This is a genomic window from Massilia agrisoli (genome assembly GCF_020831365.1).
Taxonomy (GTDB): Bacteria; Pseudomonadota; Gammaproteobacteria; order Burkholderiales; family Burkholderiaceae_D; genus Telluria_A; species Telluria_A agrisoli.
The window spans coordinates 113,591-228,933 of the sequence record NZ_JAJHPV010000014.1 but is presented as its reverse complement, the minus strand read 5'-3'; the positions used below and the strand labels follow the sequence as shown (position 1 = coordinate 228,933).

The following is a 115,343-nucleotide window of genomic DNA, read 5'->3' as shown; positions in this document are numbered from 1 at the left end:
GCCGGGCCTGCTGGCGCGCATCGAGCCGCTTGCCGGGCGCCTCCAGCTCAAGCGCGGGCATCGTCGACACCAGCAGGCTGACCTGGTCGAGCCGGCGCAATAACGCCTGGTGCTGGCCGAACAAGTCCTGTCCGGGCGGGAGGGCCACCTGCCGCAGCGCCGACGCCAGGCGGGGAAGTTCGAGGAACAGGCGGCGCAGTGCCCGTGCATCGGCATCGGGCGAAAGGGTGTCCGGCGCGCGCACCGGTTCGGGTTGCGGCGCAGGGGCCGGACGAGACTTCAGCGCCGCGGCGTAATCGCCCACGTCGGCGGGCATGCAGTCTTCGACCGTGACGCCGAAGCGCATGTACAGCAGCTCGTCGACGCCCGCGCGAAACGCATCCCACTCATCCAGCGTGGCGCATGGCGCAAGCTCAAGGTTGCCCTGCGCGAGTTCGCGCCGGAGCGCGGTTTCGATGGCTGTGCGCAGGTCGCGCAATTCGAGCCGTTCCCCCGCCTCGCTGGCGAGGAACAGGTCGAAACGCTGCTGCGCCACGCGCGGGTCGGGCGTATCGACGACAAACGTCAGGCGCAAACCGGCTTCGGGTGCGGCAGCAAACGGCACCAGGTCGACCGTGTAGGGACCGGGGTGAAAGCAGTACAGCAGCTCTCCCTTTGCAAGGCTGGTGCGCGATCCGGGCGCCACGCGCCGGGTGCCGCCGTGCCGGTCGCACCCGACGCCGACCGAGCCGGCCGCAATCTCCGCGACCGAGGCAACGCGTAGCGCTACTGTGCCCCTGCCGGGAACTGCCGCCGCGCCGCGCCGCGTGAAGATGCCCATCGCCGCGCCCTAGGCTTTCACCGGTTCGATCGCGAAGCCGCCGCCGTGGCGCTGGAAATGCGGCGCCGGGTCGGCGGCGAACGGCCATGCTCCCTCGCATTCGCCGTCCGCGTCGAGATGGCCTTGCAGGACAACCGCGCCGGCGCCATCGCGCACGCGCAGCAGCGGCGGGTCGCGCATCAGGCGTGCCGCGAATGGCGCATCGGCGGCAAGCGCCAGGATGACCTGCCATGTTGCGCCGTCTTCGACAAAGTGCAGCGACCAGCAGCCGTCGTCGGTGGAGAGCCCGGCGAGCTGGCCTGCGCTGGCCGCGGCGCGCAACATGCCGGTACTGCCCAGCCACGCTTCAGCCGCGCGGCGCTCCAGCGCGAGGTGGCGGAAGCGCCGCAGCGTCAGCGGAGAGCTTTCCAGTGCCGTTCGCTCGGCGCGGGTGAGCGGTCGGTTGCCCTCCAGCGCGTCGCGCATGGTGGCGTCGGCCAGCAACAGGCTGTCGCCCTCGACCCGGCGCCCCAACATCAGGTGTTCGCGCAGCCTGCAGATTTCGGTATTCGGACTTGTCACGTCGTTCTCCTTTATGGCCGGGCGGCGCCCATCAGCCTTGCGATTGCCTGGTCGCGCCGCTTGCGCAAGGTCGGCAGCGATACACGGTCCTGCATGGCGAGCTGCTGCATCGTCGGCAGTTCGCCGGTGGCGGGATCGAGCCATTCGTCTGGATAAGCCTCGTCCGCGCCGCCCACCATCTTCAGGTACACGGCAAGGTAGACCGGAAGCGAACTGCCGGCGAGCGCCTGGGCCGTCCAGGTGGCGGCAGCGGCCGCAGGCTCGGGCGGCTCGTCCTCCAACTCGTCGCTGGCGCGCGATTCGGCGACCACCCTCCACAGGTCTTCGAGCCACTCCGTGGCTTCGTTCGCGTCGAGCATGCGGCCACAGTCGCGGTTCGATGAAAGCTGTTCGTATTCGCCGATTTCCGCCAGCATGGCCTGGATTTTGTCCGGGCTTGATTTGAGGCTGGCGAAGCGCTTGGAGCGCGTGTGCAGCGGGCCGGGCGCGCCGCCGAAGCGCTCGAGCGTCTCGCTCCAGCGGATAACCCATGCGGCCTTGCAGTCGCCCGTGCCGCGCATCTGGCGCACCTCGATCGGCACGCCGTCGACTGGCCTGCCGATGATCGCGGCTACCTGTTCGCTGTGCTCGCGCCAGGCGCTGAACAGGCGGGCGATCTCGGAGCTGGCCGTGTCGAGCATGCGGTAGGCGTACATTTTGTTCGGGCTGCAGCTGCGGCCGCACGCCACCTGGTAGTTGTCGGAGTCGACCTTGTCGCGCAGGACGGCGAACATGTCGTTGACCTTCTTGCGCAAGATGGCGTCGCCGCCCGGCCCATCCCAGAAGGGGCCGCAGCGCGCGTATTCGGCCTCGACGGCCGTGCGGAAGGCCGCCCAGTCAGCCGGACGCGCCTGCAGTTCGCACACCAGTTCCAGCGCCAGTTCCAAGGTGCTGTCGCCGTAGCTGTTGCCGTGCGCCGTGGCGCGGGCGCAGCGGCGGTTGGCATGCAACAGGCCGGCCATCGCATCGAGGTAGCTGTCGAGGCAGGCTTGCTCTTGAGCAAAATCGACCAGGCGCGGGCAGAGGCTGGCGAGCGCCTGCAAGGAGCATTGCCCCAGCAGTTTGCGCACGTGTTCCCAGCCGTGCTCCTGGTAACGGGTTCCCGGCAAGCGCATGCCAATCCTCGTCCAGAACAGGTAAAACCGCCCGCTCGGCGGTTCGTAAAATCATGCCATATGACTAATATTCACGAGGCACGGTTGAAACTGCTTACTGCCGGGCTCGCTCCATCGACGCGAGCACCGCAGCGACCACCGGCGCGGCGTGTGCGCCACCGGTTGCCTCCGAATGGCTGATGAATACGGCCACTGCCAGCCGGCGCGGCTGGCCTGGCAAAGTGCCCGGCTCGATCCAGCCGGTGAACCACACTGTCGACAAATCGCGCTCTCCCGCGCTGATGGTCGGCGCGGTGCCGGTTTTGCCGGACAGGCCGGCGCGGATGCGCGCCATGTGGACGCCGCTGAACGCCGACGCCGCAGTGCCCGCATCGACCACGCCCTTCATCCCCGCGCGCACCCTGTCGAGTCGGACGCCGAGCGGCTCCGGGTTGGCCACCGCCGCCTCGCGCCCGTCGAGCGCCAGCAGCAGGCGCGGGGCAGCCAGGCCGCCCTGCCCGACCGCGGCCGAGATCAGCGCCATCTGCAGCGGGGTTGCCTGCATGCGCAGGCCGATCGCCATCTGGCGCAGCTCATGCCGCGTATGCACGGGGTCGACCTGGGCGGCGCTGGCTTGCAGCGCATCCCACTGCGACCACGGATATTCCGCAGGCAGCAAGCCGCCGTCCAGCCGCCATGCCTTGCCGAAGCCCAGCTTTCGCGCCATGCCCGTTACCGGGCGCACGCTATCGAGGGCGCCCGCTTCCAGTGGATGCAGGTCCGGCGCGCCGCCGTCCGGGCGGCCGAACAGGCTGCGGTCGGCCAATTCGCCGGACCAGGCGAACCAGGTATTGAGGCTATACGCCAGCGCCTGCGGCATTCCGAGCCGTCCGTCCTGCGCGCGCCGGTCGAGGTGCTGGTCGCGGAAGTTGGTGATGTGGGCCTGGCGGGTGTTGAATGGGTAGGTGGCGGCGTTGGTCTGGAACGCGAAGCCCTTGCGCGCGGCCATCTCGTTGATGGCATTGAGCGGCAGGCCGGCCAGCAGCGCGTTGAGCTGCGGGTCACGGGCAGCCGCCAGTTCCAGTCCGAGCGCGCTGATGACCTTGAACGTCGAGCCGGGGCTGCGGTGCGCACCGCCGTCGTGCTGGAACGCCGGCAGGCGCAAGGCGCTGCGGGCGGGATTGGTGCGGTCGAAGTTGCGGACCTCGTCCCAGTTTTGCTCTGTCACCGTCCCGGCGCCTGCCCCGGCAGCGGCAAGCACGTCGCCGGTCTGGGCGTCGAGAACAACGATGCCGGCTTGCCTTCCAGCCGGCGGCTGCCCGCCGCCCTCGCATTTGATGCCATCCCACCTGCCGCGGCGCATACCGGCGCAGTCAAGCACCTGCTGGCTTGCCGTTTGCAGCTTGAGGTCGATGCTGAGGCGGGCGTGGTGCACGCCTGACTTGGCCGGCAGGCGGGCGAGCATGCCGGCGACGCTGTTCGGGTGGTCGGCGCGCATGCCAAGCAGCGGCGCCAGCCCCGCGTCGATCGCTGCGGTCGTCGGGCTGCCACCGCTCCAGAGAACTGCCCCATTGCGGTCTTCCAGCCGCACGTCAGCGTTGGCGGCTGCCGCCCGTGGGCCAGTGTCCTGCCGAAGCGTATGCCACGCCAGGCGGCCACCCTCAACACGCAGGTGGCGGTAGTCCTGGTCCGCAGGGGCGGCCAGCGCAGCCATTTCGATAGGCGTCGCGTGGATGGTAATGCTGCGCGCGCCGGGCGTGATCTCAAGGTCGAGCAACTGGACGGCGTCGCTGGCGGGACAGGCCTGGCCTGTGCAGGCCGCAAGCGGCGCTGCGCGCAGCCGCGCGCCATCGACTGACAGCATGCGTCCGGTGAGCAGCAGCTGGATTGGTTCGCCCCCCGCCGCCGGCTGGGGCAGCGCCAGCGTGACCTGGGCATTGACCTCGTCATCTGCCTGCGGCCATGTGGCGATGCGGGTCCAGGGCGCCCATCCTTGCGGCAGCTCTGCGAACAAGCGGCTGGCGGCCAGCGGCATCGCTCCCGTTGTCGGCGCGGCGGCGTTGCCGACGCTTGCCTGCCAGTCGCCGTGGGCGCTCACGGGCCGCACGCGCCATGCAAGCAGCCGCCGCTCGCTGTTAAAGATGCGCACCTGCTCGCGCACGAAAGCGCCGTCGGCCATCCGGTAAAGGCGGCCCAGCAGTGCCTGCGCCTGCTCGTCTTGCCGCATGTCGCGCCAGCCCGACAGCGCAACCGCGCGCGTGCCTTCGCGCGCCGACTGCCACGAGGCCAGGTCGCGCGGCGCCAGTTCCGCCAGTCCGTTTGCGCCGAGGCGCACCAGTCCACGCTGCGCCAGCGCCTGGAACAGCTGCTGGTCTTCCAGCCTGGCGGCGGGCACTGCGCCTACTTTGTACTGGCCCGGGCGCATCCACGCCGACACCGGCTGCCCGACACGGGGGAAGGCATGAACGATCGCCTTGCCGGCCTTGACGCCATCGGGCCGGAACACCTGCATGACCAGGTCGCCGGCTCGGGGACACGCACGGTTGGTGCGGCGTAAGATACGCAGCGCCGCGCCGCCATCCCACGACAGCCATCCTTCGCGGAGCAGTTCCCCTTTGCCGTGCATACCCTCGGCGGCCTGGCCTCCGCTGGCGTCCGAGAGCCAGCGGACCGCGCGGCCCCGTCCTTCCCACTGAAGCTGGAGACGGGGGGCGTCGAGCCTGCCCGTCACGGTCACGCGCGGCATGTCGATGACGCCGGGAGCAGCCAGTGCGACATGGCGCAGCGATACCGCACCGGGGTTGCGCTCATTGCGCTCGGCCCAGCGCGCGACGTCGGAGAACTGATAGCCGGCGCGTATCGGCAGCAGCTTCCGGCCCGCCGGGCCGGCCGCCTGGTTGCACAGGTCGACCACGACGGCGGGCGAAGCGCGCATGCCCGACGAAATGAGAAATGCCCCCTGGGGCGACTGTTGAATTGTGACGCCAGGGTTCGCCGGTATGTTCAATGCGGCGCCAGGCATCGCCGGCTGGAATACGTCGGCTGCCGAGCCATGCATATCGGCAGAGCGGGACAACTGATGCGCGTGGCTACCGATCACCATCGCGCCACCCAGCGCCGCAATACAGCCCGCAGCCGTCATCCACTGGACGGGCGAAGGTGCAGGCAGGCGCCACGGGGCCCATGGCCGGGCCGGCCTTTTCGCCGAGGCGAAGTTGCGCTCGCGCCGCCATGCCGCGCGGCGACCGGCAAGCGACTTCAGCGTTTCTGTGACCCAGCCTCTCATAGCATTCCCGCTCCAGTGCACGACCGTGGCCCGCTTAGCTCCAGGCCTGCACCGCGTTAGCGGGGGGAGGCAGAAAACTTATCTCAACAGTATCGTTTCATCGCGCTTTTTATGCAGGTCGCGCCGCCAAAACAGCGGCTTGTCGCAATCCGGTGGAGTCAAAGCGCGCCCGTAGCTAAAGTGACTCCATCGAAACCAACATTGAAAGGAACGTCATCATGAACATCCTCAAAAACATGGAAGCGGTCTTCCTGGTCTCCCTGGCCATCGCCGGCCCCGCCAGCGTCGTCATCGATGCGCTGCCGGACGCGAATGCCACCCGCGTGCCAGCGGCCGCCATCGCAACGCAACAGGCAATTCCGGTTGTCGTGGTCAGCGCCCGCCGCATGACGGACGAGGAAAAGCGCCAGTCGCTCGAAGAAGAAGCCCGCGCGGCCTCGATCAAGGTCGCCGCCCGGAGCAGTCTTTGACGATCCAGGCCCCTCGCGTGCTCTGCAGTCAGACTAGACGGAGCACGCGACGGCGCGCCCTCCTACAGCACTTGTAACAAACCGGGACAAACCCGGCCGAAATCTGTTTCAGTTGTAAGTTGTTGAATCGTGTGCACTATTTCTATGAGGACGTTTGATATATTGAACTCACGCTTTCTAACGGAGGATCAAGAATATGAAACGCTCACTCACACTCGCCACCATCATTGCCCTCGGCGCTGCTGCCTACATGCCGCTGTCGTCGGTTGCGCAGTCCGAATTCAGCGTGGTCATCGGCTCGGCCCCACCTGCTCCGCGCTTCGAAAGCGTACCAGCCCCGCGCGCTGGCTATGTCTGGGCGCCAGGTTTCTGGAACTGGAACGGCTACCGCCACGAATGGAATGCCGGGCATTGGGAACGCGCCCGTGACGGCTACGCATGGCGCCCCTCCGAATGGCACCGTAGCGACCGCGGTTACGCGCTTCGGCAAGGCGGCTGGGTCGTCGTGAACGACCGCGGCTACGCCGATACCTACCGTGCGCCACCTCCACCGCGCTACGAGCGCATCCCGAGCGCACGCCGCGGCTATATCTGGGAGCCGGGTCATTGGGAATGGCGCCGTGGCCGCTATGAATGGATACAGGGCGAGTGGATCGCCGCGCGTCCCGGCTATATCTACCGTCCGCATGAATGGCGTGAACGCGACGGTCGCTGGTACCTGGAGCCGCCACGCTGGTCGCGCGGTGGCCGCGACCGCGACCGTGACGGCGTGCCAGACCGCCTCGAACGTGGCGACCGCTTCGATCGCGACAATGACGGTATAGATGACCGCTATGACCGCGACATCGACAACGACGGCGTGTCGAACCGCCGCGATGCCGACCGCGACGGCGATGGCGTCCGCAACGACCAGGACCGCCGCCCTGACAACGAGCGCCGCTACTAAACCCTAGCCGCCACGACCGATTGTTGTGGCGGCTTTTTTATGGCGATATGGGTTTCCGCTTTCGCGGGAACGACGTGGACCGGCCCGTCATTCCCGCGCAGGCGGGAATCCATACCCAGCAACTAGTGATACCCCTCATCCGCCTTCACGACTCCGCGGAACAGCCAGAACACCAGCACCGTATACGCGAGAATGACCGGCAGCAGGATCGACGCCCCGACCAGGTAGAACATCTGCGACGACGGATGCGCCGCCGCGTCCCACACCGTCATGCTTGGTGGCACCAGGTAAGGCACGTTGGACACCACCAATCCGCCAAACGCCAGCAGGAAAATCGCAATTGCCGAGCCAAACGGCAGCAGCGCGCGCCCTTTGCGTATGCCGTACCAGCACAGCCATCCAAACAGCACCGTCGCCACAGGTACCTGGGCAAGGAAGAAAATATTCGGCAGGCTGAACCAGCGCTCGGCAATACGGCCGATCTGAAGCGGCGTCCAGATGCTGACCACCACGATAAAGCTGAGCAAGCCCAACAACAGCGGCGCCGCCATCCGCCGTGCATGGCGCTCGACATCCCCCTCGGTCTTGAACAGCAGCCACGTTGCGCCGAGCAAGGCATAACCGGCGACCATCCCGAGCCCGCACATGATGGAAAACGGCGTCAGCCAGTCCAGGGTGCCGCCGGCAAACTGGCCGTCGACAACCTTAATCTCCTGCAGCACGCCGCCGAGGATGAGCCCCTGGGCGAATGCCGCCAGGGTAGAGCCGCCGGCGAAGGCGGCATCCCATTTGCGGTGGTGCGGCTTGGCCACCCAGCGGAATTCGAACGCCACGCCGCGGAAGATCAGCGCCAGCAGCAGCACCAGCACGGGCAGGTACATGGCCGGCAAGATGACGGCAAACGCTTTCGGGAAACCGGCCCAGAGCGTTACGCCGCCCAGCACGAGCCATGTTTCGTTGCCGTCCCAAAATGGCGCGACCGAATTCATCACCTGGTCGCGTTCGATCTCCTTGCCAAAGAACGGAAACAGGATGCCGATGCCCAGGTCGAAGCCGTCAAGCACGATGTACATCGCCACGCCCACGCCCAGCACCAGCGCGAGGATGACAGGCAAGGTATATGAAAGTTCTGTCATATCGCCTCCTCCGGGGTGTGGACCGGCCGCCCGCCGGCCAGCGGCCGGTTCGGCAGGGTTTCCGGTCCCGGAAGGCTCGGTTGCGGCCCCTTTTCGATCATCTTGTTGATGTACCAGATGCCGATGGAGAACACGACGCCGTAGACGAGCACGAACAGCACCAGCGAGGTCATCACCGCGCCGGCCGTGACGGGCGACACGGCATCCTTCGTGCGCAGCACGCCGTGGGCAATCCACGGCTGGCGCCCGATTTCGGTCACCATCCAGCCCGCCAGCAGCGCGACAAAGCCGACCGGCCATGCCCGCGCGAGGGGTTTCATGAACCAGGTCGTCTGGTCCAGGCGCTTGCGCCACCATAAGAACACGCCGACGAAACCCGTCACGATCATCAGGACACCCAGCCCGACCATGAGGCGGAAACTGAAGAACACGGGCCAGACTGGCGGCCTGTCCTCACGCGGAAAGTCTTTCAGCCCTTTGAAGGTCCCTTCCATGCTGTGCGTGACGATCAGGCTGGCCAGGCCGGGGATCGACACTTCGGCGATGTTGCGTTCCGCCTCGGCGTCCGGCCAGGCGAACAACACCAGCGCCGCGGGTTTCGAGCCGTCCCAGTGCCCCTCGATGGCGGCGATTTTCGCGGGCTGGTATTGCAGCGTGTTCAGGCCATGCAGGTCGCCGACGAAAGCCTGCAACGGGGCCAGCACCGCCAGCATGCCCAGCCCCATGTGAAGCATCGTGCGCGCCTCAGTGCGGAAGCGTCCGCCGAGCATGTAGCGCGCCCCGGTTGCCGCTACCACCAGCGAGGTGGTCAGGTAGGTGGCGATCATCATGTGGGTGAAGCGGTAAGGGAAACTCGGATTGAAGATAATCTCGAACCAGCTGACCGGGATGGTGATGCCGTTTTCCATCGCAAACCCGGCCGGCGTATGCATCCAGCTATTGGCGGAGAGAATCCAGAAACCCGACAGCGTCGTGCCCAGCGCCACGAAAATCGACGCCAGCGTGTGCAGCCACGGCGGAAAGCGGTTCCAGCCGAACAGCATGATGCCCAGGAAACTGGCCTCGAGGAAAAAGGCAGTCAGCACCTCATAGCTGAACAGTGGGCCGAGCGTGTTGCCGAACACCTGGGCGAAGCGGCTCCAGTTGGTGCCGAGCTGGTACTCCAGCACAATGCCGGACACCACGCCCATGGCGAACGATACGGCGAAGATCTTGGTCCAGAAGCGCGCCAGCGTGTGATAGTGCGGCTTGCCGGTACGCATCCACAACAGTTCAAGCGTGGCGATGAAGGCCGACAGGCCAATGGTGAAGGACGGGAAAATAATATGGAATGCGATGGTGAACCCGAACTGGATCCTGGACAGCAGCAGGGCATCGAAACCAGCGATAGTTTCCATTCATCACTCCGGCATGTTCACGAGGGGCGACTGCGGCCTGTGTCATGGATCAGATCGCAGGCGGCCCGGGAAAGTTCGTCCCATTTGAACAGGCGAAGCCGGGCATTCCAGTGTTGCAAACAAGACCACGAATGTCAATCGTGCGGAAAACGGTTATGCTGCGCGCATGAGTGAGTTTTCCCAGTTGCACGATGCCGCCTACAAAGCCGAACGGAGCGCCAGCCGCAAGCTCGCGGCCGCCACCGGCATCACCGAAGACGAAGCGCTTCACCGCACCCTGACTGCCGCCGCTGGCCTGGCGGGACTGGCCTCGCTGCTTGCCACGCGGCTGGCCCAGCGCCATGCAGACGCCGCCCGCATCGAGGCGCGCGCGCACCACAAGGCCGCCCTGGACGCCCGCCGCAAGGCCAGGCACGACGGCCCCCCGGCCGCATGGCGCGCGTGGTTCGACGGCTCGGCCCATCCCAACCCCGGCCGCTGCGGCATCGGGGGCGTGCTGCAGGGGCCGGCTGGCGCCACGGTCGAAGTGTCCCGGGCTGCCGGCTATGGCAACAGCAGCGAGGCCGAGTACCGCGCGCTGATCGCGGTGCTGCACGCGGCTGTCGAACGCCGCGCCAGCGACCTTGTCATCTACGGCGACAGCCGGGTTGTCATCGACGATATCAACGGGCCCGCGCTGTACGCGGCAGTGTCGCTGGCCGGCTACCGGGCCGAGGCGCAGTCGCTGATGGCGCAACTGGACGGCGTCACCGTGCGCTGGATACCGCGCCACAAGAATGCGGCGGCGGACGCCCTGTCCCAACGCGGCGCCGCGATACCGGAATAACGACAGGCGGCACGCCGCAGGGCCTGATCCTGCGTTACTATACTGCTACGTTTTTTGACGCCCACAGCATGGGCTGACCGTCCATGACCAGCAGCACAGCAAGTCCACCTCCCCGCCCCGGCAACCTTAACTTCGTCCTCGTCTGCATCTTTATCGACATGCTCGGCATCGGCCTGATCGTGCCGGTGATGCCACTGCTGGTCGGCGAATTTGTCGCCGCGCGCGACGAGCAGGCGATGTGGTTCGGCGTGCTGACGATGGTGTTCGGGCTGATGCAGTTCATCTTCATGCCCGCCCTTGGCGCCCTGAGCGACCGGGTCGGACGCCGTCCGGTGCTGATGTATTCGATGGCCGGCATGTGCGCCAACTTCCTCGTCACCGCATGGGCGCCCAACCTGGCCTGGCTGTTTATCGCGCGGGTCATCGGCGGCATGTCATCAGCCAGCATGTCAGTCGCCTCCGCCTATGCATCCGACATATCGACACATGATAACCGCGCCAAAAGCTTCGGCAAGATCGGCGCCGCGTTCGGCCTCGGATTCATCTGCGGCCCGATGCTGGGCGGCCTGCTGGGCGACGTCAGCCTGCACCTGCCGTTCTATGTGGCGGCGGCGCTGTCGGCGGCAAACCTGGTGTACGGCTACATCGCGGTGCCCGAATCGCTGCCCGCCTCGCAGCGTTCGCCGTTTTCGCTGGCGCGCCTGAATCCATTTACATCGATCCTCAAGCTGTTCCGCCGCACCGACATCCGTGGCCTGGTCTACGTGTACACGCTGATGGTGTTTGCGCAAATGACGCTGCAATCGACCTGGGTGCTATATACGACCTTCCGCTTCGACTGGACGCCGCGCGAAAATGGCATTGCGCTATTCTGCGTTGGGCTGGCCGCGGCCGTGGTGCAGGCAGGACTGCTTGGCGTCCTGATCCGCCGCTTCGGCGAAGTGCGCCTTGCGCTGCTTGGACTGGGATCGGGCTGCATCACCTATGTGCTGTACGGGCTGGCGACGCAAGGCTGGATGATGTACGTCTTCATTTTGTGTAACCTGCTGGCCTTTGCCGCCGGTCCGGCGCTGCAGGGGATCATTTCGAAGGCATCGCCCGCCAACGAACAGGGCGAGCTGATGGGATCACTGCAGTCGATTACAAGTGTCGGCATCATCATCATGCCGGTGGCGGGCACTACGATACTCGGGCTGACCAGCACCCTGCCACAGCAGGACTGGCGCGTCGGCAGCACCTTCTTCGCCTGCGCGCTGCTGCAGGCGTGCGCGATCATGCTGGCGGTGCGCTACTTTAAGGCGCACCGGGTCAGGGCTTAGCGCCGGTCAGAATTTCACTTCCAGCGTCGCGCGCGCCACCGTCGGTCCCGGATAAACCGTGCGTGAGCGCGATGACCCAAAGCTGTCGGCGTAGGTCGAGTCGTTGATGTAATCCTGTCCAAGCACGTTCGACACTGCCACGCGCAACTGGTACGCCGGATTGAACTTCCAGACCGCATAGACTTCCAGGTCGCGCCGCACGCTGGTGTAGCTGCCCAGGTTTTCGGAAATGCGCACCGGCCCGCCATTCTTGAATGCGTAGCTGGCGCCCGCCGTCAGCGCGCCGGCCTTGTAGTCGATACCCAGCGTTGCAGAGAACGGCGTCTGCGAATCGAGGCGGTTGTTCGGGCCAGGCACCGCATCGACCGTGGACCAGTTGCGGCTCAAGCTGGCACGCAGGTCCACATTCGGCGCATCCTTCATGACCGCCTTGAGCGGGAATTTCGCTTCCAGTTCAATTCCCCGCGTGTGCGCGTCACCGTCGTTGACCGGCAGCGAAACCCAGCGGCCATCGGTATCGAGGATCAGGCCGCGGCGCGTGTAGCCCTCGATTTTGCGCATCGAGACGCTGGCCGACAGCAAGGCGCCCTCGCCCCAGTAATGTTCATACGACGCGTCGATGCCCAGCGCCAGTTCGGGCTGCAGCTTGGGGTTGCCCTGGTAGTCAGGCTCGGTGACACTGTTGTTCAATGCCGTGAAGCGGCGCGGCACCAGGGCGGACGTCGACGGCGCCTTGTAGGTGCGGGTGACCGAAAAACGGACCTGGTCGCCTTTCATGCCGGGCAGCTTGTACAAGGTATGGAACAATGGGCTCCAGACGCCGGTGCGCGATGTCGTGGTGGCGAAGGTATTGCCCGACGAGGTGGTGCGGATGCCCTCCCAACGCGCGCCCAAGTACACCGACAGGTGTTTCGTGATGGTCCATTCGTCCTGGCCGTACACTGCAAACCGCGTCACCTCGGCGGCAAAGTCTTCATCCGAGTTAATCGGAAAGGCGCCCGGCAAGCCGGTCTCGCGGCGCTGCTTGCCGTCGTCGCGGTCGGCGTAGCCGCCGTCCCATCCCATCGCAAACGCGTGGCCGTCGCCGATCGGGGTCGAGTACTTGCCGGTCGTGGTATAGCCGATTTCATCGGCGCCGGTGAGCGTAACGCTGTCGAGCGCGGTGTCGCCTTGCGCGTTGAACGCGAGCCTGCGGATGTCGGATCCGTTGCGCGAATACGTGGCGGCGCCCTTGATGTCGATGCGCGCGCTGTCGCCCAGCTTTCTCACCCAGTTCAGGTCCGTCCGGGCATACTCGAAGTCGCCCGCCGTGCGCGAATTACTGTCTGGCAGGGGCACGCCCTGGCCCTCGGACGTATCGGTGCGCCGGTCCGACGTCATGTCGAAGCGGTGCTTGTTGGCGAACGAGTTCCACGACAAGGTGTCGCCATTGGCGAAGGTCCACGACAGCCGCGGTCCGATGTTGATGCCCTCGTTGACGCCGACATTGTGCGCGCTGCTTTCGCGTAGCATCGTGCGCCGCCGCGCCAGGTCAAAATTCTCTTCTATTGATCGCACGTCCTGCTCGAACCTGTTACGCGACGCTGCGAGCGACACTGTGTACGACATGGCGCCGGCTTTGTCCGACAGCTGCAGGCTGGCCGATGGGCTAAGCAGGCCACGCGAGAGACCGGCGCCGGCCTTCAGCTCGCGCGACGCCTTGCTCACCACGCGCTTCAACACGATATTGACCGTTCCCGCAATCGACTGGGTCGAGAACTCCGCGCTTGCCGCGCGCATCACTTCGATGCGTTCGATGGAATCGGGCGCCAGTGACTCCAGCGAAAAGCCCGAGGGCGGACGCTCGCCGTTGACCAGGAACTGTGTGTAACCCGCGCCCAGGCCGCGCATGCGGACCGCGCCGCCGCTGACAGTCACGCCAGGCAGCCGCTTGAGCACGTCGAGCACATTGGTATCGCCGTATTTGACGATCTCGGCATTGTTGACCACGATTTTGCTGGCGGTATCGTCGCGGCGCGGATCGTATGCTTGGGCACTGCCCTTCACCTCGACCTGCTGCACCTTCTCCCCGGCGGCCTGCTTGACCGGCTCTTGCTGTTTTGGCGCCGCCTGCTGGGCCTGGGCGCAAGCCATGGTGGCAAAGGCGGCGGCGAGGACGGTCATGCGAAACGGGCAGCGGTTGAGGGGCATTTTTTACGGCAGGCGGGTTAATGTAGACAGCATTGTCTATTAAATGAACCTCCATGTGTTGCGTTGACGGAAATATTTTTTAATGTTCAACAGCATCCACGTTGGCCATTCCGGTCGACTGAAGGCATAATTCGGCATCGTCTTGATTACAGGTTGCTATCGTGTCTCGCATCAAAGTCCTGCCGCAGTACCTTCTGCCTAAACAGGCGCTCACCACGTTCGCGGGCCGGGTCGCCGGCGCCAAGGGCGGCGCGATGACGACGGGCCTGATTCGCTGGTTTGTCGACAAGTACGGCGTCAACATGGACGAGGCAGTCAACCCGGACATCGAGAGCTACACCAGCTTCAATGAATTCTTCACGCGCCCGCTGCGCGAAGGCGTGCGACCGCTGGCCGATGCGGACTTCATCTGCCCGGTCGATGGCGCCATCAGCCAGTTCGGTGAAGTCGACGACCACCAGATCTTCCAGGCCAAGGGCCACAAGTTCACGACCACGCAACTGGTCGGCGGCGATGCGTCGCTGGCGGCCCACTTCCAGCACGGCAGCTTCGCCAACCTGTACCTGAGCCCGAAGGACTACCACCGCCTGCACATGCCGTGCGACGGGCGCCTGACGCGCATGATCTATGTGCCTGGCGCGCTGTTCTCGGTGAACCCGACTACTGCGCGCGGGATTCCGGGACTGTTCGCGCGTAACGAGCGCGTGGTCTGCGTTTTCGAATCGCCCGAGCATGGGCCGTTTGTGATGACGCTGGTGGGCGCGACCATCGTCGGCAGCATGGCCACGGTATGGCATGGCGTGGTCAACCCGCCGCGCGCGCCCAAGGTGTGCGAGTGGCGCTATGACGACGAGAACATCGTATTGAAGAAGGGCGAGGAAATGGGCCGGTTCCTGCTCGGGTCGACCATTGTGATGCTGTTCAAGCCCGGCACGATCAAGTTCAATCCCGACTGGGCGCCGGAGCGCGGCATTCGCCTGGGCGAGATGATGGGCAATCGCCCACGCCAATAAGTTCGATTCGGCGGATCCGCAGGGCGGATCAGCGCTTGCGCGCATCCGCCGAATCTGGCCGCTTAGCCCGCCCGGCTTCTCTTCTGCGCCTCTTCACAGCACGTCTCTTCCATCAGGTCGAGGAAAGCCCGGGTCTTGGCCGGCATCAGCCGCCGCCCCGGGAACACCGCCCAGCCGGTAGCGACGGGCAGGCTCCAGTCAGGCAGCACGCGCACCAGTTCTCCCCTTTCCTCGTACTGCCCCGCAAACAGGTCCGAACTGGCCGCAATGCCGGCGCCCGCAAACGCCATGCGCGCCAGCAGGTCCGGTGAATTGGCCGTCATCCGCGCCGACAGCGGCTTCTCCCAGCGCGTCTTGCCATTGGTGAGCACCCAGGGCGCGGCTCCCCCAGAGCGGCTTAACAGGCATAGCAGGTCGTGCTGATCGAGGTCATCCGGGTGCGCCGGCACCCCGTGATCGGCAATGTACGACGGCGCCGCATACAAGCCCATGCGCTCCAACACCACGCGGCGCGCATTGAGCGTCGAATCTTCGGGCAGGTCGCCCATGCGGATCGCAATGTCGAAGTTCTCCGATACCAGATCCACCCGGCGCGGCGACAAGTCGAGCTCCACCGTCACCGCGGGATAGCGCGCCATAAACTGCGTCATCACCGTGGTCAGCCCGATATTGGCAAAGTCGCCCGGCGCCGAAATGCGCAAGCGCCCGCTCGGCGCCTGCTGGCGGTGCTGGGCCAGCGCACCGGCTGCCTCGACCTCCTCCACCACCTTCTGCGCGTGCTCGAGCAGGCTGGCGCCAAACTCGGTGACCACCAGCTTGCGGGTCGTTCGCTGCAACAGCCGCTCGCCCAGTCTGGCTTCCAGCAGCGCGATGCGGCGCGATACGGTCGACTTGGGAAGCTGCACCCGAACGGCGGCCTGGCTGAAACTGCCGCTCTCCACGATACGGGCAAACAGCAGCAGGTCGTTCGGTTCAACGTCCATTTGATTGTGCCACTGGTGGAATAATGTTATCCATTTTACTGGCTTCCGGATTGGTTTTGGAACGACTAAAGTGTACTCCATGCACTTCAACCCGTAAAGGACACACAGATGAACATCCTGCAGATCAATTCCAGCGCCCGTTCGACCGGTTCCGAGTCCACCCGCATCGCCGACGCCATCGTCGCGCGCCTGCAGGCCGCCAACCCAGGCGCCAGCCTGGTGCGCCGCGACCTGGCCGCCAACCCGCATCCGCCGATCGACGAAGCGACCCTTGGCGCGCTGTTCACCCCGGCCGACCAGCGCACGCCCGAGCAAGCCGCGCGCGTCGCCCTGGATGATGTGCTGATCGCCGAAGCGCAGGCAGCCGATACGATCGTGATCGGCGCGCCGATGTACAACTTCGGCATCACCGTGCAACTGAAAAGCTGGTTCGACGCGATTGCCCGTGCCGGCGTCACCTTCCGCTACACGGCTGAAGGCCCGGAAGGCCTGCTGAAGAATAAAAAGGTATTCGTCGCCCTGGCGCGTGGCGGCATTCACAAGAACGGCGCGAGCGACTCGCAGGTACCGTTCCTGAAGACCTTTCTCGGCTTCGTCGGCCTCACCGACGTGACCTTCGTGTACTCGGAAGGCCACGGCCTGGGTCCGGAAGCAGTGGCAAAGGCAAAAGCGGAAGCTGACGCGCAGGTAAACGAAGTCGCCTGATTCACAGGCGGCGCTGTAAAGGAGAATCTGATGACACAGACAGTGACGAACGAACGTGTGACCCGTGGCCGCGGCGTGGAACGCCTGGTCAATGGCCAGCCGACGACCGATGGCGCCGGAGTGAAGATCAACCGCGTCCTCACCCAGCCGCTGCAGCGCCGCCTCGACCCGTTCCTGATGCTCGACGCCTTCGGCAGCGACAAGCCGGGCGACTACATTGCAGGTTTCCCGGAGCATCCGCACCGCGGCTTCGAGACGATCACCTATATGCTGACCGGCAGCATGCGCCACAAGGACAGCGCCGGCAACGAGGGCCTGATCACCGACGGCGGCGTGCAGTGGATGACGGCGGGCCGCGGCGTGGCCCACTCCGAAATGCCGGAGCAGACTGACGGTTTGATGGAAGGCTTCCAGCTGTGGCTCAACCTGCCGTCGACCAACAAGATGATGGAGCCGTGGTACCGCGACATTCCGGCCGGTGAGATACCGCGGTTTTCCACCGAATCGGGCGCGCAGGTGCAGGTGATTGCCGGAGCGACGCACGGCGTTGCCGGCGCGGTGCAGCGCGACGGCACCGAGCCGCTTTACCTCGACGTCACGCTGCCGGCCAACGCCAGCTTCGACCTGCGGCTGCCCCCTGGGCATAACGCGTTCGTCTATCCGTACCGCGGGCACCTGGTGGTGGACGAAGGCTGCGTGCCCGAAGCGCGCATGGCGATCCTGGCCAACGATCCGGAAGCCGACGGCGTGCGCATCGTCGCGCCGAAGGAGAGCCGCTTCATCGTGGTGGCGGGCCGCCCGCTCAACGAGCCGATTGCCCAGTACGGCCCGTTCGTGATGAACACCCAGGCCGAAATCATCCAGGCGATGGATGACTACCGGGCCGGCCGTTTCGCGGCCTGATTCCAAACCAGCAGTGGCATGCGCTAAACTAACGGCATGCCACTGCTTCCCAAAATCCTCGACGCCCTTGCATGGGCCAGCCGCGCCTGCGGGTTCGAGACCGTCAGCTCCTTCCCTGCGCGCCATCCGTACGCGCGCACGCACTGGAATCCCGCCTACTTCGATATCGCGTCCGACCTCAAGCCGGACGCCATCGAGCGTTCGATGTGCGAGTCGATTTCCAACACGCCCAGCGTGTTCGCTTACATCGTCAATCCCACACCGGGCATGCAGCGCGCACTGCTGGCCGTCATCGAGACGCGCATGCGCCGCTCTTGCGGCAATCCGGTCGACCTGGTGGCGATGCTGATCAACGCATACCAAAGCCCGTACACGCAAGAGGCGATTCCCGGCCTGCGCGGCGTCATCGAACAGGGCGTCCACGACGACCTGGCGGCGCGCTCGCGCGGCATCCTCGCCTTCCTCGGCGCAATGCACTCCGCATTCGACGTTATTGAGGCTGAGGCGTAAGTACCGGAGGGGCCGAATTGGTTGGCACATAGCGGTCGCGCAGCGCCATGAAAGGCGTCTCGACCAGCTTGAACAGCAGCCATCCCGACAGCAGCGACAGCGCCATGATCACCATGATCGCCACCAGCGAGCCTGGCGGGTAGCCGAGCTTGAGCATCGGCTCGCGCGCCAGGATGCCGATCTGCTTGTGGGTCAGGTAGATCGCATATGCCCACAGGGCGAGGCTCGTCGCGCCAGGCACGCGGGTGTCGCGCAGCACCGAGCGCTCGCTCAGCGCCGCCACGATCAGCAGGGCGAAGCCGAGCGCCAGCAGCGGGAATCCCACCACCGTGACGGCAAAGCCCTCGCGGTTGTCGAGGAAGAGCCAGAAAGCCACTGCGCAGACCGACGCGCCGGCCGCCATCATCACATTGCCGTTCGCGGTAATCCGGCGCCACGCGCCCTGGTGGTAGTTCTTCAGCAGCGCCAGCGCCACCCCGGCCACCAGCTCGTCGAAGCGGCAGAACGTCGAGTAGTAAATGTACTTGTAGTAGTTCAGGCGCGCTTGCGCACTGCCGTCAACCAGCTCCTGCCACAGCGTGGCGCGCACCACCATGCCGGCGGCAAAGGCCAGCGCTACTGCAAACCAGGCCCAGCGCAGCGACCCGCGCAGCGAGGCCACCAGCAGCGCGAGCGCCGGCAGCAGCACGTAGAACTGCTCCTCGATGCACAGCGACCATGCATGCGAAAACGCGGTGCCCGGCGTGAGGTTGATATTTTGCGTGAAGGTCAGGAACTCCCACAGCGGCGGCATCTCCAGGCCGCCGCGGAACCACGGCCACAAGGCATACAGCGCCAGCACCACATAGAAGTTGGGCAGCGTGCGCAGGAAGCGGCGCGCATAAAAGCGCGGCAGCGACAAACCCGCTTCGCTGCGCATCGCCGCGAAAATCTGGTTGCCGATCAGGTAGCCGGACAAGGCGAAGAACAGGTCGACGCCAACCCACCCGATTTCCCCGATCCACCCAAACGTATCGGACCGGCTGACGAACAGCGTGTAATGGTGGAACACGACGAGCACGATGGCCAGTGCGCGCAGCGTGTCGAGGCCGAAGAGGCGGCGGGTTGGATGATGGGCGCTCATGATGGGGGAATAAAAAACGAGGGCCGATGATGCCATGCCAATTCTACGGAGGCCAGCATTTCCCGATAAAATACCAGATGCAGCGGACCACGGGGGCGCCGCCGCACGACCATTGAGGGAAAGCCGGGCAATGACTTCAGCACGCGACATGCAGTTCAAATCGATCAATTACACCGGATTGGCCAAAGGCCCGTCCATCATCATCATGGGTGCGGTGCACGGCAACGAGACCTGCGGCACCAAGGCGATCGGCCGCGTGATGGAAGAACTCGACAGCGGCGCGCTGCAAATTACCGGCGGCAGCGTGACCTTCGTCCCGGTCGTCAACCCGCTCGCATATGCGCTGAACCGACGGTCGGGCGACCGCAACCTGAACCGCAACCTGTTCCCCAACGACGACCCGCAGGACTTCGAAGACCAGGTCGCGAACTGGCTTTGCCCGCTGCTAGCGCGCCACGAGGTGCTGCTGGACCTGCACTCGTTTAACGCGCAAAGCCAGCCTTTTGTGATGGTGGGACCGCGCAACAACGGCGGCCCGCTGGAGCCGTTCAAGCACGCCGAAAAAGAGCGCGCCCTGGCACGCCGCCTCGGCGTGAAGCGCTTTGTCGACGGCTGGCTGCGCACGTATGGCGACGGCGTGGTGCGCCGGATGGGCAAGGGCGATGCGGCGCAGCTGCAAACCGTACTGCGTTATGGCATGGGCACCACTGAATACATGCGCTCGACCGGCGGCTACGCGCTGACGCTCGAATGCGGCCAGCACAACGACCCGCAAGCGCCGGACGTAGCGTACCGCGCCATCATGAACACCCTCGCCTTCCTGAAGCTGATCGATGCGCCGGAACCGCAGCCGGTGGCGCTGGAAGACATGGAGACGCTGTCGATGGTGGCCGTGCACGACAAGCTCGATGCGGGCGACACGTTCAGCCGCGTGTGGAGCAGCTTCGATGACGTGGCCGAGGGCGACCAGATCGGCGTACGCGCCGATGGCACGCCAGTGACGGCGGACTTCGACGGCAAGATCCTGTTCCCAGACGTGAACGCGGGCCCCAACCAGGAATGGTTCTACATGACGCGCCGGAATCCCGACTTCGAGCGTTACGAATAAGCGCAGGACTGTCGATCGTAGGGCGGATAAGCGCTTGCGCGCATCCGCCGGGTTAATGCACGCGCCACCGTCCAGCCTACGGTGTCAGCAGCTTCAGTCCAAGAATCCCCGCGACAATCAGCGCGATGCACCCGAGCCGCAGCGCCCCCGCCGGTTCACCCAGCAAGACCATCCCCGCGATCGCCGTACCCACGGTCCCGATACCGGTCCACACCGCATACGCCGTGCCCAGCGGCAGCTGGCGCATCGCCAGTCCAAGCAAGAATACGCTTCCGGCCATCGACACCAGGGTGAAGGCAGATGGAACAAGGCGGGTGAATCCGTGGGTGTATTTGAGGCCGACGGCCCATGCGACTTCGAGCAAGCCGGCGATAAGAAGAATAATCCAGGTCATGACGCGTTTTGAAAGGCAAGGCCGTCCTTGCCGTGCTCCATTGATGCGCGAGGCCGTCCCCGCTGGAGCGAAAGGTGTCGCGAGTATAGCACCGGAAAAACTATTTCGCTGCCTGCAGGATTTTTCCACGTACGCCATAATCGTCCTCCCACAAGGCAAACGATACAAGCGAAGGAACACTTCATGAGCACCCTATTCGACCCGATTACCATCGGCGACCTGCAACTTCCCAACCGCATCATCATGGCCCCGCTGACCCGCGCACGCGCGATCGGCGAAGGCCGGGTTCCCAATCAACTGATGGCCAGCTACTACACCCAGCGCGCGACCGCGGGCCTGATCCTGTCCGAGGCCACGGCCGTCACGCCGCAAGGCGTCGGCTATGCCGACACGCCGGGCATCTGGTCCGACGAACAGGTCGAAGGCTGGAAGCTCGTCACCGACGCCGTCCACAAGGCGGGAGGCCTGATCTTCCTGCAGCTGTGGCACGTTGGCCGCATCTCCGATCCGTCCTTCCTCAACGGTGAAGCGCCGGTAGCACCGAGCGCGATCGCGGCGAAGGGCCACGTCAGCCTGCTGCGCCCGGTGCGCGACTATCCTGTCCCGCGCGCGCTCGACAGCAGCGAGATTCCCGGCATCGTCGCGGCCTACCGCAAGGGCGCCGAGAACGCCAAGCTGGCGGGCTTTGACGGCGTGGAAGTCCACGGCGCCAACGGCTACCTGCTCGACCAGTTCCTGCAGGACAGCACCAACCACCGCACCGACAACTATGGCGGCTCGATCGAAAACCGCGCGCGCCTGATGCTGGAAGTGACGGACGCCTGCATCGACGTCTGGGGCAAGGACCGTGTCGGCATGCACCTGGCGCCGCGCCGTGATTCGCACGACATGGGCGACTCCGACCCGAAAGCCACCTTCGGCTATGTGGCGCGCGAGCTGGGCAAGCGCGGCATTGCCTTCATTTGCGCGCGCGAAGGCCTCGGCGACGACCGCCTGGGCCCTTACCTGAAGCAGGAGTTTGGCGGCGTCTACATCGCCAACGAAGCGCTGACCCGCGAAAGCGCGGAGGCGTTGGTGAAAGCGGGCGAAGCTGACGCAGTCGCCTTCGGCAAATGGTTCATCGCCAATCCTGACCTGCCGTATCGGCTGAAGACCGGCGCGCCGCTGAACCCGGCACGGGCGGACAAGTTCTACCACCCGACCGCGGAAGGCTACACCGACTACCCGGCCTTGTAACATGCAGGCCGTCGTTCCCGCGAATGCGGGAGCCCATACTCCTGACAATCAGTCAGGGAGGCAATCACATCGCTAAACGAACTTGGTATGGGTTCCCGCTTGCGCGGGAACGACGGTTCAGGCGCCCTTGACCACCCGCTTGCCATCGTCGTCAATGACGGCCTCGCCGTCTTCCTTGGCGAACGCGCCTTTCTGTGGCAGTGGCAGGATATCGAGCACGAGTTCGGAGGGACGGCACAGGCGCGTACCGGCTGGCGTAACGACGAACGGCCGGTTGATCAGGATCGGATGCGCCACCATCGCGTCCAGCAACGCGTCGTCGCCAAGCTCCGGGTTGTCGAGGGCAAGCTCGCTGTACACGCTCTCTTTGCTGCGCATCGCTTCACGCACCGTCAGCCCTGCCTGCGCGATCATTGCGGCGAGCGCGTCATGCGTCGGCGTCGCTGAAAGATATTCGACAACTTGCGGTTCCACACCGGCATTGCGGATCAGCGCGAGCGTGTTGCGCGACGTTCCGCATTTTGGGTTGTGATAGATCGTGACGTCCATGTAACTTCCTTCGAATGGCTTGCAAAGCGAACATGCTTCATCATTCGATATTACTCGAATCATCGAATCTGAACAAGTCGGTTTTTCTTGTCTGCATGCGGACGTGCCTTTAAAATCGCTGCTTTTTCCGCCGCGCAAGATTCGTTGCAGGCCGCTTGAGACCGGGTTACCGGGGAAAGTAGAGACTGATGAGTAACCACGAAGTTCAGCCAGCAGCCCTGCCCACCTGGGGCCAGCGCCTGTCGCTGCGCATCCTGCGCCTGATCGGCTGGCGCCTGCTGTACAAGCCCTTGCCCGGGCCACACGGTGTTGTGGTGGTTTACCCACACACGTCGAACTGGGATGTTGTCATTGGCTTACTGGGCAAGTGGTCACTTGGACTACCGTTCAGCTGGCTGGGCAAGGAGTCGCTGTTCACCGGACTGACCGGCAAGACCCTCGGCGTCCTGCTGCGCCGCTGGCACGGCATCCCGGTCGAGCGGCGCACCGCTACTGGCGCCACGGCCCGGCTGGCCCAGAATATGCTGGCGTCCGACTGGTGCTGGATCGCACTGGCGCCGGAAGGCACGCGCAGTTACAGCCCGCACTGGCGCAGCGGCTTTTACCACCTGGCGCTGGCCGCCAAGGTGCCGCTGCTGATGGTGTACATGGATTACCCAAACAAGACGCTCGGCGTAGTCGACACCTTGATGCTGACCGGCGACGTCGAGCGGGACATGGCCGCCATTGCGGCGGTGTTCAAGGGACACCATGGCCTTAATCCAAAGGACGAAGCGCCAATCGTGCTGGCGCCGCCGCGCTCACCGGCCCGGACTCAGGCCTGAGCTGGCCTGTGCCTGCCTGCCGCGGCCTGTTCCGATGCGCGTGAGCCCCAGATCATTTCTTCGCGCCAGCCCAGCTCGCGCAAATCCGCAGCGCGCGCCTCGCGGTCCATCTCGCTGAAAAATTCATCCAGCTGCGGCGGCGCTGCCGGCGTACCGGCCAGCATCGCGTGCACCTGCCCGCGATGGTGGAGCTGGTGGACAAACAAATGAGCAAGCAGTCGCTCGCGCGTTTCGCGCTGCACCATGTCTCCGCGCTGGATCGTCACGATGCGGCCCAGCGAGTCGTCCTTCAATTGCTGGCAGTACGCGACCAGCCGCAGGTCCGATTGCAGCTGGGCGGCCTTCAGCCCCTCACAGGTGCCGAACGGCTGTTCCGGCTGGAAGAACGCCAGGTAATCGGGGTGCGGTTCCTCGGCGCGCGCTTCGCGCTCAAGCGCGTCGATGTAGAACCAGTCCACGGTAAGGATGTGGTTCAGCGTGGCTTTGATCGACGGAAAGAAGCTGGTGCGCGTGGCTTCGAAGTCTGTCGGCGAGAGCCCCATGCAGGCCTTCAGCAGGCGATGGTTGGACCAGCCGTTGTTATACGCTTCAGTCAGCAGGTGATGGGACAGGCTCATCGTGCATCTCCCGGATTGGCAGCGCCGATGATATGCCCTCCCACGCCATCGCGGCGCTCAAAAAGATCGTGCCGTTCAGCGCAGCGGGAAAATCGCTGTCTTTCAGCCGGTCCATCACCGGCCCCTTGACCTCGGCCAGGTGCAGGCCGATGCCGTGCTGCCTCAGGCTCTGGTTCAGCTCCGACAGCGCGAACAGCGCGGAAGTGTCAATCGAGCTGACTGCCGTCATCACCAGCACCAGGTTGCGCGTCTCCGGATGGTTGCGCAACTCGTCTTCGATGCGCTGGTTGACCGCTTCGACATTGCCGAAGAAAAGGTTGGCGTCGATGCGCAGCATTAGCATGTCGGCCCGCGTCTCGGCCGGATAGCGCTCGATATTGCGGAAATGCTCGGTGCCCGCGATGCGCCCAAGGACCGCGATGTGCGGACGGCTGGCGCGCCAGATCAGGGTGCCCATCGACAGCACCACGCCGATGATCACGCCCGCCTCGACACCCATCGCCAGCACGCCGACGGCTGTGGCCAGCAGCGCCATCGCGTCGCCGCGGTCGTAGCGCCATGCGGTGCGCAGCGTCGACAGTTCCAGCATGCCGAGCACCGCGACCACGATGGTCGCGGCCAGCGCCGGCAAGGGCAGCAGCGCCAGCCAGCCGGTCGGCGCCACCAGCGCGGTGGCGAGCAGCGCTGCCGTGATGATGCTGGCCAGCGGTGTGTTCGCGCCCGCGGCGAAATTAACCGCCGAGCGCGAAATGCTGCCGGTGACCGGAAAGCCGCCCGTCAGCGCGCTGCCGATGTTGGCGGCGCCCAGGCCAATCAGCTCGTAGTTGCTGTTCAGTTTTTCCTGGCGCTTCAGGGCCAGCGTCTGCGCTGCCGACATGCTGATCAGGAATGTCATGAATCCGATCAGCAGCGCGGGCTGCACCAGCGCGCGCCAATGGGCGCTTGAGGTGGCGAGGTTCAGTCCCGGCAAGCCGGCGGGAACCGCGCCGGTGGTGGCGACACCGCCCGCTTGCAGGTCCAGGCCCACCGACAGCGCCGTGGCGGCGACCACGACCAGCATTGGGGCCAGCCGCACGCCGATATCGGCCGCGGTGGCGCGCAGGCCCGCTTTGCGCAGCAGCGCGCCAAGGTAGTTACGCGCAAACAGCAGCGCAAGCAGGCACACCAGGCCCATCACGGCGCTGGGCACGTGGAAGTCGGGCAGCTCGCCGCCCAGCAGCACCTTGACTTGCGCCAGCGCGATCAGGATCGCCGAGCCGATCGTAAAGCCGCTCATCACGGGACGCGAGAAGAAGTTGGCCAGGAAGCCGATGCGCAGCAGGCCGCAGGCCAGCAGGACCGCGCCCGACATCAGCGCCAGCTGCGCCGCCAGCACCAGGTACAGGCCGGACCCGGACGCCGCCAGCGGCGCCAGCGCGGTCGCCGTCATCAAGGAGATGATGGCCATCGGGCCGACCGACTGGGTCATGCTCGACCCGAACAGCGCGTACAGCAGCGGCGGCAAGATGCTGGCATAAATGCCGACCACCGGCGGCAGTCCGGCCACCAGCGCGTAGGCCATCCCCTGCGGGATCATCATCATGGCCACGACGATGCCGGCGCTGACATCCCCGGCCAACATGGCGCGCCGGTAGCGCCTCAACCACTCAAGCATGTATTGGTCCTGCTGCCAAAACCGCAAGCCTATCACGACAGCCCGTGTTGATGGCTTCAAAAGTTTCTCTTCAGCATTAGCAGCAAGCAGGAATCACACCGTATGTGTGTAAGCGCACCGTCAAGCAGCGGCGCTGCGCGAATACTTTCCCAATACAGCCAAGGAGGAGCAGATGACCGAACCGGACGAAACAGGCCTGAACGCGGCCGTCGAAAGTACGGCAGACAAGCAACGTGCGATCCAGAACAGGCAGGACCAGAAGGACGCTTCCGGCGAGAAGCAGGAAAGCCAGGAACCGGTGCAGGCCGGCAAGCAGGAAAAGCCGGCGCCGCCGATGCCTGAACAGCACCTGGTCAAGCCGGGGCTTGAAGCAGAAATGGAACTCAAGCCGCAGTTCATGGCCGAGGGCTACCACGGCAGCCGCAAGCTCGACGGCAAGGTCGCCATCATCACCGGCGGCGACTCCGGCATTGGCCGCGCGATCGCGGTGCTGTACGCGCGCGAAGGCGCCGATGTGGCGATCATGTACCTGAACGAACACGAAGACGCCGAAGAAACCAAACGCTGCGTGGAGGCCGAAGGCACGCGCTGCGTCACGATCTCGGGCGACGTCAAGGATATGGCATTTTGCAAGCAGGCCGTCGAACAGGTGGTCGCCCACTTCGGGCACCTCGATATCCTCGTCAACAACGCCGCCTTCCAGGAACACGCCCAGTCGCTGATGGACCTGACCGAAGAGCGCTTCGACGAAACCATGCGCACCAATATCTACGGCTACTTCCACATGGTGAAGGCTGCCCTGCCCTACCTCAAGCGCGGCGCTGCCATCATCAACAACGGCTCCGTGACCGGGCTGAAAGGCTCCAGGCAACTGCTCGACTACTCGGCCACCAAGGGCGCGATCCATGCGTTCACGATGTCGCTGGCCGCCAACCTGCTCGAGCAGGGCATACGGGTCAACGCGGTGGCGCCGGGACCGGTATGGACGCCGCTGAACCCGGCCGACCAGTCGCCGGAAAAGATCAAGGAATTTGGCAAGAGCACCGACATGAAGCGGCCCGCGCAGCCGGACGAGATCTCGCCCGCCTTCGTGTTCCTCGCTTCGCCGGTGTGCTCCAGTTATATCAGCGGCATCGTGCTGCCGATTACCGGCAGCGTAGGCTGACTTTTACCGACCGGCTATCCTTTGAGGGGACGATATGGCACGCAGTTTATGGAAAGGCGCAATCAGCTTCGGGCTGGTGCACATTCCTGTCGAGATGTACCCCGCGGTGCAGAACCACACGCTCGACCTGACGATGCTCGACCGCCGGGATTTTTCGCCGGTCGGCTTCAAGCGCTACAACAAGAACAACCAGAAGGAAGTGAGCTGGGACGACATCGTCAAGGGCTACGAGTACGCCAGCGGCGAATACGTGGTGCTGTCGGAGGAAGACCTGCGCCGCGCCAATCCCGAAGCGACCGGCACCATCGACATCGTGGCCTTCGTCGACGCCGAGGAAGTGCCGCTGCTGTACTACGAGCAGCCCTACTACCTGGCGCCGGGCAAAGGCGGCGACAAGGTGTACGCCCTGCTGCGCGAGACCTTGCGCAAGACCGGCAAGATCGGCATCGCGCGGGTGGTCATCCGCGTCAAGCAGCACCTCGCGGCGCTGGTCTGCGTGGGCGACGCCATCGTGCTCAACACGCTGCGCTATGCCGACGAGATCCGCGCGGTGGATGAACTCAAGGTACCCGCGTCAGACGCCAAATCGGCCCATCTGTCGGACAAGGAGCTGAAAATGGCGATGGCGCTGGTCGAGGGCATGAGCGAGGACTGGCACCCCGAGGAATACCACGACACCTACCGCGAAGACGTGATGGCGCTGGTCGAGAAGAAGGTTGCCGCGAATGAGACCAAGACCATCACCATGCCGGGCAAGGAGAAGGCGGCGCCATCGTCGGGCAACGTGATCGACCTGGTTGCGCTGCTCCAGCAAAGCATCGGCAAGAAGCCGGGCAAGGCCGCTGCGGCGAACGACGAGGACGAGGAAGAGGAGGAAGAAGAAGCACCAGCGCCGAAATCCCGCAAGGCGCCGGCCAAGGCCGCCTCCAAGACGGCGGCAAAGACAGCTCCGCGTACGGCCGCCGCGAAAACGAAGGCCAAGGCCGCACCCGCGGCCAAGGCAGCCGCCCCGGCGCGGCGCAAATCAGCATAAGGAACTGGATGGAAGAATTTTTCGCACTATTGGAATGGCCAGCCATGGCGATCAGCCTGGCCGCGGCCTATTTGCTTGCATCGCAAAAGCCCGAGAAGCGCGTGATCGCTTTCTGGCTGCTCATTGTCGGAAACATCATGTGGATTGCATGGGGATGGGGCGAGGATGCGTGGGCGCTGATTGCCCTGAATGTCGGGCTGATGGCCCTGAATGTGCGGGGAATTTTCAAGAACGAGCACGGGGCCGAGAGCCCGGCCGCGCGCTAGGCAGCTAGCCGGCGGATGCGGCCTTCGGCCTTATCCGCCCTACCTGCGCTGGCGATTCACGACGCGGGCTTGTAGCCCATTTGCTTCATCGCCGCCGTCAGCGTTTTTGCACTCTTCGCATACGCCGCCCACGGCTCATTGCCGCGATCGAGCCTGGTGTGCGCGTTGTGCACGTTCCACTGGTCGCCCGCTTTGATCACCGCAAGTTCGTCCCACGCCAGCGGCACCGAAATTCCCAGCCCCGGCCGCACCCGCGCCGACCATGCGCACGCCGTCGTCGCCCCGCGACCGTTGCGCAGGTAATCGATAAAGATCTTGCCGACCCGGTTGCGCGGCCCGCTCTTGAAGGCAAACCGGTCCGGCAGCGTCATCGCCATGTGCTGCACGATCGCCTGCGAGAAGTCCTTCACCGTGTCCCAGTCATAGCCGCCTTTGACCGGCACCACCACGTGCAGCCCCTTGCCGCCGCTGGTCTTCAAAAAGTTGGGCAGCCCGAGCTCGTCGAGGAAGGCATGCATCAGGGTCGCCGCTTCCTGCATCGTTTCCCACGCTACGCCCTCGCCCGGGTCAAGGTCGAACACCATCCGGTTCGGCGTTTCGTACGCCTTGCCGGTTGCGTTCTGGGTGTGGAATTCAACCACGTTCCACTGCGCGGCCGAGAGGATGCCCTGGGCGCTGCCTACTTCCAGCATCGGCGGGTGGTCAGGGTCGAGCGCCTGGTCCATTTGCTTCATGCCCGGCAGCTTGCCAACCTCGGCGTGCTTCTGGAAGAACAGTTCGCCGCCCACGCCGGCAGGCGCGCGCACCAGCGATACCGGCCTGCCTTTCAAATGCTCCATCATCAGCGCACCGACCAGCGCGTAGTAGCGCACCAGCTCGATCTTGGTGGTGCCGCTTAGCGGGTCGATGACGCGGTCGGGGTTGGTCACCTTCAGGCTGGCTGGCAGCTTGCCCGCCGGTGCTGCGGGTTCGCTTGATTTGCTGGTTGTCGCCACGGCGTCCTCCATGTGTTTTGCTGTCTCGCGTTTGATGCCCTTGGGCGGCTTGTCGTCGCGCAGTCCCTGGAATACGGCATGCCTTACCGACCCGGTCTTGGTCCATTCGGCGAAGCTGACTTCAGCGATCAGCCTTGGCTTGACCCAGTGCGGCTTGCGGCCAGCTACTGCCTTGGGCGGGAACGGACTTTGGTCCGTATCGAGCGCGGTGAGCTTCTTTTTCAGTTCACGCAGCGTCGCTTCATTGAATCCGCTGCCCACGTTGCCAGCGTACTGCAGCACGCCGTCCTGGTCGTACACGCCCAGCAGCAGCGAGCCGATGCCGGTGCGCGAGCCTTGCGGGTCGGTATATCCGCCGATCACGAATTCCTGCCGCTGGCCGCATTTGAGCTTGATCCATTCGGGCGAGCGCCGCTCGACGTAGCGCGAATCGCGCCGTTTGCCGATAACGCCTTCGAGCCCCATTTTGCAGGCCGCGATGACGAGCTCCTGCGGATCGCTGCCGAATTCTTCGCTGAAGCGGACCATCTCGGACGGCGACTTTTCGAGCACCGACTTGAGCACCGCGCGGCGCGAGACCAAAGGCACTGCGCGCATGTCGTAGCCGTTGCAGTAAGGCGCGTCGAAAACGAAATAAACGATTTCCGCCGTGTTCGATCCATCGAATGCCAGCTGGAGCAGGCCGAAATTCGGCTTGCCGTGTTCGTCGTGGACGACGATCTCGCCGTCGTACCAGCCGTCCGGCAGCTTCATCGCCGCGATGCCTTTTTCAAGGTTCCTCATCTTGTGCGTCCAGTCGTTGCCGTTGCGCGTGAACAGCTTGACCTGCTTGCCTTCGACCCGCGCCAGCAGCCGGTATCCGTCGAACTTGATTTCGAATACCCAGTCTTCCGGCGTGGATGGCGGATTGTCGACCAGTGTCGCCAGCTCTGGCGACAGGGTCGCTGGCAGCCCTGCCTTCACCGCCTCCGGCGGCGCCTTGCCGCGCGCCGCAGGCTTGCCCGCCTTTGCAGCCCTCGCTGGCGCGGCAGCGGCCTTCGCCTTTGCCTTGCCCTTCGCCCTGGCTTCGCCCGGCATCGGCAGCGCTTTCACGCTGTCCGGCATTTCATCGACCACCGAGAATTCCGTCCCGGGACGCGCGTAGTCGTCCTTTTCCTTGATCAGCAACCAGGGTTCCTGCTTCTCGCCCTTGCCTTTCATGCGCACCAGCACCCATTTGCCGTGCATTTTGTGGCCGTGCATCTCGAACTTCAGGTTGCCGCTCTTGTAGCCCTCATGCGGGTCGCCCAGCGGCTGCCAGGTTCCCTTGTCCCAGATGATCACCTTGCCTGCGCCATATTGCTTCTCGGGGATGGTGCCCTCGAAGTCGGAGTAGGAAATCGGGTGGTCCTCGACATGGACGGCCATCCGCTTGTCGCTGGTGTCGTAGCTCGGGCCTTTCGGGACCGCCCAGCTCTTCATGGTGCCGTCCAATTCCAGTCGGAAATCATAGTGCAGCCGGCTGGCCCAGTGCTTCTGGATCACGAAGGTCAGTTCACCCACGCCCGCGGCCCCGCCTTCGGCAGGTTCCGAGGTGATCGCAAAATTGCGCTTGGCCTTGTACACCTGGAGCGGATCGCTGGTTGCCATGGCGGTGCCTTGTGTTTGGGATATTGCCGAGTCTAGGAGGCGCACGGCAGAAACACTGTTCGATAGCTAACGGTTTGTAAGTAGATGTAAAGATCGTCAACCCGGTCTCAGCAGCTCCCGTTGATAGGCATGCAACATACAAATTTTATAACTGTACGGAGAATATTCCTATGAAGAAAACTATCGCAACCCTGATCGCCGGCCTGTTCGCAACTTCGGTGTATGCCCAGGCAACGCCGGCAACGCCAGCAGTTCCAGCAACGCCGCCGACCGCGACGATGCCAGCGGTGCCTGCCACCCCTGCGGTTCCAGCTATTCCGCCAAGCGCAACCGATACCGCAGTGCCTGCGGTGCCGGCAGTACCGGCTACCCCGGCGACGCCGTCCGACGCCAAGGCTGACGCCATGATCGAGAAGGCCGAGGCCAAAGAAGCGAAGGCCAGCGCCAAGGAAGAGAAAGCTGCCGCCAAAGCAGAGAAGGCCGATGCGAAAGCAAGCAAGGCCAAGAAAGACGCCAAGTCCAAGTAAGCAGTCGCGGCAAGCGGTTCCCGGGCGCCCTCCCGTGCTGTTCAAGCATGGTACGGCGCCCATCTTGTTGGCGCCAGCCCAGGCGCTGCCGAGTTGGTCTACAATCGGATGCGGTGCATATCGATAACCCAACCGGCAGGGGCCACATGGAAAAAATCGTTTTTCTCGACCGCGACAGCCTCGACGCCAATGTGCGCAGGCCTTCCTTTGACCATGAATGGATCGAATACCCCGGCACTGCGCCTGCAGACGTCGGCGCCCGTTTGCAGGACGCGACCATCGCGATCACCAATAAAGTCCCCCTGCGCGCCGCCGATATCGCGCGCCTGCCCGCGCTGAAGATGGTTGCGGTGGCCGCCACCGGCACCGATAACGTCGACCTGGCAGCCTGCCGCGAACGCGGCATCGTGGTGTCGAACATCCGCAACTACTCCCTGGTCTCGGTCCCCGAGCATGTGTTCACCCTGATCCTCGCCCTGCGCCGCAACCTGCTGGCGTACAGCGCGGACGTTGCGGCCGGGCGCTGGCAGGCGCAGGAGCGCTTCTGCCTGCTCGACCACCCGATCGGCGACCTGGCCGGCAGCCGCATCGGCATCGTCGGTTATGGCGCACTGGGTCACAAGGTGGCGCACCTTGCGCGCGCTTTCGGCATGGAAGTGTTCGTGACGTCGAGATCGCAGGTGGCAGACCCAGGCGTCACGGTGCTGCCGCTGCCAGAACTGCTGGGCAGCTGCGATATCGTCAGCCTGCACCTGCCGCTCAACGACCAGACCCGCAACATGATCGGCGCGGCCGAACTGGCGACAATGAAGCCCACCGCCCTCTTGATTAACACCGCGCGCGGCGGCCTGGTCGATGAAGCGGCCCTGGCCGCGGCACTGGCCGGCGGCGTCATCGGCGGCGCGGGCTTCGACGTGTTGAGCAAGGAGCCGCCCGTGGCGGGCAACCCGCTGCTCGAACTGAACCTGCCGAACTTTATCCTCACCCCGCATGTCGCCTGGGCCAGTGCCGGCGCCATGCAGACACTGGCAGACATGCTGATCGACAACGTTGAAGCCTACGCCAAGGGCGCGCCGACCAACGTCGTCTGAGCGCCGGCCTTACTTGCAGCCCGGCGGGCAGGTCGATGGCAGCAGGATCTTGCTGTCGACGTGCCGGACGTCGCGCAGGCCGCAGAATGCCATCGTCAGGTCGAGCTCATTGCGGATGATCTCCAGGCACCTGGTCACGCCCTGCTCCCCCATCGCGCCCAGCCCGTAGAGGAAGGGACGGCCGATGTAGACGCCCTTGGCGCCCAGCGCCAGCGCCCGGATCACATCCTGCCCCGAGCGGATGCCGCCGTCCATGTGCACCTCGATGCGCTGCCCCACCTCGTCGACAATCGCCGGCAGTGCCTCGATGCTCGACTGCGCGCCATCGAGCTGGCGGCCGCCATGGTTCGACACGATCAGCGCGTCCGCGCCGGAGTCAAGCGCCAGGCGCGCGTCTTCCGGATCCATGATGCCCTTGATGATCAGTTTTCCGCCCCAGCGGCGCTTGATCCACTCGACGTCGTCCCACGACAGGGCCGGGTCGAACTGCTGCGAGGTCCACGCCGACAGCGACGACATGTCGGACACATCGCTGGCATGGCCGACGATATTGCCGAAGCCGCGGCGCTGCGTGCCCAAAATGCCCATCACCCAGCGCGGCTTGGTCATCAGGTTGAGGATATTTGCCACCGTCATCTTGGGCGGCGCCGTCATGCCGTTGCGGATGTCCTTATGGCGCTGGCCCAGCACCTGCAGGTCGAGCGTCAGCACCAGCGCCGAACAGCGCGCCGCGCGCGCCCGTTCGATCAGGCGTTCGATGAAAGCGCGGTCGCGCATCACATACAGCTGGAACCAGAACGGGCGGGTGGTGTTGGCGGCCACGTCCTCGATCGAGCAGATGCTCATCGTCGACAAGGTAAATGGCACGCCGAATTTCTCGGCGGCGCGGGCGGCCAGGATCTCCCCGTCGGCATGCTGCATGCCGGTCAGGCCGGTTGGCGCCAGCGCGACCGGCATCGACACGTCCTCGCCGATCATCACGCTCCTGGTGCTGCGGTTTTCGAGGTTGACCGCGACGCGCTGGCGAAACTTAATTTTCGCAAAATCTTCGGTGTTGGCGCGGTAGGTCGATTCGGTCCACGAACCGGCATCCGCGTAATCGTAGAACATGCGCGGCACGCGCTTTTTGGCTAGAACACGCAGGTCTTCAATCGTCGTAATGATGGTCATGCAGGCGTCCCGGGGAGCTGGTTAAATAATGACTCCCTGTAATCTACCAGATGAGCGGACTGGCTGACAAAAATCCAATGCGGTCTTTTGGCCGATGGCTCTGGACAAACCCGGCCCGTCCCCCTACAATGCTGCTTCTTCGGACGCGCAAGCCCGGAGGGCAACAGAGTTTAAGTGTTGAAGTAGAAATTAAAACTTCCGCAAATAAAACGAAGCTGCTATAATGCTTGCCTTCGCGGCTGTAGCTCAGCTGGATAGAGTACTTGGCTACGAACCAAGGGGTCGTGGGTTCAATTCCTGCCAGCCGCACCAGAATCAGGTTAAAAGGCCTGGAGAGAAATCTCCAGGCCTTTTTTCTTTTCCGGAACCACTTTAGCGCAATGATCGTAGGGCGGGTAAGCAAAGCGCACCCGCCGCTTGCCGGTGATGACACGGCACCCGGCGCGCAAAAACGGCATCACCGACATCCCCTTTGATATTTCTGAAACTGCTGCTATAATCTTGTCTTCGGCGGCTGTAGCTCAGCTGGATAGAGTACTTGGCTACGAACCAAGGGGTCGTGGGTTCAATTCCTGCCAGCCGCACCAAGAATCAGGACGAAAGGCCTGGAGAGAAATCTCCAGGCCTTTTTTCTTTTTCCCGCCGTCCTCCATTCACGGCTGAAACTTGCGGGGCTTTTGTCGCCATCTGCGCTCATCAATAGCTCATCTGTTCGATTCGCGCCTTATGTCCAGCACGCACGATTTCCCGAAACGGTCCAGCCAATACAGCGGGGAACTTAAACCCGGCTTAAAAAGCGCCAGAAGTTGCCTCGCGGAATCGAAGTCAGCACCGGAACCTCCCCCGTCTCCGCGTAGGAACAAACCTACGGATAAATGGTAATCCGTTCAATCTTTTCGATTCAGCAACGAAAAAATAAGGCGCTTCCCTATGAGACCGGGGTCTTTTTAATTGTGAAAAATAAATCAATTTACAGCCGGAAAATGTAACAGTTGTTACGATTAAAAGCCGCGCGCAAACGGATTTTAAACGCGCCTTTGTTAAATTGGGGGTCCCCGATTCTTGATTAACCAAGCTGCAGGACGCGGCTGTATCTCTATGAGGTCACAAATGAAAAAGACGAAATCACTGGTAGCTGCACTCGTGCTTGCCACCGCTTCGCTGGGCTCCGGCGCAGCGTTCGCTGAAGACATCAGCCAGGCGCCAGAAGCGCTGACCCTGCTTGATGGCAGCGGATTCTTTGGCGATTCTTTCGCGATGGACAACATGGGTGACACCTTCTCCGACCGCTTCACGTTCTCGGTAACGGGCCTGCCGCACAACATCGACGCCATCATCTCGTCGATCAGCAGCTCGGCAAGCACCGGCCTGGACATCACCGGCCTGGGTGTGTACAGCGAAGCTGGTACGCTGATCGCGAACGGCACCTCGTTGATGAGCGGCATGAACGATGTCTGGACGCTGTCGACCGACAACCTGGCACTGGGTAACTACTACCTGCAGGTCAGCGGCACGATGGTTTCGGACACCTCCGGCAGCTTCGGCGGTGCAGTCATGCTGCAGCCAGTGCCAGAGCCAGAAACCTACGGCATGATGCTGGCAGGCCTGGGCCTGGTGGGCTGGATGGCACGCCGCCGCAAGGTCAAGCCAGAAGCCTGAGCCGAGCGCTCATCTTGGAACGGAAGCTTCGCGCTTCCGTTTTTTTTGGCGGGAAGCATTGCGCTTCCCGCTTCCCGTTTGTGCTGCTCAGCCCCGTACCTTCTTGATCAGGCTGCGGTTGCTGAGAATCTCCTCGATCTGCTCAAAGCGCACCGGCTTGACCATGTGATGGTCGAATCCTGCCTCGAACGCGAGCTGGCGGTCTTTTTCCTGGCCCCAGCCAGTCACCGCCACCAGCAAGGTGATCGAGCCGCACGGCAGCTTGCGGATGCCGCGCGCCAGGTCGTAGCCCGACATCTTCGGCAGGCCGATGTCGAGGAAGGCATAGTCGGGGCAAAAGCGCGCCGCCGCAGTCAACGCATCCGGGCCATTGTGCGTGATCACCACGCTGTGGCCCATCGCCGACAGCAAGGCGCCGATGCTGTTGACGAAGTCGACGTTGTCGTCGGCCAGCAGGATACGGTAGCTTTCCGCGCTGATATAGGCGGCCGGCGTGCTTTTGGTCGGCATTTCCGGCTCGACCACGATCGGCAGGCGCACGGTAAATTCGCTGCCGCGCCCCACGCCGCCGCTGCTCGCTTCGATCGTGCCGCCGTGCAGCTCGACCAGCCTGCGCGCCAGCGACAGCCCGACCCCAAGGCCGGCGTTGGTGCGCTCCAGCGTCGAATCCACCTGGACGAACATCTCGAATACGTGGTCCAGCATCTCCGGGGCGATACCGATGCCGTTGTCAGCCACGCAGACGGTCAGGATTTTGTCCTCGACCCGCGCCGACAGGCTGACCCGGCCGCCCCGGTTGGTGTACTTGGCGGCGTTGTTGAGCAGGTTCGACAGGATCTGCGCCAGCCGCGTCGCGTCGCCGTGCAGGAACACCGGCCGGTCCGGCAGGTCGATCACCAGCTCATGGCCGTGCAGCTCGATGTACGAGCGCACCACTTCGAGCGCGTCGTTGACGACCGCCTTCAGTTCGACCCGGCCCATCTTGATGGCGAACTTGCCGGTATTTATGCGCGACACGTCGAGCAGGTCGTCGACCAGCCGGACCATCTGGCGCAGCTGGCGTTCCATGATGTCGGTGGCGCGCTGCGTGGCCTGGGCGTCGCCGCTGCGGATGCGCAGGATGTCGAGGCCGGTGCGGATCGGCGCCAGCGGATTGCGCAGCTCGTGCGCCAGGGTCGCCAGGAACTCGTCCTTGCGGCGGTCGCCCTGCAGCAGCGCCTCCTCGGCGCGGTGGCGCACCTGCATTTCGTGTTCCAGCGTCAGGTTCGCTTCCTGCAAGGCGTGCGAGCGGCGCCCGATCTCGGCCAGCATATCGTTGAAGGCCGCGACCAGCACGCCAATCTCGCCGCGCTGGTTACCCGGCACGCGCAGGCTGAAGTCGCGCTTCTGCATCACTTCGCGCGCCACATTCGTCACCGCCAGCAGCGGCGTGGTGATGCTCTGTTGCAGGCGCGACGCGACCAGCGCGGCGATCGCCAGCGCAGCGAGCATCACGGCGCCCAAAATCAACCCGTAGTCGAGCATGCGATCGACCAGCGCGTAGCGCGCGCGCAGGTAGACCGTGCCGAGCAGCTCGCCGTTCTCGATGATGTTGTGGTACACCACCAGCTCGTCGCGCTCGAAGGTATGGCCGGGCCGCCCCGGACGGGCCGGATAGTCCGGCTCGCGTGACTGCTGCGTATAGGCGGCAAAGCGCGTACCCGCGGCCGTATATACGGCGCCCGACAGGATCTGCGGGCGGACCTTCAGCACGGCCAGGTTCTTCTGGGCGGTGCTGCTGTCGTTAAATGCGAGCGCGGGAGCGGTGACGCTGGCCATGATGTCGGCCTGTGTCATCAGGTCGTCGACCCAGTATTGTTGGAACGTCCGCAGGTCATACAGCAGCATGGCGATCGAGGCCGACAGCAGCGCCACCAGGGTGGTCGACACGGCCATGATAATGAGCTTACTGCGGACGGAGCCGGTATCGTGTTGCATCACGGTGCTCCCTTGTGCACATGGTTCGCCACCGTCAACAGGCGCGAACTGAGTTTGACTTTGTGTTTGTCGGCCGCCTCAAGCGACACGTCGAAGCGCACGCGCTCCGCGACAATACGGAAATTGATGACGCTGCCGTGCTGCAGGCCATCCACGGCCTCGGTTACTACCAGCAACGGCGCTCCCTGGGCTGGCCGCGCCAGGCGCGCCAGCCGTCCCGCGTCGCTGCCCCCGACGAACAGCAGGTGCAGGCCATCGGTGGCGTCGTCGTCGCGCAGCGTGCGGACGACAACCGGGCGGCGGTTGACGGTGCGGCCGGCCACCAGGCGCCCCAGCTCGCGCGCCATGTCGTCGGCGCCGGCCACGCCGATCACCAGGGGGGCTGCCGGGTCGGCGAAGGCAGAGGCAGGAAACTCGGTAAACATCAGGAACTTATACAAAAAAGCCGCCTTCACGCTGCGTTCCAGCGCCCCTCCCCCGCTGTCGGCGCGCGCCGGGACGCCGGCGGGCACGCCTGCGGCAAGCGCGAGCAGGCCGGCCAGCGCGCGGCGGCGCGGCAGGGAGGGGGCAGGCAGGCGCGGCAAGGACATGTCTAGGCACGCGCCGACGTCGTGGCCGACGTTGTCGCTGGCCAGGTGTGTCGGCACGCAGCCGGAGGCGGTATCGGGAATCTGGTCTGTCTGTTACTCATGCTTGCTATCGTAGAACATTTTCTGGACTGCACAAAGTAATGCATGAGTGCGCGAGCAGGCTTGCGCGTGGTTTTTTTGTCTGTTGATCACGCGGCCGGGAAGCGCCACTGCCCCGGCGCCGTCAATCGAGTCCAAATTCGGCGGCTGCCTTGGCTGCCCACAGGGCCTCATTGTAGCTGGGATAGGGCTGGTCGTAGCTGTCGACCGCCCCGTTCTTGCCGATGAAACTGGTCCACCAGCCATCGCTCTCGGCAACAATCGCAATGTCGCCGGGCTTGCAATGCGCGGCAATGGTTTCGCCGGCGCCGAGGACGACGATATTCACCCTCCTGTGGCAGACAACTGTTGGCATTCCGACTCCACGGTGTATGAATAGATCAAGTATACAGAAATCTGATAACCGCTATCACAAGAAACCATTGGCATTTCGTGTTTCCATGCGGCATTATTACACCTGTCTCCTCTATTCTCCTCCAAGAATAGATTCAGCCCGCTCACTGAAGCGGGCTTTTTTTTTGGCTATGTCACCGTTAGGTGTGGAAGCGCTACACCCTCGTCGTTCCCGCGCACGCGGGAACCCATACTGAAGACGATCAGTAATCAAGCGATTCGACCTCCAGCGCATACATAGTATGGGTTCCCGCTTTCGCGGGAAGTCGGGTCCGCCAGTGGCGGGCACGACGTGCTCAATTCCATACCTAACGGTGACATAGCTTTTTTTCGCCGGTGGTTCAGCGCAGGGCACAATACGGCAGGCACGACGCTGCCTTCCCACGCGTCCGCCGCGTCCGCCGCGTCCGCACTCCATGGCGAATCGACAAGTTACTGGCGGTTTGGTGTAGGATGCGCAGGTTCTTTACCTTACCTAACGATATAACCCATGCGACAGGCTTCCCCGGACGACTCGGCCACAGGCGCGCTTGCGCCCGCCACCTATGATTGGCAGGCCACCCAGTTGGGACCCCGCGCAGGCTGGCCTTACGCACTCAGGCTCAGCGTCGATATCCTGCTCAACACCCCCTCTCCCATGCTGCTGGCGTGGGGCGACGATCCGGTGGTCGTGTTCAATGAGGCGTACGGCCGCATGGCTGGCGCCGCCGCGCCCGGCGCCGTGGCGGGCGCGCCGCTGGCTGCGCCGCTCGCCGCTTGCGCCGACGCTGTCCTGCGCGCCCGCGCCGGCGACGCCATCCGGCTCGCACAGCAACCGCTCACCTTCGGCTCCGCGCAGGGCGGCCACCGGCTGGCCTGCGATGTCCACCTGACCCCGGTACGCGACGAACACGACCAGGTCGCGGGCGTGCTGTGCGCACTGGGCGACTGCGGCCTGCCAGAGGCCCAGGCCGCGGCCCCGCACCATGGCCTGCGCATCCTGGTGGTGGAAGACAACCTCGACTCCCAATACCTGGTGTGCGAAATGCTCAAGGCCTTCGGCCACCACGCCGACGGTGTCGGCGACGCCGAAGCCGCCCTCGGCATGCTTGGCGCCGCCACCTACGACGTGCTGTTCTCGGACGTCAGCCTGCCCGGCATGTCGGGCGTCGAGCTGGCGCGCCAGGGCCTGGTGCTGCAGCCGTCCATGCAGGTGATCTTCGCGTCCGGCTACGGCGACACCTTGCTGCGCCACCTGCCCTTCCCTTTTGTATCGCTCCAGAAACCATATGAGATGGAACAGCTGCAGGGCACGCTTGACGCAATGGCGCGCCAGCTGGGCCGCTAGTGGCAGCTGCGCCCAGCTGCCGCACCAACCGTGTGCAGCAAACGCTGGCTGCTGCGCTAGAATCGGTTTCGGTCCTGCCTCGTGCACAGAGCCGGCTTACCCACGTGCATGCAACATGGCATGACAGCCAGACGCCAGACAAATGATGATCCCGACCGAGCCTATCGGCAGCATTCCCCGCCCGCCTGAACTGGTCGCCGCACTGGCGGCAGGCGACGTCCCGCGCGAGCGGCTCGAGCGCCTTTACGAGGATGCGGTACGCGATACCGTGCAGCGCTTCGAGGCCACCGGTTCCCCCGTCATCACCGACGGCGAACAGCGCAAGTACCATAATTTCTGGACCTATCCTGTGCATGGCGCCGCCAATACCTCGCCCGACGGTTTCCAGATTCCTTTCGCCGCCGGCCACACCCGCCGCATGCCGCGCCTGGCCAGCGCGCCGTTCCGCTACCAGCGCTATGCCGACGAGTTCCTCGCGATGGCCCAGCGCTACGCCACGGTGCCGGTCAAGCAGGCCGTGATCTCGCCGTCGGCGCTGTCGCTGATGTATCCGCCCGAAGGCTTGCCCGGCTATTCGCGCGACCAGTTCCTGGCCGACCTGCTCGACGAGCATGAAACCGAAATCCGCCGCTGCCTCGAGCGCGGCGCCTATAAAGTGCAGGTGGACTTTACCGAAGGCCGGCTGGCCGTCAGGCTCGACCCGAGCGGCGGCCTGCTGACCAGCTTCATCGACCTCAACAACCTGGCACTCGGCCGCTTCAGCGAGGCCGAGCGCCAACGCATCGGCGTGCACACCTGCCCCGGCGGCGACCAGGACTCGACCCACAGCCAGGACGTCGATTACGCCGACCTGCTGCCCAGCCTGTTCAACCTGAAGGTGGGCAATTTCTATGTGGCGCTGGCCGGCGAGACCGACCCGGTGCGCGTGCTGAAGATCATCCGCCAGTGCATGTTGCCCGGCCAGCGCGTGTTTGTCGGCGTCATCTCGCCGATCGACCCTGTCGTTGAAACGCCGCAACTGGTGCGCGACCGCGTGCTGCAGGCGGCCGAGTACATCCCGCCGGCACAGCTGGGCACCACCGACGACTGCGGCTTCGCGCCGTTCTGCGACGACCTGTCGACCACCCGCGATACCGCCTTTGCCAAGATCCGCGCGCGGGTCGAAGGCACCGCGCTGGCGTCCGCCATGCTGGAAGGACTGTCGTGAGCGCGAGCGGCGACGACGAACTCGAACAGATGCGTTCGGTCGCGATGCAGAACGCCAACAGCGTGCTGCAAGCGCGCCAGCGCGCCGAGCAGGAGCTGCTCGAAGCCAAGAGCGCGCTGCGTGCGGCCAACGACCGCATGGAGCGCATGCTCGAAAGCCTGACCGACGGTTTCTGCGCGGTCGGCCGCGACTGGCGCATCAGCTACATCAATGCGCGCGCCCTGCAGCTGTTGTCGCCGCTGGCCAAGACGCGTGAAAACATGGTGGGCCAGGTGATCTGGGAAGCCTTCCCTGAATTGCAGGGCACCGCGCTCGACAAGCAATGCCGGCGCGCGATGGCGACCCACCGCACCCAGGCGTTCGAATACTATTACCCGCAGCTGCGCACCTGGTTCGACCTGCGCGCCTATCCATCTCCGGACGGCCTGACCGTCTACTTCCAGGACATCACGCGGCGCAAGGCCGACGAGCAGGCCCTGAAGGACGGCAACAGCCGCCTGCAGGTGGCGCTGGCGGCCGGCCGCCTCGGCGACTGGCGCTGGGACGCGGCGTCCAATACGGTCAGCCTTGGCCAGCGCGCCGCCGACATCTTCTCGCTGCCGCCTGAAATCCCGATCGACCTGGCGCAGGTACTGCACCGCGTGCACGAGGAAGACCGCGCGCGCGCCCGCGCCGCCCTGCTTGACGCGTTCTCGCAACGGTGCGACCTCGACATCGAGTTCCGCATCGGCGGCGGCGCCGAGCAGCGCTGGATCGCCGCCGTCGGCCGGGTCGACCACGACAAGGTCAGCGGCGTGCTCGGCATGGTCGGGGTGGTGCACGACATTAGCACCCGCAAGAGCGCCGAGGATGCCTTGCGCCAGAGCGAAGAAATGATGCGCGCGCTGGCCAACTCGATTCCCCAGCTGGCCTGGATGGCCGAACCGAGCGGCGCCATCGTCTGGTTCAACGAGCGCTGGTACCACTACACCGGCACCACGCCCGACCAGATGGCCGGCTGGGGCTGGAAGTCGGTGCACGACCCGGAAGTACTGCCGCAGGTGCTGCAGCGCTGGAACGAGTCGATCGCCACCGGCAAGCCATTCGACATGGAATTCCCGATCCGCGGCGCCGATGGCGAGTACCGCTGGTTCCTGACCCGGGTCAACGCCGTGCGCGACCGCCACGGCAAGGTGGTCAGCTGGTTCGGCACCAATACCGACGTCGACCAGGTCAAGCGGGTCCAGCAGGCGCTGCGCGAGGAGTCGAACGTGCTCGAACTGCTCAACAGCACCGGCGCCGCCCTCGCCACGCAGCGCGACCTGCGTTCGCTGCTGCAGACCGTGACCGACGCCGCCACCGGGGTCAGCGGCGCGCGTTTCGGCGCCTTCTTCTACCACGGCAAGGATGCCGACGGTGACCTGTTCACCCTGTACACCCTGTCCGGCGCCGCGCCCGACGAGTTCGAACGGGTCGGCTACCCGCGCGCCACGCCGCTGTTCGGGCCGAGCCTGCGCGGTGAAGGCGTGGTGCGTTCCGACGACATCACGCGCGACCCGCGCTACGGCAACAACAGCCCCCATTTCGGGGTGCCGGACGGCCATCCGCCGGTGCGCAGCTACCTGGCCGTGCCGGTCATCGCGCGCAGTGGCGAAGTGCTTGGCAGCCTGTTCTTCGGCCACCCGGAGCCGGGCATCTTCAGCGAGCGCACCGAGCGCATCGTCGGCGGCATCGCAGCCCAGGCCGCCGTGGCGATCGACAACACGCGCCTGTACGAAGCGGCCCACCACGCGGCCGAAGAGCGCAAGGTGCTGCTCGAGAGCGAGCGCTCGGCGCGCGCCGAGGCCGAACGCACCTCCCAGATGAAGGATGAATTCCTGGCCACGCTGTCGCACGAACTGCGCACGCCGCTGTCGGCGATCCTGGGCTGGGCCCAGGTGCTGCGGCGCGGCTCGCGCGACCCGGCCGACCTGCAGCGCGGCCTGCAGACGATCGAACGCAACGCGCGCGCCCAGGCCCAGCTGATCGAAGACCTGCTCGACATGAGCCGCATCACGTCCGGCAAGGTGCTGCTCGACATGCAGGCGGTGCACCCGTCGCTGTTCATCGACGCCGCCATCGAAACGGTGCGCCCTGCCGCCGACGCCAAGAACATCCGGATCGAAAAAGACTACCACCCCGAGGCCGGCGTCATCGCGGGCGACCCGGGCCGGTTGCAGCAGGTGATCTGGAACCTGCTGTCGAACGCCATCAAGTTCACCCCGCGCGACGGCGTGGTGCGCATCGAAGTGACGCCGTCGGACGGCCACACGGAGATCAGCGTGGCCGACACCGGCGCCGGCATCAAGCCCGAATTCATCAGCCACGTGTTTGAACGCTTCCGCCAGGCCGACGCCTCGACCACCCGGCGCCACGGCGGCCTCGGGCTCGGGCTGGCGATCGTCAAGCACCTGATCGAGCAGCACGGCGGCACCGTCAGCGTCGAGAGCGAGGGCGAGGACCTGGGCGCGCGCTTCACCATCAGGCTGCCGACGGCGGCCGTGCAGCCGGCCCCGGCGCGGCCCGACCGGGTGGCGTTCAGCCCGCTGCCGCCGCATACCCCGGACATCCTGCTGCGCGACCTGTCCGGGATCCATGTGCTGGTGGTTGACGACGAACCTGACGCACGCGACCTGATTAAGCGTATATTGTCGGATTGCAATGCAAGTGTTGCGACTGCCGGCAGCGCCGCGGCCGCCCTGGCGTCCTTCCGTAACATGCGGCCGGACGTGCTGGTGTCGGACCTGGGCATGCCCGACGTCGATGGATTCGAACTGCTGGCGCGGGTACGCGCGCTCGGCCGCGACGCGGGTGGCGAGTTGCCGGCTGTGGCCCTGACCGCGTTCGCCCGCTCGGAAGACCGGGTGCGGGCGCTGGAGGCCGGATTCAGGGCGCATATCGCCAAACCGGTCGAGCCGACCGAGCTGATCGCCATCGTTGCATCGATCGTCGCGCCCCGGTTCAGCTGAGCCGTAAGGGACTATTCGCGCTCCTACCGTGACACGCGGCGCTGTCCTACAAGAAAGTTTCGACCTTTTGCTACACTATGTGAGCTGTGGAACCTGAAGTTCCCGTAGTGCCACCGCCGCCGGTTTGGGGCTTTTTACCGAGATCACGCATGCCGAGCCGCGAAGACATTCTTAACGCCAAAATATTGGTAGTTGACGATTCCCCAGACAATATCGAATTGATGGAGGAGATATTGCGCGAGGAAGGCTACACCAGCGTCAGCTCGACGATGCTCCCTGAACAGGTGTGCCCGCTGCATCGCCAGCACAATTACGACATCATCCTGCTCGACCTGCAGATGCCGGGACTGAACGGCTTCCAGGTCATGAAGGGCCTGAAGGAAATCGAAAAAGGCGGCTACCTGCCGGTGCTGGCACTGACCGCCCAGCCAAGCTTCAAGATCGCCGCGCTGGAAGCGGGCGCGCGCGACTTCATCAGCAAGCCATTCGACCTGCTCGAGGTACACAAGCGCATCCACAACATGCTGGAAGTGCGCCTGCTGTACAAGGAGCTGGCCCAATACAGCAAGACCCAGCAGGAACTGGCGCTGCATGACGCGCTGACCGGGCTGCCGAACCGCCGCCTGCTGGAAGACCGCATCGAAACCACGCTCCAGCACGCCAGCCGCAACCATCACAAGGCGGCCATCATGTACCTGGACCTGGATGGCTTCAAGGCGATCAACGATACCTACGGCCACGCCTACGGCGACGAAGTGCTGAAGATCGTCGCCCAGCGCCTGCTGGCCACCTCGCGCAAGGAAGACACGGTGGCGCGCCTTGGCGGCGACGAATTCATGGTCGTGCTGGGCGAAGTCAACAGCCTGGCCGATGCCCAGGGCCCGGCCGCCAAGCTGGTCGAAGCGGTATCCGAGCCCTTCTTCATCAATGACCTGACCTTGCGCCTGTCGACCAGTATCGGCATCAGCATCTATCCCGACGACGCCGAATCGGTCGAGTCGCTGATCAGTATCGCGGACTACGCGCTGTATGAAGCCAAGCGCGGCGGCAAGAACCGCTTCTGCGCCACCTCCGCCTCTCCTGCCCAGATGGTGCCACCCCCAAAGCTTGAACTGGTTCCGCGCCGCCGCTAACAGCGTGCACGGAACCCTGGCTGGTGCGGCAGGCCCGCCCCGCCGGCGCCGCCCTCCCCGAACAACGACCGCCCAAAAAAAAGCTAAGTCACCGTTAGTATGGAATTGAGCACGTCGTGCCCGCCACTGGCGGACCCGACTTCCCGCGAAAGCGGGAACCCATGCTATGTATGCGCTGGAGGTCGAATCGCTTTATTAATGATCGTCTTCAGTATGGGTTCCCGCGTGCGCGGGAACGACGAGGGTGTAGCGCTTCCACACTTAACGGTGACATAGCCAAAAAAAACGTCATTCCCGCGCGGGCGGGAATGACGGTTCTGATGAAACATGGCTGCCGCTGGCAGCCTTTTGCGCCGGCCCGCTGTTGTCAGTGGCCTTTGGCTGCACCCGCCTTGCGGGTGTGCTCTTCCACTTCCCCGGCGGCCTGGTGGTCGATGTGGGCATCGACTTTTTCCGGTGCGACTTCGATGCGCGTGATGCCGGCATCGACCGAGATCGGGTCGCTGGCCGGGAAAGTCATCTCGACCGCGTCGTCGAGCAGGGTTTCCTTGGCCAGCTGCTCTTCGGTGTCGCATTCTTCCTCCGCCAGGGTGCGGATGGCGCTCGCCCACTTGACGAATTTCAGGTCAGCCAGCTGGCCGATCGTGGCGATGCCGAATGCCTGCTGCAGGGCTTTTGCGTCCTTGGACGAGACACCGGTAAGCGCTTCGACCGGCGCATTGCACAGGTCGCGGAAATTCATGCCGCAGTATTTTGTATCAACAATCTTATCGATGTTCATGTCTGTCCTTTCGAGGTTAGTTCCGTTATTTCACCTGCTCTGGCCTAGCCTCCAGGCCCTCGACAACGGTTGATCCGACTATTGCACATCCGCTCACATTGGTATGTGCGGCAGCGTACCTTGCACACCTTCTCCTGCTGCGCACGGGTGCTTTTGACACCGGGTTGCACGATTGATATGATGCTTCCCCACAACACCGTAAATGCTGGCAAGCAAGCGAGTACGTGATGTGTGAAGGACCGCTGGCGCTGTCTGCTATCCTGTCGACCGGATGCATTGATTAACCGAAACTCCACCACTGCAGCGCAGGACTTACGTGCCCAAAATAGAGAAACCCAAGATCCTGGTCGTCAACGACGATGCGGCCAGCCTTCTTGCACTGACAAGTTTGCTTGATCAATGGGCAGAAGAATCGAATTACGAAGTGCTCGCAGCGCGCTCCGGACAGGATGCCTTGCGCCAGGTGCTGCTGCATGACTTCGCCGTGATCCTGCTGGACGTGAACATGCCCGGCATGGACGGTTTTGAGACCGCCGAGGCGATCCACCAGCGCGCGCGCTCGGCCGACATCCCGATCATTTTCGTGACCGCTTTCCTGGCCGACGAAATCGACCGCCTGAAGGCTTACCAGCGCGGCGCCGCCGACTTCCTGTTTACCCCGGTGATCCCGCAGATCCTGCGCGCCAAGGTCCAGGTCTTCGTCACGCTCGCCACCAAGAACGAAGAACTGCGCCGCCAGGCCCACAAGCTGTCGCAGCGCACCACGGAACTGACCGCCACCAACAAGCGCCTGACCCGCGAGATCGAGGAACGCCAGGCCGCCGAACGCAAGAGCCACGCCAAGGACGAGTTCCTGGCGATGCTCGGCCACGAGCTGCGCAATCCGCTGTCGGCCATCAGCAGCGCGGCGTCGCTGATCGGCCTGGCTGGCGCCGGCCCCGACACCGTCACCCGCGCCAAGATGATCATCCAGCGCCAGAGCCAGCACCTGTCGCGCATCGTCGACGACCTGCTCGACCTGTCGCGCGCGATGTCCGGCAAGATACTGCTGTCGCGCCAGGCGATCGACGTGTCGACCCTGGTTGGCTCCTGCCTGGAAACCTTCCGCGCCACTGGCCGTACCGGCAATTATTCGCTCAATGTCGACCTCGCCCCGGGCTGGGTCGATGGCGACCCGACCCGCCTTGAACAGATCGCCAGCAACCTGATCGACAATGCGCTCAAGTACACCCCGGCCGGCGGCACCATCGGCATCACGATCGCCGAGGACGGCGACCAGGTGGTGTTGACCGTCAGCGATTCCGGCGTCGGCATTTCGCCCGAGCTGTTGCCGCACGTGTTCGACGTCTTCGTCCAAGGCACCATCACCATCGACCGCGCCCAGGGCGGGCTCGGCATCGGCCTGGCGCTGGTGCGCAGGCTGGTCGAGCTGCACGGCGGCAGCGTCAGCGCGCACAGCGACGGCGCGTCGGCCGGCAGCACGTTCGAGATCCGCCTGCCGCGCGCCACCCCGGTCCAGCTGGCCCCCGGCGAGCAGGAACCCGGCGCGCCGGCCGCCAAGCCCTCGGTGCTGCTGATCGAAGACAACGACGACGGCCGCGAAATGATGGCCACCATGCTCGACGCGTACGGCTATGCGGTCAGCTATGCGGCCGATGGCGTGCAAGGCGTGGAAATGGCAACCAGCAATACCCCGGACGTCGCCCTGGTCGACATCGGCCTGCCCGGCATCGACGGCTACGAAGTGGCGCGCCGCCTGCGCAAGGACCCCGCCACCCGCGCCGTCAAGCTGATCGCCCTGACCGGCTACGGCCTGGCGGAAGACCAGCGCCGCGTGCTGGAAGCAGGCTTCGACCTGCACCTGGTCAAGCCTGTCGGCATCGACCAGCTGCTCGAAGCGCTGGGCAGTTGCGACCCTGTGGCCGCTGCCAAGTAGACAGGCGTGAGGCTGCGGCTTGCGCCGCTCTGGCGCAAGCTGTTGTATGATTTTTGAAACTTTCACAGGGCGACCGATGACAGCACCGTCAAAAAACATCCCCGCCAGCCAGGCCGAGCCAGACCTGGCCGACCGCAATGCCGACCTGGTGGAGCTGCTCGGCCACCTGACCACCTGCTGGGACGACGAGCGCCGCCTGCTGGCGCGCAAGCTGCACGACAACCTCGGCTCGTCGATGACGGCGCTGACCATGCACCTGGCGCTGCTGGCCCAGCAGATGCCTGCCGACAAGGCGCTGCAGGACCGCGCCGCCCAGATGAAGCAGCTGCTGGCCAACATCATCAACACCAACCGCGACATGCAGCTGGCACTGTGGAACGACAAGCTGGAGTTCCTCGGCATCAAGGCCGCGCTGCGCGAGCTGGTCACCGAATTTAACGCCGCGCACACCATCACCGCCCGCATCAGCCTGCCGGACGAAGACCCCGTCTATACCCGCGAACAGGGCGTGGCCTTGCTGCGCTGCGTGGAGGAAGGCCTGCGCAATGTCGCGGCCCACGCCAACGCGAGCGAAGTGGATGTGATTTTGGATGACAACGACGAAGCAGTGATGCTGACCGTGCGCGACAACGGAGTCGGCCCGGTCGCGGCGGCCGATGGCGGGTTGTCGCGCTGCCACGGCCTGCGCCTGCTGCGCGAGCGCGCCGCCTGGCTCGGCGGCGGGCTGCGCCTGTCATCGGCCGCCGACAGCCGCGGCGCGGTACTGACGGTGACCCTGCCGAAGCAGGCCGCCGCCGTCAGTGGAGTTTGACCAGCGGCGTCGAGCGCTTGATCAGGAAGCGCGCCAGCGCCAGCACGCCGGTCCGCACCGAGCCCAGCACCGCACGGTGGTGCAGCAGGTGCAGGCTGACATACATCGTACGGGCAAAATAGCCCTCGACGAACCAGCTCAATCCCTTTAACGATCCCATCAGGCTGCCCACCGTGGTGGTCTGGCCGAACGACACCAGCGAACCATAATCGCGGTAGCGGTAAGGCTTGCCGCTGGCCGGCTTGCCGTCAGCATCGCGTACGAAGGCGTCGAGCAGGTAGTCGGCCTGCTGGTGGGCGGCCTGGGCGCGCGGCGGCACCGGCTTGCCGTCGCCGTCGGTACAGGCGGCGCAGTCGCCCATTGCATACACCCCCGGCACGCCGCGCACTGCCAGGAATTCGTCGACCTCGACCTGGCCGCCCTTGTTGACCGGCAATCCCAGGGACGACAGGAACTCCGGCGCGCGGATGCCCGCCGCCCACACGCACAGGTCGGCGGGATAGGTATTGCCTTCCTTGTCGGTCACCTTGCCGGCGTCGATCGCCGTGACGCGGCAGTCGGTCACGACGCGGATGCCGCGTTCGCCCAGCAGCCGGCTGGCCGCCGCCGAGACCCGTTCGGGCAGCGGGGCCAGGATGCGCGGCGCGCCTTCGAGCAAGGTGATGCGCACATCGCGCCCCGGCTGCAGGTGCTGGAAGCCGTAGGACGCATACACCCAGCTGGCCTCGCGCAGTTCGGCGGCCAGTTCGACCCCGGTGGCGCCGCCGCCGATGATGACGACATCAAGCCCGGCGGCCCGCTCGCCGGCCTTCCTGTGCTCGGTGACGGCCAGCAGTTTGAGCAGGGTCAGCCGGAAGCGCTCGGCGTCCTCGGTGGCATTCAGGGAGATGGTGTGTTCTTTGGCGCCAGGCACGCCGAAATAGTTGGAGACGCTGCCCACGGCGATCACCAGCCGCGCGTAGCCGACCTGGCGCTCTGGCAGCACTTGTTCGCCAGCCACGGTGGCAATGGGACCGACCGTGATGATTCTCTCTGCGCTGTCGAGGCCGGTCATGGCGCCGTACAGGAAAGTAAAACCGTTGTCGTGCGCCAGCATCTGGTACGACAGGCCTTCCTGGTGCACGTCGAGCGTGCCGGCGGCCACTTCGTGCAGCGATGGCTTCCAGATGTGAAACAGGCGGCTGTCGACCAGCGTCACCTTTGACGGGCCCAGCTTGCGCCCCAGCTTACAGGCCAGTTCAAGTCCCCCGGCCCCACCGCCCACGATCACGATTTCGCCCCGCAAGTGCTTCTCCCGGTTGTAAATTTAACACCAGTCTAGCACGCGGAGCGAATGGCCGCGCCGGGTCAGTGCTTGCCGTTGCCGTGGTGCTTGTCCTTGTGCTTATCCTTGTGCTTGTCTTTGCCATGGCCATGGCCACGGTCGTCATCGTGGTGGTCGCGGCGGTCGACATGCACTTCGCGGACCACCACTTTTTCACGCACCCGCGGGGCGTAGCTGTTGGCGTACCAGTCGTCGCGCACGAACAGCACCCGCTGGCCGCAGGCATCGTACTTGTGGCAGTGCTTCGCCCAGTTCTTGCGGTGGCCTGGCGGCACCCGCAGGTAGACCGGCTCGGCGCGGTAGCGCACGTCGCGTTCGATGATCACCGGCTGGGTCACGTAGACGCGCGGACGCAGGTCGACGCTGTCGATGCGGCCGTAGAAGCCCGGGTCGCCGATATTGATGTTGACGTCGATCTGGGCCAGCGCCGGTACGGCGGCCGCGCACAGGGTGGCGGCGATGAGCAATTTTTTCATGATGCCTCTTTTTCGAATAATGACCGGGCAGTTGCCCGATTCCATGGCTGAAGTTTAACAGAGGCAACATCGAATTCCGTGCGCCACCGCACCCCTGTAACAAGAGTTACACCTGGCCGGGTCAGTCCTTGTCGCGGCCGTGGCCATGGCCGCGGCCGTGTCCCTTGCCGTGGTGTCGCTCGCCGCGGTCGGCGCGCACCACCCGGTGCGTATGCGAATCACGGTAGACCACCTGCTGCACCACTACCGGCCGCGGCCTGTCGCGGTAGACCACTTTCTCGACGACGCGCTGCGGCCGGTCGCGGTACACCACTTCGCGCACCACATGGCGCGGGCGCTCGCGGTAGGCATGGTGCGGACGGTCGCGGTAGCCGTCACGGTAGATATGGCGCACCCGCGGCGCGTAGGTGTCGCGGTACCAGTCGTCGCGCACGAACAGCACCGGCACGCCGCAGGCGTCATAGCGGTGGCAGTAGCTGCCCCAGTTCACGCGGTGGTACTTTGGGACGCGCAGGTAGACCGGGTCGCCGTAGTAGCGCACCCGCTCGATGATGACCGGGCGGCGCACATACACGGGCGGCGCGGCGTAGCCGCGGTTGTCGATCAGGCCGAAGAAGCCGGGATCGCCGATATTGATGGAAACGTGGGTCTGGGCCACGGCCGGGACAGCGGCCGCGGCAAACAGCGCGGCGCCGATGAGCATCTTCTTCATACGTCCTCCTGACTAGGGGAAGGCGGAGTACCCGCCTGATCTTTGAGAAGATGGTAGCAGACCAGCACCGCGTTCCGGCGGCCCCTTACAAGTACGTAACAAGACTTACATATTCTTGAACAATGCCATGAACGGCTGGCTCACGGACAGCGTTTCCGGGCGCGTGCGCAGCTTGACGATGCCGCGCCCGGACTCGTCGCGCGCCACCGAGGCGATCGCCTTCAGGTTGACGATGGTCGAGCGGTGGATCTGCTTGAAGATGTCCGGGTCGAGCACGTCGAGCAGTTCGCGGATCGGTTTGCGCAGCAGCGACTCGCCCTGCTGCGTCATCACCACCGTGTACTTGCTGTCGGACTGGAAGTAGGCCACGTCGTCGACCATGATCAGGCGCGTCTCGGCGCCGGAACTGGCGGTCAGCCACACCAGCGGCGGCTGGCGCGAGGCAGCCGGCAGCGCGCGCCCCAGCTGTTGCAGCAGGGCCGCCAGCTGGGCCGGATCGGCGCCGGCCGGGGCGCGCTGCCTGAGCCGCGCCACCGTGGCCAGCAAACGCTCGCGCACTACCGGTTTGAGCAGGTAGTCGACCGCGCCGCGCTCGAAGGCGTCGATCGCATACTGGTCGTAGGCGGTGACGAACACCACCCGGGTGTGCGGGCTGGCCTCGGCCAGTGCGCTGGCCACCTCCAGCCCGGTCAGGCCCGGCATGCGGATGTCGAGGAAGGCCACGTCCGGCTGGTGCGCCGCGATCGCTTCCAGCGCCGCGCCGCCATCCTCGCAGGCGGCCACCACCTCCAGTTCGGGCCAGGCCTCGGCCAGCAGGCCAAGCAGCGACTCGCGCAGCAGGGCTTCGTCTTCGGCGACCACGCACTTAGTCATGCTTGTCTCCGGTGACCGATGGGCAGGGAACGGTGATGGTCGCCGCCACGCCGCTCGGGAAATTCGACACGATCGCGAACGACGCCGCATTGCCGTAGGCGAGGCGCAGGCGTTCGCGCACATTGCGCAGGCCGATGCCGGTGCCGCCGCCCTCGGCCGAGAAGCCGCGGCCATCGTCGGCCACCGTCACCGCCACGCCCTGCTCCACCGCGCGCGCCAGGATCCACACGGTGCCGCCGCCCGGCTTGGGCTCCAGGCCATGCTTGATCGCGTTCTCCACCAGCGTCTGCAGCATCATGGTTGGAAACGGCACCGGCAGCAGCGGCTCGGGGATATCGATCGACAGGTTCAGGCTGGGGCCCATGCGGATCTTCAGGATATCGAGGTAGGCGCGGGCGCGCGCCAGCTCCTCGCCGAGGGTCGACGGCAGGTCTTCGGTGCGCGGCATCGACTGGCGCAGGTACATGATCAGGTTGCCCAGCATCTGGTCGGCCCGGGCCGGGTCGCTGCGGGTCAGGATCTGGGCGCTGGCCAGGGTGTTGTACAGGAAGTGCGGCTCGACCTGGGCGTGCAGCAGGCTCAGTTTGGCCACCGTCAGCTCCTTCTCGGTGACGGTCTCGCGCACCGACGCCTGCTCCATGCGGCGGCGCTCGGCGACGCGGCGCGAAATGGCGCGGCTGATCGCCTCGGCGGTCTCCAGGTTGGTGCCGAAGTCCACCAGGAACCAGTCGGTCCACGCCAGCCGCTGCGGCTCGCAGATCACGGTGACGCTGCCGGCGTCGCCGTTGGGCGTGACCGTTACCAGCACCTGGTTGGTGCGGGCGCGCAGGTCCCAGGGATCGGTGCGTTTCAGCTTCGCGCGCACCTGCAGGCTGTCGCGCGCGCTCTCGATATCCTCGGCGCCGGGCAGTTCGCGAATCGCCGCCTCCACCATGTCGAACGCGGCGCCGGCCTCGAACGGCACCTCGATCTGGCGGCGCTGGCGGTTGGCCAGGTTGGCGCTGTTGACGTTACCGGCGATCAGGCGCACCCGGCGCAAGTGGGAAAACGCGCTATTAAAAATAACGAACAACAGCACCAGGGCCAGGGTAAAGAAGAAGCCGCCGCGCGAATCGTCGGCATCGTCGAGCACTGCCTCGTTAATGAAGATAACGATCGCCAGGTAGCACGCCATCCACACGGTGGCGAGGCGAAGGATGAAGAAGGTATTGGTCATGGTGGGTTTCCAGGTTTTGATTGGCCTGAACACAGATTAACAAGGGTAGCGCAAGCCTGGCCCGGCAAAGCGACGAAACCCCGCATGGGCCGACGAACACCCGGAAAGTTGCAAAAATCGGGGTCAGACCACCGCATTTTTGGAACATTCCAAAAATGCGGTGGTCTGACCCCGATTTGGGAAACCGTTTCCTCAGATTAACGCTGGGAGGCGATCCATTCGTCGACCAGCTTGGCCAGCACGTCCATCGGCACCGAGCCGGAGCGCAGGACGACGTCGTGGAAGCCTGGCAGCGAAAACTTCGGACCGAGCTCGGCCTTGGCCTTGTCGCGCAGTTCGAGGATGCGCAGCATGCCGAGCATGTAGGCGTTCGCCTGCCCAGGCCAGACGATGTAGCGCTCGACTTCCGATGGCTTCAGGCCGTAGTCGATCGCTTGCTGGCGCGTCCAGCCCTTGCTGTGCAGGCCGGTGTCGACCACCAGCCGGCGCGCGCGGAACAGTTCGGAGCCGAGCGCACCCAGCAGGCCCGGTACGTCGCCTTCGTACCAGCCCTCTTCCACCGCGAGGCGCTCGGTGTACAGCGCCCAGCCTTCCGAGTGGGCGCTGCCGCCGCCGAAGATGCGCATGGTGCGGAACTTCGGCAGGCCTTGCAGTTCCTGCTGGATCGCCAGCTGGAAGTGGTGGCCAGGCACGGCTTCATGGTAGGCCAGGCTGCGCATGCGGATCATGTCGAACACCGGCCCGCGCAGCGGCACCCAGAAGATGCCGGGACGGCTGCCGTCCGGCGCCGGCAGGCTGTAGTGGGCCGAGGCGCTGCCTTCGGTCAGCGGCGGTTCGCGCCGTACGTCGACCGGCGACTTCGGCATCAGGTTGAACAGCTTGGCCGAGCGCTGTTCGGCATCGCGCACCATGGCGTTGTAGCGCTTGATGATTTCCGGGCGCGGGTCGGGTTCAAGCGGCAGCTGGAAGGTTTTGTCGAGCGCGCGCATGCGTTCTTCGATGCTGCCTTCGGTGAAGCCGAGGCTGCGCAGGTGCTTGTCCATCTGGCCTTCGAGGCGCGCCACTTCGCGCAGGCCGATCTGGTGGATCTCGGCCGCCTGCAGCTTGGTGCCGGTGAAGTTGGCCAGCGCCTGGCTGTAGGCCGCGGCGCCGTTCGGCAGGCGGTCGATGCCGGCCGCGTCAGTGGTCCTGGGGTGGATCTCGGCCAGGAAGCCGCGCGTGCGTTCATACGCGGGGCGGATCTTGGCGGCGACGATGGCCGTCGCGCTGGCGATGGCCGCGTCGCGCGCCTGCGGCGCCAGGTCCGCCAGCTTGGCAGTGCGTTCGGCCAGCGAGGTGACCAGCACGTTCTGCCCGGGCGCAGGCTTGAGGAAGGCGTCCACCTGCCCTTGCGCGCGTTCGAGGATGAAGCGTGGCGGGACCAGCTTGCGCGCGGCGGCGCTGCGCGCGCGCGCCGTCGCTTCGTCCAGTCGCGCGCCGACCTGGGCCAGGCGCGCCAGGTAGTTGTCGACGTCGGCGGCGTTGCGGATCGGGTGGGTCTCGGTCATGAAGGTGACCAACGCGATGTGGGCGCCGCTGAACTGCGAGAACGTGAACGCGTGGTCTTCGAACGGTTCGTTGGCCACCGTGTTGGCGAGCGACCAGCGCATGGTCTGGGCCGAGATGCGCTGGTTGGCGTCGAGCTTGCCGGCCAGGAAGCGGTCGAGGCGGGTGATGCCGTTGCGTGCCATCACGACGTATTTCTGGCGGTGCGCCTTGGTCTGCGGCGCCAGCTGGCGGTCCAGCGCCTGCTGCTCGGCGCCGCTGAAGTATTGCGACGCGGTGGCGCGCTCGGGCGACAGGCGGACCCAGTCGGCGGAGAACTTGTCGGCCCAGGCGTCGAACGCCGGGTTGCGTTGCTGGGCGACGGCTTCCACCGCCGCCGGGGCTGCCGATGGCGCCCCCTGGGCCAGCGCGCTCGATGCGAGCAGGAATGGGGTGAGAAGCGCGAGGGTGATTTTCGAGGCGCGACGGGTGTCAACTGGCATGCATGGTCTCCGTATTCGTGAAAGGCAGGCGCTACGCGCTCTTGCCGCGGCAGAATTTATCACGGATCAATGCTGCAAACCAGAACGAAATACCCGTTTTTCATAGTGTAAAGACGCCAAACCATGCGCCGTATGGACCGAAAACGCACTATCATGAAGTGCAAAGGGGATCCCCATGAACCACTACGCCAGGGCCATCGCCGCCATCGCCTGCCTGTTGTCGCTTGCCGCGTGCAAGGACAGGCACGAGCCGGTCAAGCCGACAGTTATCACACCGCACTTCGCCACCGCAGACCGCGCCTGAAGCTGGCGCAGCCACCTGTGCCGCTGGCTCCGGCGGGCGCCGCCGCGCCCGCTCGCCCATCTTTTCCGACTTGAGCGCCTGTTGCAGTTTCCCTGATCCAGGACAAACGGAACCGGCGAACGCTGCCGTCAACAGTCCAGGCCCAGCCTTTCTGCCCCATCCTTCACCCTGCTGGCTGGCACGAGCATAGATATTTACGCAACACATTGTTATATTTTTGTTAAATGGCAAAAATATAATGAACGGTTACAAAAAGATTGTTACCATCGCATTGCAAAATAGCAAGTTGAGGTGTGGCAACGGCCGTCTTTCTTGCCATACCTCAAACATAGGAGCCAGCGCCATCCGGCGCCGGTGATAACGAATGTCCGAAGGAAGACAAACATGACCAAGCCATTGCGCACCACCCTCAAGCTCATCGCCGCCGTTGCCGCCGTTGCGGCCGCCCCAGCCGCGATCGCCGCCAACACCAGCGCCAGCTCGACCGGCACCGTGGTGACCCCGATCGCCATCACCAAAGCTGCCGACCTCGTGTTCGGCAAGTTCGCTGCCGTCACCGGCGGTACCATTACGGTGAGCACCAGCGGCGCCCGCTCGGTGACCGGCGCCGTGATCGGCATGAGCGGCACCCCGACCGCTGCCAAGTTCGATGTGACCGGTGAAGCCGATGCCACCTACAGCATCAACCTGACTGCACCGGCAACCCTGGATTCGGGCACCGACACGATGGCCTTCGCCGCCGTCAGCGACCTGACCGCCGCCAATACCACCTCCGGCAACGTCACCACCGGTACCCTGACCGGCGGCGCCCAGTCGATCTACGTCGGCGGCGTGCTGACGGTCGGTTCCGGCCAGGCGCCGGGCACCTACACCGGCAACGTCATTGCCACCGTCGAGTACAACTAAGCAAGCAGGCGCGCAGGGAACAGTCATTTCCGATGCCTGCGCGCCGCCCCATGTTTGCCCTTGTCGTTTTTCTGCTGCCGCTCGCTGCCATGGCGCAGATCCTTCCTCCGCTCGAGCAGATCGGAACCGTGCCGGAACAGCCAGCTGGCGGTCCCGCAGCCCAGTTGTCACTCGTCAATACCCGCTCGCTGAGTTTTGGCCCCTTCGTCGCCGGCAGCGGCGGCACCCTGACGGTAGCGCCAAACGGCGCGCGCTCGCGCAGCGGCGGCGTCGTCTTGATCAGTTCGGCGGGAGCGGGCAGCGCGGGCTTCAACCTGCTCACCCTGAACGGCAGCGGGGCGTCGAAGTCGGTCATCGTTTCCCTGCCCGGCAACGGCGAGGTGTTCCTGGCGAACGGCCCGTACTCGATGCCGGTGGTGAATTTCGTCAGCGGTTCCGGCAGCCTGCTCACGCTCACGCCATCTGGCCTGGCGTTTGATGTCGGGGCCACCCTGTCGGTAGGGCCGAACCAGCCTGCGGGAGACTACAGCGCTTCCTTCCAGGTCACCGTCAATTACCAATAAATCCCGGCCGCGGGCTTGCCGCGGTCTTTTGAAAGGACTTTGCCATGCCGCCCATCGTATTGGCACAGCGCGCCCGGCGCCTGTTGCTGCCCTGCCTGTTCGCGCTGGCCGCGCAGTCGGCCCACGCGGAACTGATGCTGCACCCTACCCGCATCGTGTTCGACAAAAATGACCGCGCCGCCCAGGTCGAGCTGATCAACAACAGCCGCGAAGCGGCGACCTACCGTATCACCCTGGTCAACCGGCGCATGACCGAGGACGGCCGCTTCGAGCCGGTTGCCGCGCCGGTTGCGGGCGAGCTGTTCGCCGATCCGATGCTGCGCTATTCGCCGCGCCAGGTCACCTTGCAGCCTGGCACCGCCCAGACCGTGCGCCTGATGCTGAGGAAGCCAGCCGTGCTGGCGGAAGGCGAATACCGCTCCCACCTGCACTTCGAAAAACTGCCGGCGGCCGCGGGCAGCACCAGCATTGAGGCGCACGGCAAGCCGGGCGACATCGGCGTGAAGCTCAATGCGCTGGTGGGCGCGTCGATGCCGGTAATCGTACGCCACGGCGCGGTCCAGGGCACGGTCAGCCTGTCCCAACTGGCCCTGCACAAGGCCGAGGCGGGCCGCGCGCCGATGCTGGCGCTGCAGTTCGACCGCCTTGGCAACGGCTCGGTCTACGGCGACGTCCAGGTCACGTTCACGCCGCAGGGCGGCGCCCCGCAGGTGCTGGCCACCGCGGGCGGCATTGCCGTCTACAGCCCCAACGCGGTGCGCCGCGCCACCCTGCCCTTGCAGGTCCCGCAGGGCGTGGCGCTGGCGCGCGGCGCCCTGGATGTGGTGTTCCGCCAGCGCGCCGACGCCGGCGGCGCCGTGCTGGCCCGGGCCGCCCTGCCGCTGCCGTAACAATTGCCCCGCAAAAGGAGGGAAATATCCCTCCTTCTCCTTCGATCAGTTCATTTCCACCTCAACAATAATCGTAACTTCCGGTATGGCGCCGCCATGCCACGATTGATACGGATATTGCCGAGAGATGCACTTATTTCACCGGGTCGTGCTGTGCGCAGCGCTGGCGTTGCTGCCGGTGCTGCACGCGCACGCCCAGGTGCCGCCGCCGGCGCCCCACAGCGAAGCCAACCTGCTACTGCTCGAAGTGCGCCTTGGCCGCAGTGTGCTGGCCGATGCCGTCACCGCCTACGAAATCGAACGCGAGATCTTCCTGCCGCTGGGCGAACTGTCGCGCCTGCTTACGCTGGCGATCCGCACCACCCCGGCCGAGGGCCGCGCCAGCGGCTACATCCTGTCCGAAGAGCGCGGCTTCAGCCTCGACGTGATCGAGCGCGAAGTCATCAATGCAGGCGTGCGCGAGCGGCTCGACCGCTCCAAGGTCAAGCTGCAGCACGAAGACATCTACGTGTCGAGCCGGCTGCTGGCGCGCTGGCTGCCGGTCGATCTGCTGGTCGACCTGCCCAGCCTCGCCGTCGAGGTGCGCCCGCGCGAAATGCTGCCGCTGCAGGCGCGCCGCGCGCGCGGCCAGCGCGGCGCCGGCGCCGGTGCGCGCAGCGGCTACCAGGACCCCGGCTATGCCCGCCATGAGCTTCCCTACCGCCTGGCCGGCCTGCCCTTCATCGACCAGACCATCGGTGTCGCGGTCACTGGCGGGGGCGCCCGGCGCCGCACCGAAACCAACTACAGCGCCTTCCTGACCTCCGACCTGCTCGGCATGCAGGCCTCCGTGTTCGCCACCCGCGGCCCGCGCGAGCCATCCGGCCACCTGCGCGCCACGCTCGGGCGCCATGATCCCGACGCCGGCCTGCTCGGCCCCTTGCATGCGCGCAGCGCCCAGGTGGGCAGCGTGGCAGTGCCCGGCGTGCAGAATATCTCGCTGACCAGCTCGACCGGCAACGGCGCCGCCGTCAGCAACCGCCCGCTGAACCAGCCATCGCGCTTCGACAAGCACACCTTGCAGGGCGACCTGGCGCCGGGCTGGGACGTCGAGCTGTACTACAACGAAGCGCTGGTCGGCTTCCAGCAGTCCGGACCCGACGGCAAATACAACTTCCCCGACATGCCGCTGTCCTACGGCCCCAACGATTTCCGGCTGGTGTTCCACGGTCCGCTGGGCCAGTTGCGCGTCGAGCGCTACAGCTTCCTGCTGCAGCAGTCGGCGGTCGCGCCCGGCTCGCTCTACTACAGCGCCAGCGGGCACCGCGACCGCGACGGCCGCCACCGTTCGCTGGCGCAGTTCGACTGGGGCCTGGCCAGCTTCGTGACCGCCACCGGCGCGCTGGCGCGGCTGCCGGTCAATGGCATCGACCAGCGCTACGCCCACCTTGGCCTGTACGGATACTGGCGCTCGTTCATCCTCAGCGGCGAAGCCGCGCGCGCCGGCGACGGCGGCCAGCTGGCGCAGGTGGGCGTCAAGACGCGGCTGGGCAGGCTGGCGCTGTCGGCCACCCGCGCCGAACTCGATGGCTTCACCAGCGAAGTCTTCCAGCCCTCCGCCGATCCGGTCGCCTGCCGCGACGAGCTGCGCATCGACGGCACCGTGCCCGCGCCCGGCATCGCCCTGCCCATGTCGCTGCAGGCGCGCCGCGACACGCTGGCTTCGGGCGCCGAGGCGACCCAGCTGCTGGGCCGCGTCTCGGCCTACCGCAACGGCATGGCAGTCAGCAAGGTGCTGCGCTGGCAGAAGCTGGCCGGGCGCAAATACGCCGACGGCGTGCTGCAGGCAAGCCGCAGGGTGGCCGGGATCGGCCTCAATGGCCAGCTCGAATACACGATCTCGCCCCACGCCGGCCTGGGCGCGGTGGCGCTGTCGGCCGACTACTACCTGGCCGATGGCCTGGTCGCCAACCTGGGGCTGGCGCGCTCGTTCGCCAACCCGCATTACCGGCTCAGCGGCGCGCTCAACAAAAGCCTGGGCAGCTTCGGCCTCGGGCTGAACGGCTTTTACACCAGCCGCCACGAGTATGGCGCCGGCCTCCAGCTGTTCATGGCGCTGGGGATCGAGCCGCGCCAGGGGCGCCTGCTGGCCGAGGCCCAGCCGATGGCCGGCACCGGCGCCGCCTCGCTGCGCGTCTTCCTCGACCGTAACCTGAACGGCGTCATGGACGAAGGCGACCAACCGGTGCGCAATGCCGGCTTTACCATCAACGGCGGCAAGCACATGGCGCGTACCGACGCCAACGGGCTGGCCTACCTGCCGCGGCTGCCGTCCTACCAGCACCTCGACATCGGCTTCGACACCAATACCCTCGAGGATCCGCAGTGGCAGCCGCGGGTGCCGGGCGTGCGGCTGGTGCCGCGTCCGGGCAAGGTCAGCGAGCTCGATTTCGCGCTGGCGGTGACCGGCGAGATCGACGGCACCACCTTCCTGCTGGCCGGCGGCGTGCGGCGCCCGGTCGGCGACCTGGAGCTGCAACTGCTGGGCCCGGGCGGCAAGGTGGCCGCCACCATGAAGACCTCGTCGGACGGCTATTACGTGATCCCCGCCGTGTTCCCCGGCATGTACCTGCTGCGCGTCTCGCCCGCCCAGCTCGAGCGGCTTGGCCTGTCCGACACCGGCATGCACCTGATCGAGATCGCGGCCGACGGCACCTTGCTCAACGCCCGCGATTTCATCATCGTCGCCGGCAGCCAGTAAGAACACGTTAAACTGGCGGCCTGTCTACATTTGCTGCAAGGTATACCCACATGTCGTTTGCTTCGCTCGGTCTGATCGACCCACTGCTGCGCACCCTCGAAACCCTGGACTACAAGACGCCGACCCCGGTGCAGGCGCAGGCCATCCCTGCCGTGCTAGCCGGGCGCGACGTCATGGCTGCGGCCCAGACCGGCACCGGCAAGACCGCTGGCTTCGCCCTGCCCCTGCTGCAGCGCCTGACGATGGAAGGCCCCCAGGTGGGCAGCAACTGCGTGCGCGCGCTGGTGCTGGTGCCGACCCGCGAACTGGCCGAGCAGGTGCACGAAAGCTTCCGCGCTTACGGCGCCAGCCTGCCGCTGCGCACCATGGTGGCATACGGCGGCGTCAGCATCAACCCGCAGATGATGAAGCTGCGCAAAGGCGTCGACGTGATGGTGGCCACGCCCGGCCGCCTGCTCGACCTGCACGGCCAGAACGCCGTCAAGTTCCACCAGCTGATCACCCTGGTGCTGGACGAAGCGGACCGCATGCTGGACCTGGGCTTTTCGCGCGAGCTCGACGCCGTCTTCATGGCGCTGCCGAAGAAGCGCCAGACCTTGCTGTTCTCGGCCACCTTCTCCGATGCGATCCGGGCGATGGCCGCCAAGCTGCTGAGCGACCCGCTGTCGCTGGAAGCATCGCCGCGCAACACCACCGTCAAGAAGATCCGCCAGTGGGCGGTGCCGGTCGATAAAAAGCGCAAGCCCGAGTTGTTCCTGCACCTGCTCAAGAAGAACCGCTGGGGCCAGGTGCTGGTGTTCGTCAAGACCCGCCACGGGGTCGAGGAGCTGGTGACCCAGCTGGCCGCGCGCGGCATCGCCGCCGATTCGATCCACGGCGACAAGCCGCAGCCGGCGCGCCTGCGCGCCCTTGAGCGTTTCAAGGCCGGCGAAGTGAAGATCCTGGTCGCCACCGACGTCGCCGCGCGCGGCCTCGATATCGACGACCTGCCCCACGTGGTCAACTTCGACCTGCCGATCGTGGCCGAGGACTATATCCACCGCACCGGCCGCACCGGGCGCGCCGGCGCGTCGGGGGAGGCGGTGTCGCTGGTCTGCGCCGACGAGGTGCGCCAGCTGGCGGCGATCGAAACCCTGACCCGCCAGACGCTGGAGCGGATCGAGGAGCCCGGTTTCGCGCCGGACCACCGGGTGCCCGTGACCAACGCGTCCGGCGAAGTGGTCAGGAAGCCGAAAAAGCCCAAGAAGCCGAAGGATGCGAAGGTCGTCAGCGAGGATGTGCGTTTCAGGCAAGGTTAATATTCTCGATACAAGATATTTCCTAGCCACATAGGTTTCACCGCTAACCCTGCTTGACGTCTATAATGGCGGGAATTACGCCCGACGGAAATTGCCATGGCCCAAATTCTTAGCTACGTCCCCGAACCGATCACCGTCAGCGCACTCAAAGCGAGCTGCGCTGGCTGCAGCATGCACCAGCTGTGCCTGCCGATGGGGCTGGATGACGCGGACATTACGCGGCTCGACAAGATCATCGGCAAGCGCCGCCGGCTGGCCAAGGACGAGCGCCTGTACCAGATGGGCGAGCCGTTCCGCAACCTGTACGCAATCCGCTTCGGGCACTTCAAGACCTACCAGGTCAACGCGGCCGGCGAGCAGCAGATCACCGGCTTCCAGATGGCCGGCGAGCTGCTGGGCATGGATGCCATCAGCGGCGACCGCCACCAGTGCGATGCGGTCGCGCTCGAGGACAGCGAAGTGTGCGAGATTCCGTTTTCGCGGCTGGAAGAACTGTTCAGCGAAGTGCCGACCTTGTTGCGCCATTTCCACCGCATCATGAGCCAGGAAATTACGCGTGAGCAAAATGTCATGCTCCTGCTGGGGAACATGCGCGCCGAGCAGCGCTTCGCGGTATTCCTGATCAACCTGTCGGCCCGCTACGCCGCGCGCGGCTATTCGCCCAACAGCTTCCAGCTGCGCATGTCGCGTGAAGACATCGGCAACTACCTCGGCCTGACGATCGAAAGCGTCAGCCGCCTGCTGTCGCGCTTCAAGAAGCAAGGCTGGATCGCGGTCGACAAGCGCGAGGTCACCCTGCTCAACGGCCCGCACCTGAAGGCGATGGCCGCCGGCACCGAGGTGTGCAGCCCGATGAATTGAGCGGCCTGGGCAGCCTGGCGGCTCAGATCGGCGGGTTGTGGTCGCCCGGCACCGCCACCAGGTAATACGTCAGCATGCTGGCCAGCGCGCCCAGCCCCCAGAAGCCGAAGAAGCCCGCCGTGTAGACGGCCATCGGGCTCATCATCTCGGCCCGGGGCAGCTGCTCGGGGTCGAACACCGAAAAGAACAGCCCCACGGCCAGCACCGCCGCCATGAAGGACGGCCACAGCACCACCATCGCCAGTTTCAGCATCCCCTTCCTCATTTTGCCGCCTCCGGGTCGGCGCGCAATTCCAGTGCGCGCTCCTGCGGCCATTGCCAGGTGCCGGCCAGCCGCCAGTCGTTGGCCGGGCCTTCCACCACCACGCGCCAGCGCGCCTGCTCAAGCACGGGCAAGGAAGCCGTAAAGCGCCCGCCCGGACCAGGCACGGCCTCCAGCACCATGTCCTTCTTCGGCTGGGTGGAGTGCGCAAGGCGGATGCGGAACGGCGCCGTCACCGGCTGGCCGCGGCTGGTCAGGACGCCTTCGAGCGTGCCGGCCGCCGGGTCGTGGCGCGCCGCGAAGGCCAGCTGCATGCTGCTGGCCACCTTGTCGCGGCGCAGGTCCTGGTTGATCGCCTTGCCCTTCTTGTAGTAGTCGTCCACGACCACCGCGTCTTCGCGGGTCACCGCAAGGTAGCCGGTGATCGCGCCGGCCACCAGCACCAGCGCCGGGCCGAGCATCAGCAGCCACGGCCAGCGGTGCGTGTACCAGGGGCGGCGCGCCGCTGCCTGCTCTTTCGGGTTGAGGGTCATCCAATTCTCCTGGGTTATTTCGGCACGAGGAACACGGCTTTTTCTTCGACGCGCAGGCCCGCATCATCCACCGCTTCAATCGCAAATGCAATCGGGTTGGAGCCGCGCTTGCCGGTTGCGTGGTCGATCCGCACCAGCACCGGCACCGCGCGCGTGCTGGCCCCTTCGATGCGCACGTCCTGCGGCGATTCGAGGCGGATGCTGTCGATGCCCGCCACCGTGATCCGGAAGGTGTGCGCTTTCTCCGACGTGTTCATGACCTGCAGCCGGTAGACGTTCTCGATGGCGCCGTCGTCGACTTCGCGCCCCATTGCGCCGCGGTCGCGGATCACGTCCATCTTCAGCGGCGTGCGCATGGCCAGCGAGGTAAAGAAGGCAAACACGATCAGCCCCAGCAGGCTGGTATAGATCAGCACGCGCGGGCGCAGCACCCGCGCCGTGATCGCGCGCGCGCTCCAGCGCTGCTGCATGGCGTGCTCGGTCGAATAGCGGATCAGGCCAGGCGGCAGGCCGACCTTGTCCATCACCGAATTGCAGGCGTCGACGCAGGCGGCGCAGCCGATGCATTCGTACTGCAGGCCGTTGCGGATGTCGATCCCGGTCGGGCACACCTGCACGCACATATTGCAGTCGATGCAGTCGCCCTTCGGCGTGGCCGGCTGCTTGCCGGTGCGCGCGCCGCGCGGCTCGCCGCGCTCGCTGTCGTAGGTGACGATCAGGGTGTCCTTGTCGAACATCGCGCTCTGGAAGCGCGCGTACGGGCACATGTACTTGCAGACCTGCTCGCGCAGCCAGCCCGCGTTGCCGTAGGTGGCGAAGGAATAGAACAGCACCCAGAACGCTTCCCACGGCCCCAGCGCGAGCACGGCGATCGACGCGAGCAAGGTGTCGATCGGCGTGAAGTAGCCGACGAAGGTGATGCCGGTCCACAGCGCGACCGCGCCCCAGGCCAGGTGCTTGGCGGCCTTCTTCGCCACCTTTTCCACGCTCCACGGCTGGCGGTCAAGCCGGATGCGCGCGCTGCGCGCACCTTCGATCTTGCGCTCGATCCACATGAACACTTCGGTGTACACGGTCTGCGGGCAGGCGAAGCCGCACCACACGCGCCCGGCCACCGCCGTCACCAGGAACAGCAGGTATGCGCTGATGATCAGGAGCGCGGCCAGGTAGATGAAGTCCTGCGGCCACAGCACCAGCCCGAAGATGTGGAACTTGCGCGCGCCGAGGTCGAACAGCACCGCCTGGCGCCCGTTCCACTGCAGCCAGGGCAGGCCGTAGAACACCAGCTGCGTGAGCCACACGCAGGCCCAGCGCAGGGTCGCATAGCGCCCCTTTGCTTCGCGCGGGTAGATCTCCTCGCGCTTGGCGTACATCTTGATCACATGTTCGGTTGGTGCTGCGTCTTTCATTTTTGCGCCAGTTCAGACTTGCCTGGTTGTGAAGGGTTGGACAGGCTCCAGACGTAGGCCGCCAGCACATGCACCTTCGGCTCGCCCAGGAAGTCGCTGAAGGCCGGCATGCTGTTGGACCTGCCCTTGCGGATGGTTTCGATGATGGTCTCGGCGCTGCCGCCATACAGCCACACCTTGTCGGCCAGGTTGGGCGCGCCCAGCATCGGGTTGCCCGCGCCGCCGGCGCCGTGGCAGGCCACGCAGGCAGCGAACTTGGTTTTGCCGAAGGCCGTCTTGATCGGGTCGGCGGTCGAGCCGGACAGGCTCTTGACGTAATGCGCCACGTTCTCGATGTCCTTCTCGGAGCCGACCGCCGCGCCCATTGGCGGCATGTGGCCGGCGCGGCCCTGCATGATCGTGGTCTTGATCACCGAAGGCTCGCCGCCGTACAGCCAGTCGCCGTCGGTCAGGTTGGGGAATCCCTTGGAGCCGCGCGCGTCCGAACCGTGGCACTGGGCGCAGTAGGTCAGGAACAGGCGCTCGCCGATGGCCTGGGCCTGCGGGTCGGCGGCCACCGCCACCAGGTCCTGGCTGGCGTACCGGGCGAACAGCGGGCCGTACTCGGCCTGCGCCGCCTTCAGCTCGTCCTGGTACTCGCCGCTGGACTGCCAGCCAAGCTTGCCGGCGTAGCTGCCGAGGCCCGGATACAGCACCAGGTAGGCCAGCCCGAACACGATGGTGATGTAGAACAGCCACATCCACCAGCGCGGCATCGGCGTATTCAGTTCGGTCAGGTCGTCGTCCCAGACGTGGCCGGTGGTGCCGACCGCTTCGTCCTTCGACTTGACCTTGTGCACCGACTGCGACCACAGCAGGATGCCGCAGCCGAGGATCGACAGGATCGTGATGATCGAGATATACAGGTCCCAGAACCCGCTGGTGAAATCAGCCATGGCCGTTCTCCCGCGCGTGCATGGTGTCGGCTTCGGCGTCGGCGAACGGCAGCGCCGCCTGGGCGTCGAAGTCGCGGCCACGGTTAAGGACGAAGGTCCACAGCAAGATGCCGAGGAAGGTGGTGAAGCTGATCACCGTCATCACGCTGCTTGCGCTGTCAAAAATCTGTTCGAGTGCCATGTCAGTTCCTTGTCTTGATCTGGGTGCCCAGGCCTTGCAGGTAGGCGATCAGCGCGTCCTGCTCGGTCTTGCCCTCCAGCTGGGCGGGGCCAGCTGCAATTTCTTCATCCGTGTACGGCACGCCGAGGGTCTTCATCGCGCGCATCTTGGCTGTCACCTCGGACGGCACCAGCTGGGCGTTGGCCAGCCACGGGTAAGACGGCATGTTCGACTCGGGCACCAGGTCGCGCGGGTTGTCCAGGTGCGCGCGGTGCCATTCATCGCTGTAGCGGCCGCCCACGCGGGCCAGGTCCGGGCCGGTGCGCTTCGAGCCCCACTGGAACGGATGGTCGTAGACGAATTCGCCGGCCACCGAGTAGTGGCCATAGCGCTCGGTCTCGGCGCGGAACGGCCGGATCATCTGCGAATGGCAGTTGTAGCAGCCTTCGCGGATATACACGTCGCGCCCGACGAGGCGCAGCGGCGAGTAGGGTTTCAGGCCGGCGACCGGCTCGGTGGTCGACTTCTGGAAGAACAGCGGCACGATCTCTACCAGGCCGCCGAAGGAAATGACCAGCACCACCAGCCCGATCAGGAGCCATGGATTCTTCTCGATCCACTCGTGTGAAAATTTCATGAAAAAAGCTCCTGCAGTATTAAGCGTGAATTGGGTTGATCGCCGGGATGCGCGCATCGACGCTGACCGTGTCGCGCATCGTCATCCAGGTGTTGTAAGCCATGACCAGCATGCCCGACAGGTACAGCAGGCCGCCGCCGAAACGGATCACGTAGTACGGATAGGTCGCCTTGACGCCTTCGACGAAGGTGTAGGTCAGGGTGCCGTCCGGGTTGACCGCGCGCCACATCAGGCCCTGCATCACGCCGGCGATCCACATCGAAGCGATGTACAGGACGATGCCGATGGTCGCGACCCAGAAGTGCAGGTCGATCAGGCGGGTGCTGTACATGGCGGTCTTGCCGGCCAGGCGCGGCACCAGGTAGTAGATCGAACCCATCGTGATGAAGCCTACCCAGCCAAGCGCGCCGGCGTGGACGTGGGCGATGCCCCAGTCGGTGTAGTGCGACAGCGAGTTGATGGTCTTGATCGACATCATCGGGCCTTCGAAGGTGGCCATGCCGTAGAACGACAGCGAGACGATCAGGAACTTCAGGATCGGGTCGGAGCGCAGCTTGTGCCAGGCGCCCGACAGGGTCATGATCCCGTTGATCATGCCGCCCCACGACGGCGCCAGCAGGATCAGCGAGAACACCATGCCGATCGACTGGGTCCAGTCAGGCAGCGCGGTGTAGTGCAGGTGGTGCGGGCCGGCCCACATGTAGGTGAAGATCAGCGCCCAGAAGTGCACGATCGACAGGCGGTACGAGTACACCGGGCGCTCGGCCTGTTTCGGGATGAAGTAGTAGACCATGCCCAGGTAGCCGGCGGTCAGGATGAAGCCGACCGCGTTGTGGCCGTACCACCACTGGATCATCGCGTCCTGCACGCCCGAGTAGACCGAGTACGACTTCATGGCCGATACCGGGATCGCCATGCCGTTGACGATGTGGAGCACGGCGACAGCCAGGATGTAGCCGCCGAAGAACCAGTTGGCAACGTAGATGTGCTTGACCTTGCGCTTGAGGATGGTGCCGAAGAAGACCACGGCGTAGGCCACCCAGACCACCGTGATCAGGATCGCGATCGGCCATTCGAGCTCGGCGTATTCCTTACCGCGCGTGAAGCCCATCGGCAGCGAGATGGTGGCGCCGACCAGCACCGCCTGCCAGCCCCAGAACGTGAAAGCGGACAGCTTGTCGGAGAACAGGCGCACCTGGCAGGTGCGCTGCACCACGTAGTACGAGGTGGCGAACAGGCCGCAGATGCCAAACGCGAAAATCACGGCATTGGTGTGCAGCGGACGCAGCCGCCCGTAGGTCAGCCATGGCGTGTCGAAGTTAAGCGACGGCCATGCCAGCTGGGCCGCGATGACGACGCCCATCAGCATCCCGATGACGCCCCAGACCACGGTGGCGATCGTGAACTGCCGGACGATCTTGTAGTTGTAATTCAGACCTGTGTCCAAAATGCTTCTCCTGGATAATGCTATGAAATTGATGACAGGCTCAAGGTTAGATTTCCGCACCCCAAAAATCCTTGATGTGAATCAAAACCGGCCAGATCAGTGCATGTTTGGCGGATTGCCGTCGTCGTCGTGGAGGATGCGCAACGCCGGGCCGTCGAGGTCATCGAACTGGCCGCTGTCGGAGGCGCCGAAGAAGATCCAGACCGCGACCGCGACGACGATCAGGCTGAGGGGAACGAGGAGGAACAGCGCTTCCATTTATACCTTCGCGCGCCGCAGGCGCAGTGCATTGATGACAACCACGGCCGACGACAGCGACATGCCGACGCCGGCCATCCACGGGTTGAGCAAGCCGAATGCGGCGGCCGGGATCGCCACCACGTTGTAGGCGCTGGCCCACCACAGGTTCTGGCGGATCACCGCCAGGGTGCGCGTGGCCGTCGCAGCCGCTTCGCCCAGTGCGCCCAGGCGCCCGCCGAGCAGCACGCAGTCGGCATTGAGCTGGGCCAGCGCGGCGCCGCCGCCCATGGCAAAGGACACGTCGGCCGCCGACAGCACCGCGGCGTCGTTGATGCCGTCGCCGGCCATCGCCACCACCGCGCCGTCGGCCTGCAGCGCCTGCACGAAGGCCAGCTTGTCGGCCGGCAGCTGGCCGCCGACGGCGCGGGTGATTCCCAGCTCGGCTGCAATCGCCTCGGTGACGTCCTGCTGGTCGCCGCTCAGGAGGATGACTTCCTTGCCGGCGCGCTGGAACTGGCGCACCACGGCCGGCGCATCGGCGCGCAAGGCGTCGGCCAGGACGAAGCGCGCCAGCAGGCCGCCAGCGTCGCCGAGATAGACCGCGGTCATGTCGCCGTCGGCCGCCGCCGGCAAGGCGCCGCTGATGGCTGCGACAAACGAGGCCCGGCCCAGCCGGTACGCGCGGCCATCGACGCAGCCTGCGATCCCCTGCCCCACCACGTTGGTGACGTCTTGCGCGTCAAGCGGCGCCGCGGTGCTGGCGGCGCGGATGGCCGCGCCGAGCGGATGGGCGCTCGACTGCTCCAGCGCCGCCGCCAGCTGCAGGCAGCGTTCGCGCGATGCGCCGCCGAACAGGGCGATATGGTTCAGCACCGGCTTGCCTTCGGTGAGCGTGCCAGTCTTGTCGAAAATGACATGGGTGGCGCGATGCAGCGTTTCCAGCACATGCGGCTGGACCACCAGCACGCCGCGCCGCACCAGCATGTCGGTGGCCGCCGCCAGCGCAGTCGGCGTGGCCAGCGACAGCGCGCACGGGCACGACACGACCAGTACCGCGATCGCCACTTCCCACGCGCGCGCGGGGTCGGTCAGTTGCCAGCCGATGAACACCAGCAGCGCCAGCACCAGCAGCGCGGCGACGAACCAGGCGGCCACCTTGTCGGCCCACAGCGCCAGCTGCGGCTTGCCCTGCCCCGCCCGTTCCACCAGCGCCACCAGGCGCGACAGGGTGCTGTCGCGCGCGCCGCGCACCACCCTCAGCACCACTGCCTGGCCGGCGTTGACTGCGCCGCCGGGCACTTCGTCGCCGGCCTTGCGCGCCTGGGCGCGGCTCTCGCCGGTCAGCAGCGCCAGGTCAAGCTCGGTGTCGCCTTCGACGATCACGCCGTCGGCGGCCAGCGCCTCGCCCGGACGGACCAGGATGATGTCGCCTTCGCGCAGCTGCGACGCAGCCGCCACTTCGGTGTCGCGCACCGACGGGTAGCCCGGCATGCGCAGCGCCGACGCGGGCAGCGCATGCTGGAGTTTTTCCAGCGCCTGCGCGGCCTTGCGGCGCGCCACCAGCTCGAGGTAGCGGCTGGCCAGCAGCAGGAAGATAAACATCGTCACCGAGTCGAACCAGACGTCGCCCTCGCCGCGCAGCACTGACCAGGCGCTGCCGGCGAACGCCGCCCCGATCCCCAGCGCGACCGGCACGTCCATGCCGGGCATGCCCTGCTTCAGGTTCAGCCAGGCGCCGCGGAAGAACGGCTGGGCCGAGTACAGCACCGCGGGAAGCGTCAGCAGCAGCGACGCCCAGTGCATCAGCGCCGTCATGTCGGCGTCCATGGTGCCGTCGGTGGCCAGGTAGACCGGCACGGCGTACATCATCACCTGCATCATCGACAGGCCGGCGATGAACAGCTGGCGGAACAGCTTCTTGCGCGCCCTGTCCAGCTGTTCGCCATGGCGCGCCGGATCGTAGGGCCATGCGGCATAGCCGACCTGGCGCAGCGCCAGCAGGATGTCGCTGGCCTTGCAGGCTCCGGCCTGCCATTGCACAGACAGGCGCTCGGTCGCCACGTTCATCTCGGCCGACAGCACGCCTGGCACCCGCGCCACCTTGCGCTCGATCAGCCAGACGCAGGCCGCGCAGCGGATGCCTTCGACCGAAAATACCGCATCGGCCTGGCCGTCGGCCGCGCCGCGCCCTTCGTCGCACAGCGCCAGTTCGGCCGGCACCAGCGGCACGTCCTCGCCGCGCGCGCCAAATTCGGTGCGCGCGCTGTAGTAGCTGCTGCAACCCGCATCGACGATGCCTTGCGCGACGGCGGCGCAGCCGGGGCAGCACATCGGGCGCGCCACCGCATCGATGGCGACCTCCCAGCTGCTGCCCGGCGCGACCGGCAGGCCGCAGTGGAAGCAGTCGCGCGGGGCCAGCACGGCATTCATGGCGCCAGCCCCGGAATGCAGAACAGGTCCAGCCAGTGCGCCTGGCCGCCGGTTGCCGCGCGCGCCACGCCGGCCAGGCCGAAGCCCAGCACCAGCAGGCCGGCGGCCACGCGCACGGCGCGCCGCTGCATCGCCGCGCGCAGGCGGGCGCCAGCCACGCCCATCGTCACCAGCATTGGCAAGGTGCCAAGGCCAAACGCCAGCATTACGGCGGCGCCGGAAGCGGCCGAGCCGCTCAGCATCGCGGTGACCAGCACGCTGTACACCATCCCGCACGGCAGCCAGCCCCACAGCACGCCCAGGCCGAACAGCTTGCCCGCGCCGTCGAGCGGCTGCAGGCGCGCACCGAGCGGCTTGAGGCGGCGCCACAGGCCGCCGCCGATCGTCTCGACATGGGCCAGGCCGCGCCATGCGTCCATCAGGTGCAGGCCGAGGGCGACCAGCATCAGGTTGGCCAGCCAGTAGCCGGCCGTTTGCAGGCCGCCAAGGCCCGCAAGGGTGCGCGCGCCATTGGCCAGGCCGCCGGCGAGCGCGCCGGCCATCATGTAGGACGCGATGCGGCCGGCGTTATACGACAGCACGCGGGCCGGTACGCGCGGGGCGCCGCGGGTTGCGACCGGAACCGGGAAGGCCCGCACGGCCGGGGGCGCCATCGAGAAGGCGCTGACGATCCCGCCGCACATGCCGGCGCAGTGGACGCTGCCAAACAGCCCGATGAGAAAGACCGGGAACAGGTGAATGCTTTGCATGCGATGCCTGTCAGATGGTCTTCGAGTAGCGCGCAAGCTGCGGCGCCGAAGTGAGGTAGCGGTCGAACACCATGCAGATGTTCCGGATCAGCAGCCGGCCCTTGGGCGTGACCGTCAGCCACTCGGGCCCGACCGACAGCAGGCCGTCGCTGGCCAGCGCCTTGAGGCGCTCCAGTTCGGCCTCGAAATAGCTGGCAAATTCCACCGGGTAGGCCTGCTCGATGGCTTGCACCGACAGCTCGAAATGGCACATCAGCGTCTGGATGACGGTGCGCCGCAGCGCGTCGTCCATCGACAGGCGCACGCCGCGCACCACCGGCAGCTCGTTCTTGTCGAGCGCATCGTAATACGCGTCCAGGGTCTTGACGTTCTGGCTATAGGTGGCGCCGACCGAACCGATGGCCGATACGCCGCACGCCACCAGGTCCGCTTCGGCGTGGGTCGAATAGCCCTGGAAGTTGCGGTGCAGGCGGCCCTGCTGCTGCGCCACCGCGAGGTCGTCGCCGGGGCGCGCGAAATGGTCCATGCCGATATAGACATAGCCGGCGTCGACCAGGCGGCGCACGCACAGCGCCAGCATGTCGAGGCGGGCGTCGGCGCCTGGCATGTCGGCGTCGACGATGCGGCGCTGCGACTTGAACAGGTGCGGCAGGTGCGCGTAGTTGTAGATCGCGATCCGGTCCGGGCTGGCGGCGATCACCTTGGCCAGCGTCTGCGCCATGCTGATGACGTTCTGCTTCGGCAGGCCGTAGATCAGGTCGACGCTCACCGAACGGAAGCCGGCGGCACGGGCCGCGTTGATGATGTCGCGGGTGTCGTCCTCGGGCTGGACCCGGTTGACGGCGCGCTGCACGTCAGGGTCGAAGTCCTGCACGCCCAGGCTGACCCGGTTGAAGCCCTGGCGGCGCAGGCTGTGCACGCGCTCAGGCGACACCGTGCGCGGGTCGATCTCGATCGAGTATTCGCCCACGGCGTCCGGCGCCAATTGGAACCAGCGCCGCACATGCGCCATCAGGTCGCCCATCTGCTCGTCCGAGAAGTAGGTCGGGGTGCCGCCGCCCAGGTGCAGCTGCTCGACCTGGTTCATGCCGGCGAACAGGCGGCCCTGCATTTCGATTTCGCGCTTCAGGTAGCTCAGGTAGGTGACCGCCTTGTCGCGGTTCTTGGTGACGATCTTATTGCAGGCGCAGTAGTAGCAGACGGTGTCGCAGAACGGGATGTGCAGGTACAGGGACAGCGGCTTGGCGACGCCGCGCGTGCGCAGGCCGGCCACTGCCTGCAGGTAATCGCGGTAGCCGAAGCTCTCGCTGAAACGGTCGGCGGTCGGGTACGAGGTGTAGCGGGGTCCGGACTGGCTCAGCTTGCGGATGAGCGCGCCGTCGAATTCGACGCTGGGGACGGCGGCTACCGGTATTGCGGATACGTTCATTGAGTGTTGCTCCAAACCTGACTGTAAGCGCAGTCTATTGATCAGCACCTGCAAAATCCTTGCGGTGGATCAAAAACGGCCGAAGCACCCCGCGGCGGGCCCGGTTCCAGCCCGGCCGCCGCAAGCAATTAGCAAGATGTTACTAGTCCAGCCGCAAACTCAGGTGGACCGAGTCTTCGGCGGGATTGGGCGTGACCTCGAAGCCCAGCTTGCGCACCAGCTTGATCACGCGGGCGTTCTGGGGCAGCGCCTCGCCGACGATTTCGCGGGTCCCGCGCGTGCGGCAGTAGGCAATCAGCTTTTCCATCAGGACCCGCCCCAGCCCGTGGCCCTTGAGGTCGGAGCGCACGGTGACGGCAAACTCGGCCTGGATGTTGTCCGGGTCGGCCACCACCCGCGCCACCCCGAGGGTCTGTTCGCCGCCGCCTGGTAAGGCGCGGGTGGCGATAAACGCCATTTCCCGGTCGTAGTCGATCTGGGTGAAGCGCGCCAGCTGCGACGGCTGCAGCTCGCGCACCCGCACGAACATCCGGTAGCGCACGTCGTCCGGCGTCAGGGCGGCGAAAAACGCCAGGTGCGCGGGCCCGTCCTCGGGGCGGATCGGCCGCAGTGTCAGCGTTTCGCCATTCCACACCACTTGTTCTTCCAGTTCGGCCGGATAGGGACGGATCGCCAGCCGGTCCAGCGTGCTGGCGGTCTGGTCGGCCAGTTCGACCCGGATGCGGGCGTCGAGGGCGATCACCCCTTCGCTGTCGGCCAGCAGCGGATTGATGTCCAGTTCGACAAGCTCGGGGATGTCGGCCACCAGTTGCGACACCTGCACCAGCACCCGGACGATGGCGTCGATGTCGGCCGCCGGCCGGTTGCGGTAGCCGGCCAGCAGCCTGGCCACCCGGGTGCGCGAGATCATGTCGCGCGCCAGCACGGCGTTGAGCGGCGGCAGCCCGACCGCGTGGTCGGCCATGACCTCGACCGCGACGCCGCCCTGGCCGAACAGGATCACCGGCCCGAATACCGGGTCGGTCGCCACGCCCACAATCAGTTCGTGCGCCTGCGGACGGCGCGCCATGCTTTGCACGGTGAAGCCCTCGAGGCGCGCGCCGGGCATGAGCTGGCCGAGGCGGCGCTGCATGCGGGTCGCGGCGGCGCGCACCGCCTCCGCGGTGTCGAGGTCGAGCGCCACCCCGCCGACGTCGGACTTGTGGGTGATGTCGGGCGACAGGATCTTGACGGCGACCGGATAGCCGATCGCGGTGGCCGCCTCGGCCGCGGCGCCCGGATCGGCGGCGGTGCGGGTCTGGACCACCGGGATGCCATAGGCGCCCAGCACCTGCTTGGCCTCCGGCTCGGTGAGGATGGAGCGGCCGCTTGCCAGCACCGCGCGCACCACCTGCGCCGCCACCGCCCGCCCTTCGGCCACATGCACCGCCACCGTCGCGGGCACCTGCATCAGCAGGTCCTGGTTGCGCCGGTACTGGGCGACCTGCATGAAGGCGCTGACCGCCTCTTCGGGCGTGGCATAGGCAGGAATGCCTTCGGCCGCAAAGATCCGGCGCGCCTCGAGCACCCCGTCGCCGCCCAGCCAGCAAGCCAGCACGCTGCGCGACGCGGCTTTTGCCAGCGGCGCCACCGCGCGCGCGATGTCGGCGCTGGGCACGATGGCGGTGGGGGCATGGATGAACAGCACCGCATCGTTGCCAGGGTCGTTCAGCAGCACGCTGAGGGTGTCGCAGTAGCGCTGCACCGGCGCGTCGCCGATGATGTCGACCGGGTTGGCGCGCGACCAGGTCGGCGGCAGCACCGCGTCCAGGCTGGCCAGGGTCGCGGCGCTGAGCGCAGGCAGCGTGCCGCCGGCCGCGCCCAGCGCGTCGGCCGCCATGACGCCGGGACCGCCGCCATTGGTCATGATGGCCAGCCGCTCGCCGCCGCGGGTGCGCGCGTGCGCCAGCGTCTCGACGGCGGCGAACATGTCTTCGGTGGTCAGCACCCGCAGCATGCCGGCGCGGCGGATGGCGGCGTCGTAGACGTCGTCGGCGCCGGCCAGCGCGCCGGTGTGCGAAGCGGCGGCGCGCGCCCCTTCCGGCATGCGCCCGGCCTTGAGCACCAGCACCGGCTTGCTGCGCGCTGCCGCGCGCGCCGCCGACATGAACTTGCGCGCATGGCGCACGTCTTCCATGTACATCAGGATGGCGCCGGTGTCGGCGTCGCTGGCGAGGAAGTCCAGCACGTCGCCGAAGTCGACGTCGGCGCTTTCGCCCAGCGAAATGAACTTCGAAAAACCGATGCCGCGCGAACGCGCCCAGTCCAGCACCGCGGTCACCATGCCGCCCGACTGCGATACGAAGGCGATCCGCCCGGGGATGGCGCCGGTGTGGGCGAAGCTGGCGTTCAGGCCGATGCCCGGCACCAGCAGGCCGACGCAGTTGGGGCCGAGCAGGCGCAGCACGTAGGGGCGCGCCGCATCGAGCGCGGCCTGCTTGAAGGTACGGCCGTGGGCATCCGTTCCTGCGCCGAGGCCGGCGCTGAGGATGATCGCCGCGCGCGTGCCGGCCGCGCCGAGCTGGCGCACGATGGCCGGCACCGTCGCCGCCGGCGTGCAGATGATGGCCAGGCCGGGCGCTTCGGGCAAGGCTTCGACACCGGGCCAGGTGCGCAGCCCGCACAGCGTGTCGTATTTGGGATTGACCGGATACACCGGCCCCTTGAACCCGGCCGCAAGCACGTTGCGCAGCACCGTGGCGCCTACGCTGTGCGGGCGCAGCGAGGCGCCGATGACGGCCACCGAACGGGGGGCGAACAGCTGGTCCAGGTTCCTCACGCTCATGGTCAGCACCTTCTTGTTGTTCAGGAGCCGGGCAGCTTAGTGGCCCAGCGCGGCAAATTAGTTGATGTGCATCAAAAATACCGGAACCCGCCCTTGCCTTTCAAAATCCCTGCTGGACGCAGGCCGTGGCGCGGCCTAATCTAGTGTCATACAGTCCACTTCATGCGAAAGGATTTGCCATGTCGTACAAGACCATACTCGTCCACGCCGATTCGTCGCGCCATGCCGAAGAGCGCGTGCGCGTCGCCGCCCGCCTCGCCCTGGCCGAGGGCGCCCACCTGGTGGGAACGGCCATGACGGGTATTTCGCGCTTCCTGTACCAGGACAGCAGCATCGACCTGACCCGCACCGTGGTGGCGATGCACATGGATGCACTGTACCAGCGCGCCGGCGAGTCGCTCGCACGCTTCGAGGCGCTGGCCGCGGAAGCCGGGGTGCCGACCTGCGAACGCCGGCTGGTCGATGACGAACCCGAAGGCGGGCTGGCGCTGCAGTCGCGCTATGCCGACCTGGTGGTAGTCAGCCAGACCGACCTTGACGACCAGTCGGCGCGCCTGACGCCGCGCCTGCCCGAGTACGTGATGCTCAACAGCGCGCGGCCGGTGCTGGTGGTGCCCTACGCCGGCACCTTCGAACGGCTGGGCGACAACGTGCTGGTCGCATGGGACGCCAGCATGGAGGCCACCCGCGCCGTGACCAACGCGATCCCGCTGCTCAAGCGCGCGCGCCATGTGACGATCGCGGTGTTCAACCCCAGCCCCTTCGACGCCCACGGCGAGCAGCCCGGCGCCGATATCGCCCTGTACCTGGCGCGCCACGGCGTGAATATCGAAGTGTCGCTGCAACAGACTGGCATCGACGTCGGCAATGCGCTGCTGTCGATGGCGGCCGACCGCAACGCCGACCTGATCGTCATGGGCGGCTACGGCCACGCACGACTGCGCGAGCTGCTGCTGGGCGGCGCCACCGAGACCGTGCTGCGCACCATGACGGTGCCGGTGCTGATGTCGCACTAGGAGGCCACATGTTCAAGACCCTGCTGGTGCCGACCGACGGTTCGGAGATCTCGCAGATGGCGGTGGAAGCGGCCATCGGCTTCGCGCGCTGCTGCGGCGCGCGCATCGTCGCGCTGTCGGTGGCCGAGCCCTACCCGGTGGTGCCGGTGGTGGACGGCGCCCTGGTGCTCGATGGGGGCCTCGACAGCCGCGAACTGCAGGAGCTGGCGCGCCAGCGCGTCGCCCGCGTGGCCGACGCGGCAAGCCAGGCCGGCGTGCCCTGCACCACCGAAGTGGCGCTGTCGTTCCATCCGCACGAGGAAATCATCGCCGCGGCGGCCAGGCACCATTGCGATGTGATCTTCATGGCCTCGCATGGCCGGCGCGGCATCGGCCGCCTGCTGGCCGGCAGCGAAACCCAGAAGGTGCTGGCCTATGCGCCGGTGCCGGTGATGGTGTTCCGCCCGCCGCTGGCCGAACGCATCTAGCCGGCCCCGCCGGCGCGGTAGCTGGCCAGCCAGGCGCGCGCAGCGTCCAGCGCGGCTTCGAGTTCGGATCCCGCCTGGCTGAAGCTGCGTTCAAGCTGGTCGCGCGGGCGCGCCTCCCTGATTTCCTGCTCCAGCACCTGCGACGCCTGCGCGAAGCGCTTGGCGCCAATGCTGCCAACGCCGCCGCGCAGCGCGTGCAGCATCCTGGCCGCCGCTTCCTCATCGCCGCCGCGCCAGCTCGCGCGTGCCTGCGCGAACTCCCTGCCCGCATCGTCTACCACCCGCTGCAGCAGGTGGGCGACGCCGGCAAGCCGGTCGTGGTGGCCGCGCGCCAGCGCCACCAGCGGCTCGATGCCAAGCACCGGCAGGTCGCCCGCAGGCGCCGCGGCAGGTGCGGCGCCTGCGGGCGCAGGGGCGAAACGCTGGCGCCGGTTCAGGTAGCGCGCGATCGCCGCCACCATCTGGTCGGCGTCGACCGGCTTGGTGATCAGGTCATCCATGCCGGCTTCGAGGTAGCTGGCGCGCTCGGGTTCGGTCACGCCGGCGGTGATCGCCAGGATCGGCAGCGTGAGGCCGAGCTGCTCGCGGATGCGGCGGGTGGCCGCGTAGCCGTCCATGACCGGCATTTGTATATCCATCAGGACCATGTCGTAGCCGCCTGGCGTCGCCTCCAGCCGCGCCACCGCCTGGGCCCCGTCGCCGACGATCTCGAGCTGGGCGCCGGCCTGTTCGAGGATGCCGCGCGCGACAGCCTGGTTCAGTTCATTATCCTCGGCCATCAGCAAGCGCGCCCCGTTCAACCGGGCCAGCGCGTTGGCCGCCTGCGCGCGAGGTTCGCGGCCCGTCGTGCGCACGCGCTGGACCAGCACTTCGTTGAGGGTGTCGTACAGGATGGTGGCGGTGACGGGCTTGCTGAGGATGGCGTCGGCGCGCGCCGCGGGCGCGGCCTCATCGAGCTTGCCGCGGCTGTAGGCATTGGCCATCAACACCACTGGCAGGCGCCCGCGGCCGGCGATGTTGCGGATCGATTCCATCGTACGCACCCCATCCATGCCGGCCATCTGCCAGTCGACCAGCACGGCGTCGAAAGTAACGCCCGCCTGGCGCACCAGGGCCAGCGCCTGTTCGCCCGAGTCCGCGCAGCGCGCTTCCCAGCCCCAGCTCCTGATCGTCCGTTCGAGGTAGTCGCGGCTGGTCGGGTGGTCGTCCACCACCAGCAGCCGCAACGCGGCCATGGCGCCGGCGCGCGGGCGGCTGTCGTCACCCCCTTCGCCTTCGATCCGCAGCGGCAGCGCGACCCGGAATTCGCTGCCGCGTCCGAGTTCGCTGTCGAACGCGATCGAGCCTTGCATCAGGTCGACCAGGTGGCGCGAAATCGCCAGGCCCAGGCCGGTGCCGCCAAAGCGCCGCGTGGTCGACGAGTCGCCCTGCGTAAACGGCGAGAACAGCAGCGCGCGGTGCGATTCGGCGATGCCGATGCCGGTGTCGCGCACCCGCACCTGCAAGGTGGCGTGGCCGCTGTCGCGCGCCAGCAGCTCGACCAGCACGCTGACTTCGCCGTGTTCGGTGAACTTGATCGCGTTGCTGGCGAGGTTGACCAGCACCTGCTGCAGGCGCATGGCGTCGCCGCACAGCCGGTGCGGCACGTCCGGGTCGATGCCGATCGCCAGTTCGATGTCCTTGTCGCCCGCGTTCACGCTCATGATGGTGGCCACCGCGCCCAGCACGTCGCACAGCAGGAAGCTGCCCTGGTCGAGCTCCATGCGCCCGGCCTCGACCTTCGAAAAATCGAGGATGTCGTTCATGATCCCGAGCAGCGAACGGCCCGAATCGCGGATCATCTCGAGGTAGCGCTTCTGTTCGTCCTTCAGCTCGGTCAGCGACAGCAGGTGGGCCATGCCGAGCACCGCGTTCATCGGCGTGCGCAGCTCGTGGCTCATGTTGGCCACGAATTCCCCCTTGGCGCGGCTGGCCGCCTCGGCGCGGTCGCGCTCATGTTCCAGCTCGGTGGCGCGCGCCGCCACCTCCGTGGACAGCCGGCGCCGCTCGGTGATATCGCGCATGAAGGCATTGGCGACGTAGCCGGCGCCGTTGTGGAAGCCGGCGATCGACAGTTCGACCGGAATCTCGCGGCCGTCGCGCCGCAGCGCCATCACCTCGAGACGGGTGTTGACGATCTTTCCGGTGCCGGTCAGGGCAAAGCGCGCGAAGCCTTCGTTGTGGGCCTCGCGCAGGGCCGGCGGGATGATCAGCTCGGCCATGTCGCGGCCGATGGCTTCGGCCGTGCTCCAGCCGAACGTGCGCTCGGCCTGGGTGTTCCAGTCGGTGATGCGGCCGTCGATGCCGATCGCCACAAACGCGTCGTTCGAGTTTTCCAGGATGACGCGGGTGCGGCGCTGCTCGCGCACCAGCTGGGCCAGCAGCGGCCGCACCTGGAACAGCAGGGCCGAGGCGCCCAGCGCCACCAGTACCGCCAGCGCCAGCAGCAGCATGTTGGTGCGCTCGCGCAGCGGCGCGTACAGGGTGGCGATGTCGTTCTTGACCACCAGGCCAAGGCCGAAACCGCGCACCGGCGTGTAGGCCGCCAGCGCCGGCGCGCCGCGCAGGTCGCGCGCGCCGGTTACGCCACTGCGGCCGGCCAGCGCATGGCTGATCGGCTGGTGCAAACTGGTGTCCGGCTTGAACATCGGGACCTGCAGCGGCTTCTGGTAGAACCGGGTCGATGCGCACAGCACATCGGCGCCGGCGCGGTGGCACAGCAGGATGTCGGAACTGCCGGAGGCCCGGATCGACCCGAGCACCCGGTCAAGCAGCGCCAGGCGCCGTTCCCCGGCCACCCGCCCCACCACCGCGGCGCCGTCGCGCACCTCGTGCTCGGTGCGCAGCACGTAGCCGCCGTCCCACATCAGCGCGCCCGGCTGCCCGCCGACGACCAGCGGATGGCGCACGTTGCCATTTTGCTGCGCCAGCACGCCGGCATTGGCGAGCAGCTCGCCGCCGCGACCGAATACCTGGACCCCGGCGACCTCGACACTTAGCATCTCCCGCGCCAGCTGCTGCAGGCGCGCCTTGCGCCCTGGGCCATCGGGCTGGGCCAGCACCTGGCCCAGGGCGCTGCGCTGCGTGATGTCTTCCATCATGCGCCGCCTCACGTCCAGGGTGTTGGCGATCGCGTCGGCACTGGTGCTGGCGGCCACCATCATGTTGGCGGACAGCGAATCTTCATAACTGTCGCGCATGGCGGCAAAGCCGGCGGCGCCGGCGCTGAGCGCCACCACGGTGACGACAGCGAGCGCGCGCCAGGTGATGCGCGCTTCGCTGCTGACCGGCCCGCGCAGCGCCGCCACATGCGCCGAGCGCACCGACCACAAGCCGATGCCCAGCATGATCATGCCGGCCGCGGTCGGCGGCTGCATCACGTTGGCCGCAGCCACCCGGTACATCATCTCGAGCTTGAGGATGTAGCCGAGCAAAGCACCGGTGCCGATCAGCGTGACCAGCAGCGCGCAGGCCGACAGCGCCGCAAGCCGGAGGCGCCCGGGCGCGGGCGCGCGCGCCATGTGCAGCGCGATGCCGGCCAGGATGAAGGCGAAACAGGTGTTGGGGGCCATTCGGCCGGGGTACGGCCGCTCGGGGGTGGGGGCGGTCGGCACGCGCACCAAGTCGATGCCGAAGCTGACGTCGAAGATGTGCTGGGCCAGCACCAGCGCCGGCGCCACCAGCACCAGCGCGGCCAGTATCCGCCAGGCCCGGTCCAGCGCCGAACCGGGGCGCCCGCGGCGCAGTGCGAAGTAGCAGCAAAAACCGGCGGCCATGAACAGCACCGGCGAGATGATACCCATCTTCGACGCGCCGGGCACCAGCGTGGCGACGGCGTCGATCCGGAACACCCACGCGGCCGCCACAACCAGGCCAAGAAGTCCGACAAACATGCCAGCGAGCTGGTCTGCCGAAGTCACCAGTTTTTTCATGTTTGCCGACTAATAGTTAGGCAGAAAAGGTTACCACAGGCATGCGCGCGCACGCGGACTGTTGTATGCGCGGTACTAAATAGCTGGGTTAGCGCAAGGATGCGCGCACGGCTGCGCGCGCCATGGTGCACAGCCCTGAAGCCGGATAGACTGGTGCATATGAACAATTCCCGAAAAGTGGCCGGCATTGCCGGCATCGCCAGCGTGCTGTGGGTCGGCTTTACCGCCGCGATTGCGGCCAGCCAGCGCCGGCTGGTCTTCAACCCGACCATCAAGCGCGAAGTGGCCAGTCCGCGCAGCAGCGGCCACCGCACCCGCCTGGTGACCTTGCGCGCCGCCGACGGCACCAGGCTGTCCGGCTGGCTGATGAAGCCGGCCGTGGTCGGCCCGCACCCGGCGGTCGTGTACTTCGGCGGCCGTTCGGAAGAAGTGTCGTGGGTGGCCCGCGACGCCGGCAAGCTGTTCCCCGGCATGGCGGTACTGGCGGTGAATTACCGCGGCTACGGCGACTCGCAGGGCGACCCGGCCGAGAACCACATGGTCGAAGACGGCTGCATGCTGTTCGACTGGCTGGCCGCGCGCAGCCATGTCGACCCGGCCCGCGTGGCCGTGGTCGGGCGCAGCCTCGGTTCCGGCGTGGCGGTGCAGGTCGCGATGCAGCGGCCGGTGCATTCGGTGGTGCTGATCACGCCCTACGACTCGATCCTGGCGATCGCCCAGCGCCGCTTCCGCGCGGTGCCGGTCAGCTTCGTGCTGCGCCACCGTTTCGAATCGGTCAAGTACGCGGCCGAGCTGAAGGCCCCCACCTACGTGGTGCGCGCCGCCAGCGACGACGTGGTGCCGCATTCGCACACCGACCTGCTGGTGTCCAAGCTGGGCCGGCTGCAGCTGGACGAAATCATTCCCGATTCCGACCACCTGAACATCCCCTACCTGCCTGCCACCCAGGACAAGATCGCAGGCTTCCTCGCGTCCCAGTTCGCGCTCGCGCGCAGCAGCTAGACGGGCGGCCGGGCCGCAAAGAAGTGATAGCGGTTGCGGCCCGCGTTCTTGGCCGCGTACATGGCGGCATCGGCCTGGCGCAGCAGTTCGTCGGGACTGGCGGCGCCGCCCGGATACAGGGTGATGCCGATGCTGGCCGAAACGCGCGCCTCCCCTGCTTCGAGCACAAACGGCTTTTCCAGCGCCGCCAGCATCTTGGCGCACAGCGAATCGACCTTGGCCGGCTGCGTCACTTCGGTCAGCACCACCGTGAATTCATCGCCGCCCAGGCGCGCCACCGTGTCGGTGTCGCGCACGCAGGCGCTGATGCGGTGGGCCACTTCCTGCAGCAGCTGGTCGCCCGCCTCGTGCCCAAGCTTGTCGTTGACGTCCTTGAAGCCGTCGAGGTCGAGGAACAGCAGTGCCAGCGGCAACCCGGTACGGGCCGCGTGCTTGATCTCGTGCTCGATCCGCTCGCGGAACAGGCTGCGGTTCGGCAGGCCGGTCAGGTGGTCGTAATTGGCGCTGCGGCGGATCCGGTCCTCGACCTCCTTGCGTTCGGTGACGTCGCGCGCGGTGCCGGCCACCGCCTCGCTGCGGCCTTGCGGGTCGAGCACCGGCACCAGCAGGTATTCATAGGTCTTGTAACGGCCCGGTGCGAGGGTGAATGTCAGTTCGCCGCGATGGGTCGCCTGGGCCTGCAGCACATGGGCCACGTGCACGTCGATTTCGGGCGCGAATGCGGCGGCCAGTGCAAAGAAATCGGCGCCGGGAAGCTGGTCCGCCTCGACCCGCAGGTGCCTGGCAAAGGCCCGGTTGGCATAGATGATGCGCCCGTGCGGGTCGATGATGAAGGCCAGGTCCGGTGAACTCGACAGCAGCGCATCGAACAGCCGCGACTGGTAGTCGCGCAGCGCCGCGTAGCGCGCCAGCGCGTCGGCCACAGCCTGGTCGACCGCCTCGTTGAAGCGGGTGATTTCAGCGGCGGCGTCGGCGCAGCCGCCACGCTCGGTCCACAGCGCCATCACGGCCGCGCGCAGCGCGCGGAATTCAGCCACCGCATCGTTGACTGAAAAGCCCTGGGCAAGCCGCACCGCCCCATGGCGCGCCGCGTGGCTCTCGACGGCGCCGCAGTTGCCCATGCCGCCCGCGCAGGACTGATCCGCGCCCGGCCCGCATTCGACGTAGTCGGCGATCACCTGCAGCATCCCGCGCGCGTGCTTGCGCAAGGCGCGCCCATCGAGCTCGCGCGCCGACGGCATTTGCCTGGCCTGGTGCTCCCATTCGTCGAGGATGGGCTCGATGCCGGACCGGATGAATTGCGCCAGTTTCATGCAGACCTCGCCAATGGCGGACATGTTGTGTTTGACCTGTCGGCACGGCATCCGTTCCAAACTCATCCATGCCAGCTTGACCGCGTGAAATGTTGCAAAAACGCGGGCCCGGCGATTTACAGCGTCCTACATGCGCGCCGCCACTTCTCCTACTTTAATCCGAATTTCGATCACTTACCATGCAATCTCTGCTACACGCCATGCCGCCCCTGCCGCATGCGGGGCGGCCGGTAGCGGGAACAAACCAAATAGAAACAGGAGATCAAGATGGCTACCAATAAGCAAGGCGGCAACAAGGGCGGCAACAAGCAATCCGGCGGCAACCAGGGTGGCGGCCGCGGTAACAAGCAGAGCGACACCAGCAACCGCGGCTTCGCTTCGATGGACCCGCAACGGCAGCGGGAAATCGCCTCCGAAGGCGGTCGCGCTGCTCACGCATCGGGCAACGCCCATCAATTCACGTCGGAAGAAGCACGCGAGGCTGGCAAGCTCAGCCACGGCGGCGGCAACCGCCAGAGCGGTGCGGATAATTCCGGCGGCAAGTCGGGTGGCGGCAACCAGTCGAACGCCGGTAGCGGTTCGGGCGGCGGCGCCAAAGGCGGCTCGCGCTAAGCGGGGCGTGGCCCAGCCATAAGCGGCACGACGAAACGCCGCCGCACACCCTTTGCGGCGGCGTTTCTTGGTTCAGGCGCTTATTTGTTAAAGTGCTTGCCGATCGCTTCGGCACTGGTGCCGACCTGCTTGACTGCCTGCTTCAGTTCCTCGGCGCTGACGCCGAACTTTTTGGTCCAGTAAGCAACTTCCCAGTCCTCACCCACATTCACCTTGCTGGCATCCTGCGGTCCGCGGTTGTTAAGATTGTCAGCCATGTTGTCCTCCTCGTTTCAGCAATAATCGGGGCGCCTCGCGCCGTCTTCGGCATGTCCTGCCCATCAGAAAGTTAATCACGCACAATTGCCCCGTCGGTACGCCAGCGAACCGTCGAAGCTGCAGACCCGGCGGCCCGCAGCCGCTACAATGGCGCCTTCGCCACCTCGTCCCGGGGCCACCTTGCTGTTAGCGCTGCTGATGCCCTTGTTTCTCCTCGCCGCAGGCGGCTGGGCGCTCGCGCGCACCGGCTATCTTGCGCCTGGCTGGCCTGAAGGGGCGGCGGCACTGACGGTCAAGCTGCTGCTGCCGGCGCTGCTGCTCAATGGCGCCTACCACAGCGCCCTGCCCGACGCGCTGCCATGGCGCCCGCTGGCCGCGTTTTACCTGCCGCTGGTGTCGCTGTTCCTGCTACTTGCCTTCAGCGGCCGCGACCAGGCCCGCAGCGCCTCGCGGGCACTGGCAGCCACTTATTCGAACAATGCCTTCGTCGGCATTCCGGTGCTGGTCCAGGTGTTTGGCGAAGACAGCCTGCGCCATGCGTTCCCGGTGATCGCCTTCCATAGCCTGGCCGGGTTCAGCCTGTACTACATCATGGCGCGGCGCGGCCGCCAGGGCGCCGGCATGCTGCGCTCGCTGCGCGCCGCCGCCCTGAACCCCATCGTGGCCAGCCTGTTCCTCGGCTTTGCGCTGAACCTGTCCGGCCTGGCGCTGCCCCAGCCCATCACCCGCCTGCTCGCCATGCTCGCGGACGCGGCCCTGCCGTGCGCGCTGCTGGTGCTGGGCGCGTCGCTGGCGGGCCTGCGCTGGCAGCGGATCGCCGAGACGGCCACGATCGCCACGGCCAAGCTGGCCGTGCTTCCCTTGCTGGTGCTGGTGCTGGGGTTTTACGTGTTTGGGCTGGCGCCCGACGCGGTGGCGGTGCTGGTGGTGCTGTCGGCCTGCCCGGTCGGGGTGAACGCAGCGCTAGTGGTGCGTGCCGAAGGGCAGGACCCCGGCGCCGCCAGCTCGTCGATCCTGCTGTCGAGCATCGCCTGCATGGCCACCCTGCCTGCATGGCTGTGGCTGCTGCAACGCCTGTAGTCAGGCCACCATGCGCGCCGCCGGATAGAGCGACGCCAGCAGTTCGAACAGCCGGGCGGTATCGGCCGGCTTGACAAAGTAATGGTCGAAACCGGCGGCCAGCGCGCTGTCGCGGCCGAAGCGGCTGGAGTGGCCGGTCAGCGCAATCAGCGTGGCCTGGCCGGAGGCGGCGCGCAGGCGCCGCGCCAGCTCGTTGCCGTCCATGCCCGGCAGCCCGATATCGATCAGGCAGGCGTGGGGCGCGAAGTGGGCGGCCTCGTCGAGCACGCGGTCCGGATCGTGTTCGATCATGACCGCATAGCCCGCCAGCCGCAGCAGCATCGCCATCGCATTGGCGGCGTCCTCGTTATCGTCCACCACCAGCACGCGCAGCGCGCCGGCGCCAGGTTCGCCGCCCGCCTCGCCGTCGCGGCCAGGCCCGGCCCCGACGTGGCGCGGCAGATACACCGAGAAGACACTGCCCGTATCCTTGCCGTCGCTGACGACAGTGACGTGCCCGTCATGCAGCGATACCAGGCTGCGCACCAGCGCCAGCCCCAGTCCGAGCCCGCCCTGGGAGCGGTCGGGCGAGCGCTTCTGCTGGGTGAACAGCTCGAAGACGTGGGGCAGCAGCGCGGCGTCGATGCCAATGCCGTTGTCGCGCACATGGATTTCCAGCGCGGACGCGTGCGCCACGACGTCCAGCGCCAGGCGCCCGCCCGGCGGGGTGTACTTGGCGGCGTTATGCAGCAGGTTGGTCAGCACCTGCACCAGGCGCTTGCGGTCGGCCCACACCGCCACCTCGCCCTCCGCCGGCGCCTGCACGCTAATGTGGTGGCCACGCTCCTGGATCAGCGGCTGGGTTTGCTCGAGCGATTCAAGCACCACCTGGTGCAGGTCGAGGATGTCCTTTTCCAGCACCACCAGCCCGGTATTGACCCGCGACACGTCCAGCAGGTCGTTGATCAGGCTGGTCATGTGGTTGACCTGGCGCTCGATGATGGCGCTCGACTGCCTGACCCGCGCGACATTGTCGGGCGCCATGCCGAGCAGGTGGGCCGCCGAGCGGATCGGGGCCAGCGGATTGCGCAGCTCGTGCGACAGCATCGCCAGGAATTCGTCCTTGTGGCGGCCGGCCTCGCGCAGCGACTCCTCGGCGCGCTTGCGCGCGGTGATGTCGATCGACACGCCGCGGATCCAGCGCGGCACCCCGCCCGCATCGGGCACCACGGTGCCGTACACCTGCAGCCAGACCAGTTCGCCGTTATCGGGGCGCACCAGGCGGATGATGTCGCCGTAGGTGCCGTTGCGCGCCAGCGCGGCGCGGCGCGCCTGGTCCATGCGTTTCATGTCGGCCGGATCGATCGCGCCCCATACCTGGTGCATGCTGGTCCAGTTGGCGCCGAACAGCTCCGCCGCGTTTTCCGAGAAAATGACCTCATTGGTGGCGAGAATCCAGTCCCACACCACCATCCGCGCCACTTTCATGCCTTCGCGCAGGCGCAGTTCGCTGCGCTCGAGCGCCTGCTTGGCCATGACCCGCTCGGTGGCGTCGAATCCCTCGACGAAAATGCCGCTGACCTCGCCGTTCGTCAGGATCGGCTGGTACACGAAATCGCAATACACCTGGCTGACCGGGCCGTGTGGCGCCTTGCGCAGCAACAGGGTCACGTCGCTGGCGGCAAACGGCTTGCCGGTCTGGTACACGCCATCGAGCAGTTCAAAGAAACCCTGGCCCTGGAGCTCAGGCAAGGCGTCGCGGATCGGTTTGCCGATCGTGTCGCGGCCCCCGATGAAGCGGGTATAGGCGGCATTGGCGAACTCGTACACCATGTCGGGTCCGCGCAGGATGCACATGAAACCGGGCGCCTGCTGGAACAGGGCGCGCAGCCGCTCGCCTTCGGCTTCGTGCTGCTGGTGCAGGGCCTGCTCGGCGGCCAGCAGTTGCGCCGCCTGTAGCGCTTCGATGCGCTGGGCCTGCTCGCGCTGGCAGATCTGCTCGGTGAGGGCAAGGTTGGCCTGCTCCAGCTCGGCCTTGGCGTTGTGCTGGGCGGTGACATCGTTGCAGACCACCAGCACCCCCTGGACGCCGTCATTGTCCTCGACCGGGCTGTAGCCGTAGGTCCACCAGACATCCTCGCGCCTGCCGTGGCGGGTGACCGGCACCAGCTGGTCGACGTTCCAGGTCGAGCCTTTGCCCGCCATGACGAAGTCGATCTGGGGGCCGATGATCGGCCAGATCTCCTCCCAGCACTCGCGCCCGCGCTGCCCCAGCGCGCAAGGGTGGCGCTCCGGGCCCATGGTGGTGGAATACGCGTCGTTGTAAAACTGGACCAGCTCGGGGCCCCACCACAGGAACATCGGGTGGCTGGAAGACAGCATCACCCGGACTATGCTTTTGAGCAAAGGCGGCCAGCCGTCGGTGGGGCCGAGCAGGGAGTCGTCCCAGTTTTTGGCGCGCATCAGCGCGCCCATTTCCCCGCCGTGCGACAGGAAGTCGAAACTCGGACGCTGTGCGTTTTCCATGATCTGTGCTCGCCAGGTAAGAATGCCCGCATCGCCGGTAGAACTGTGGCCGGGGAATCGATATTAACATTATTCAAATAGCATTTGACATAGGCAGGGACCAAAAAGTCCCGGTATTTACAACTTAGCGTGCGTCACCTAACTGAACGCTTTTCCGATTAGCCCCACGCTGGACGCGGCAGCGGTCTCATGCCCAGAAGAAAGATGCCGCGTAGGCATCCTCTTACGCATGCTGGGCACGCGTACTGATGGCTGGAAAGCGCACACAAGGGGACAATCCTGCCATGCCCACATTACGGATGTCCCTGCCTCAATGATCACTATGCCGATGCCTGTGCGCGAAGCAGCGCAAGCCGCGCCATGCGCCGAACCCGCGTACGACGCGGCCAGCGCAAAATCCATGTACCTGGCGATGAGCCGCGGCCTCGACCACCAGCCTGAGGCGGCAAGCAGCTTCCTCGCGCGCCGCCTGGTCCAGGCCGCGTCGCTCCCGGCCGACCTGCCCGCAGACCCCGCCCAGCTCGAGGGCTGGTCGCAACGCCACGTGCTCGACGTCGGTTCGGCTTACCAGCAGTATCTTGCGCGGCGCAAGGCCGGCGCACCGCGCCAGTACTTTGCCAGCAAGGCCGCCGCCCTCCACTTCCTGCGCGCCGTGGCCCCGACCAAGCTGGTCGATGGCGCCTGGCTGTTCGGCCTGCTGCCGCGCTGGCAGGACGTCGCTTTCCACTGCCTGATCCGCACCTACCTCGAAGAACTGGGCGATGGTGTTGCCGACAAGAACCACGTCGCGATTTACCAGGCGCTGCTGGCCACGCATGGCTGCGACCAATGGCACGACCTGTCCGACGAGCACTTTGAACAGGGCGCGATCCAGCTCGCGCTGGCAGCCGAAGCAGACCGCTTCCTGCCCGAGCTGATCGGCTACAACCTCGGCTACGAGCAGTTGCCGCTGCACCTGCTGATCACTTCCTACGAGCTGAACGAACTCGGCATCGATCCCTACTACTTCACCTTGCACGTCACTGTCGACAACGGCTCGAACGGCCATGCGCACAAAGCGATTGCATCGCTGCAGGCCATGCTGGCGCGTGCCGACGACCCTGGCGCCTTCTACCAGCGCGTGCTGAACGGCTACCGGCTCAATGAACTGGGCGCCTGCACCACCTCGGTGATCGCCTCGTTCGACATCGACACCGAACTCAAGCGACTGCTGGCGGACAAGAGCGTCATCGGCAAGGACATGCACTCGGACTACTGCCGCATCGAAGGCAAGCCTGTCAGCGCGTGGCTGGCCTCCCCCGATGACATCGGGCCCTTCCTCCATGCGATGGAGCGCGCCGGCTGGATCAGGCGCGGCGAAGACGCCGGCGCCAGCCGCTTCTGGGGACTGGTATCGGGCCCGCGCGCCGAGATGTTCGGCGTCTTCAGCCCCTACGAACTGCAGGTGCTGCGCGACTGGATCGAACAGGCCCCGGACGGCGCCGCCCCCGCGCGCCGCGAGCCCAGCTACCGGGCGCGCCAGCGCAACCTGCGCGACCTGGCGGGCGCCGCGCAACCGCGCCCGACTGCAGTGCGCGGCGTGATCCGCCATTGGGGCCATGCCGCCAACGACGGCGCGGCGGGCGGGCAGAACGCCCTGCGCGCATTCGAACAAAAGGTCGCCGAATGCGGCGGTAAAGACGCGGCCATGGCGCTGCTGGGCGAGGCCCTTGCGCCATCGCGCCACCATACGCCGGTCGGCATGATGGCCACCCGGATGTTTGCCCAGCTGCTCGACGCCTGAACTGCCCATACACAGGAAGCATCAATGTGAAGATCCTTCAACAACGCCTGCTGCGCGGCGCGAACCTGTATGCGCGCTTCCCGTGCATCCTCGGCCTGATCGACCTCGAGGACCTTGAATTCGCCGCGCCCTCCGACCTGGCGGCCGTGATGGAGCGCGTGCACGCGCTGGTTCCGACCCTGCGCGAACGCTGCCTGTCGCCGCTGCCGCCGGGCGCCGACGCAGCGTCACTGGTCGCGCACCTGACGCTGGAGCTCCAATGCCTGGCAGGCGCGCCCGCGGAATTCTGCGAGACCTCGCTGGCGGAGGGCCCCAGCTCGCTGCGCCGGGTCGTGTGCGCCTACCAGATCGAACACATCGCGCAGTCGGCGTTTTCGCTGGCGGTGTACCTGGTCGATGCGCTGGCCCACGGCCTGCCGTTCGACTACGCCACGCCGTTCGAGCAGCTGGTCAGGCAGTCCGAAAGCTACCGCATCGATCCCCTGACGGCCGCGGTGCTGCAAGGGGCGCGCAAGCGCGGCATCCCGGCGACAAGGCTTACGGAACACGATGCGCTCTACCAGCTCGGCCAGGGCAGCCGCCAGCGGCGCTACCACCCTCGCCTGCCCAACGACAGCGCGCTGATGGGCGCATGGATTGCCCAGGACCGCCAGCTGACGCGGGCGCTGCTCGACGAAGCCTGCGTGCCGATACCGGCAGGCGGCACCGTCGACAACCTCGATGACGCGCTGCGCGTCGCGCGCCGCCTTGGGGGCAGCGTGCTGGTGATGCCGGGCGACGCCGCCGCCGGCGACGGCGGCATCAGCGAATGCGCCACCGAGCAGGAAGTGGCGCTGGCGTTTGCCGCGGCGCGCCACTTCGGGCGCCGCGTCACCATCGAACGCCTGGTGGAAGGCGCGCGCTATGTCGGCGAAGCCGGCGCCGTCATGGCCCCTGATGGCCTGGCAGCACTGTGCGCTCGGGCCAGCGCCAAGCTCGGGCTGGAACAAGGCGCCGTCGAACTGGCCTACAACGAAGCCGCGCCTGGCGAGGCGTCCGTGATTGCGGTAAAGGCGCCAGTGCCGCTGCGCGGCATGGCGCCAGCCATCGAGGTGGACGAATTCCTCGACGCGTTCGGTGCCGGCAGCGATGGCCGCATCCCCGTCATCGCCGTCACCGGCACCAACGGGAAAACCACGACCACCCTGATGATCGCGCACGCGGCCGAACTGGCGGGACGCCGCACCGGGCACACGACCACGCACGGCGTGTCGATCGGCGGGCACACGGTTTCCCAGGGCGACTGCACCGGCTACTGGTCGCACCGCGCGGTGCTGAGCGCGCCCGAAGTCGACTTTGCGGTGCTGGAGACGGCGCGCGGCGGCATCCTCAAGCGCGGCCTCGCCTACGACCGCTGCACGGTCGGCGTGGTGCTGAACGTCTCGGACGACCACCTGGGCATGGAAGGCGTCGCGACGGTTGAGCAACTCGCCCGTGTCAAGGAACTGGTGGCCGCCTGCGCCAGCGGCGCCGCCGTGCTCAACGCCGACGACCAGCACTGCGTCGCGATGGCGCGCCGTATCGGGCATGGCGCCGAACTGATTTACTTCTCGCTCGATCCCGCCAACGCGGCAGTGCTCGCGCACGTTGGCAGCGGCGGCCGCGCGCTGTACCTCGATGGCGCGGACCTGGTGGTCGCCCGCGGCCGGGACAAGCGCGTGCTGATGCCCGTGGACGCGGTTCCCAGCACCCTCGGCGGGCGCGCCCGCTATAACATCGCCAACAGCCTTGCCGCCGCGGCGGCCCTGCTTGGCGCCGGCTTCGAAGATGCGCAGGTCATTGCGGGGCTGGCCAGCTTCGTATCGGACGCCCGCTCCAACCCGCTGCGCACCAACCTGTTCGAGGTGCGCGGCATCACGGTGGTGGTCGACTACGCGCACAACCCGGCCGCCTACGCATCGCTGGCCGAGATGGCGCGCGCCATGACGCAAGGCGCGGTGGTGGGCGTGGTGACGTCGCCGGGGGACCGCCGCGACGAGGAGCTTGGCCACACGGGCCGCATTTGCGGCAAGGGCTTCGACAAGCTGGTGGTCTACGAGTCCGCCAGCCGTGGGCGGCCTTATGGCCAGGCCGCGGCGCTGATCCGCCAGGGGGCGCTGGCTGCCTGTGTCAATCCGGCCATGGTCGAAGGCGTGGATGACCGCGTGCAGGCACTGCGCCGCGCCTTTGCGCTCTGTTCACCTGGCGATGTGCTGGTCTACTGCGGGACGTCGGTCGGCGCGCTGGTCGAGGCACTGGAGAAGATCGATCACGCTTCGGCCCGGGCCATTGCCAGCCGGGCCTGCGCTGGCGCCACCGTCGTTCCCGCGCAGGCGGGAACCCATGCCACGCTGGCTTAGTGGCGCGCCTTCGTGATGATCGGAAGGGGTATGGGTTCCCGCTTCCGCGGGAACGACCGCCGGCTGATGATTTCTATGAGAGCGGCTGTCGTTTGGTGACATTGCGCAGAAAATCGAGCATCGAGGATGGCAGCGCATCCGCATCGTCATCCTCAGCCGCGCCGGCCGCCGGCAAGGTGTAGCGCGAACCTGCAGGCAGCAGGTGGAGCCGCACGTCGATCATCTCGGGGCTTTCACGGTGGGCGATCTGCGCCAGGTTGGAGCGCATGTGGCGGCCGTCGATCACCGTGACCGCGCCCTCGCCCAGTATCTCGATGCCGGCGCCGCGTTCGATGACCAGTGCCGTGTCCTCGTCGATGCCGACACCCTGCAGGTATGGATTCTGTGCCACGGCCGTCAGCAGCCGGCCCAGGCGCTGCCGCTCCGAGAAGTGCTGGTCGATCAGCACGTGCTGCACCAGCCCGAGGCCGGCGGCCATGCTGACCGCGCCCTTTTCCGGCTGCAGCACCGCCTCGCCCCTGGCCAGCATGTGGCCGGACATGGCCGATGCACCCGCCGACGTCCCGCCGATGCAGGCGTTGCGCTCCTTGAACGCTACGTGCAGCGCCCGGTCGACACCGGTGGCGCCGATCAGCGCCAGCAAGCGTTTCTGGTCGCCGCCCGTCATGAAGATGCCGTCCGCGGCGGACAGCATGCTGACCGCACGCTCGCTGTTGGCGTCACGGCGCGAGTCGATTGCCAGGTGGCTGACGTCGATGACCCCAAGCTCGCCGAAGGCCTGCTGGTAGATCTCCCACATGTGGTCGGACACACCGCTGGCAGCGGTGATGACGACGATGCTCGCCTCCGTTCCGCCGGACAGTTCGATGAAACGGCCGAGGATCTGCTTTGCGTAGGTGCGGTCCTCGCCACCGCCGATGATCACCAGGTGGCCATTGCGGGATGTCTCGTCGCGCTTATCCCCGGCGACGATCGCTGGCCGCCTGTTTTCATCACTCATCCTTATCCGCCCCTGCATTCCGTTGACCGACACAGAACCCGATTATGCAAAACGGCAGAGTACGCACGTAGCGGGAAAATAGCCGAGTGAATGTAAGACGCCACTGACAAGGGACCAAGACCGGGCTATCAGCGCCGCCTGCTGCGGCTGGCGATCAGGTAATAAGCCAGGCCGGCCACCGCGCCGGCCAGCGCCGCCTTTTTCACCAGGCCGGCGCGGTTATGCTCCCACTCGGCCTTGATGCCCATCTCGGACAACATATTGGGGATCTTGCCGCGCGCGAGGTCCTCGCCGATCCCTTCGACGACATTGACCCGGTCTGCGACAAGCAGCAGCAGCCAGTGGCGGAGATCGCTCTCGGTCAGCTTGTAGGCGAAACGCCGGATCGCGCCGCTCAACCCTTTCGGCGGCGCGCTGGTGCCGAACAAGGGCGTGACGTGCGGCCGCTCGGGCGACACCAGCACTTCCACCTTGCGCGCCTGCTGCACCGGGGGCGTGCCATGGAGGGGCAGGCGCGGCGGCATGTGCTCCATCGGCACCGCCGGACGGTTTTTGCGGTCGAGATCGGCGCCCCAGCCCTGGATGGTGGTGACGTCCACCCGCGGGCGGGGATTCTGTTCGCGGTGCTGGGTCAGGTCGGCTCTTGGTTCCATGGCGGCTCCTTAATGCACGGTGCTGGAAGCGACCGCGCGCGCGTCGCGGGCGTGCGGCGGAATGAGGATGGTCTTGATGCAGTCATCGAGCTTGCTGGAGAAGATGTGGTACGCGTCGGCCACCTCTTCAAGCGGTACGCGATGCGTGATGATCGCCTTGGGATCGATGCGCCCAGCCTGGATGTGTTCGATCAGTCGCGGCAAGTGGCGCTTGACGCTGGCCTGGTTCATCCGCAAAGTCAGCCCCTTGTTCAGGGCGTTACCGATCGGCACGGCATTGAAGGTCGGGCCGTACACACCGACAATCGACACATTGCCACCCTTGCGCACCGAGTTGATCGCCCAGTGCAGCGCGGTCGCGGAGCCAGCCTGGACCATCATGTAGCGGCCCGCCAGGCTCTGCATTGCGCTGCCGGACGCTTCGCAGCCGACGGCGTCGATGCACACGTCAGCGCCAAGCCAGTCGGTCATCTTCTTGATATGCAAGGCCATGTCCGGCACGTCCTTGAAGTTGACCACCTCGCACTGCGCATAGCGCCTGGCGAATTCGAGGCGGTAGTCGACATGGTCGACCACGATCACCCGCCCCGCCCCCATCAGCCACGCTGATTTGGCGGCAAAGATGCCCACCGGGCCGGCGCCAAACACGACCACCGTGTCGCCTTCCTGGATGTCGCCCATTTCCGCGGCCTGGTAGCCGGTCGGCAGCGCGTCGGTGAGCAGTACCGCATCGTCGCCGTGGATGTCGGGCGGGATCACGGTGGGGCCGACATCGGCCATCGGCACGCGCACGAACTCGGCCTGGCCACCGTCATAGCCGCCGGCAGTATGCGAGTAGCCGTAGATGGCGCCGACGGCACTGGCTTCAGGGTTGGTGTTGTGGCAGTTGCCGTACAGCTCACGCTCGCAGAAGAAGCATGCACCGCAAAAGATATTGAAAGGAACCAGCACCTGGTCGCCTACCTTGAGGCTCTGTACGCCGGGGCCGATTTCTTCGACGGTGCCGGTGAATTCATGCCCGAAGGTGCTGCCGACCCGGGTGTCGGGCATCAGGCCGTGGTACAGGTGCAGGTCGGAGCCGCAGATGCAGGACCTGGTGACGCGGATAATGGCGTCGTTCGGGTGTTCGATGACGGGATCGGGTTTATGGTCCGCGCGGATGCGGTAAGTCCCCGGTAGTTCATGGCGAGCATATTCTTCCCCTTCGCTTGTTGTTGAACCCGGCGCCAGGTACAGGACAGCGCAAACTAGAAACTACGGGAGAGAATGACGGATGGCGATACCCGCACGGAAAGAAAATGACAATATTGCCCGCTTTGTCGCCCTGCGGAAACGTCGTTCCCGCGAAGGCGGGAACCTATAACCCATACACTCAGCGGCAACGCCAGAGATATCACCGGCTCATGCGGGTTATGGGTTCCCGCCTGCGCGGGAACGACGAGGCAGGCGGAAAAACAAAACGGCCCGGACGAGCAACTCGTTCCGGGCCGTTGCATGACTAAGGCATGCTGTTAGTGCCGGTCAGTCCCGTGGCCGTGGCTATGGGTGTTCGACTGCACCGGCGCGTTCGCGCCGTCGGCTCCCTCGAAGAAGAACGGCTTGCGCTTCTTCGGGGTGGCGCCGACTTCGTTCATCGTCGCCGACTCGTACAGGCGGCCGTTGATCATCACGTGGGTCACACGGTCCGACTGGCGGATGTCTTTGACGACGTCGCCGTCGATGATGGCCAGGTCGGCCAGCTTGCCCACTTCGAGCGAGCCGACATCCTTGTCCAGGCCCAGGTACTGGGCGCCGTTCAGGGTCGCCGAGCGGATTGCCTCGAGCGGGGTCATGCCGCCGCCGACCAGCGACCACATTTCCCAGTGTGCGCCGAGGCCTTCACGCTGGCCATGCGCGCCGATGTTGACAGGCACGCCGACGCGCTGCAGTTCGGTCGCGGTACGGGCGACGCGGAAGACGTTGAAATCTTCTTCCGGCGCCGTCTCACGGCGGATGCTGCGCGGCTCAAGCACCGATTTCGGCACGTACTTCGACAGGATAGGATGCTTCCACACATCGGTGCGGGCATACCAGTAGTGCTCGCCGTCCAGGCCACCGTAGGACACCACCAGGGTCGGCGTGTAACCGACCTTGGTCTGCGACCACAGCTGCTTGACGTCGTCGTAGGCCTTCTCGACCGGAATCGAGTGCTCGATGCCGGTGTGGCCGTCGACCACCATCGTCATGTTGTGCTGGAACAGCGAACCGCCTTCAGGCACGACCATCATGCCGGTCTGGCGCGCAGCTTCGAGGATCTGCTGGCGCTGTTCGCGGCGCGGCTGGTTGTAGCTCTTGACGCTGATCGCGCCGCCCGCCTTCAGGCGGCGCACGTGTGTCATGGCGTCGTCCAGGCTGTTGACCGGCGCTGCGAAGTTACCCTTGGCGCCGTACAGGATGGTACCGGTCGAGTAGATGCGCGGGCCGACCAGCTGGCCGGTGCGCTGCATTTCGCTGTGCGTGAAGATGGTGCCGGTGTCGTTGGACGGGTCGTGCACGGTGGTCACGCCAAACGCGAGGCCGGCGTAATCCACCCAGCTCTGCTGCGGCACCATGCCGTCTTCGCCCATGGCGCCGTGCCAGTGCGCATCGACCAGGCCAGGGATGACTGTCTTGCCGGCTGCATCGATGCGGGTTGCGCCGGCCGGGGCTGCCACATCGGCGGCCTTGCCGATGGCGGCGATGCGGTTGTCCTTGATCACGATGCGGCCGTTGTCGATCACTTCGTCGCCCTTCATCGTGACGATGCGGGCGCCGTCGATGACGACCGTGCCGCGCGGTACCGATGACCTGGCCGCGAAACCGATCTTCACGCCCGGCTGCTTCATCACGCTTTCCGCGCGCAGTTTCTCTTTCTTGGCGTCGGCGTCGCTCGGTGCGAAGGCCAGCTTCATGTCGCGGGTGTACAGCTGGTCGCCCAGCGTGAAATGCAGCGCGCTGCTGTTGCCGTTCCAGTGCAGGTATTCACCGGCGTCGACGTCGAGCTGGCGCACCGGCAGCGATTCGGTCTTCTCGCCGATGGTGACGGCCTTGCCTGCCAGCGGCAGCGGCGTGACCCAGGTGTGGAAGCGCTCGCCGTAAGCGAGCCACTGGCCATCGGGCGACACGGCGAAGTTGGTCACGAACTCGCCCTTGGCGACCGCGTGCTCTTCGTACTTGTCGAGGCGGATGCGCACCAGCGAGGTCATCGAATCGACTTCGTTCGAGCGGGCAACGCGGGTGACATAGACATGGTTGCTGTCGTTGGCGAACTGCGGCGCGCGGCCCTCTTCCGTGATCAGCACCGGCTTGCTCTTGCCGTCGGTGCCGACCTTGTACACGCCCGGCTCGAGGCCGTGCCACGGGGTCATCAGGTGGCGGCCTTCGCCCTTCACATAGACGACTTCCTTGCCGTCCGGCGAGAACGCTGGCTCGACGTACTTGCCTGGCACGGTGGTCAGGACGGTTTCCTTGCCGCTGCGCAGGTCGATCGTGCGGACCGAGCCCAGCTTGTCGTCGTCCCAGGTCGTGAACACGACGCGCTGGCCGTCACGCGAAAACTTCGGGAAGTATTCGAGGTGGTCGGACTGCCTGGTCAGGCGCTTCGGCTCGCCGTTCGGCAAATCGCGCACGTACAGGTGGCCCAGCGCGGAATAGACGACCTTGTTGCCTTGCGGCGCAACGTTGGACCAGCGCAGCTGGCGCACGTCGAAGGACTCTGGCGCAACCGCATGGCTGAAGCGCACCGCTTCGCGGATATCGCGGGTGTCCTTGACGTGGAAGGCGATTTCCTTGGCCGACTTGGCGAACGGATCGACGCGCCAGATCTTGCCCTTGGCCCAGACCACGATCTCTTTGCTGCCCGGCATCCAGCTGAAGGCAGGATACACGCCGTGGATCGCCCAGGCTTCCTGCATGTCGCGCTCGAGCTCGCCCCATACCGGCGTTTCCTTACCGGTGGTCAGGTCTTTCAGGAACAGCGTCGACTGATTGCGCACGCGGCGCACAAACGCCAGGTACTTGCCGTCAGGCGAAGGGGTCGGACGGACCGCGCCGCCCGCGCCGCTGACGAAGGCCTTGGTCTTTTCGCTCTTCAGGTCGCGGCGGAAAATCTTGTAGATCTCGTCGTTCGAGTTCTTGTTGTACTCGAAAACGGTCCCCGGCGTGGTGTCCTGCGAGTAGTAGACGTAGCGGCCGTCCGGCGAGAACGCCGGTTCGCCCAGGTCCTTTTGCCAGTTCGGTTTTTCATTGAGCTGGACACCGCCGCCGCCCTGCACGTGGTACATCCAGATCTCGCCCGAACCCAGCGAACGGGTGCCCGAGTAGTGCTTGCGTGCCGCAATGTAGTTGCCGTTAGGGTGCCAGACCGGATTGTTCAGCAGGCGGAACTTTTCCTTGCTCACTTCGCGCGCGCCGGTGCCGTCGACATTCATCACCCAGATGTTGTCGCCGCCAGCGGCGTCCGACATGTAGGCCAGCTGCTTGCCGTCCGGCGAAAAGCGCGCCTGCATCTCCCATGCCATCGAATGGGTCAGCGGCTTCGCTTCGCCGCCGCCAATCGGCAGCATGTACAGGTCGCCCAGCAGGTCAAACACGATGTTCTTGCCGTCAGGGCTGACATCGACGCTCATCCAGGTGCCGGTACGGGTATCGATGTTGACTTTGCCGGCAGCGCCAGGCGGATTATTAACGTCCCATTTTTTCTTGTCGTCGGCGGGCGCATCGGCCGCGGCGGCCAGGGATGCGGATGACGCGAGGAATGCAGCGATGGCGGCTGCGCGCAATGTAAACATATGGCTCCCTAAACTCGTTTTCTTATGGCGGCAATACTTGCCGCTCCACATTCTACTTCCGTACGGGAACGGAAATCGAGCGTTTGCCGATGCATACAAAGAAAAACCCGCCGGAGCGGGTCTTTTGTGCGTACATACGCGGCGCCATGCTTACTGCGCGGTAACGGTTACTTCGTCGATGACGAACGAGGTTTGCACAGTCGAACCTTCGACACCGAGGAAATAGATGCGCACCGTCTGGCCCTTGTACGCCGAGAGGTCGAAACTGCGCTGCACGAAACTGCTTCCCTTGTTCAGGTTGCTGTACGTGGCCAGGGTGGCAAGCACGGTGTTGCTGCTGTTACGGACCTGGACCTTCAGGGTGTCGTAGGCGGTTGTCGTGGTGGTTTCGCTCGAATCGACCTTGAGCCAGAACTTCAGGGTCGCGCTCGAAGCGCTCGACGGGATCGCCACCTGCTGGTACAGGGTATCGGTATGCGTGGCCCCGTAGCCGTTCATCCACGCTTTCCAGCTGCCGCTGTAGGCAGGCTGCGACGCATCCGACGTGATCACGCCGCTCGTTGCCGTCCATGACGCGGCGCCCGATTCGAAACCGCTGTTAAGGATCAACTGCTGGGAGGTGGCGTTGCTGATGCTGAAGTTGACAGGCGCCGAAGTCGTGCTGTTGCCTGCTGCATCGAACGCCTTGGCCGTCAACGTGTGGGCGCCGTTGGACAAGGTGGTCGAATTCAAGGTCATCGCGTACGGCGAACTGGTGTCCGAACCTTTCAGCGCACCGTCGACGTAGAACTCGACCTTGCTGACGCCGACGTTATCGCTGGCCGACGCCGACAAGGTAATCGTGCCGCTGCTGCCGCTTTCGCTGGCGGTGACGGTCGGCGCGACCGTGTCGCCGCTGCTGTTGCTGACGCTGAAGCTGACCGGCGCCGACGTGCCGACATTGCCGGCGGCGTCGTAGGCTTTCGCGACCAGGCTATGGGTGCCGTTGGCCAGTGTGGTCGAGTTGATGCTTGCCGAGTAAGGGGCGATGTTGCTGCTGGCCTTGAGCACATTGTCGATGTAGAACTCGACCAGGGTGACGCCGACGTTGTCGCTGGCGTTCGCGCCCAGGGTGATGGTGCCGCTGCTGCCGGACTCGGACGCGGTGACGCCCGGCGGCGTGGTGTCGCTGGAGTTGGTCTGGGTCACCCAGATCGGCGCTGACCAGATGATCTTGCCGTCGCCCTGGGTAATCTTGGCGTAATAGAAGTGCTCGCCAACGGATGGGGTAATGGTGGTGTTGGCCGTGGTCGACAACTGGGTGACGGTGCCATTGCGGCCCGGTACCCCCTCATAGATGATGACGGTCGACGCGCTTTGCCCTGCCGTGTTGGCGTAGTTGGCCACCAGGTTCAGCGGGCCGCTGTTGGTAAAGCGCGAACCCATCACCTGGCCGTTGGCGGTCAGCACCAGTTGCGAGTTCTTGTCCATCGTGGCGAACACGCGGCGCGCCTTGAGCGCGTCAATGAAGCTGGCCTGGGTCAGTGGCGTGCCGCTTGGGATCAAGACGCCGGTGCGGTTGGTGTAGGACGCGCCCCAGTTCGCGCAATGGTTGTCCTGGTTGGTGCTGAAGGCGATATGGAAACCGGCCTCGAGCGCCTTCTTGCAGGCGCCCTCATAGGTGCTGCGGCCGGTTTCGCTTTCGGTGGTATTGGTCGAGAAGGCCGACGTGTTCAGCACCTCGCACAACACCATCGCTTCGTCGCCATCGGGCGTGTAGCCAAGCGGTACGCCATTGACGAGGAACTGGCCGGTGCCTTCCGGATGGTTGAACTGGCCGACCCAGCCGCGCTGGCGCATCAGCGTGTACAGGCTCGCGTAATCGTTCTTGGCGGTCAGGGTATCGCCGAGCAGCTGGCCGCTGCTGTTGTATTCCCACGCGAGCAATTCAGGGCTGTTCAGGATATTCAGGTGTCCGCCATTGCTGATCACGCCCCACTCCAGCCCGTACACGCCAAGGAAGTTCGGGTTGGCGGCGTTGTAGTTGGCCGCCGCCGACAGGCCGGCCTGGTACAGGGCAATCGCGGTAGCCGGACTGGCGGAGGAGTTGGTGCCCGAGGAGCCGTCGTAATAATGGTTGTGCTCGGACGTCATCAGGATATCGAGGCCGCGCCCGCGTGCGTAGGCAAAGGCATCGGTGGGTCCAAACGCGCCAGCCTGGGCGCCCTGCGAGCCGGTACAGGTGCTCAGCGCGCCGCCGCCGTCGCTGTGATTGGTCTGGCTGTGCAGGTTGGCGAAATACACCGTGTACGGCAGCGACGCCGTGGCGGGCGCGGACATCATTCCCGGCAGCGGCTCCTTGCCCTTGCCGCCCTTGGCCTTGGCCTGGGCCGCTGCCGAAGCAGGACCTGTGTCCATCGCCTTGAACGCTGGCATTGCCGGTGCAGCCGCCTTGCCGACCAGGATCTCCCACGATTGCTCTTTCAGCTCGTCGGCGCTTGCCGCCAGCGCCTGGTCCACCGCGTATTCGGACGCATCGGGAAGCTTGCCCTTGCCGTCGCCGGCCGCGTCGCGCGACAGCGCCTGCATGCGCACCTGGTAGACGCCGTCAGCCACCGGGGCTGAGCCGCTGCGCCCATCCCAGCGCACGCGCACATCCACGCCCTTCGTGAACATTCGCTCGACACCGTGCCAGCGCTGGACCACGTCGCCATTCGGGCTCAGCAGTTCAACGCGCCAGCTGACATCCTGGGCCCGCTCGACGAAGGGATAATCGAACGCCAGCGTGAAGGTGCGCGCCTCGGTGTCGCCGTTGCCGGCCAGCTCAGCCTTGTACGGAACATGCAAGGTGGCTTCGAATTCACGGTGATCGATCTCGGACGCGAGGCCAGCAGCGCTGGCCGAAAACGCCAACAGGAGAGCAAGCCGTGGAATGATTTTTTTTGTTTTTGCGCGCTGCATGATTTCCTCAGTCAAGTTGAAAAGAATTACAGGTGAATTCTGTCAACTATGCATGACTGGAATATGACGTCACAAATTCGATTTCCCTTCTCTATTGATATCGGATTGATATAAATTTGGCAAAAACAAAAGAGAGTTTTCTCAGCAGTAATGCCGCTCCCTATGACGCCACTTCTTGCCCCGGCTGGCACGACCTCGAACCCGCGAGGGCATCCGTGTTTCGCCTTGTGGCGCGAAACACTAAAATGTCTGTATATAGACAATAACTCCCGAAACGTTAAAAAGTGCGCACTACCGCACTGCTGCTGAAAGGCGAAAATGTTGCACTAATGCCAAATGTTCTGTAACATTCGCGCCTCCCTGACAATTGGCGGCACAGCAATGGCATCGACACAGTTGGTCTATCTATTCGCTAGTGACATTCCGGTCGGCACAGCCCTGCCCTGGCCGATTTTCCTCGCGTCCGGAGACCTGCTGGCGCCGTCAGGTTTCATGGTTGCCGACGAGTTGGTGCAGGAACGGCTCCTGATGGCCACGCCGGTGCGCATTGGTACCGCAACGGATCGGGGCCGGCCTTCGATCGAGATGGATTCCGAGGAACTCAGCGCCAGGATCGCGTCGCGCGCGAATGATCCGCTGAAGTACTTCCGGCAGAACGCCGAAACGGTGGTGCTCACCTTCAAGCTGCCGGCCGAGACCGAGCCTCGCACCGTCAACGCCGACTTCTACGGCCGCATCGGCATGTCGTCGGTGATCGTATCGGCCCCGGCACTTGGGCTGGGCGACGACAACAAGTGGAAGAATTTCGAAGGCATGCCGATTACCGTGCAGGTGCTGTTCGGCCGCACCTTGTGCATGTTCAAGACCACCTTACTGCGCTACGCGGCGGTGCCAAACGGCCACCTGTTCCTGCGCTATCCGCAGAAGGTGGTGACCAAGGTGTTCCGCCAGGCCTTGCGCGTAAATGCGCGCATTCCGGCATCGATTACGCTGGACAAGGGCGCTGCGCTTCCAGCTTTGATCACCAACCTGTCCGATTCCGGCTGCGCGCTGGAAACCGGGCTGCTTCTTGGCCAGGCCGGGTCGCCCCTGACCATCACCTTCCAGGCCCGGCTTGCCGACGCAACCCAGATGCTCTCCGTGCCTTGCGTGATTCGCAGCGTCAAGGGAAAGCTGTCGGAGCAGATGCGCTATGGCGTCGAGTTCTCGGACACGACGGCCGAGTCGGTGTCGGCTGCATTGAAAGCGTTTCTTTACGAGCAGCTGGCGGAAGCCTAGTCCAGGCTCCGAAAGAATGCCCGCGCCCCCGGTTCATTCTTTCTTGGCCAGCGCGAGCCGGAACTGCTCCAGCCTGGCTTCATAATCGAGGGCGTCACCGTAGTCGAGGAATTGGGCATAGCGTGCATGATTACCCAGCATTTTCCGCGCATGCTTGATCGGACAGAAATACTGTTCGGTTCGCGCAACGATCTCCGTGCAGTAAGCGATCAGGCCCGCAGCGTACGCACAGTATGTGCAATGAAATTTCTCAAACCGGTTCAAATAGTCGAGATACTGGCGATCGAGCACGATGTAGTCGGCGCGCCGCACTTTTGCGATTCGATAGATGGGAAAGCACAGTGCCTGGTAACAGCTGATGCTCAAATCAATCAAGGCGAGCGGAAAAATCATGGCGTAGATGATCGGCCCGGTAAGCAAATTCTGGGGACGGGAAGCGGTCAACCAATGAAAAAAACCGGTCTTGAGACGCTGATGCTCTTGCCGCACTGCCGAATCGAACTCGATGCGCTTGCCCCTAATTTTAAAAAACATCCGGCTTTCCTGGTCATGAAGCGCAATTGCCAGTTCGTCCTCAAGCGCACTCATCCTGGACAACAGCTCGTGTAACTTTTCATTCATTGTGCCCCCCGGTAGCAGAACGCGCCGACGCGCTGTCCGATGACGTGCCGCGCGGGACAACTCCGGGCGGCGCCGCGTCACTGCGCGCCATGAGACCATCCACCATAACCGGCGAATGCTGGATTGTCACTGCCTTGACTTGACGAGCTTAGTGCAGGCATGAGACGAGATCGAAGTGCATCGCCAGCGCCGCGTGATGCTCTGCTTGAAGGCGGCAGCTGCCAATTGCCTCCGCGCGAGTCAGTCCTTTGGCAAGCGATTCGACACTAACGAAGTCGAGAATCTCGACTTCCCGCCGCACCACACGCAACCAGCCTTTCTGGTTCAGCCGCAGTATCACTCGGCTGACGCTTTCGACTGTCAGGCCGAGGTAGTTCCCAATGTCCTTTCGCGACATGCGTAGCTGAAAACGGCTTGGGGAGTAGCCCCGCGCGGCGTAGCGCGCCGACAGGCTCAGCAGGAAAATGGCGAACCGCTGCTCCGCCCGCATGCTCTGCAGCGACAGCATCGCGCTCTGTTCGCGATTGATCTCATGGCTCATGAGCCGATGGAAATGCCGCTGCAATGTTGGGAGCTCTGCTAACAAGGTCTCAAGCCGCGCGAAGGGAAGCACGCATACTTCGCTATCTTCAAGGGCGATGGCGGCACTTTGATGGTACTGTGTCCCGATGGCATCCATCCCCATCATGTCGCCCGTCATCTGAAACCCGACAACTTGCTGCTCGCCACTTAGGTTGAGGCTGAAGGTTTTGAACTGGCCGAAACGCACCACAAACAGATTTGCAAAAGGTTCTTCCATGCAAAACAGTGACTCATCGCGAGCAAGGCGCCGGTAGCTGATGATTCTGGCGAGCAGACGGTTTTCGCCATCGCTTAATCCCTCCGACAGGCATTGCGCATTGAGCCAACATGGTGCGCACGCGGTACGCGCGGATCGGAAACCTGGAAGCGCGGGAGTTATCGCAAATGTTGAGGACATTGGTTGGCTCCCGGTGGCGAACCTTTAGTCTAGGCCGATGCGATCGTAGCCGCAATGAATATTTCGACCTGTTGTTGAAGCGCGCGCGCCGGGATGCGTTCTCGTGTGCGCGCTTGGCGGATGCCCGTCGGGAGCCGTGCCGCGAGAACGCGGGCCCGGGAATCGCGCGATGATGGTCAACTAATGGTGAGCTTTTCGCTGCTTTTCCCGTTGGGACGCTTGGCTAAAATCAGTTCAAGCACCCCGTCGCGGTAGGTAGCTTGCGAAGCGGCATTATCGACTTCATGGTCAAGGGTAAAGCTGCGGAAGCTCTTGCCAACATAGCGTTCCGCGCGCACGACATTCGATCCGTCCTTTTTTTCCGCTTCGCGTTTGGTTTCCACTGCGATCGACACCCGATTGCCATCAAGATTGACGTTGATATCTTCCTTGTTCACGCCCGGCATTTCCGCCTTCACCGTGTAGGCCTTATCGGTTTCCGAGACATCAATCCTGATCGGCGCTGGCGCTGCGGCATCGCGCAACAGCTGCTTCAGGCGGAAGTCGCGAAAGATATCGTCGATGCTGCGCAGGGAATCGAAGTTAGCCAGTTCCATGAATGGGTCGAAGCGCGTAAGTTGTGTGGACATTGTAGTCTCCTGTTGAGGTCCTTGAATTGGCGCGTCCAGATCGATGCTGGCCGCCCGAACGCAAACCCATTCTGCGCCTTCCCATCGCTGTCGCCTCGCATTGCATTTGATGCACATCACATCGGGCGACAAACGATCACTGTACCGACACAGGCGGATGGTGCCGGAAATGATGCGGCCAAGCCGATCTCACACAACGGGCCAGCCATCTACCCGCCGCTGCCGTATTTTTCCACGTACAGACATGTCAATTTCACTAACATAGTGTAGTAATATTACAGATGGGACCACCCTCATGGCCACCCGTCGCCGCAAGAACCATAAATAAGGACAAGGGAACGTGTGCCGCATCTCACTCCAAAGGAGTAACAAACATGAAGTCTCTTGGTAGTATTACTTCGCGGCTGACGCAGATTCTGACTGCCGGGGCCGCCGGGGTCGTGCTGGCCGCCTGTGGCGGCAACAGCGCAGAGCCCGTCGCACAGCCACCGCAATTCTTTACGCAGTCCGCCGTGCGCGGAGCGGTCGCGGCGCCCGCCCCCGGCACCATCCGCATGCACTTCCATCGCGCGCAAGGCGACGAGCGCGACTGGGGCGTGTATTCGTGGTGGGGCCCCGCCAACCCGAGTTCGGCCTGGATCACCGACCGCTTCATGATGACCGGCAGCGACGCCTTTGGGGGTTACGTCGACATTCCGCTCGACACCAGCAAGACTTCGATCTGGTTCCTGGTCACCGACGGCTACGGCAACAAGAACTGCGGCAACGACCAGGGCGTCGACCTGCGATCGGATATTGCCACCGCAGGCCAGGAAATCTGGATGCTCGAGGGCGACTGCACGATCCACGCCTCGCCTCCGCCGCTCAGCTACGGCAACCTGGCCAACGCCTCGGCCCACTGGCTGTCGGCCGACACGCTCGCGTGGCCCGGTACGCCTGCCACCGGCAGCTATAAACTGTTTTACGCGGCCGATGGCGGCCTGGGTTCCGCGCCGGAAGGCGTCACCGGGGCCGACGGCAGCATGGACCTGAGCGTCGGGGGCGAGCTGTCGCCCGAACTGAAAGCGAAGTACCCGCACCTTGCCGGCCTCACCGCGCTGAAGCTGTCGGCCGATGACGCCGCCGGGCTTGCAGCCAGGGCCAGCAGCCAGTTCGCCATCGCGCAGTACAGCGCGGCGGGCAAGTTGCTGCAGGTCACCTCGCTGCAGGCCAGCGGCATGCTCGATGCGGTGTTCGCCGCCGCAGCGGCCGATGCCAAGCTCGGGGCCACCTTCAACGCAGCCGGGGTGCCGACCTTCCGCGTCTGGGCGCCGACGGCCAGGTCGGTGTCGCTGAACGTGTACGCCGACGCCGCCGCCACGACAGCATCCACCGTGCCGATGTCGAAGGACGCGGCCAGCGGCGTGTGGCACTACACCGCTCCCGACGCCAGCTGGACCAACCGCGCCTACTACACGTACACGGTCAAGGTGCTGTCGCGCTGGGCCGGCAACCAGCTGGTGAGCAACGAAGTCACGGATCCGTATTCGCTCAGCCTGAACGCCAACGGCCAGCGCAGCTTCGTCGCGAACCTGGACAGCCCGCTGCTCAAGCCGGCCGGCTGGGATGAGCAGCGCATCCCGCGCCTCGACAGCGCCACCGACATCGCGCTGTACGAGCTGCAGGTGCGCGACTTCAGCGCCAGCGACCTGTCGGTGCCAGGCGCCCACCGCGGCAAATTCATGGCCTTTACCGACACCGGCTCCAACGGCATGCAGCACCTGCGCAAGCTGCAGCGCGCCGGCCTGACCCACATCCACCTGCTGCCGACGTTCGACATCGCCAGCGTCAACGAGACCGGCTGCACCACGCCGGCGGTGCCGGCGGCCGGGCCAAATTCGGACGCCCAGCAGCGAGCCGTCGCAGCGAGCGAAAACAGCGACTGCTTCAACTGGGGTTACGACCCGGTCCACTACACAGCGCCGGACGGCAGCTACGCCACCAACGCCGCCGACGGCGCAGTGCGCGTGCGCGAGTTCCGCGCGATGGTTCGCGCGCTGCATGAAGAAGGCCTGCGCGTGACGATGGACGTGGTCTACAACCACACCAGCGGCTCGCAGCAGGGCCCCACCTCGGTCCTCGACCGCATCGTGCCGGCCTACTACTACCGCCTCAACGCCAAGGGCGACATCACCAACGACAGCTGCTGCGCCGATACCGCCGCCGAAAACGCGATGATGGCCAAGCTGATGATCGACTCGGCCGTCACCTGGACCAGCCAGTACAAGATCGACAGCATCCGCTTCGACATCATGGGCATGCATCCGTTGTCGGTCGTCAAACGCCTGCAGGCCGCTGTCAACAAGGCAGCAGGCCGCGAAATCTACCTGTATGGCGAAGCCTGGAACTTCGGCGCCGTGGCGAACGACGCGCGCTTCGTGCAGGCGCGCCAGTGGAACATGGCCGGCACCGGCATCGGCTCGTTCAACGACCGCCTGCGCGACGCGGTGCGCGGCGGCGGATGCTGCGACGGCGGCCCTGCCCTGATCAGCCAGCAGGGTTTCATCAACGGCGCCTGGTACGACCCGAATGCGATGAGCACCCAAACCAAAGACGACCTGCTGCGCCTGGGCGACCTGGTCAAGGTCGGACTGTCCGGCACCCTGCGCGACTACAGCTTCACCGACCGCTTCGGCGCTGTGCGCAGGAATTCGCAGATCGACTACTTCGGCCAGCAAGCCGGCTTCGCGGCCAGCCCTGGCGAAACCATCAACTACGTCGAAGCGCACGACAACCAGACCCTGTTCGACCTGAACGCCTACAAGCTGCCGCAGTCGACCAGCCTGGCCGACCGCGTGCGCGTGCAGAACCTGGGCGCGGCCATCAACATGCTGTCGCAGGGCGTGCCGTTCTTCCATGCGGGCCAGGAGATCCTGCGCTCCAAGTCGATGGACCGCGACAGCTACAATGCGGGCGACTGGTTCAACCGCCTCGACTACAGCTACCAGGACAATAACTTCGGCGTCGGACTTCCGATGGCTGGGCCGAACAGCGGCAACTGGGAACTGATGTCGCCGATCCTGGCAAACCCGCTGATCAAGCCGGACCAGGCCGCGATCATCGCAGCGCGCGACTACTTCATCGACATGCTGGAAATCCGCAAGGACACCTCGCTGTTCCGCCTGCGTACAGCGCAGGACGTGATGGAGCGCGTCCGCTTCCACAACACCGGTCCGCAGCAGCTTGCAGGCCTGATCGCGATGAGCATTGACGGCCAGCGCTACCCTGGCGCAAAGTACAAGGGCGTCACCGCCTTCTTCAATGTGGACAAGGTGGCGAAGGACCTGACCATCGCCGAGATGAAGGGCCGCAAACTGGCGCTGCACAAGGTGCACCGGAAGTCGGGCAGCGACGCGCTGGCGCGCACCGCTGCCTTCGACCCAGCCAGCGGCGCCTTCCGCATTCCGCCGCGCACCACGGTGGTCTTCGTGGAAAATGGTGATGGCGGCAATTAAGCAGTAGCGCAACAAGCGCCGCTCCCGCAGCGGGGGCGGCGTGTTTACAAGTACCTGTTCAACCATGAAGAGAATCGACCCATGCACATCAAAGCCGGCCTGATATCAGCCATCCTTGCAGCCTCTTGTGTGGCCCCATCCGCGTGGGCCGACGAGCTTGTCGCAAGCGCCGCCTCGCCAAACAAGATCCTGAATGTCGACGTAAGGATCGAGAACGGCGGCCGCCTGGCGTACGCGGTCAAGCGGCGCGGCGAGGATGTCATCACCTGGTCGCGCCTTGGTTTCGTCCTGACCAATGCGCCAAAATTCGACGGCGGCTTTTCACTCGACAAAAAGACCTTGTCATCGCACGACGACACGTGGGAGCAGCCGTGGGGCGAGCGCCAGTTCGTGCGAAACCATTACCAGGAATTGCGACTTGACCTGGTACAGAAGGATTTCAAGAACCGCCGCATCGCGGTGGTGTTCCGCGTCTACGACGACGGGGTCGGCTTCCGCTACGAGTTTCCGAAGCAGGAGCAGCTGAAGGACGTGAAGATCAGCGACGAACTGACCGAATTCGTGGTCGCCAAACCCGGCACCGCATGGTGGCAGGTCGCTGGCGAAGTGGCCGCGCTCGAGCACCCGGTGCTCAAAACGTCGGTGCGCGAAGTCGGAACCGCCAACACGCCGATGACGGTGAAGACCGAGGACGGCACCCACATCGCCTTCCATGAGGCGGCGCTGGTCGACTATGCGGGCATGTGGATGCGCCGGGTCGAAGGCCAGAAGTTCCGCGCCCACCTGACGCCATCGGCGACCGGGCCTGCGGTCGAGCGCCGGGCGCCCTTCACGACCCCGTGGCGCACCATGCAGATCGCCAGCGACGCCGCTGGCCTCTACATGTCCGACCTGATCCTGAACCTGAATGAGCCCAACAAGCTGGGCGACGTCTCATGGGTGAAGCCATCGAAATTCGTCGGCGTCTGGTGGGAGATGCATCTCAATAAAAGCACCTGGGGCAGCGGCGCGAAACATGGCGCCACCACGGCGAACACCCGCCGCTGGATTGACTTCGCGGCGGCCAACGGCTTCCGCGGCGTGTTGGTCGAGGGCTGGAACATTGGCTGGGACAGCAACTGGGCCGGCGGCGGCGCGGCCTTCAGCTTCACCAAATCCTATCCCGACTTCGACCTGCCGGCGGTCAGCGCCTACGCGATCAGCAAGGGCGTGCGCCTGATCGGCCACCACGAGACCGGCGGCAATGTCGCCCACTACGAAAAGCAGATGGATGCGGGCTACAAGCTGTACGCGCGCCATGGCGTCGACAGCATCAAGTCCGGTTACGTGACCGACGCTGGGGCCGCGCTGTTTGCGGGTCCGGGCAACAGCACCCACTTCGCGTTCACCGACTCGCAGGAAGCATCGCGCCACTTCCTGAAGGCCGTGCGCGAAGCGGCCCGCTACCGCATCGCCATCGACACCCACGAACCGATCAAGGACACCGGCCTGCGCCGCACCTATCCGAACTGGCTGACGCGTGAAGGCGCGCGCGGCATGGAGTACAACGCATGGGGCAATCCGATCAACAGCGTGGACCACGAAGCCAACCTGGTCTTCACGCGCATGCTGAGCGGGCCGATGGACTACACGCCCGGCATCCTGAGCCTGGAAGGCGTGGACGGCAAGCCGATCCACTCGACGCAGGCGAAGCAGCTGGCGAACTTCGTGCTGATCTACTCACCTATCGTGATGGCCGCGGACCTGATCGAGAACTATGAGAAGTATCCGGTGCCATTCAAGTTCATCAAGGACGTACCGACCGACTGGGCCGACACCCGCGTGATCCACGGCGCGGTTGGCGAGTACGCCACCATCGCGCGCAAGGACCGCCGTTCGGCCGACTGGTATGTGGGGTCGGTGACCGACGGTGCGGCGCGCACGCTGTCGCTGCCGCTCGACTTCCTCGAGCCGGGCAAGCGCTACGTCGCCGAGATCTACCGCGACGGCGACCAGGCCGATTACCGCACCGCGCGCCGTTTCGACCTGGTGGCCGAAAAGCGCACGGTGGACGCGAAGGATATCCTGCAGCTCAAGCTCGCGCCCGGCGGCGGCCAGGCGATTCGCCTCAGCCCGGCGCCCTGACCGAGGGAGCCGGCGTGCCGTGCTAGGCTGCCTGCGGGCCTTGCAGCGGCACACGCACGGTGAAGACCACGGTCGGCTCCACATACTTGTACGTCAGGCTGCCTCCGTGCCCGTTGACGATCTGGCGTGCAATGTACAGGCCGAGGCCAACACCCTTGCGGTTCCTCGGGTTGTTGAGCGAGGTATGCTTGAATGGGTCGAACAGTTTCTCCGCCACTTTCGCCTCGATCGGCGCGCCGACGTTACGCACTTCGATGACGGCGTCGCCGTCCACTGCGTGCAAACCAACGCCGATCGCCTGCCCCAGTTCGCCGTGATGTAGCGCGTTGCTCAGCAGGTTCGCAAGTACCTGGACAATGCGGTCGACATCGACCACCGCCATGACCGGGCCGGGTACATCGAGCTGGAACGTGGCGCCTGGATGCGCCTCCCGCAGTTCGTCGACCAGTTCTGTAATGACAGCGCCAAGGTCCGTCATCGCCGGATTCATGCCCAGGCCAATGCCGCCGTTGATGCGGCTCATGTCGAGCACGTGGCCGATCAGCCGTTGCATGCGGTTCGACGATGACTGGATGCGGCGGCCGATGGTCTGCGTGCCCGAGCCGCGCTCGATCAGGGCGCCGGCCATGTTAATGGCCTGGAGCGGATCGCGCAGGTCGTGGCCAAGCATCGCCATTAGTTCGGTGCGCGCACGGTCGATTTCAGCATTGCGCGCCGCCACGAAACGGGTCAGCTTGGCGAGCAGTTGGGCGGCGATCGTCAGCGCGGTGGAATCCCAGGGCTCGGCCTTGCCGCGCACCGTCTCGCGCCACTCGGCAAAGGAACCGCGCGGGGTCAGGCGCGGACCGAGCGGGCCATGGGCAACGATCTTGTCCGGCTTTCCGCCCCAGCGCACCAGTTCGAGCTGCTCGAGGCGCATCGCCACCACCACGCCCTGCGACGGCGGATCGAATTTCATCGCGAGCATGCCAACCCAGCCCTCGAGGCTGCCGCGCATCGCCGGCGGCCAGTCGGCCAGCTCGTTGAACTGGCAAAGCGCTTCGCAGTCGTGTGGGAGCGCGTGTACGACGTCGGCGGCAAGGACGTGGTCCAGTTTGCCGTGAACGGTCAGTTCGCCCATTTGCGAAATAATCAGGGCGTCAGCGCCGAGCGCGGCGCGCAGCCGGTCGGCATAGGCGTCGAGGGTGCGCACGACATTGTCTTCCTGGCTCATCGCTTCGAGGATGCACGATCCCAGTTCGGCGCCCTGCTCAATGCGCGCCGCCTGGCTGCGTGTTTCTATTGTCTGTACGCTGGAGGCCAACACCTGTGCCATCACGTCGGTGGCCATCCGAATCGAATACGGCACTTGCAACGGGGTCATGTGGTGGCAGGCCAGCATACCCCACAGTCGTCCGTTAATGACGATCGACACGCTCATCGATGCCTGGACGCCCATATTGCGCAAGTACTCGACGTGAATCGGCGACACGCTTCGCAGCACGCTATAGCTCAGGTCAAGCGCGGCGTCGCCTTCGCGCCCCTGCAGTGCGACTGGCTGGTAGGCTACGTCCGCGATGATGCGCAGCGTGTTGATCAGGTAAAGGCGACGCGCCTGCGCCGGAATATCGCTGGCCGGATAGCGGCGGCCGAGGTAGGGTTCGATGCCGTCGGCGCACGCTTCGGCGACCACGTCGCCGCTATCGTCATGGCGGAAACGGTAGGCCATGACGCGATCGAATCCAGTCAGCATGCGGACCTGCTGCACCGCCATGTTCAGCAAAGCGTCAATCGATTGCTGGCGCTTGAACCGGTCGATCGACGCATGGGCCTTCAGGGCGAACGCCGCCACGGCGTCGGAGCGCAACGTGCGCCTTTCGAATTCGACCAGGATACGACCATCGTGGCCATGCGCGACGCAGTCGAATTCTGCTTCGCCGATGACGACTTCGCATGATACCGGCATGGCGGCGCCGTCATGCATGTCCAGGCGGACCAAGTCGGCCAGTTCAAGCGCTTCAGCCGGCAAAGCGAGGGTCGATATGGGCGCGCCAACGGCCGGGGTGCAGCCAATCATACCCGCCGCATTGACACTCCATGCGACCAAGCCAAGGCCCGGATCAAAAGCCAGCAGCGCGCCATGCGGCTGGATCGAACCTGGTATGTGGATAGGCTCGTCGTCGCAATTGGAAAGACTCACATCCTCGGGAATGAACGCCATGCAATATATTAGATAGTAAAGAACCACGGCAACCGTGATTTGTTAAAGCGGCGAACACGCCGCGTCACAGAATTATATCCGAATCATCGCTTTTCCAGTCTTACAGGAAACGGGAGCGCCGAGGCTGAGGCTCCCGGGCCGGCCGTCAGTTTAATCCCGCCACCGCCACTGCCGTCATGTTGACAATGCGCCGCACCGTTGCGCTCGGGCTGAGGATATGCACCGGCCTGGCCGTGCCGAGCAGGATAGGCCCGACGGTAACCCCCTTGCCCGCTGCTACCTTGAGCACATTGAACAGGATGTGCGCGGCATCGAGCGAAGGCATCACCAGCAGGTTGGCGCTGCCGGCGAAACCGTCCTCGATCTGGTAAATGTCGCGAATCTCCTGCGACAGCGCGGCGTCGCCATGGACCTCTCCGACCAGCGACAGCTCCGGCGCAGCCTTTGCCAGCAACCCGCGCGCTTCGCGCATGCGGCGGGCGGACGGGCGCTCGGACGAACCTTGCGAAGAATGCGACAGCAGCGCCACCTTCGGCTCCAGACCAAACTCGCGCAGCGTGGCAGCGGCCAGCTGCGTGATCTGGGCCAGCTCCGCCGCACTTGGCTGGTCGTTGACGTAGGTATCGGTGATGAACAGCGTGAGCTTGTCGAGCACCAGGGCATTCATGGCCGCCAGCACATCGACGCCCGGCGCAGTGCCGATTTCGTTCTTCACGTGCTCCAGGTGGCTGTCGTAGCTGCCCTTCATGCCGCAGATAAGCGCATCGACCTCGCCCGATTTGAGCAGGCGCGCGCCGCTCAGCGTGGTGTCGCCGTCGGCGTCCACGAGCGTGTAGTCGACATCGCGCTTGAGCCGCAGCCCCGCCGCCTTGATCGCGCGCTCGACGCTGCCGCCCTGCCCGATCAGCACCGGCGTGGCCAGCCCTTCATCGACGACGGTCTGCACGGCGCGCAGCACGCGAATGTCGTCCGCTTCCGCATACGCCACCCGGCGCGCTTGCGCCCTGGCCTTGGTGAACACCGGCTTCATGAAGAACCCGGTGTGGTAGATCATCTGTGCCAGCTTGTCGCGGTAGGCTGCCATGTCCTCGATCGGACGCGCCGCCACGCCAGATGCGGCGGCGGCTTCGGCCACTTTCGGCGCAATGGCCGCCAGCAGGCGCGGGTCGAACGGTTTCGGGATGATGTATTCAGGGCCGAACGACAGGTCCTGGCCCTCGTAGGCCGAGGCCACCATGTCGCTGGCCTCCGCTTCTGCCAGCTCGGCGATCGCGGTCACGCAGGCGAGCTTCATCTCGTCGGTGATGCGGGTCGCGCCGCAATCGAGCGCGCCGCGGAAGATGTAGGGGAAGCACAGCACGTTGTTGACCTGGTTCGGGTAGTCCGAACGGCCGGTCGCAATGATGCAATCAGGCCGCGCCGCGCGCGCCACTTCCGGCCGGATTTCCGGCTCAGGGTTGGCAAGCGCGAGGATCACCGGCTGCGACGCCATGGTCTTGACCATCTCGCCGGTCAGCACGCCGGAAGTCGAACAGCCCAGGAATACATCGGCGCCTTCGACGATGTCAGCCAGGGTGCGGGCAACGGTAGCCTGGGCGTAGCGCGCCTTGTTGGCTTCCATATTCGCCTCGCGGCCGACGAAAATGACGCCCTTCGAATCGGTGACGAAGATGTTTTCGCGCTTCACGCCCAGGAGCACCATCATGTCGAGGCAGGCGATCGCCGCAGCGCCAGCGCCGGACACTGCCAGCTTAACTTCGCCGATGTCCTTGCCGACCACCTTGAGGGCATTAAGCAGCGCCGCGGTGGAGATGATCGCGGTGCCGTGCTGGTCATCGTGGAACACCGGGATGTTCATCCGTTCGCGCAGCTTCTTCTCGATGTAGAAGCACTCGGGCGCCTTGATGTCTTCCAGGTTGATGCCGCCCACGGTCGGCTCCAGCATCGCGATCGCATCGACCAGCTTGTCCGGATCCATTTCGTCCAGTTCGAGGTCGAACACGTCGACCCCTGCAAATTTCTTGAACAGGCAGCCCTTGCCTTCCATGACCGGTTTGGATGCCAGTGGACCGATGTTGCCGAGCCCGAGCACGGCGGTGCCGTTGGTGATCACGGCGACCAGGTTGGCGCGCGATGTATATTCAGCGGCCATGTTGGGGTCTGCGGCAATCTCTTCGCAGGCGTAGGCAACCCCTGGCGAGTAGGCGAGCGACAGGTCGCGCTGGTTGGACAGCGGCTTGGTGGCGACGACTTCGATCTTGCCGCGCGTAGGGCTGCGGTGGTACTCGAGCGCATCTGCGCGCAACTGCGTGTCTTTGTCTTGGTTCTGGCTACTTTCCGTACTCATTCTAAATCTCCAGCGTGGTGAGGCCAACTACAACGGTAGTGATAGGCACTTGATAAACTGAAAATAGTGTACCAACAGATGCAGCATTGCGTTGGAAGCGCATCCAAATGACGCTCCCATTTTTGAGGCGGCCCGCAGGTGTCCGCAGGGCGGCGTGTTGG

General features: G+C 65.5%; 92 protein-coding genes and 2 tRNA genes (1 of these 94 cut by a window edge). 42 read left to right on the top strand and 52 right to left on the bottom strand.

The window, feature by feature from the left end; genetic code table 11:
* The 4 genes from LMJ30_RS15335 to LMJ30_RS15320 form a co-directional block, all read right to left on the bottom strand.
* Positions 1-685, bottom strand: the 5' portion of a protein-coding gene (locus LMJ30_RS15335) for a hypothetical protein (RefSeq protein WP_229433209.1). 170 nt of this gene lie to the left of the window's left edge; only the first 685 of its 855 coding nucleotides appear in the window; its start codon is at positions 683-685; its stop codon lies beyond the left edge, outside the window.
* A 144-nt stretch (positions 686-829) separates the two neighbouring features.
* Positions 830-1,381: a hypothetical protein gene (locus LMJ30_RS15330; protein ID WP_229433208.1), complete on the bottom strand. Its 552-nt coding sequence runs from the start codon at positions 1,379-1,381 to the stop codon at positions 830-832.
* Between the two features lie 11 nt (positions 1,382-1,392).
* Positions 1,393-2,535 (bottom strand): hypothetical protein, encoded by a 1,143-nt coding sequence (locus tag LMJ30_RS15325; RefSeq protein WP_229433207.1) that lies wholly within the window; start codon positions 2,533-2,535, stop codon positions 1,393-1,395.
* Between the two features lie 94 nt (positions 2,536-2,629).
* Complete coding sequence (locus tag LMJ30_RS15320) at positions 2,630-5,800, bottom strand: penicillin-binding transpeptidase domain-containing protein (protein ID WP_229433206.1); 3,171 nt, start codon at positions 5,798-5,800, stop codon at positions 2,630-2,632.
* Between the two features lie 218 nt (positions 5,801-6,018).
* Between LMJ30_RS15320 and LMJ30_RS15315 the strand changes: the two genes are divergently transcribed.
* Together LMJ30_RS15315 and LMJ30_RS15310 are read left to right on the top strand one after the other, a co-directional pair.
* On the top strand, positions 6,019-6,270 hold the full coding sequence (locus LMJ30_RS15315) for a hypothetical protein (protein ID WP_229433205.1): 252 nt from the start codon (positions 6,019-6,021) through the stop codon (positions 6,268-6,270).
* 196 nt (positions 6,271-6,466) lie between these two features.
* Entirely contained in the window at positions 6,467-7,216 is a 750-nt protein-coding gene (locus LMJ30_RS15310) for a hypothetical protein (protein WP_229433204.1), read from the top strand.
* A gap of 122 nt (positions 7,217-7,338) precedes the next feature.
* Here the strand turns inward: LMJ30_RS15310 and cydB are convergent, their stop codons facing one another.
* Together cydB and LMJ30_RS15300 are read right to left on the bottom strand one after the other, a co-directional pair.
* Positions 7,339-8,352, bottom strand: a complete 1,014-nt coding sequence (gene cydB / locus LMJ30_RS15305) for a cytochrome d ubiquinol oxidase subunit II (protein WP_229433203.1) — start codon at positions 8,350-8,352, stop codon at positions 7,339-7,341.
* A complete protein-coding gene (locus LMJ30_RS15300; RefSeq protein ID WP_229433202.1) occupies positions 8,349-9,749 on the bottom strand; it encodes a cytochrome ubiquinol oxidase subunit I in 1,401 nt (466 codons plus the stop codon). The genes cydB and LMJ30_RS15300 overlap by 4 nt, the downstream gene beginning before the upstream one ends.
* A 166-nt stretch (positions 9,750-9,915) precedes the next feature.
* Between LMJ30_RS15300 and LMJ30_RS15295 the strand changes: the two genes are divergently transcribed.
* Positions 9,916-10,575, top strand: coding sequence for a ribonuclease HI family protein (locus tag LMJ30_RS15295; RefSeq protein ID WP_229433201.1), 660 nt, complete (start codon positions 9,916-9,918; stop codon positions 10,573-10,575).
* Positions 10,576-10,658: 83 nt separating this feature from the next.
* Positions 10,659-11,894 (top strand): TCR/Tet family MFS transporter, encoded by a 1,236-nt coding sequence (locus tag LMJ30_RS15290; RefSeq protein WP_229433200.1) that lies wholly within the window; start codon positions 10,659-10,661, stop codon positions 11,892-11,894.
* A 6-nt stretch (positions 11,895-11,900) separates the two neighbouring features.
* Here the strand turns inward: LMJ30_RS15290 and LMJ30_RS15285 are convergent, their stop codons facing one another.
* On the bottom strand, positions 11,901-14,057 hold the full coding sequence (locus LMJ30_RS15285) for a TonB-dependent receptor plug domain-containing protein (protein WP_229433199.1): 2,157 nt from the start codon (positions 14,055-14,057) through the stop codon (positions 11,901-11,903).
* 185 nt (positions 14,058-14,242) lie between these two features.
* Here LMJ30_RS15285 and asd point away from each other — a divergent pair, with 185 nt between their 5' ends.
* The gene (gene asd / locus LMJ30_RS15280; RefSeq protein ID WP_229433434.1) at positions 14,243-15,097 is read left to right on the top strand and encodes an archaetidylserine decarboxylase; all 855 of its coding nucleotides are present in this window, start codon (positions 14,243-14,245) and stop codon (positions 15,095-15,097) included.
* A gap of 62 nt (positions 15,098-15,159) precedes the next feature.
* On the opposite strand, the gene LMJ30_RS15275 is transcribed toward asd, so the two are convergent.
* A complete protein-coding gene (locus LMJ30_RS15275; protein ID WP_229433198.1) occupies positions 15,160-16,080 on the bottom strand; it encodes a LysR family transcriptional regulator in 921 nt (306 codons plus the stop codon).
* A gap of 108 nt (positions 16,081-16,188) precedes the next feature.
* Here LMJ30_RS15275 and LMJ30_RS15270 point away from each other — a divergent pair, with 108 nt between their 5' ends.
* The 3 genes from LMJ30_RS15270 to LMJ30_RS15260 are packed head-to-tail and all read left to right on the top strand — an operon-like array spanning position 16,189 to position 18,198.
* Positions 16,189-16,785, top strand: a complete 597-nt coding sequence (locus LMJ30_RS15270; RefSeq protein ID WP_229433197.1) for an FMN-dependent NADH-azoreductase — start codon at positions 16,189-16,191, stop codon at positions 16,783-16,785.
* 30 nt (positions 16,786-16,815) lie between these two features.
* Entirely contained in the window at positions 16,816-17,688 is an 873-nt protein-coding gene (locus LMJ30_RS15265) for a pirin family protein (RefSeq protein ID WP_229433196.1), read from the top strand.
* A gap of 36 nt (positions 17,689-17,724) precedes the next feature.
* Positions 17,725-18,198 carry a hypothetical protein gene (locus LMJ30_RS15260; protein ID WP_229433195.1) on the top strand — a complete coding sequence of 158 codons (474 nt, stop codon included), beginning with the start codon at positions 17,725-17,727 and terminating at the stop codon, positions 18,196-18,198.
* Here the strand turns inward: LMJ30_RS15260 and LMJ30_RS15255 are convergent.
* Entirely contained in the window at positions 18,179-19,357 is a 1,179-nt protein-coding gene (locus LMJ30_RS15255; protein ID WP_229433194.1) for an acyltransferase family protein, read from the bottom strand. The genes LMJ30_RS15260 and LMJ30_RS15255 overlap by 20 nt on opposite strands.
* A 94-nt stretch (positions 19,358-19,451) precedes the next feature.
* Here LMJ30_RS15255 and LMJ30_RS15250 point away from each other — a divergent pair, with 94 nt between their 5' ends.
* Positions 19,452-20,429, top strand: coding sequence for a M14 family metallopeptidase (locus tag LMJ30_RS15250; protein WP_229433193.1), 978 nt, complete (start codon positions 19,452-19,454; stop codon positions 20,427-20,429).
* 76 nt (positions 20,430-20,505) lie between these two features.
* On the opposite strand, the gene sugE is transcribed toward LMJ30_RS15250, so the two are convergent.
* A complete protein-coding gene (sugE, locus tag LMJ30_RS15245; RefSeq protein WP_229433192.1) occupies positions 20,506-20,823 on the bottom strand; it encodes a quaternary ammonium compound efflux SMR transporter SugE in 318 nt (105 codons plus the stop codon).
* 183 nt (positions 20,824-21,006) lie between these two features.
* On the opposite strand from sugE, the gene LMJ30_RS15240 reads away from it, so the two are divergent.
* On the top strand, positions 21,007-22,059 hold the full coding sequence (locus LMJ30_RS15240; RefSeq protein ID WP_229433191.1) for an alkene reductase: 1,053 nt from the start codon (positions 21,007-21,009) through the stop codon (positions 22,057-22,059).
* Positions 22,060-22,176: 117 nt separating this feature from the next.
* Here the strand turns inward: LMJ30_RS15240 and arsC are convergent, their stop codons facing one another.
* Entirely contained in the window at positions 22,177-22,608 is a 432-nt protein-coding gene (arsC, locus tag LMJ30_RS15235) for an arsenate reductase (glutaredoxin) (protein WP_229433190.1), read from the bottom strand.
* 188 nt (positions 22,609-22,796) lie between these two features.
* On the opposite strand from arsC, the gene LMJ30_RS15230 reads away from it, so the two are divergent.
* Complete coding sequence (locus tag LMJ30_RS15230; RefSeq protein WP_229433189.1) at positions 22,797-23,432, top strand: 1-acyl-sn-glycerol-3-phosphate acyltransferase; 636 nt, start codon at positions 22,797-22,799, stop codon at positions 23,430-23,432.
* On the opposite strand, the gene LMJ30_RS15225 is transcribed toward LMJ30_RS15230, so the two are convergent.
* Positions 23,423-24,049, bottom strand: coding sequence for a DinB family protein (locus tag LMJ30_RS15225; RefSeq protein WP_229433188.1), 627 nt, complete (start codon positions 24,047-24,049; stop codon positions 23,423-23,425). The genes LMJ30_RS15230 and LMJ30_RS15225 overlap by 10 nt on opposite strands.
* A complete protein-coding gene (locus tag LMJ30_RS15220) occupies positions 24,021-25,703 on the bottom strand; it encodes a SulP family inorganic anion transporter (protein ID WP_229433187.1) in 1,683 nt (560 codons plus the stop codon). Before LMJ30_RS15220 ends, LMJ30_RS15225 begins: the two co-directional genes overlap by 29 nt.
* Positions 25,704-25,875: 172 nt before the next feature.
* Between LMJ30_RS15220 and LMJ30_RS15215 the strand changes: the two genes are divergently transcribed.
* From LMJ30_RS15215 to LMJ30_RS15205, 3 genes are read left to right on the top strand one after another with little or no spacing between them, the layout of a single operon-like run.
* Complete coding sequence (locus tag LMJ30_RS15215; RefSeq protein WP_229433186.1) at positions 25,876-26,868, top strand: SDR family oxidoreductase; 993 nt, start codon at positions 25,876-25,878, stop codon at positions 26,866-26,868.
* Positions 26,869-26,902: 34 nt separating this feature from the next.
* Entirely contained in the window at positions 26,903-27,901 is a 999-nt protein-coding gene (gene ku, locus LMJ30_RS15210) for a non-homologous end joining protein Ku (RefSeq protein ID WP_229433185.1), read from the top strand.
* Positions 27,902-27,945: 44 nt separating this feature from the next.
* Positions 27,946-28,167 carry a hypothetical protein gene (locus LMJ30_RS15205; protein WP_229433184.1) on the top strand — a complete coding sequence of 74 codons (222 nt, stop codon included), beginning with the start codon at positions 27,946-27,948 and terminating at the stop codon, positions 28,165-28,167.
* 56 nt (positions 28,168-28,223) lie between these two features.
* On the opposite strand, the gene ligD is transcribed toward LMJ30_RS15205, so the two are convergent.
* Positions 28,224-30,791, bottom strand: a complete 2,568-nt coding sequence (gene ligD / locus LMJ30_RS15200) for a DNA ligase D (protein ID WP_229433183.1) — start codon at positions 30,789-30,791, stop codon at positions 28,224-28,226.
* Between the two features lie 170 nt (positions 30,792-30,961).
* Here ligD and LMJ30_RS15195 point away from each other — a divergent pair, with 170 nt between their 5' ends.
* Both LMJ30_RS15195 and LMJ30_RS15190 read left to right on the top strand, forming a co-directional pair.
* Entirely contained in the window at positions 30,962-31,318 is a 357-nt protein-coding gene (locus tag LMJ30_RS15195; RefSeq protein ID WP_229433182.1) for a hypothetical protein, read from the top strand.
* 146 nt (positions 31,319-31,464) lie between these two features.
* On the top strand, positions 31,465-32,409 hold the full coding sequence (locus tag LMJ30_RS15190) for a D-2-hydroxyacid dehydrogenase (protein WP_229433181.1): 945 nt from the start codon (positions 31,465-31,467) through the stop codon (positions 32,407-32,409).
* A gap of 9 nt (positions 32,410-32,418) precedes the next feature.
* Here LMJ30_RS15190 and LMJ30_RS15185 read toward each other — a convergent pair whose 3' ends face one another.
* Positions 32,419-33,579 carry an alpha-hydroxy acid oxidase gene (locus LMJ30_RS15185; RefSeq protein ID WP_229433180.1) on the bottom strand — a complete coding sequence of 387 codons (1,161 nt, stop codon included), beginning with the start codon at positions 33,577-33,579 and terminating at the stop codon, positions 32,419-32,421.
* Positions 33,580-33,814: 235 nt separating this feature from the next.
* On the opposite strand from LMJ30_RS15185, the gene LMJ30_RS15180 reads away from it, so the two are divergent.
* Positions 33,815-33,891 (top strand) — tRNA-Arg (locus tag LMJ30_RS15180).
* Positions 33,892-33,899: 8 nt separating this feature from the next.
* Here LMJ30_RS15180 and LMJ30_RS15175 read toward each other — a convergent pair.
* Positions 33,900-34,046 carry a hypothetical protein gene (locus LMJ30_RS15175; RefSeq protein WP_229433179.1) on the bottom strand — a complete coding sequence of 49 codons (147 nt, stop codon included), beginning with the start codon at positions 34,044-34,046 and terminating at the stop codon, positions 33,900-33,902.
* Positions 34,047-34,089: 43 nt separating this feature from the next.
* Between LMJ30_RS15175 and LMJ30_RS15170 the strand changes: the two genes are divergently transcribed.
* A tRNA-Arg gene (locus tag LMJ30_RS15170) sits at positions 34,090-34,166 on the top strand.
* A gap of 523 nt (positions 34,167-34,689) precedes the next feature.
* Positions 34,690-35,238: an FxDxF family PEP-CTERM protein gene (locus LMJ30_RS15165; protein WP_229433178.1), complete on the top strand. Its 549-nt coding sequence runs from the start codon at positions 34,690-34,692 to the stop codon at positions 35,236-35,238.
* Between the two features lie 87 nt (positions 35,239-35,325).
* On the opposite strand, the gene LMJ30_RS15160 is transcribed toward LMJ30_RS15165, so the two are convergent.
* From LMJ30_RS15160 to LMJ30_RS15150, 3 genes are all read right to left on the bottom strand, one after another.
* Positions 35,326-37,215, bottom strand: coding sequence for a sensor histidine kinase, YfiR-like protein-associated (locus LMJ30_RS15160; protein WP_229433177.1), 1,890 nt, complete (start codon positions 37,213-37,215; stop codon positions 35,326-35,328).
* On the bottom strand, positions 37,215-37,862 hold the full coding sequence (locus LMJ30_RS15155) for a TOL_0243 family YfiR-like periplasmic protein (protein WP_229433176.1): 648 nt from the start codon (positions 37,860-37,862) through the stop codon (positions 37,215-37,217). The genes LMJ30_RS15160 and LMJ30_RS15155 overlap by 1 nt, the downstream gene beginning before the upstream one ends.
* A 166-nt stretch (positions 37,863-38,028) precedes the next feature.
* Entirely contained in the window at positions 38,029-38,259 is a 231-nt protein-coding gene (locus tag LMJ30_RS15150; protein ID WP_229433175.1) for a hypothetical protein, read from the bottom strand.
* Positions 38,260-38,787: 528 nt separating this feature from the next.
* Between LMJ30_RS15150 and LMJ30_RS15145 the strand changes: the two genes are divergently transcribed.
* From LMJ30_RS15145 to LMJ30_RS15130, 4 genes are all read left to right on the top strand, one after another.
* Positions 38,788-39,624: a response regulator gene (locus tag LMJ30_RS15145; RefSeq protein ID WP_229433174.1), complete on the top strand. Its 837-nt coding sequence runs from the start codon at positions 38,788-38,790 to the stop codon at positions 39,622-39,624.
* A 142-nt stretch (positions 39,625-39,766) separates the two neighbouring features.
* Positions 39,767-40,831 (top strand): cobalamin-independent methionine synthase II family protein, encoded by a 1,065-nt coding sequence (locus LMJ30_RS15140; protein ID WP_229433173.1) that lies wholly within the window; start codon positions 39,767-39,769, stop codon positions 40,829-40,831.
* Entirely contained in the window at positions 40,828-43,818 is a 2,991-nt protein-coding gene (locus LMJ30_RS15135; RefSeq protein ID WP_229433172.1) for an ATP-binding protein, read from the top strand. Before LMJ30_RS15140 ends, LMJ30_RS15135 begins: the two co-directional genes overlap by 4 nt.
* Before the next feature lie 149 nt (positions 43,819-43,967).
* Positions 43,968-44,951 (top strand): GGDEF domain-containing response regulator, encoded by a 984-nt coding sequence (locus LMJ30_RS15130; protein ID WP_229433171.1) that lies wholly within the window; start codon positions 43,968-43,970, stop codon positions 44,949-44,951.
* A 367-nt stretch (positions 44,952-45,318) separates the two neighbouring features.
* Here LMJ30_RS15130 and LMJ30_RS15125 read toward each other — a convergent pair whose 3' ends face one another.
* Positions 45,319-45,732, bottom strand: coding sequence for a hypothetical protein (locus LMJ30_RS15125; protein WP_229433170.1), 414 nt, complete (start codon positions 45,730-45,732; stop codon positions 45,319-45,321).
* A gap of 316 nt (positions 45,733-46,048) precedes the next feature.
* Here LMJ30_RS15125 and LMJ30_RS15120 point away from each other — a divergent pair, with 316 nt between their 5' ends.
* Together LMJ30_RS15120 and LMJ30_RS15115 are read left to right on the top strand one after the other, a co-directional pair.
* Positions 46,049-47,668, top strand: coding sequence for a response regulator (locus LMJ30_RS15120; protein ID WP_229433169.1), 1,620 nt, complete (start codon positions 46,049-46,051; stop codon positions 47,666-47,668).
* Between the two features lie 76 nt (positions 47,669-47,744).
* Positions 47,745-48,479, top strand: a complete 735-nt coding sequence (locus tag LMJ30_RS15115) for a sensor histidine kinase (protein WP_229433168.1) — start codon at positions 47,745-47,747, stop codon at positions 48,477-48,479.
* On the opposite strand, the gene LMJ30_RS15110 is transcribed toward LMJ30_RS15115, so the two are convergent.
* The 6 genes from LMJ30_RS15110 to LMJ30_RS15085 form a co-directional block, all read right to left on the bottom strand.
* Complete coding sequence (locus LMJ30_RS15110; protein WP_229433167.1) at positions 48,466-49,764, bottom strand: NAD(P)/FAD-dependent oxidoreductase; 1,299 nt, start codon at positions 49,762-49,764, stop codon at positions 48,466-48,468. The genes LMJ30_RS15115 and LMJ30_RS15110 overlap by 14 nt on opposite strands.
* A gap of 62 nt (positions 49,765-49,826) precedes the next feature.
* Complete coding sequence (locus LMJ30_RS15105; protein ID WP_229433166.1) at positions 49,827-50,279, bottom strand: hypothetical protein; 453 nt, start codon at positions 50,277-50,279, stop codon at positions 49,827-49,829.
* 121 nt (positions 50,280-50,400) lie between these two features.
* Positions 50,401-50,991, bottom strand: a complete 591-nt coding sequence (locus LMJ30_RS15100) for a hypothetical protein (RefSeq protein ID WP_229433165.1) — start codon at positions 50,989-50,991, stop codon at positions 50,401-50,403.
* A gap of 105 nt (positions 50,992-51,096) precedes the next feature.
* Complete coding sequence (locus LMJ30_RS15095; RefSeq protein WP_229433164.1) at positions 51,097-51,864, bottom strand: LytR/AlgR family response regulator transcription factor; 768 nt, start codon at positions 51,862-51,864, stop codon at positions 51,097-51,099.
* Positions 51,857-53,080 carry a sensor histidine kinase gene (locus LMJ30_RS15090; RefSeq protein ID WP_229433163.1) on the bottom strand — a complete coding sequence of 408 codons (1,224 nt, stop codon included), beginning with the start codon at positions 53,078-53,080 and terminating at the stop codon, positions 51,857-51,859. Before LMJ30_RS15090 ends, LMJ30_RS15095 begins: the two co-directional genes overlap by 8 nt.
* A gap of 197 nt (positions 53,081-53,277) precedes the next feature.
* Positions 53,278-55,107: a DUF885 domain-containing protein gene (locus LMJ30_RS15085; RefSeq protein WP_229433162.1), complete on the bottom strand. Its 1,830-nt coding sequence runs from the start codon at positions 55,105-55,107 to the stop codon at positions 53,278-53,280.
* A 175-nt stretch (positions 55,108-55,282) separates the two neighbouring features.
* On the opposite strand from LMJ30_RS15085, the gene LMJ30_RS21680 reads away from it, so the two are divergent.
* The 7 genes from LMJ30_RS21680 to fnr all read left to right on the top strand — a co-directional run bounded on the left by LMJ30_RS21680 (position 55,283) and on the right by fnr (position 62,669).
* Positions 55,283-55,411: a hypothetical protein gene (locus tag LMJ30_RS21680; protein WP_267869672.1), complete on the top strand. Its 129-nt coding sequence runs from the start codon at positions 55,283-55,285 to the stop codon at positions 55,409-55,411.
* Between the two features lie 384 nt (positions 55,412-55,795).
* A complete protein-coding gene (locus LMJ30_RS15080; RefSeq protein WP_229433161.1) occupies positions 55,796-56,317 on the top strand; it encodes a DUF4402 domain-containing protein in 522 nt (173 codons plus the stop codon).
* Positions 56,318-56,367: 50 nt separating this feature from the next.
* Positions 56,368-56,880 carry a DUF4402 domain-containing protein gene (locus LMJ30_RS15075; protein ID WP_229433160.1) on the top strand — a complete coding sequence of 171 codons (513 nt, stop codon included), beginning with the start codon at positions 56,368-56,370 and terminating at the stop codon, positions 56,878-56,880.
* Between the two features lie 44 nt (positions 56,881-56,924).
* Positions 56,925-57,770: a fimbrial biogenesis chaperone gene (locus tag LMJ30_RS15070; RefSeq protein WP_229433159.1), complete on the top strand. Its 846-nt coding sequence runs from the start codon at positions 56,925-56,927 to the stop codon at positions 57,768-57,770.
* A 127-nt stretch (positions 57,771-57,897) separates the two neighbouring features.
* Positions 57,898-60,510 carry a carboxypeptidase-like regulatory domain-containing protein gene (locus LMJ30_RS15065; RefSeq protein WP_229433158.1) on the top strand — a complete coding sequence of 871 codons (2,613 nt, stop codon included), beginning with the start codon at positions 57,898-57,900 and terminating at the stop codon, positions 60,508-60,510.
* Positions 60,511-60,560: 50 nt separating this feature from the next.
* The gene (gene rhlE1 / locus LMJ30_RS15060) at positions 60,561-61,808 is read left to right on the top strand and encodes an RNA helicase RhlE1 (RefSeq protein ID WP_229433157.1); all 1,248 of its coding nucleotides are present in this window, start codon (positions 60,561-60,563) and stop codon (positions 61,806-61,808) included.
* Positions 61,809-61,904: 96 nt separating this feature from the next.
* The gene (gene fnr / locus LMJ30_RS15055) at positions 61,905-62,669 is read left to right on the top strand and encodes a fumarate/nitrate reduction transcriptional regulator Fnr (RefSeq protein WP_229433156.1); all 765 of its coding nucleotides are present in this window, start codon (positions 61,905-61,907) and stop codon (positions 62,667-62,669) included.
* Positions 62,670-62,691: 22 nt separating this feature from the next.
* Here fnr and LMJ30_RS15050 read toward each other — a convergent pair whose 3' ends face one another.
* The 12 genes from LMJ30_RS15050 to LMJ30_RS14995 form a co-directional block, all read right to left on the bottom strand.
* Complete coding sequence (locus LMJ30_RS15050; protein ID WP_229433155.1) at positions 62,692-62,922, bottom strand: hypothetical protein; 231 nt, start codon at positions 62,920-62,922, stop codon at positions 62,692-62,694.
* Positions 62,923-62,930: 8 nt separating this feature from the next.
* Positions 62,931-63,464 carry a FixH family protein gene (locus LMJ30_RS15045; RefSeq protein ID WP_229433154.1) on the bottom strand — a complete coding sequence of 178 codons (534 nt, stop codon included), beginning with the start codon at positions 63,462-63,464 and terminating at the stop codon, positions 62,931-62,933.
* Between the two features lie 14 nt (positions 63,465-63,478).
* A complete protein-coding gene (ccoG, locus tag LMJ30_RS15040) occupies positions 63,479-64,873 on the bottom strand; it encodes a cytochrome c oxidase accessory protein CcoG (protein ID WP_229433153.1) in 1,395 nt (464 codons plus the stop codon).
* The gene (gene ccoP, locus LMJ30_RS15035) at positions 64,870-65,808 is read right to left on the bottom strand and encodes a cytochrome-c oxidase, cbb3-type subunit III (protein ID WP_229433152.1); all 939 of its coding nucleotides are present in this window, start codon (positions 65,806-65,808) and stop codon (positions 64,870-64,872) included. Before ccoP ends, ccoG begins: the two co-directional genes overlap by 4 nt.
* Positions 65,801-65,989 (bottom strand): cbb3-type cytochrome oxidase subunit 3, encoded by a 189-nt coding sequence (locus LMJ30_RS15030; RefSeq protein ID WP_229433151.1) that lies wholly within the window; start codon positions 65,987-65,989, stop codon positions 65,801-65,803. The genes ccoP and LMJ30_RS15030 overlap by 8 nt, the downstream gene beginning before the upstream one ends.
* 1 nt (position 65,990) lies before the next feature.
* Positions 65,991-66,605: a cytochrome-c oxidase, cbb3-type subunit II gene (gene ccoO / locus LMJ30_RS15025; protein ID WP_229433150.1), complete on the bottom strand. Its 615-nt coding sequence runs from the start codon at positions 66,603-66,605 to the stop codon at positions 65,991-65,993.
* Between the two features lie 19 nt (positions 66,606-66,624).
* Positions 66,625-68,052 (bottom strand): cytochrome-c oxidase, cbb3-type subunit I, encoded by a 1,428-nt coding sequence (gene ccoN, locus LMJ30_RS15020; protein WP_229433149.1) that lies wholly within the window; start codon positions 68,050-68,052, stop codon positions 66,625-66,627.
* Between the two features lie 96 nt (positions 68,053-68,148).
* The gene (gene ccoS, locus LMJ30_RS15015) at positions 68,149-68,310 is read right to left on the bottom strand and encodes a cbb3-type cytochrome oxidase assembly protein CcoS (RefSeq protein WP_229433148.1); all 162 of its coding nucleotides are present in this window, start codon (positions 68,308-68,310) and stop codon (positions 68,149-68,151) included.
* A complete protein-coding gene (locus LMJ30_RS15010; RefSeq protein WP_229433147.1) occupies positions 68,311-70,722 on the bottom strand; it encodes a heavy metal translocating P-type ATPase in 2,412 nt (803 codons plus the stop codon). It lies immediately after the preceding gene.
* Positions 70,719-71,471 carry a sulfite exporter TauE/SafE family protein gene (locus LMJ30_RS15005; RefSeq protein WP_229433146.1) on the bottom strand — a complete coding sequence of 251 codons (753 nt, stop codon included), beginning with the start codon at positions 71,469-71,471 and terminating at the stop codon, positions 70,719-70,721. The genes LMJ30_RS15010 and LMJ30_RS15005 overlap by 4 nt, the downstream gene beginning before the upstream one ends.
* Positions 71,472-71,481: 10 nt before the next feature.
* The gene (gene hemN, locus LMJ30_RS15000) at positions 71,482-72,900 is read right to left on the bottom strand and encodes an oxygen-independent coproporphyrinogen III oxidase (RefSeq protein WP_229433145.1); all 1,419 of its coding nucleotides are present in this window, start codon (positions 72,898-72,900) and stop codon (positions 71,482-71,484) included.
* A 142-nt stretch (positions 72,901-73,042) separates the two neighbouring features.
* Positions 73,043-75,724 (bottom strand): bifunctional acetate--CoA ligase family protein/GNAT family N-acetyltransferase, encoded by a 2,682-nt coding sequence (locus LMJ30_RS14995; RefSeq protein WP_229433144.1) that lies wholly within the window; start codon positions 75,722-75,724, stop codon positions 73,043-73,045.
* Between the two features lie 179 nt (positions 75,725-75,903).
* Between LMJ30_RS14995 and LMJ30_RS14990 the strand changes: the two genes are divergently transcribed.
* The gene (locus LMJ30_RS14990) at positions 75,904-76,740 is read left to right on the top strand and encodes a universal stress protein (RefSeq protein WP_229433143.1); all 837 of its coding nucleotides are present in this window, start codon (positions 75,904-75,906) and stop codon (positions 76,738-76,740) included.
* Between the two features lie 8 nt (positions 76,741-76,748).
* A complete protein-coding gene (locus LMJ30_RS14985) occupies positions 76,749-77,207 on the top strand; it encodes a universal stress protein (protein ID WP_229433142.1) in 459 nt (152 codons plus the stop codon).
* On the opposite strand, the gene LMJ30_RS14980 is transcribed toward LMJ30_RS14985, so the two are convergent.
* Positions 77,204-81,178: a PAS domain-containing hybrid sensor histidine kinase/response regulator family protein gene (locus LMJ30_RS14980; RefSeq protein WP_229433141.1), complete on the bottom strand. Its 3,975-nt coding sequence runs from the start codon at positions 81,176-81,178 to the stop codon at positions 77,204-77,206. The two genes, LMJ30_RS14985 and LMJ30_RS14980, sit on opposite strands and share 4 nt — an antisense overlap.
* Positions 81,179-81,337: 159 nt before the next feature.
* Here LMJ30_RS14980 and LMJ30_RS14975 point away from each other — a divergent pair, with 159 nt between their 5' ends.
* Positions 81,338-82,180, top strand: coding sequence for an alpha/beta hydrolase (locus LMJ30_RS14975; protein WP_229433140.1), 843 nt, complete (start codon positions 81,338-81,340; stop codon positions 82,178-82,180).
* Here the strand turns inward: LMJ30_RS14975 and LMJ30_RS14970 are convergent.
* The gene (locus LMJ30_RS14970) at positions 82,177-83,493 is read right to left on the bottom strand and encodes a diguanylate cyclase domain-containing protein (RefSeq protein ID WP_229433139.1); all 1,317 of its coding nucleotides are present in this window, start codon (positions 83,491-83,493) and stop codon (positions 82,177-82,179) included. The two genes, LMJ30_RS14975 and LMJ30_RS14970, sit on opposite strands and share 4 nt — an antisense overlap.
* A 267-nt stretch (positions 83,494-83,760) precedes the next feature.
* Here LMJ30_RS14970 and LMJ30_RS14965 point away from each other — a divergent pair, with 267 nt between their 5' ends.
* On the top strand, positions 83,761-84,105 hold the full coding sequence (locus tag LMJ30_RS14965) for a KGG domain-containing protein (protein ID WP_229433138.1): 345 nt from the start codon (positions 83,761-83,763) through the stop codon (positions 84,103-84,105).
* An 80-nt stretch (positions 84,106-84,185) separates the two neighbouring features.
* Here the strand turns inward: LMJ30_RS14965 and LMJ30_RS14960 are convergent, their stop codons facing one another.
* Entirely contained in the window at positions 84,186-84,362 is a 177-nt protein-coding gene (locus LMJ30_RS14960) for a DUF3606 domain-containing protein (protein ID WP_229433137.1), read from the bottom strand.
* A gap of 199 nt (positions 84,363-84,561) precedes the next feature.
* Between LMJ30_RS14960 and LMJ30_RS14955 the strand changes: the two genes are divergently transcribed.
* A complete protein-coding gene (locus LMJ30_RS14955) occupies positions 84,562-85,443 on the top strand; it encodes an AEC family transporter (RefSeq protein WP_229433136.1) in 882 nt (293 codons plus the stop codon).
* On the opposite strand, the gene LMJ30_RS14950 is transcribed toward LMJ30_RS14955, so the two are convergent.
* Entirely contained in the window at positions 85,444-87,948 is a 2,505-nt protein-coding gene (locus LMJ30_RS14950; protein WP_229433135.1) for a hybrid sensor histidine kinase/response regulator, read from the bottom strand.
* A 313-nt stretch (positions 87,949-88,261) separates the two neighbouring features.
* Between LMJ30_RS14950 and LMJ30_RS14945 the strand changes: the two genes are divergently transcribed.
* Both LMJ30_RS14945 and LMJ30_RS14940 read left to right on the top strand, forming a co-directional pair.
* Positions 88,262-89,731, top strand: coding sequence for an iron-containing redox enzyme family protein (locus LMJ30_RS14945; RefSeq protein ID WP_229433134.1), 1,470 nt, complete (start codon positions 88,262-88,264; stop codon positions 89,729-89,731).
* A 26-nt stretch (positions 89,732-89,757) separates the two neighbouring features.
* Positions 89,758-92,109 (top strand): Mur ligase family protein, encoded by a 2,352-nt coding sequence (locus LMJ30_RS14940; RefSeq protein WP_229433133.1) that lies wholly within the window; start codon positions 89,758-89,760, stop codon positions 92,107-92,109.
* A gap of 73 nt (positions 92,110-92,182) precedes the next feature.
* Here LMJ30_RS14940 and LMJ30_RS14935 read toward each other — a convergent pair whose 3' ends face one another.
* The 5 genes from LMJ30_RS14935 to LMJ30_RS14915 all read right to left on the bottom strand — a co-directional run bounded on the left by LMJ30_RS14935 (position 92,183) and on the right by LMJ30_RS14915 (position 101,510).
* On the bottom strand, positions 92,183-93,109 hold the full coding sequence (locus LMJ30_RS14935) for a cyanophycinase (RefSeq protein ID WP_229433132.1): 927 nt from the start codon (positions 93,107-93,109) through the stop codon (positions 92,183-92,185).
* Between the two features lie 128 nt (positions 93,110-93,237).
* The gene (locus tag LMJ30_RS14930) at positions 93,238-93,762 is read right to left on the bottom strand and encodes a hypothetical protein (protein WP_229433131.1); all 525 of its coding nucleotides are present in this window, start codon (positions 93,760-93,762) and stop codon (positions 93,238-93,240) included.
* Between the two features lie 9 nt (positions 93,763-93,771).
* Positions 93,772-94,869, bottom strand: coding sequence for a zinc-dependent alcohol dehydrogenase (locus LMJ30_RS14925; RefSeq protein ID WP_229433432.1), 1,098 nt, complete (start codon positions 94,867-94,869; stop codon positions 93,772-93,774).
* Between the two features lie 404 nt (positions 94,870-95,273).
* The gene (locus LMJ30_RS14920; protein WP_229433130.1) at positions 95,274-98,570 is read right to left on the bottom strand and encodes an amidohydrolase family protein; all 3,297 of its coding nucleotides are present in this window, start codon (positions 98,568-98,570) and stop codon (positions 95,274-95,276) included.
* A gap of 150 nt (positions 98,571-98,720) precedes the next feature.
* Positions 98,721-101,510 carry an Ig-like domain-containing protein gene (locus tag LMJ30_RS14915; protein WP_229433129.1) on the bottom strand — a complete coding sequence of 930 codons (2,790 nt, stop codon included), beginning with the start codon at positions 101,508-101,510 and terminating at the stop codon, positions 98,721-98,723.
* A 381-nt stretch (positions 101,511-101,891) separates the two neighbouring features.
* Between LMJ30_RS14915 and LMJ30_RS14910 the strand changes: the two genes are divergently transcribed.
* Positions 101,892-102,788, top strand: coding sequence for a PilZ domain-containing protein (locus LMJ30_RS14910; RefSeq protein ID WP_229433128.1), 897 nt, complete (start codon positions 101,892-101,894; stop codon positions 102,786-102,788).
* A gap of 33 nt (positions 102,789-102,821) precedes the next feature.
* On the opposite strand, the gene LMJ30_RS14905 is transcribed toward LMJ30_RS14910, so the two are convergent.
* The 3 genes from LMJ30_RS14905 to LMJ30_RS14895 form a co-directional block, all read right to left on the bottom strand.
* Positions 102,822-103,409, bottom strand: a complete 588-nt coding sequence (locus LMJ30_RS14905) for a hypothetical protein (protein WP_229433127.1) — start codon at positions 103,407-103,409, stop codon at positions 102,822-102,824.
* Positions 103,410-103,557: 148 nt separating this feature from the next.
* Entirely contained in the window at positions 103,558-104,388 is an 831-nt protein-coding gene (locus tag LMJ30_RS14900) for a helix-turn-helix domain-containing protein (RefSeq protein WP_229433126.1), read from the bottom strand.
* Between the two features lie 176 nt (positions 104,389-104,564).
* Positions 104,565-105,017, bottom strand: coding sequence for an Hsp20/alpha crystallin family protein (locus LMJ30_RS14895; RefSeq protein WP_229433125.1), 453 nt, complete (start codon positions 105,015-105,017; stop codon positions 104,565-104,567).
* Positions 105,018-105,391: 374 nt separating this feature from the next.
* Here LMJ30_RS14895 and LMJ30_RS14890 point away from each other — a divergent pair, with 374 nt between their 5' ends.
* Positions 105,392-108,511: an alpha-1,6-glucosidase domain-containing protein gene (locus tag LMJ30_RS14890; RefSeq protein WP_229433124.1), complete on the top strand. Its 3,120-nt coding sequence runs from the start codon at positions 105,392-105,394 to the stop codon at positions 108,509-108,511.
* An 81-nt stretch (positions 108,512-108,592) separates the two neighbouring features.
* Positions 108,593-110,635, top strand: a complete 2,043-nt coding sequence (locus LMJ30_RS14885; protein WP_229433123.1) for a glycoside hydrolase family 97 protein — start codon at positions 108,593-108,595, stop codon at positions 110,633-110,635.
* A gap of 22 nt (positions 110,636-110,657) precedes the next feature.
* Here LMJ30_RS14885 and LMJ30_RS14880 read toward each other — a convergent pair whose 3' ends face one another.
* Both LMJ30_RS14880 and LMJ30_RS14875 read right to left on the bottom strand, forming a co-directional pair.
* Positions 110,658-112,835 (bottom strand): ATP-binding protein, encoded by a 2,178-nt coding sequence (locus LMJ30_RS14880; protein ID WP_229433122.1) that lies wholly within the window; start codon positions 112,833-112,835, stop codon positions 110,658-110,660.
* Between the two features lie 145 nt (positions 112,836-112,980).
* Entirely contained in the window at positions 112,981-115,182 is a 2,202-nt protein-coding gene (locus LMJ30_RS14875; protein WP_229433121.1) for an NADP-dependent malic enzyme, read from the bottom strand.
* Between the last annotated feature and the right edge of the window lie 161 nt (positions 115,183-115,343).

Bases quoted from the DNA above. Each gene is read 5' to 3' on its own strand.
- LMJ30_RS15325 (WP_229433207.1), bottom strand. From the start codon at position 2,535: ATGCGCTTGCCGGGAACCCGTTACCAGGAGCACGGCTGGGAACACGTG.
- LMJ30_RS15320 (WP_229433206.1), bottom strand. From the start codon at position 5,800: ATGAGAGGCTGGGTCACAGAAACGCTGAAGTCGCTTGCCGGTCGCCGC.
- LMJ30_RS15315 (WP_229433205.1), top strand. From the start codon at position 6,019: ATGAACATCCTCAAAAACATGGAAGCGGTCTTCCTGGTCTCCCTGGCC.
- LMJ30_RS15310 (WP_229433204.1), top strand. From the start codon at position 6,467: ATGAAACGCTCACTCACACTCGCCACCATCATTGCCCTCGGCGCTGCT.
- cydB (WP_229433203.1), bottom strand. From the start codon at position 8,352: ATGACAGAACTTTCATATACCTTGCCTGTCATCCTCGCGCTGGTGCTG.
- LMJ30_RS15300 (WP_229433202.1), bottom strand. From the start codon at position 9,749: ATGGAAACTATCGCTGGTTTCGATGCCCTGCTGCTGTCCAGGATCCAG.
- LMJ30_RS15295 (WP_229433201.1), top strand. From the start codon at position 9,916: ATGAGTGAGTTTTCCCAGTTGCACGATGCCGCCTACAAAGCCGAACGG.
- LMJ30_RS15290 (WP_229433200.1), top strand. From the start codon at position 10,659: ATGACCAGCAGCACAGCAAGTCCACCTCCCCGCCCCGGCAACCTTAAC.
- LMJ30_RS15285 (WP_229433199.1), bottom strand. From the start codon at position 14,057: ATGACCGTCCTCGCCGCCGCCTTTGCCACCATGGCTTGCGCCCAGGCC.
- LMJ30_RS15275 (WP_229433198.1), bottom strand. From the start codon at position 16,080: ATGGACGTTGAACCGAACGACCTGCTGCTGTTTGCCCGTATCGTGGAG.
- LMJ30_RS15270 (WP_229433197.1), top strand. From the start codon at position 16,189: ATGAACATCCTGCAGATCAATTCCAGCGCCCGTTCGACCGGTTCCGAG.
- LMJ30_RS15265 (WP_229433196.1), top strand. From the start codon at position 16,816: ATGACACAGACAGTGACGAACGAACGTGTGACCCGTGGCCGCGGCGTG.
- LMJ30_RS15260 (WP_229433195.1), top strand. From the start codon at position 17,725: ATGCCACTGCTTCCCAAAATCCTCGACGCCCTTGCATGGGCCAGCCGC.
- LMJ30_RS15255 (WP_229433194.1), bottom strand. From the start codon at position 19,357: ATGGCATCATCGGCCCTCGTTTTTTATTCCCCCATCATGAGCGCCCAT.
- LMJ30_RS15250 (WP_229433193.1), top strand. From the start codon at position 19,452: ATGACTTCAGCACGCGACATGCAGTTCAAATCGATCAATTACACCGGA.
- sugE (WP_229433192.1), bottom strand. From the start codon at position 20,823: ATGACCTGGATTATTCTTCTTATCGCCGGCTTGCTCGAAGTCGCATGG.
- LMJ30_RS15240 (WP_229433191.1), top strand. From the start codon at position 21,007: ATGAGCACCCTATTCGACCCGATTACCATCGGCGACCTGCAACTTCCC.
- arsC (WP_229433190.1), bottom strand. From the start codon at position 22,608: ATGGACGTCACGATCTATCACAACCCAAAATGCGGAACGTCGCGCAAC.
- LMJ30_RS15230 (WP_229433189.1), top strand. From the start codon at position 22,797: ATGAGTAACCACGAAGTTCAGCCAGCAGCCCTGCCCACCTGGGGCCAG.
- LMJ30_RS15225 (WP_229433188.1), bottom strand. From the start codon at position 24,049: ATGAGCCTGTCCCATCACCTGCTGACTGAAGCGTATAACAACGGCTGG.
- LMJ30_RS15220 (WP_229433187.1), bottom strand. From the start codon at position 25,703: ATGCTTGAGTGGTTGAGGCGCTACCGGCGCGCCATGTTGGCCGGGGAT.
- LMJ30_RS15215 (WP_229433186.1), top strand. From the start codon at position 25,876: ATGACCGAACCGGACGAAACAGGCCTGAACGCGGCCGTCGAAAGTACG.
- ku (WP_229433185.1), top strand. From the start codon at position 26,903: ATGGCACGCAGTTTATGGAAAGGCGCAATCAGCTTCGGGCTGGTGCAC.
- LMJ30_RS15205 (WP_229433184.1), top strand. From the start codon at position 27,946: ATGGCGATCAGCCTGGCCGCGGCCTATTTGCTTGCATCGCAAAAGCCC.
- ligD (WP_229433183.1), bottom strand. From the start codon at position 30,791: ATGGCAACCAGCGATCCGCTCCAGGTGTACAAGGCCAAGCGCAATTTT.
- LMJ30_RS15195 (WP_229433182.1), top strand. From the start codon at position 30,962: ATGAAGAAAACTATCGCAACCCTGATCGCCGGCCTGTTCGCAACTTCG.
- LMJ30_RS15190 (WP_229433181.1), top strand. From the start codon at position 31,465: ATGGAAAAAATCGTTTTTCTCGACCGCGACAGCCTCGACGCCAATGTG.
- LMJ30_RS15185 (WP_229433180.1), bottom strand. From the start codon at position 33,579: ATGACCATCATTACGACGATTGAAGACCTGCGTGTTCTAGCCAAAAAG.
- LMJ30_RS15175 (WP_229433179.1), bottom strand. From the start codon at position 34,046: ATGTCGGTGATGCCGTTTTTGCGCGCCGGGTGCCGTGTCATCACCGGC.
- LMJ30_RS15165 (WP_229433178.1), top strand. From the start codon at position 34,690: ATGAAAAAGACGAAATCACTGGTAGCTGCACTCGTGCTTGCCACCGCT.
- LMJ30_RS15160 (WP_229433177.1), bottom strand. From the start codon at position 37,215: ATGCAACACGATACCGGCTCCGTCCGCAGTAAGCTCATTATCATGGCC.
- LMJ30_RS15150 (WP_229433175.1), bottom strand. From the start codon at position 38,259: ATGCCAACAGTTGTCTGCCACAGGAGGGTGAATATCGTCGTCCTCGGC.
- LMJ30_RS15145 (WP_229433174.1), top strand. From the start codon at position 38,788: ATGCGACAGGCTTCCCCGGACGACTCGGCCACAGGCGCGCTTGCGCCC.
- LMJ30_RS15140 (WP_229433173.1), top strand. From the start codon at position 39,767: ATGATGATCCCGACCGAGCCTATCGGCAGCATTCCCCGCCCGCCTGAA.
- LMJ30_RS15130 (WP_229433171.1), top strand. From the start codon at position 43,968: ATGCCGAGCCGCGAAGACATTCTTAACGCCAAAATATTGGTAGTTGAC.
- LMJ30_RS15125 (WP_229433170.1), bottom strand. From the start codon at position 45,732: ATGAACATCGATAAGATTGTTGATACAAAATACTGCGGCATGAATTTC.
- LMJ30_RS15115 (WP_229433168.1), top strand. From the start codon at position 47,745: ATGACAGCACCGTCAAAAAACATCCCCGCCAGCCAGGCCGAGCCAGAC.
- LMJ30_RS15105 (WP_229433166.1), bottom strand. From the start codon at position 50,279: ATGAAAAAATTGCTCATCGCCGCCACCCTGTGCGCGGCCGCCGTACCG.
- LMJ30_RS15100 (WP_229433165.1), bottom strand. From the start codon at position 50,991: ATGAAGAAGATGCTCATCGGCGCCGCGCTGTTTGCCGCGGCCGCTGTC.
- LMJ30_RS15095 (WP_229433164.1), bottom strand. From the start codon at position 51,864: ATGACTAAGTGCGTGGTCGCCGAAGACGAAGCCCTGCTGCGCGAGTCG.
- LMJ30_RS15090 (WP_229433163.1), bottom strand. From the start codon at position 53,080: ATGACCAATACCTTCTTCATCCTTCGCCTCGCCACCGTGTGGATGGCG.
- LMJ30_RS15085 (WP_229433162.1), bottom strand. From the start codon at position 55,107: ATGCCAGTTGACACCCGTCGCGCCTCGAAAATCACCCTCGCGCTTCTC.
- LMJ30_RS21680 (WP_267869672.1), top strand. From the start codon at position 55,283: ATGAACCACTACGCCAGGGCCATCGCCGCCATCGCCTGCCTGTTGTCG.
- LMJ30_RS15080 (WP_229433161.1), top strand. From the start codon at position 55,796: ATGACCAAGCCATTGCGCACCACCCTCAAGCTCATCGCCGCCGTTGCC.
- LMJ30_RS15075 (WP_229433160.1), top strand. From the start codon at position 56,368: ATGTTTGCCCTTGTCGTTTTTCTGCTGCCGCTCGCTGCCATGGCGCAG.
- LMJ30_RS15070 (WP_229433159.1), top strand. From the start codon at position 56,925: ATGCCGCCCATCGTATTGGCACAGCGCGCCCGGCGCCTGTTGCTGCCC.
- LMJ30_RS15065 (WP_229433158.1), top strand. From the start codon at position 57,898: ATGCACTTATTTCACCGGGTCGTGCTGTGCGCAGCGCTGGCGTTGCTG.
- rhlE1 (WP_229433157.1), top strand. From the start codon at position 60,561: ATGTCGTTTGCTTCGCTCGGTCTGATCGACCCACTGCTGCGCACCCTC.
- fnr (WP_229433156.1), top strand. From the start codon at position 61,905: ATGGCCCAAATTCTTAGCTACGTCCCCGAACCGATCACCGTCAGCGCA.
- LMJ30_RS15050 (WP_229433155.1), bottom strand. From the start codon at position 62,922: ATGCTGAAACTGGCGATGGTGGTGCTGTGGCCGTCCTTCATGGCGGCG.
- LMJ30_RS15045 (WP_229433154.1), bottom strand. From the start codon at position 63,464: ATGACCCTCAACCCGAAAGAGCAGGCAGCGGCGCGCCGCCCCTGGTAC.
- ccoG (WP_229433153.1), bottom strand. From the start codon at position 64,873: ATGAAAGACGCAGCACCAACCGAACATGTGATCAAGATGTACGCCAAG.
- ccoP (WP_229433152.1), bottom strand. From the start codon at position 65,808: ATGGCTGATTTCACCAGCGGGTTCTGGGACCTGTATATCTCGATCATC.
- LMJ30_RS15030 (WP_229433151.1), bottom strand. From the start codon at position 65,989: ATGGCACTCGAACAGATTTTTGACAGCGCAAGCAGCGTGATGACGGTG.
- ccoO (WP_229433150.1), bottom strand. From the start codon at position 66,605: ATGAAATTTTCACACGAGTGGATCGAGAAGAATCCATGGCTCCTGATC.
- ccoS (WP_229433148.1), bottom strand. From the start codon at position 68,310: ATGGAAGCGCTGTTCCTCCTCGTTCCCCTCAGCCTGATCGTCGTCGCG.
- LMJ30_RS15010 (WP_229433147.1), bottom strand. From the start codon at position 70,722: ATGAATGCCGTGCTGGCCCCGCGCGACTGCTTCCACTGCGGCCTGCCG.
- LMJ30_RS15005 (WP_229433146.1), bottom strand. From the start codon at position 71,471: ATGCAAAGCATTCACCTGTTCCCGGTCTTTCTCATCGGGCTGTTTGGC.
- hemN (WP_229433145.1), bottom strand. From the start codon at position 72,900: ATGAACGTATCCGCAATACCGGTAGCCGCCGTCCCCAGCGTCGAATTC.
- LMJ30_RS14995 (WP_229433144.1), bottom strand. From the start codon at position 75,724: ATGAGCGTGAGGAACCTGGACCAGCTGTTCGCCCCCCGTTCGGTGGCC.
- LMJ30_RS14990 (WP_229433143.1), top strand. From the start codon at position 75,904: ATGTCGTACAAGACCATACTCGTCCACGCCGATTCGTCGCGCCATGCC.
- LMJ30_RS14985 (WP_229433142.1), top strand. From the start codon at position 76,749: ATGTTCAAGACCCTGCTGGTGCCGACCGACGGTTCGGAGATCTCGCAG.
- LMJ30_RS14980 (WP_229433141.1), bottom strand. From the start codon at position 81,178: ATGAAAAAACTGGTGACTTCGGCAGACCAGCTCGCTGGCATGTTTGTC.
- LMJ30_RS14975 (WP_229433140.1), top strand. From the start codon at position 81,338: ATGAACAATTCCCGAAAAGTGGCCGGCATTGCCGGCATCGCCAGCGTG.
- LMJ30_RS14970 (WP_229433139.1), bottom strand. From the start codon at position 83,493: ATGAAACTGGCGCAATTCATCCGGTCCGGCATCGAGCCCATCCTCGAC.
- LMJ30_RS14965 (WP_229433138.1), top strand. From the start codon at position 83,761: ATGGCTACCAATAAGCAAGGCGGCAACAAGGGCGGCAACAAGCAATCC.
- LMJ30_RS14960 (WP_229433137.1), bottom strand. From the start codon at position 84,362: ATGGCTGACAATCTTAACAACCGCGGACCGCAGGATGCCAGCAAGGTG.
- LMJ30_RS14955 (WP_229433136.1), top strand. From the start codon at position 84,562: ATGCCCTTGTTTCTCCTCGCCGCAGGCGGCTGGGCGCTCGCGCGCACC.
- LMJ30_RS14950 (WP_229433135.1), bottom strand. From the start codon at position 87,948: ATGGAAAACGCACAGCGTCCGAGTTTCGACTTCCTGTCGCACGGCGGG.
- LMJ30_RS14945 (WP_229433134.1), top strand. From the start codon at position 88,262: ATGATCACTATGCCGATGCCTGTGCGCGAAGCAGCGCAAGCCGCGCCA.
- LMJ30_RS14935 (WP_229433132.1), bottom strand. From the start codon at position 93,109: ATGAGTGATGAAAACAGGCGGCCAGCGATCGTCGCCGGGGATAAGCGC.
- LMJ30_RS14930 (WP_229433131.1), bottom strand. From the start codon at position 93,762: ATGGAACCAAGAGCCGACCTGACCCAGCACCGCGAACAGAATCCCCGC.
- LMJ30_RS14920 (WP_229433130.1), bottom strand. From the start codon at position 98,570: ATGTTTACATTGCGCGCAGCCGCCATCGCTGCATTCCTCGCGTCATCC.
- LMJ30_RS14915 (WP_229433129.1), bottom strand. From the start codon at position 101,510: ATGCAGCGCGCAAAAACAAAAAAAATCATTCCACGGCTTGCTCTCCTG.
- LMJ30_RS14910 (WP_229433128.1), top strand. From the start codon at position 101,892: ATGGCATCGACACAGTTGGTCTATCTATTCGCTAGTGACATTCCGGTC.
- LMJ30_RS14905 (WP_229433127.1), bottom strand. From the start codon at position 103,409: ATGAATGAAAAGTTACACGAGCTGTTGTCCAGGATGAGTGCGCTTGAG.
- LMJ30_RS14900 (WP_229433126.1), bottom strand. From the start codon at position 104,388: ATGTCCTCAACATTTGCGATAACTCCCGCGCTTCCAGGTTTCCGATCC.
- LMJ30_RS14895 (WP_229433125.1), bottom strand. From the start codon at position 105,017: ATGTCCACACAACTTACGCGCTTCGACCCATTCATGGAACTGGCTAAC.
- LMJ30_RS14890 (WP_229433124.1), top strand. From the start codon at position 105,392: ATGAAGTCTCTTGGTAGTATTACTTCGCGGCTGACGCAGATTCTGACT.
- LMJ30_RS14885 (WP_229433123.1), top strand. From the start codon at position 108,593: ATGCACATCAAAGCCGGCCTGATATCAGCCATCCTTGCAGCCTCTTGT.
- LMJ30_RS14880 (WP_229433122.1), bottom strand. From the start codon at position 112,835: ATGGCGTTCATTCCCGAGGATGTGAGTCTTTCCAATTGCGACGACGAG.
- LMJ30_RS14875 (WP_229433121.1), bottom strand. From the start codon at position 115,182: ATGAGTACGGAAAGTAGCCAGAACCAAGACAAAGACACGCAGTTGCGC.